General features: G+C 65.7%; 113 protein-coding genes and 3 riboswitches (2 of these 116 only partly in view). Of the genes, 62 read left to right on the top strand and 51 right to left on the bottom strand.

Annotation, left to right across the window (positions count from 1 at the left end):
- From hexR to IB229_RS09540, 3 genes are all read left to right on the top strand, one after another.
- On the top strand, positions 1-333 hold the 3' portion of the coding sequence (hexR, locus tag IB229_RS09550) for a transcriptional regulator HexR (RefSeq protein WP_192327483.1). 534 nt of this gene lie to the left of the window's left edge; 333 of the gene's 867 nt are visible here — the last part of the coding sequence; its start codon lies off the left edge, out of view; the stop codon is at positions 331-333.
- 82 nt (positions 334-415) lie between these two features.
- Positions 416-1,663 carry a ubiquitin-like protein gene (locus IB229_RS09545; protein WP_192327480.1) on the top strand — a complete coding sequence of 416 codons (1,248 nt, stop codon included), beginning with the start codon at positions 416-418 and terminating at the stop codon, positions 1,661-1,663.
- 70 nt (positions 1,664-1,733) lie between these two features.
- Positions 1,734-1,949: a PA3496 family putative envelope integrity protein gene (locus IB229_RS09540; protein ID WP_192327477.1), complete on the top strand. Its 216-nt coding sequence runs from the start codon at positions 1,734-1,736 to the stop codon at positions 1,947-1,949.
- Here the strand turns inward: IB229_RS09540 and IB229_RS09535 are convergent.
- The gene (locus IB229_RS09535) at positions 1,903-2,853 is read right to left on the bottom strand and encodes a LysR family transcriptional regulator (protein ID WP_192327474.1); all 951 of its coding nucleotides are present in this window, start codon (positions 2,851-2,853) and stop codon (positions 1,903-1,905) included. The genes IB229_RS09540 and IB229_RS09535 overlap by 47 nt on opposite strands.
- Positions 2,854-3,042: 189 nt before the next feature.
- Between IB229_RS09535 and IB229_RS09530 the strand changes: the two genes are divergently transcribed.
- A complete protein-coding gene (locus IB229_RS09530) occupies positions 3,043-4,458 on the top strand; it encodes an acetyl-CoA carboxylase biotin carboxylase subunit (RefSeq protein ID WP_192327471.1) in 1,416 nt (471 codons plus the stop codon).
- 11 nt (positions 4,459-4,469) lie between these two features.
- Entirely contained in the window at positions 4,470-6,293 is a 1,824-nt protein-coding gene (oadA, locus tag IB229_RS09525; protein WP_192327469.1) for a sodium-extruding oxaloacetate decarboxylase subunit alpha, read from the top strand.
- 336 nt (positions 6,294-6,629) lie between these two features.
- Here oadA and IB229_RS09520 read toward each other — a convergent pair whose 3' ends face one another.
- Together IB229_RS09520 and IB229_RS09515 are read right to left on the bottom strand one after the other, a co-directional pair.
- Entirely contained in the window at positions 6,630-7,025 is a 396-nt protein-coding gene (locus tag IB229_RS09520; protein WP_192327466.1) for a hypothetical protein, read from the bottom strand.
- 189 nt (positions 7,026-7,214) lie between these two features.
- Positions 7,215-7,430, bottom strand: coding sequence for a DUF1127 domain-containing protein (locus tag IB229_RS09515; protein ID WP_192327464.1), 216 nt, complete (start codon positions 7,428-7,430; stop codon positions 7,215-7,217).
- A 377-nt stretch (positions 7,431-7,807) separates the two neighbouring features.
- On the opposite strand from IB229_RS09515, the gene IB229_RS09510 reads away from it, so the two are divergent.
- Positions 7,808-8,845, top strand: coding sequence for a threonine aldolase family protein (locus IB229_RS09510; RefSeq protein ID WP_192327461.1), 1,038 nt, complete (start codon positions 7,808-7,810; stop codon positions 8,843-8,845).
- 10 nt (positions 8,846-8,855) lie between these two features.
- On the opposite strand, the gene IB229_RS09505 is transcribed toward IB229_RS09510, so the two are convergent.
- Complete coding sequence (locus IB229_RS09505; protein WP_225578940.1) at positions 8,856-9,494, bottom strand: trimeric intracellular cation channel family protein; 639 nt, start codon at positions 9,492-9,494, stop codon at positions 8,856-8,858.
- Positions 9,495-9,496: 2 nt separating this feature from the next.
- Positions 9,497-9,596: riboswitch (glycine riboswitch) on the bottom strand.
- A riboswitch (glycine riboswitch) is annotated at positions 9,597-9,687 on the bottom strand. It lies immediately after the preceding riboswitch.
- Between the two features lie 158 nt (positions 9,688-9,845).
- On the opposite strand from IB229_RS09505, the gene IB229_RS09500 reads away from it, so the two are divergent.
- Positions 9,846-10,280, top strand: coding sequence for a CBS domain-containing protein (locus tag IB229_RS09500; protein ID WP_192327458.1), 435 nt, complete (start codon positions 9,846-9,848; stop codon positions 10,278-10,280).
- A gap of 3 nt (positions 10,281-10,283) precedes the next feature.
- On the opposite strand, the gene IB229_RS09495 is transcribed toward IB229_RS09500, so the two are convergent.
- The 8 genes from IB229_RS09495 to IB229_RS09460 all read right to left on the bottom strand — a co-directional run bounded on the left by IB229_RS09495 (position 10,284) and on the right by IB229_RS09460 (position 20,692).
- Entirely contained in the window at positions 10,284-10,601 is a 318-nt protein-coding gene (locus tag IB229_RS09495; RefSeq protein WP_192327455.1) for a hypothetical protein, read from the bottom strand.
- Positions 10,602-10,760: 159 nt separating this feature from the next.
- Positions 10,761-11,861 carry a polyamine ABC transporter substrate-binding protein gene (locus tag IB229_RS09490; RefSeq protein ID WP_192327453.1) on the bottom strand — a complete coding sequence of 367 codons (1,101 nt, stop codon included), beginning with the start codon at positions 11,859-11,861 and terminating at the stop codon, positions 10,761-10,763.
- A gap of 143 nt (positions 11,862-12,004) precedes the next feature.
- A complete protein-coding gene (locus IB229_RS09485; RefSeq protein WP_192329357.1) occupies positions 12,005-13,060 on the bottom strand; it encodes a histone deacetylase family protein in 1,056 nt (351 codons plus the stop codon).
- A gap of 129 nt (positions 13,061-13,189) precedes the next feature.
- Entirely contained in the window at positions 13,190-14,182 is a 993-nt protein-coding gene (locus tag IB229_RS09480) for an AraC family transcriptional regulator (RefSeq protein ID WP_192327450.1), read from the bottom strand.
- Between the two features lie 102 nt (positions 14,183-14,284).
- Positions 14,285-17,566, bottom strand: a complete 3,282-nt coding sequence (locus IB229_RS09475) for an autotransporter outer membrane beta-barrel domain-containing protein (protein WP_192327447.1) — start codon at positions 17,564-17,566, stop codon at positions 14,285-14,287.
- Positions 17,567-17,676: 110 nt separating this feature from the next.
- Positions 17,677-18,669, bottom strand: coding sequence for an asparaginase (locus IB229_RS09470; protein ID WP_192327445.1), 993 nt, complete (start codon positions 18,667-18,669; stop codon positions 17,677-17,679).
- A 16-nt stretch (positions 18,670-18,685) separates the two neighbouring features.
- The gene (locus tag IB229_RS09465) at positions 18,686-19,132 is read right to left on the bottom strand and encodes a GNAT family N-acetyltransferase (protein ID WP_192327442.1); all 447 of its coding nucleotides are present in this window, start codon (positions 19,130-19,132) and stop codon (positions 18,686-18,688) included.
- 120 nt (positions 19,133-19,252) lie between these two features.
- Positions 19,253-20,692, bottom strand: coding sequence for an alanine/glycine:cation symporter family protein (locus tag IB229_RS09460; protein WP_192327438.1), 1,440 nt, complete (start codon positions 20,690-20,692; stop codon positions 19,253-19,255).
- 189 nt (positions 20,693-20,881) lie between these two features.
- Between IB229_RS09460 and IB229_RS09455 the strand changes: the two genes are divergently transcribed.
- Together IB229_RS09455 and IB229_RS09450 are read left to right on the top strand one after the other, a co-directional pair.
- Positions 20,882-21,694: a helix-turn-helix domain-containing protein gene (locus IB229_RS09455; protein ID WP_192327435.1), complete on the top strand. Its 813-nt coding sequence runs from the start codon at positions 20,882-20,884 to the stop codon at positions 21,692-21,694.
- A 75-nt stretch (positions 21,695-21,769) separates the two neighbouring features.
- Positions 21,770-22,258 (top strand): GFA family protein, encoded by a 489-nt coding sequence (locus IB229_RS09450; protein ID WP_192327432.1) that lies wholly within the window; start codon positions 21,770-21,772, stop codon positions 22,256-22,258.
- 79 nt (positions 22,259-22,337) lie between these two features.
- Here the strand turns inward: IB229_RS09450 and IB229_RS09445 are convergent, their stop codons facing one another.
- Positions 22,338-23,768, bottom strand: a complete 1,431-nt coding sequence (locus tag IB229_RS09445; protein WP_192327429.1) for an aspartate ammonia-lyase — start codon at positions 23,766-23,768, stop codon at positions 22,338-22,340.
- Between the two features lie 315 nt (positions 23,769-24,083).
- Between IB229_RS09445 and IB229_RS09440 the strand changes: the two genes are divergently transcribed.
- Positions 24,084-24,992 carry a LysR substrate-binding domain-containing protein gene (locus IB229_RS09440; RefSeq protein WP_192327426.1) on the top strand — a complete coding sequence of 303 codons (909 nt, stop codon included), beginning with the start codon at positions 24,084-24,086 and terminating at the stop codon, positions 24,990-24,992.
- A 33-nt stretch (positions 24,993-25,025) separates the two neighbouring features.
- Here the strand turns inward: IB229_RS09440 and IB229_RS09435 are convergent, their stop codons facing one another.
- Entirely contained in the window at positions 25,026-25,820 is a 795-nt protein-coding gene (locus IB229_RS09435; RefSeq protein WP_192327423.1) for a hypothetical protein, read from the bottom strand.
- A gap of 94 nt (positions 25,821-25,914) precedes the next feature.
- On the bottom strand, positions 25,915-26,943 hold the full coding sequence (gene adhP, locus IB229_RS09430; protein WP_192329355.1) for an alcohol dehydrogenase AdhP: 1,029 nt from the start codon (positions 26,941-26,943) through the stop codon (positions 25,915-25,917).
- 310 nt (positions 26,944-27,253) lie between these two features.
- Between adhP and purE the strand changes: the two genes are divergently transcribed.
- The 4 genes from purE to IB229_RS09410 all read left to right on the top strand — a co-directional run bounded on the left by purE (position 27,254) and on the right by IB229_RS09410 (position 29,765).
- Positions 27,254-27,745, top strand: coding sequence for a 5-(carboxyamino)imidazole ribonucleotide mutase (gene purE, locus IB229_RS09425; protein ID WP_192327420.1), 492 nt, complete (start codon positions 27,254-27,256; stop codon positions 27,743-27,745).
- A 3-nt stretch (positions 27,746-27,748) separates the two neighbouring features.
- Positions 27,749-28,831 carry a 5-(carboxyamino)imidazole ribonucleotide synthase gene (locus IB229_RS09420; RefSeq protein WP_192327417.1) on the top strand — a complete coding sequence of 361 codons (1,083 nt, stop codon included), beginning with the start codon at positions 27,749-27,751 and terminating at the stop codon, positions 28,829-28,831.
- A gap of 70 nt (positions 28,832-28,901) precedes the next feature.
- Positions 28,902-29,147 (top strand): GlsB/YeaQ/YmgE family stress response membrane protein, encoded by a 246-nt coding sequence (locus IB229_RS09415; protein ID WP_192327414.1) that lies wholly within the window; start codon positions 28,902-28,904, stop codon positions 29,145-29,147.
- A gap of 81 nt (positions 29,148-29,228) precedes the next feature.
- Positions 29,229-29,765 (top strand): DUF3299 domain-containing protein, encoded by a 537-nt coding sequence (locus tag IB229_RS09410; protein WP_192327411.1) that lies wholly within the window; start codon positions 29,229-29,231, stop codon positions 29,763-29,765.
- Between the two features lie 109 nt (positions 29,766-29,874).
- Here IB229_RS09410 and IB229_RS09405 read toward each other — a convergent pair whose 3' ends face one another.
- Together IB229_RS09405 and IB229_RS09400 are read right to left on the bottom strand one after the other, a co-directional pair.
- Entirely contained in the window at positions 29,875-30,774 is a 900-nt protein-coding gene (locus IB229_RS09405) for a D-hexose-6-phosphate mutarotase (RefSeq protein ID WP_192327409.1), read from the bottom strand.
- Between the two features lie 144 nt (positions 30,775-30,918).
- Complete coding sequence (locus IB229_RS09400) at positions 30,919-31,320, bottom strand: acyl-CoA thioesterase (protein ID WP_183087708.1); 402 nt, start codon at positions 31,318-31,320, stop codon at positions 30,919-30,921.
- A gap of 256 nt (positions 31,321-31,576) precedes the next feature.
- Between IB229_RS09400 and IB229_RS09395 the strand changes: the two genes are divergently transcribed.
- Positions 31,577-32,866 carry an MFS transporter gene (locus tag IB229_RS09395; RefSeq protein ID WP_192327406.1) on the top strand — a complete coding sequence of 430 codons (1,290 nt, stop codon included), beginning with the start codon at positions 31,577-31,579 and terminating at the stop codon, positions 32,864-32,866.
- Positions 32,867-32,961: 95 nt separating this feature from the next.
- Here IB229_RS09395 and IB229_RS09390 read toward each other — a convergent pair whose 3' ends face one another.
- Entirely contained in the window at positions 32,962-34,266 is a 1,305-nt protein-coding gene (locus tag IB229_RS09390) for a PQQ-dependent sugar dehydrogenase (RefSeq protein WP_192327403.1), read from the bottom strand.
- A gap of 154 nt (positions 34,267-34,420) precedes the next feature.
- Here IB229_RS09390 and IB229_RS09385 point away from each other — a divergent pair, with 154 nt between their 5' ends.
- From IB229_RS09385 to IB229_RS09360, 6 genes are all read left to right on the top strand, one after another.
- A complete protein-coding gene (locus IB229_RS09385) occupies positions 34,421-35,389 on the top strand; it encodes a PstS family phosphate ABC transporter substrate-binding protein (RefSeq protein ID WP_192327400.1) in 969 nt (322 codons plus the stop codon).
- 181 nt (positions 35,390-35,570) lie between these two features.
- Positions 35,571-37,856, top strand: a complete 2,286-nt coding sequence (locus tag IB229_RS09380; protein WP_192327397.1) for an ABC transporter permease subunit — start codon at positions 35,571-35,573, stop codon at positions 37,854-37,856.
- Positions 37,857-37,929: 73 nt separating this feature from the next.
- Complete coding sequence (gene pstA / locus IB229_RS09375; protein ID WP_192329353.1) at positions 37,930-39,546, top strand: phosphate ABC transporter permease PstA; 1,617 nt, start codon at positions 37,930-37,932, stop codon at positions 39,544-39,546.
- A gap of 65 nt (positions 39,547-39,611) precedes the next feature.
- A complete protein-coding gene (gene pstB / locus IB229_RS09370; RefSeq protein WP_192327394.1) occupies positions 39,612-40,445 on the top strand; it encodes a phosphate ABC transporter ATP-binding protein PstB in 834 nt (277 codons plus the stop codon).
- A gap of 152 nt (positions 40,446-40,597) precedes the next feature.
- Positions 40,598-41,326, top strand: coding sequence for a phosphate signaling complex protein PhoU (phoU, locus tag IB229_RS09365; RefSeq protein ID WP_192327391.1), 729 nt, complete (start codon positions 40,598-40,600; stop codon positions 41,324-41,326).
- Positions 41,327-41,458: 132 nt separating this feature from the next.
- Positions 41,459-42,361, top strand: coding sequence for a response regulator (locus IB229_RS09360; RefSeq protein ID WP_192327388.1), 903 nt, complete (start codon positions 41,459-41,461; stop codon positions 42,359-42,361).
- A gap of 12 nt (positions 42,362-42,373) precedes the next feature.
- On the opposite strand, the gene IB229_RS09355 is transcribed toward IB229_RS09360, so the two are convergent.
- The gene (locus tag IB229_RS09355) at positions 42,374-43,288 is read right to left on the bottom strand and encodes a hypothetical protein (RefSeq protein WP_192327385.1); all 915 of its coding nucleotides are present in this window, start codon (positions 43,286-43,288) and stop codon (positions 42,374-42,376) included.
- Between the two features lie 89 nt (positions 43,289-43,377).
- Complete coding sequence (locus IB229_RS09350; protein ID WP_192327382.1) at positions 43,378-44,871, bottom strand: acetyl-CoA hydrolase/transferase family protein; 1,494 nt, start codon at positions 44,869-44,871, stop codon at positions 43,378-43,380.
- 252 nt (positions 44,872-45,123) lie between these two features.
- On the opposite strand from IB229_RS09350, the gene IB229_RS09345 reads away from it, so the two are divergent.
- The 14 genes from IB229_RS09345 (at position 45,124) to IB229_RS09280 (ending at position 56,738) form a co-directional block, all read left to right on the top strand.
- Positions 45,124-46,020, top strand: coding sequence for a peptidoglycan DD-metalloendopeptidase family protein (locus IB229_RS09345; RefSeq protein WP_192327379.1), 897 nt, complete (start codon positions 45,124-45,126; stop codon positions 46,018-46,020).
- 230 nt (positions 46,021-46,250) lie between these two features.
- Positions 46,251-46,353: riboswitch (guanidine-I (ykkC/yxkD leader) on the top strand.
- A 51-nt stretch (positions 46,354-46,404) separates the two neighbouring features.
- The gene (locus IB229_RS09340; RefSeq protein WP_192329351.1) at positions 46,405-47,403 is read left to right on the top strand and encodes an ABC transporter substrate-binding protein; all 999 of its coding nucleotides are present in this window, start codon (positions 46,405-46,407) and stop codon (positions 47,401-47,403) included.
- Between the two features lie 152 nt (positions 47,404-47,555).
- Positions 47,556-48,578, top strand: coding sequence for a fatty acid desaturase family protein (locus tag IB229_RS09335; protein WP_192327376.1), 1,023 nt, complete (start codon positions 47,556-47,558; stop codon positions 48,576-48,578).
- Between the two features lie 2 nt (positions 48,579-48,580).
- Complete coding sequence (locus IB229_RS09330) at positions 48,581-49,354, top strand: SDR family NAD(P)-dependent oxidoreductase (protein ID WP_192327373.1); 774 nt, start codon at positions 48,581-48,583, stop codon at positions 49,352-49,354.
- Positions 49,351-50,118 (top strand): SDR family NAD(P)-dependent oxidoreductase, encoded by a 768-nt coding sequence (locus tag IB229_RS09325; RefSeq protein ID WP_192327370.1) that lies wholly within the window; start codon positions 49,351-49,353, stop codon positions 50,116-50,118. The genes IB229_RS09330 and IB229_RS09325 overlap by 4 nt, the downstream gene beginning before the upstream one ends.
- A 1-nt stretch (position 50,119) precedes the next feature.
- A complete protein-coding gene (locus IB229_RS09320; protein WP_192327367.1) occupies positions 50,120-51,004 on the top strand; it encodes a DMT family transporter in 885 nt (294 codons plus the stop codon).
- The gene (locus tag IB229_RS09315) at positions 51,001-51,768 is read left to right on the top strand and encodes a creatininase (RefSeq protein WP_192327364.1); all 768 of its coding nucleotides are present in this window, start codon (positions 51,001-51,003) and stop codon (positions 51,766-51,768) included. Before IB229_RS09320 ends, IB229_RS09315 begins: the two co-directional genes overlap by 4 nt.
- Positions 51,765-52,412, top strand: a complete 648-nt coding sequence (locus IB229_RS09310; RefSeq protein WP_318652093.1) for a cysteine hydrolase — start codon at positions 51,765-51,767, stop codon at positions 52,410-52,412. Before IB229_RS09315 ends, IB229_RS09310 begins: the two co-directional genes overlap by 4 nt.
- Positions 52,409-53,185, top strand: coding sequence for an N-acyl homoserine lactonase family protein (locus IB229_RS09305; RefSeq protein WP_192327361.1), 777 nt, complete (start codon positions 52,409-52,411; stop codon positions 53,183-53,185). Before IB229_RS09310 ends, IB229_RS09305 begins: the two co-directional genes overlap by 4 nt.
- A complete protein-coding gene (locus IB229_RS09300) occupies positions 53,182-53,940 on the top strand; it encodes a hypothetical protein (protein WP_192327357.1) in 759 nt (252 codons plus the stop codon). The genes IB229_RS09305 and IB229_RS09300 overlap by 4 nt, the downstream gene beginning before the upstream one ends.
- On the top strand, positions 53,937-54,773 hold the full coding sequence (locus tag IB229_RS09295) for an ABC transporter permease (RefSeq protein ID WP_192327354.1): 837 nt from the start codon (positions 53,937-53,939) through the stop codon (positions 54,771-54,773). Before IB229_RS09300 ends, IB229_RS09295 begins: the two co-directional genes overlap by 4 nt.
- 5 nt (positions 54,774-54,778) lie before the next feature.
- Positions 54,779-55,621 (top strand): ABC transporter ATP-binding protein, encoded by an 843-nt coding sequence (locus IB229_RS09290; RefSeq protein WP_192327351.1) that lies wholly within the window; start codon positions 54,779-54,781, stop codon positions 55,619-55,621.
- A gap of 130 nt (positions 55,622-55,751) precedes the next feature.
- A complete protein-coding gene (locus IB229_RS09285; protein ID WP_192327348.1) occupies positions 55,752-56,228 on the top strand; it encodes a DUF2569 domain-containing protein in 477 nt (158 codons plus the stop codon).
- A 129-nt stretch (positions 56,229-56,357) separates the two neighbouring features.
- Complete coding sequence (locus IB229_RS09280; protein WP_192327345.1) at positions 56,358-56,738, top strand: DUF805 domain-containing protein; 381 nt, start codon at positions 56,358-56,360, stop codon at positions 56,736-56,738.
- Between the two features lie 51 nt (positions 56,739-56,789).
- On the opposite strand, the gene IB229_RS09275 is transcribed toward IB229_RS09280, so the two are convergent.
- Both IB229_RS09275 and IB229_RS09270 read right to left on the bottom strand, forming a co-directional pair.
- Positions 56,790-57,191 (bottom strand): hypothetical protein, encoded by a 402-nt coding sequence (locus IB229_RS09275; RefSeq protein WP_192327342.1) that lies wholly within the window; start codon positions 57,189-57,191, stop codon positions 56,790-56,792.
- A complete protein-coding gene (locus IB229_RS09270) occupies positions 57,188-58,660 on the bottom strand; it encodes a hypothetical protein (RefSeq protein WP_192327339.1) in 1,473 nt (490 codons plus the stop codon). The genes IB229_RS09275 and IB229_RS09270 overlap by 4 nt, the downstream gene beginning before the upstream one ends.
- Positions 58,661-58,901: 241 nt before the next feature.
- Between IB229_RS09270 and IB229_RS09265 the strand changes: the two genes are divergently transcribed.
- Positions 58,902-59,150, top strand: coding sequence for a hypothetical protein (locus IB229_RS09265; protein ID WP_192327336.1), 249 nt, complete (start codon positions 58,902-58,904; stop codon positions 59,148-59,150).
- 48 nt (positions 59,151-59,198) lie between these two features.
- Here the strand turns inward: IB229_RS09265 and IB229_RS09260 are convergent, their stop codons facing one another.
- The 5 genes from IB229_RS09260 to IB229_RS09240 all read right to left on the bottom strand — a co-directional run bounded on the left by IB229_RS09260 (position 59,199) and on the right by IB229_RS09240 (position 64,231).
- Entirely contained in the window at positions 59,199-60,536 is a 1,338-nt protein-coding gene (locus tag IB229_RS09260) for a hemolysin family protein (protein ID WP_192327333.1), read from the bottom strand.
- 72 nt (positions 60,537-60,608) lie between these two features.
- Positions 60,609-61,913, bottom strand: coding sequence for a phosphate regulon sensor histidine kinase PhoR (phoR, locus tag IB229_RS09255; protein WP_192327330.1), 1,305 nt, complete (start codon positions 61,911-61,913; stop codon positions 60,609-60,611).
- 25 nt (positions 61,914-61,938) lie between these two features.
- Entirely contained in the window at positions 61,939-62,628 is a 690-nt protein-coding gene (gene phoB, locus IB229_RS09250; protein WP_192327328.1) for a phosphate regulon transcriptional regulator PhoB, read from the bottom strand.
- Positions 62,629-62,706: 78 nt separating this feature from the next.
- Positions 62,707-63,600 (bottom strand): 4-hydroxybenzoate octaprenyltransferase, encoded by an 894-nt coding sequence (ubiA, locus tag IB229_RS09245; RefSeq protein WP_192327326.1) that lies wholly within the window; start codon positions 63,598-63,600, stop codon positions 62,707-62,709.
- An 85-nt stretch (positions 63,601-63,685) separates the two neighbouring features.
- The gene (locus IB229_RS09240) at positions 63,686-64,231 is read right to left on the bottom strand and encodes a chorismate--pyruvate lyase family protein (RefSeq protein ID WP_192327324.1); all 546 of its coding nucleotides are present in this window, start codon (positions 64,229-64,231) and stop codon (positions 63,686-63,688) included.
- A gap of 175 nt (positions 64,232-64,406) precedes the next feature.
- Between IB229_RS09240 and IB229_RS09235 the strand changes: the two genes are divergently transcribed.
- From IB229_RS09235 to IB229_RS09220, 4 genes are all read left to right on the top strand, one after another.
- On the top strand, positions 64,407-64,574 hold the full coding sequence (locus tag IB229_RS09235) for a rubredoxin (protein WP_192327322.1): 168 nt from the start codon (positions 64,407-64,409) through the stop codon (positions 64,572-64,574).
- A gap of 312 nt (positions 64,575-64,886) precedes the next feature.
- The gene (locus IB229_RS09230; protein ID WP_021218870.1) at positions 64,887-65,159 is read left to right on the top strand and encodes an HU family DNA-binding protein; all 273 of its coding nucleotides are present in this window, start codon (positions 64,887-64,889) and stop codon (positions 65,157-65,159) included.
- 137 nt (positions 65,160-65,296) lie between these two features.
- A complete protein-coding gene (locus tag IB229_RS09225; RefSeq protein ID WP_192327320.1) occupies positions 65,297-65,695 on the top strand; it encodes a helicase in 399 nt (132 codons plus the stop codon).
- A 72-nt stretch (positions 65,696-65,767) separates the two neighbouring features.
- Positions 65,768-66,499 carry a hypothetical protein gene (locus tag IB229_RS09220; protein WP_192327318.1) on the top strand — a complete coding sequence of 244 codons (732 nt, stop codon included), beginning with the start codon at positions 65,768-65,770 and terminating at the stop codon, positions 66,497-66,499.
- Between the two features lie 55 nt (positions 66,500-66,554).
- On the opposite strand, the gene IB229_RS09215 is transcribed toward IB229_RS09220, so the two are convergent.
- The 6 genes from IB229_RS09215 to exbB form a co-directional block, all read right to left on the bottom strand.
- Entirely contained in the window at positions 66,555-67,964 is a 1,410-nt protein-coding gene (locus IB229_RS09215; protein WP_192327316.1) for an aminoacyl-tRNA deacylase and HDOD domain-containing protein, read from the bottom strand.
- Between the two features lie 99 nt (positions 67,965-68,063).
- On the bottom strand, positions 68,064-70,139 hold the full coding sequence (gene recG, locus IB229_RS09210) for an ATP-dependent DNA helicase RecG (protein ID WP_192327314.1): 2,076 nt from the start codon (positions 70,137-70,139) through the stop codon (positions 68,064-68,066).
- The gene (locus tag IB229_RS09205; RefSeq protein ID WP_192327313.1) at positions 70,136-71,065 is read right to left on the bottom strand and encodes a hydrogen peroxide-inducible genes activator; all 930 of its coding nucleotides are present in this window, start codon (positions 71,063-71,065) and stop codon (positions 70,136-70,138) included. Before IB229_RS09205 ends, recG begins: the two co-directional genes overlap by 4 nt.
- Positions 71,066-71,214: 149 nt before the next feature.
- Positions 71,215-71,943 (bottom strand): energy transducer TonB, encoded by a 729-nt coding sequence (locus IB229_RS09200; protein ID WP_192327310.1) that lies wholly within the window; start codon positions 71,941-71,943, stop codon positions 71,215-71,217.
- Complete coding sequence (gene exbD / locus IB229_RS09195) at positions 71,940-72,365, bottom strand: TonB system transport protein ExbD (RefSeq protein WP_192327307.1); 426 nt, start codon at positions 72,363-72,365, stop codon at positions 71,940-71,942. The genes IB229_RS09200 and exbD overlap by 4 nt, the downstream gene beginning before the upstream one ends.
- Before the next feature lie 4 nt (positions 72,366-72,369).
- A complete protein-coding gene (exbB, locus tag IB229_RS09190; protein ID WP_192327304.1) occupies positions 72,370-73,395 on the bottom strand; it encodes a tonB-system energizer ExbB in 1,026 nt (341 codons plus the stop codon).
- A gap of 186 nt (positions 73,396-73,581) precedes the next feature.
- Between exbB and IB229_RS09185 the strand changes: the two genes are divergently transcribed.
- Positions 73,582-74,460 (top strand): NAD-dependent epimerase/dehydratase family protein, encoded by an 879-nt coding sequence (locus IB229_RS09185; protein ID WP_192327301.1) that lies wholly within the window; start codon positions 73,582-73,584, stop codon positions 74,458-74,460.
- Here IB229_RS09185 and IB229_RS09180 read toward each other — a convergent pair.
- From IB229_RS09180 to IB229_RS09150, 7 genes are all read right to left on the bottom strand, one after another.
- Positions 74,436-74,798 carry a type IV secretion protein Rhs gene (locus IB229_RS09180; RefSeq protein ID WP_192327299.1) on the bottom strand — a complete coding sequence of 121 codons (363 nt, stop codon included), beginning with the start codon at positions 74,796-74,798 and terminating at the stop codon, positions 74,436-74,438. The genes IB229_RS09185 and IB229_RS09180 overlap by 25 nt on opposite strands.
- Positions 74,799-74,806: 8 nt before the next feature.
- Positions 74,807-75,538, bottom strand: a complete 732-nt coding sequence (locus IB229_RS09175) for a hypothetical protein (protein ID WP_192327296.1) — start codon at positions 75,536-75,538, stop codon at positions 74,807-74,809.
- Positions 75,539-75,560: 22 nt separating this feature from the next.
- Complete coding sequence (locus IB229_RS09170) at positions 75,561-75,941, bottom strand: RidA family protein (protein WP_192327293.1); 381 nt, start codon at positions 75,939-75,941, stop codon at positions 75,561-75,563.
- An 88-nt stretch (positions 75,942-76,029) separates the two neighbouring features.
- Positions 76,030-78,138 carry a bifunctional GTP diphosphokinase/guanosine-3',5'-bis pyrophosphate 3'-pyrophosphohydrolase gene (gene spoT / locus IB229_RS09165; RefSeq protein ID WP_192327290.1) on the bottom strand — a complete coding sequence of 703 codons (2,109 nt, stop codon included), beginning with the start codon at positions 78,136-78,138 and terminating at the stop codon, positions 76,030-76,032.
- Positions 78,139-78,195: 57 nt separating this feature from the next.
- Positions 78,196-78,459 (bottom strand): DNA-directed RNA polymerase subunit omega, encoded by a 264-nt coding sequence (gene rpoZ / locus IB229_RS09160; protein ID WP_173211071.1) that lies wholly within the window; start codon positions 78,457-78,459, stop codon positions 78,196-78,198.
- 106 nt (positions 78,460-78,565) lie between these two features.
- Positions 78,566-79,183: a guanylate kinase gene (gene gmk, locus IB229_RS09155; RefSeq protein ID WP_192327287.1), complete on the bottom strand. Its 618-nt coding sequence runs from the start codon at positions 79,181-79,183 to the stop codon at positions 78,566-78,568.
- 41 nt (positions 79,184-79,224) lie between these two features.
- Positions 79,225-80,088 (bottom strand): YicC/YloC family endoribonuclease, encoded by an 864-nt coding sequence (locus tag IB229_RS09150; protein WP_192327284.1) that lies wholly within the window; start codon positions 80,086-80,088, stop codon positions 79,225-79,227.
- 142 nt (positions 80,089-80,230) lie between these two features.
- Between IB229_RS09150 and rph the strand changes: the two genes are divergently transcribed.
- The 3 genes from rph to IB229_RS09135 all read left to right on the top strand — a co-directional run bounded on the left by rph (position 80,231) and on the right by IB229_RS09135 (position 82,351).
- Entirely contained in the window at positions 80,231-80,950 is a 720-nt protein-coding gene (gene rph / locus IB229_RS09145) for a ribonuclease PH (RefSeq protein ID WP_192327281.1), read from the top strand.
- A gap of 21 nt (positions 80,951-80,971) precedes the next feature.
- The gene (locus IB229_RS09140; protein ID WP_192327278.1) at positions 80,972-81,337 is read left to right on the top strand and encodes a DUF4870 domain-containing protein; all 366 of its coding nucleotides are present in this window, start codon (positions 80,972-80,974) and stop codon (positions 81,335-81,337) included.
- A 66-nt stretch (positions 81,338-81,403) separates the two neighbouring features.
- On the top strand, positions 81,404-82,351 hold the full coding sequence (locus IB229_RS09135) for a DUF808 domain-containing protein (protein ID WP_192327275.1): 948 nt from the start codon (positions 81,404-81,406) through the stop codon (positions 82,349-82,351).
- Positions 82,352-82,363: 12 nt separating this feature from the next.
- On the opposite strand, the gene IB229_RS09130 is transcribed toward IB229_RS09135, so the two are convergent.
- Positions 82,364-83,143 carry an exodeoxyribonuclease III gene (locus IB229_RS09130; protein WP_192327272.1) on the bottom strand — a complete coding sequence of 260 codons (780 nt, stop codon included), beginning with the start codon at positions 83,141-83,143 and terminating at the stop codon, positions 82,364-82,366.
- A 92-nt stretch (positions 83,144-83,235) separates the two neighbouring features.
- Here IB229_RS09130 and pyrE point away from each other — a divergent pair, with 92 nt between their 5' ends.
- Both pyrE and IB229_RS09120 read left to right on the top strand, forming a co-directional pair.
- A complete protein-coding gene (gene pyrE, locus IB229_RS09125) occupies positions 83,236-83,877 on the top strand; it encodes an orotate phosphoribosyltransferase (RefSeq protein WP_192327269.1) in 642 nt (213 codons plus the stop codon).
- Between the two features lie 30 nt (positions 83,878-83,907).
- A complete protein-coding gene (locus IB229_RS09120) occupies positions 83,908-84,495 on the top strand; it encodes a DUF4124 domain-containing protein (protein WP_192327266.1) in 588 nt (195 codons plus the stop codon).
- Positions 84,496-84,547: 52 nt separating this feature from the next.
- On the opposite strand, the gene argB is transcribed toward IB229_RS09120, so the two are convergent.
- From argB to coaBC, 4 genes are all read right to left on the bottom strand, one after another.
- Entirely contained in the window at positions 84,548-85,456 is a 909-nt protein-coding gene (argB, locus tag IB229_RS09115; RefSeq protein ID WP_192327263.1) for an acetylglutamate kinase, read from the bottom strand.
- A gap of 23 nt (positions 85,457-85,479) precedes the next feature.
- Positions 85,480-86,877 (bottom strand): phosphomannomutase/phosphoglucomutase, encoded by a 1,398-nt coding sequence (algC, locus tag IB229_RS21860; RefSeq protein ID WP_225579093.1) that lies wholly within the window; start codon positions 86,875-86,877, stop codon positions 85,480-85,482.
- Positions 86,878-88,114: 1,237 nt separating this feature from the next.
- Entirely contained in the window at positions 88,115-88,570 is a 456-nt protein-coding gene (gene dut / locus IB229_RS09105; RefSeq protein WP_192327257.1) for a dUTP diphosphatase, read from the bottom strand.
- A 31-nt stretch (positions 88,571-88,601) separates the two neighbouring features.
- Positions 88,602-89,810, bottom strand: coding sequence for a bifunctional phosphopantothenoylcysteine decarboxylase/phosphopantothenate--cysteine ligase CoaBC (coaBC, locus tag IB229_RS09100; RefSeq protein ID WP_192327253.1), 1,209 nt, complete (start codon positions 89,808-89,810; stop codon positions 88,602-88,604).
- A 204-nt stretch (positions 89,811-90,014) separates the two neighbouring features.
- Here coaBC and radC point away from each other — a divergent pair, with 204 nt between their 5' ends.
- Positions 90,015-90,689 carry a RadC family protein gene (gene radC / locus IB229_RS09095; protein ID WP_192327250.1) on the top strand — a complete coding sequence of 225 codons (675 nt, stop codon included), beginning with the start codon at positions 90,015-90,017 and terminating at the stop codon, positions 90,687-90,689.
- A gap of 6 nt (positions 90,690-90,695) precedes the next feature.
- Here the strand turns inward: radC and IB229_RS09090 are convergent, their stop codons facing one another.
- Positions 90,696-92,273: an ABC transporter substrate-binding protein gene (locus IB229_RS09090; protein WP_192327247.1), complete on the bottom strand. Its 1,578-nt coding sequence runs from the start codon at positions 92,271-92,273 to the stop codon at positions 90,696-90,698.
- 334 nt (positions 92,274-92,607) lie between these two features.
- On the opposite strand from IB229_RS09090, the gene rpmB reads away from it, so the two are divergent.
- Both rpmB and rpmG read left to right on the top strand, forming a co-directional pair.
- Positions 92,608-92,844 (top strand): 50S ribosomal protein L28, encoded by a 237-nt coding sequence (gene rpmB, locus IB229_RS09085; protein WP_192327244.1) that lies wholly within the window; start codon positions 92,608-92,610, stop codon positions 92,842-92,844.
- Positions 92,845-92,854: 10 nt separating this feature from the next.
- Positions 92,855-93,010 (top strand): 50S ribosomal protein L33, encoded by a 156-nt coding sequence (gene rpmG / locus IB229_RS09080; protein ID WP_003464575.1) that lies wholly within the window; start codon positions 92,855-92,857, stop codon positions 93,008-93,010.
- Positions 93,011-93,144: 134 nt separating this feature from the next.
- Here the strand turns inward: rpmG and IB229_RS09075 are convergent, their stop codons facing one another.
- Positions 93,145-93,510: a cupin domain-containing protein gene (locus IB229_RS09075; RefSeq protein WP_192327241.1), complete on the bottom strand. Its 366-nt coding sequence runs from the start codon at positions 93,508-93,510 to the stop codon at positions 93,145-93,147.
- Between the two features lie 216 nt (positions 93,511-93,726).
- Here IB229_RS09075 and IB229_RS09070 point away from each other — a divergent pair, with 216 nt between their 5' ends.
- Entirely contained in the window at positions 93,727-95,220 is a 1,494-nt protein-coding gene (locus tag IB229_RS09070; protein ID WP_192327238.1) for an aldehyde dehydrogenase, read from the top strand.
- Between the two features lie 347 nt (positions 95,221-95,567).
- Positions 95,568-96,710 (top strand): MFS transporter, encoded by a 1,143-nt coding sequence (locus IB229_RS09065; protein WP_192329347.1) that lies wholly within the window; start codon positions 95,568-95,570, stop codon positions 96,708-96,710.
- 56 nt (positions 96,711-96,766) lie between these two features.
- Here the strand turns inward: IB229_RS09065 and IB229_RS09060 are convergent, their stop codons facing one another.
- Complete coding sequence (locus IB229_RS09060; RefSeq protein WP_192327235.1) at positions 96,767-98,332, bottom strand: phospholipase D family protein; 1,566 nt, start codon at positions 98,330-98,332, stop codon at positions 96,767-96,769.
- A 92-nt stretch (positions 98,333-98,424) separates the two neighbouring features.
- Positions 98,425-99,846 carry a PLP-dependent aminotransferase family protein gene (locus tag IB229_RS09055; protein WP_192327232.1) on the bottom strand — a complete coding sequence of 474 codons (1,422 nt, stop codon included), beginning with the start codon at positions 99,844-99,846 and terminating at the stop codon, positions 98,425-98,427.
- Positions 99,847-100,020: 174 nt separating this feature from the next.
- Here IB229_RS09055 and IB229_RS09050 point away from each other — a divergent pair, with 174 nt between their 5' ends.
- A complete protein-coding gene (locus tag IB229_RS09050; RefSeq protein ID WP_192327230.1) occupies positions 100,021-100,245 on the top strand; it encodes a DUF1127 domain-containing protein in 225 nt (74 codons plus the stop codon).
- Between the two features lie 5 nt (positions 100,246-100,250).
- Here the strand turns inward: IB229_RS09050 and IB229_RS09045 are convergent, their stop codons facing one another.
- On the bottom strand, positions 100,251-101,585 hold the full coding sequence (locus IB229_RS09045) for an NAD(P)/FAD-dependent oxidoreductase (protein ID WP_192327226.1): 1,335 nt from the start codon (positions 101,583-101,585) through the stop codon (positions 100,251-100,253).
- A 163-nt stretch (positions 101,586-101,748) separates the two neighbouring features.
- Between IB229_RS09045 and IB229_RS09040 the strand changes: the two genes are divergently transcribed.
- The gene (locus IB229_RS09040) at positions 101,749-102,102 is read left to right on the top strand and encodes a YkgJ family cysteine cluster protein (RefSeq protein WP_192327223.1); all 354 of its coding nucleotides are present in this window, start codon (positions 101,749-101,751) and stop codon (positions 102,100-102,102) included.
- Between the two features lie 18 nt (positions 102,103-102,120).
- On the opposite strand, the gene dadR is transcribed toward IB229_RS09040, so the two are convergent.
- On the bottom strand, positions 102,121-102,609 hold the full coding sequence (gene dadR, locus IB229_RS09035; RefSeq protein ID WP_192327220.1) for a transcriptional regulator DadR: 489 nt from the start codon (positions 102,607-102,609) through the stop codon (positions 102,121-102,123).
- Between the two features lie 153 nt (positions 102,610-102,762).
- On the opposite strand from dadR, the gene IB229_RS09030 reads away from it, so the two are divergent.
- The 9 genes from IB229_RS09030 to IB229_RS08990 form a co-directional block, all read left to right on the top strand.
- Complete coding sequence (locus tag IB229_RS09030) at positions 102,763-104,979, top strand: YdbH domain-containing protein (RefSeq protein ID WP_192327217.1); 2,217 nt, start codon at positions 102,763-102,765, stop codon at positions 104,977-104,979.
- Between the two features lie 14 nt (positions 104,980-104,993).
- Complete coding sequence (locus IB229_RS09025) at positions 104,994-105,185, top strand: YnbE family lipoprotein (RefSeq protein WP_192327214.1); 192 nt, start codon at positions 104,994-104,996, stop codon at positions 105,183-105,185.
- Between the two features lie 20 nt (positions 105,186-105,205).
- Positions 105,206-105,550 (top strand): YdbL family protein, encoded by a 345-nt coding sequence (locus IB229_RS09020; RefSeq protein WP_192327211.1) that lies wholly within the window; start codon positions 105,206-105,208, stop codon positions 105,548-105,550.
- A gap of 242 nt (positions 105,551-105,792) precedes the next feature.
- A complete protein-coding gene (gene dadA, locus IB229_RS09015; RefSeq protein WP_192327208.1) occupies positions 105,793-107,091 on the top strand; it encodes a D-amino acid dehydrogenase in 1,299 nt (432 codons plus the stop codon).
- On the top strand, positions 107,066-107,416 hold the full coding sequence (locus tag IB229_RS09010) for a RidA family protein (protein ID WP_192327205.1): 351 nt from the start codon (positions 107,066-107,068) through the stop codon (positions 107,414-107,416). The genes dadA and IB229_RS09010 overlap by 26 nt, the downstream gene beginning before the upstream one ends.
- Positions 107,417-107,476: 60 nt before the next feature.
- The gene (gene alr / locus IB229_RS09005) at positions 107,477-108,565 is read left to right on the top strand and encodes an alanine racemase (RefSeq protein WP_192327202.1); all 1,089 of its coding nucleotides are present in this window, start codon (positions 107,477-107,479) and stop codon (positions 108,563-108,565) included.
- A gap of 105 nt (positions 108,566-108,670) precedes the next feature.
- The gene (locus IB229_RS09000; protein WP_192327199.1) at positions 108,671-109,219 is read left to right on the top strand and encodes a cupin domain-containing protein; all 549 of its coding nucleotides are present in this window, start codon (positions 108,671-108,673) and stop codon (positions 109,217-109,219) included.
- A gap of 186 nt (positions 109,220-109,405) precedes the next feature.
- The gene (locus tag IB229_RS08995; protein WP_192327196.1) at positions 109,406-109,828 is read left to right on the top strand and encodes a c-type cytochrome; all 423 of its coding nucleotides are present in this window, start codon (positions 109,406-109,408) and stop codon (positions 109,826-109,828) included.
- Positions 109,829-109,956: 128 nt separating this feature from the next.
- On the top strand, positions 109,957-110,344 hold the beginning of the coding sequence (locus IB229_RS08990; protein ID WP_192327193.1) for an acetyl-CoA hydrolase/transferase family protein. It continues 1,751 nt past the right edge of the window; 388 of the gene's 2,139 nt are visible here — the first part of the coding sequence; the start codon lies at positions 109,957-109,959; its stop codon lies off the right edge, out of view.

Genomic DNA, 110,344 nt, shown 5'->3' with positions numbered 1-110,344 from the left:
GCGATCTGCATTTCCCAGTCCGGACGTTCCAAGGACCTGCTGATCACTGCCAACCTGGTGCGTGAATCGGGTGCCACGCTGATCACCCTGTGTCCGAGCCAGACACCGCTGGCGGACCTGGCCACGGTCAACCTGGCCATCGACGTGCAGGAAGACACCGAGATCTACACCCCGCTGACCTCGCGTATCGCCCATCTGGTGGTGATCGACGTGCTGGCGATGGGCGTTGCCATGGCCCGCGGCCCGGACCTGGTCAACCACTTGAAGAGCGTCAAGCGCAGCTTGCGTAGCCTGCGTCTGTCGCCGAAGAGCGCAAAACAACAAGGCGAGTAGTCGCACGTTGCCTTGGTTCTGGTAGTGTCGTTTTGCTAGCATCCGCGACCTTCATAACCTTGCTCCAGTCCGGATGTTTTCCATGCCTCATGTCCTTAGGGCTTCTCTTCTTGTGCGCACCCTGCTGATCGCGCTGGTGTGCGGTTTGGCCACGCCTGCGTTTGCCATGCAGATTTTCGTCAAGACCGTGACTGGCAAGACCATTGCCCTGGAAGTTGAAGCCAATGACACGATCGAGAACGTCAAGGCCAAAATCCAGGACAAGGAAGGCATTCCGCCGGATCAGCAGAGCCTGATTTTCGCCGGCAAGCAGCTTGAGGAGGGGCGGACTCTTGCGGATTACAACATTCAAAAAGAATCGACCCTGCATCTCAGGCAGGTGCAGATCGAAGTGCAGCCGAGCGGGCTCGATGGCTTGCGTCGACAGGCCGGCGGACTCTCACGGCTGGCGGTGGATTCAGCGGTTCTGGTGCTGACTGGCAACCACGGTCATCCGTTGGACCTGCGTGTAGCGCCGGGCAAGCAAAATTGTGCCTGGCTCGCGGGAGACTGGGGTGGCGATGACCTGAGTGGTACGGGCGATTCGAGTGGTGCTGCGGAAGTTGGCGGGTGCCAGCGCCTGACCGAGAGTGGCGCTCAATTGGGTGTTGCAGTTGGCAAGACCCGTGCGCAAGAGGGGCACGCTGGGCCTGATGCACTCAAGCAGCGGGGTAATTATCTGCTGCTGGAATTTATGTCGCCGTTGACGGCAGTGTCTCCGGATCTGTGGTCAACGCTGACGGCGTACTACAACCATGGCGAAGCCGATGTCAGGCGCGGGTATTCGACGTTGCTTGGTGCCGAGGTTTCCAGCGCGGATACCCAGGTCGATACATGGGCGTTGCGCGCGCGTCTGGATTGGGAGGGGTTGTGGCAGCCGGCAGGGGTGAAGCTATCACCCTATGCGGACCTGAATTATGTGCAGGCACGGGTTTCGTCGTATGAGGAGAGTGGCGGCAGTCAGGCGATGTCACTTGCTGCGCGCGAGCAAACCGTATCGGACCTGCGTCTGGGACTGAACGCCAAGTACCCGTTAAATGACCATGTCGAATTGCTGGCCGGCGTAGAAGGTGTTCGACGTGTCCATGATGATGCCGAGGCTATCGACGCTTACTGGGGGTCGCAGCATTTCAGGTTGCAGCAGACAGCGGACGATCGCGCCTGGGTGCGGGCTCAGCTCGGGGCGGCGTGGCTGATGCAGGACAGTCGCCTGGCGCTCTTGTATAGCGCCACCAGCGAAGGCCAGCAGCCCGCGCGCTGGGTGGCGATAAGCTGGACAGGCTCCTTCTGAAGCGCTGTCAGTAAACCGTCATCTACGCGCGCCATGCTGAGGCTCCCTCGCCTCTCACTGGAGCCGCGCCATGTCCCGTCATCAAGCCGACCAGCAGAATTCCCCGAGCCGCAATCGTCGCCAGCAGGAAGACCTGCGCCGCATGCAGTTTCGCAAGGCCATCGAGGAATATTCCGAGCAGCGTCGCCTGCACCTGGAAATCGCCGATTTCCCCGAGCTGGTCGCCGCCGATCAGCTACTCAGCTACCGAACTGCAGCCCCGCGAAGCGCTCGCTCAGTGCACTGATCTGCGCCCGTTCGCTGCGGATGAACTGCAGGAACGCCTGCGCCACTGGTGACAGGTACTTGCCCCGCGCATGCACCACGCACCAGCTGCGGTAGAGCGGTAACTCCTGCACCGGCAGCTCGCGCAGCAGGCCCGCGGCCAGCTCCATGCGCGCCGCGTGGCGCGGCAGCAGGGCCAGGCCGAGGCCGGCGATCACCGCCTCGACCTGCGATTCGGTGGAGCCGACCTCCAGCGTCTGGGCGAAGTGCGCACGCTTCTGGTGGCAGTACTCGGCGCAGGCCTTGCGCGTGCCCGAGCCGGGCTCGCGGACCAGCAGCGGGTAGCGGGTCAGGTCCTGCAGTTGCAGCGTGGCCTGGCTGCTCAGCGGATGATCCGCCGGCGCCACGGCAACGATCGGGTTGTTCAGGAAGGGAAAGAAATCCAGCGCCAGCTCGCTCGGCACCTGCGACATGATCAGCAGGTCGTCGCGGCTCTGCGACAGGCGCCGCACGGCCTGGGCGTGGTTGACCACCACCAGCTGCAGGTTGACCTCCGGGTGCTGCGCGCGAAACGCGGCGAACAGATGCGGCACCAGGTACTTGGCGCTGGACTCGACCGCCAGGTTGAGCTGGCCCTGCAGCGTGCCCTGCAGGTCGGAGAGCTGCATGTCGAGGCTCTCCAGGCGGCCGAAGATGTCTTCGCTGGTCTTCAGCAGGGTTTCGGCAGCCGGCGTCAGGTAGAGCTTCTTCGCCACATAGTCGAACAGCTGCTGGCCGATCAGCTCTTCCAGCTGGCGAATCTGCAGGCTCACGGCTGGTTGGGTCAGCGCCATTTCTTCTGCGGCGCGGCTGTAGGAGCGGCTTTCGCACACCGCACGAAAAATCTGCAGCTGGCGAAAGGTTATTCGCATCAATGACTTGCGCATGTTTCAGGGTGTTTCTCAGCGTGCTGATTGCGCAACTATAAGTCTTTGCTAATAGCTATCCCAACAAATATTGATTTTGGTTAATCAACGCAGCGGCGTAGGGTTTATCCACGACCGCTACATGATGCGCGGTCACTCGTCGACCGGCCGCTGCCGGCCACCTGTTCACGTGATCGAGGAAGCTGGCTCGTGATCAAGAAAATCCTGATTGCCAACCGCGGTGAGATTGCCGTCCGCATCGTGCGCGCCTGCGCCGAAATGGGCATCCGCTCGGTGGCCGTCTATTCCGATGCCGACCGCATGGCGCTGCACGTCAAGCGCGCCGATGAAGCCCACAGCATTGGTGAGGAGCCGCTGGCCGGTTACCTCAACCCGCGCAAGCTGGTGAACCTGGCGGTGGAAACCGGCTGTGATGCGCTGCACCCCGGCTACGGTTTCCTCTCGGAAAACGCCGAGCTCGCCGATATCTGCGCCGAGCGCGGGATCAAGTTCATCGGCCCCAGCGCCGAAGTGATCCGCCGCATGGGCGACAAGACCGAGGCGCGGCGCAGCATGATTGCTGCCGGCGTGCCCTGCACCCCCGGCACCGAAGGCAACGTGGCGAATATCGACGAGGCGCTGCGTGAAGGCGACCGCATCGGCTACCCGGTGATGCTCAAGGCCACCAACGGCGGTGGCGGTCGCGGTATTCGCCGCTGCAACAGCCGCGAAGAACTGGAGCAGGCCTATCCGCGGGTGATCTCCGAGGCGAGCAAGGCCTTCGGCCGTGCCGAGGTGTTCCTCGAGAAATGCATCGTCAACCCGAAGCACATCGAAGCGCAGATTCTCGCCGACAGCTTCGGCAACACCGTGCACCTCTATGAGCGCGACTGCTCGATCCAACGGCGTAACCAGAAGCTGATCGAGATCGCCCCGAGCCCGCAGCTGACTCCCGAGCAACGCGCCTACATCGGCGACCTCGCCGTGCGCGCGGCCCAGGCGGTGGGTTACGAGAACGCCGGCACCGTGGAGTTCCTGCTCGCCGAGGGCGAGGTGTACTTCATGGAGATGAACACCCGGGTGCAGGTGGAACACACCATCACCGAGGAAATCACCGGCATCGACATCGTTCGCGAGCAGATCCGCATCGCCTCCGGCCTGCCGCTCTCGGTCAAGCAGGAAGACATCCAGTACCGCGGCTTCGCCCTGCAATTTCGCATCAACGCCGAAGACCCGAAGAACAACTTCCTGCCGTCGTTCGGCAAGATCACCCGCTACTACGCCCCCGGCGGCCCCGGCGTGCGTACCGACACGGCGATCTACACCGGCTACACCATCCCGCCGTACTACGACTCCATGTGCCTCAAGCTGATCGTCTGGGCACTGACCTGGGAAGAGGCGATGGACCGCGGCCTGCGCGCGCTGGACGACATGCGCTTGCAGGGCGTGAAGACCACCGCCGCCTACTACCAGGAAATCCTGCGCAACCCCGAGTTCCGCAGCGGCCAGTTCAACACCAGCTTCGTCGAAGCCCATCCGGAACTGACCAACTATTCGATCAAGCGCAAACCGGACGAGCTGGCCCTGGCCATCGCTGCCGCCATCGCCGCCCACGCCGGCCTGTGAGGAATTGAGCCATGACTAAGACCCCTGTTTCTAAAAAGATCACCGTTACCGACACCATCCTGCGCGACGCCCACCAGTCGATCATCGCCACCCGGATGCGCACCGAAGACATGCTCCCCATCTGCGACAAGCTCGACAAGGTCGGCTACTGGTCGCTGGAAGTCTGGGGCGGCGCCACTTTCGACGCTTGCGTGCGCTTCCTCAAGGAAGACCCGTGGGAGCGCCTGCGCCAGCTCAAGGCCGCGCTGCCCAACACCCGCCTGCAGATGCTCCTGCGCGGGCAGAACCTGCTCGGCTACCGTCACTACAGCGACGACGTGGTGCGCGCCTTCGTGGCCAAGGCCGCGGTCAACGGCATCGACGTGTTCCGCATCTTCGACGCGATGAACGATGTGCGTAACCTGCGCGTCTCCATCGAGGCGGTGAAGGCCGCCGGCAAGCACGCCCAGGGCACCATCAGCTACACCACCAGCCCGGTGCACACGGTCGAGGCCTTCGTGAAACAGGCTAAGGCCATGCAGGCGATGGGCATCGACTCCATCGCGATCAAGGACATGGCCGGCCTACTCACGCCGTTCGCCACTGCCGAGCTGGTCAAGGCGCTGAAGGCCGAGATCGACCTGCCGGTGTTCGTGCACAGCCACGACACCGCCGGCATGGGCTCGATGTGCCAGCTCAAGGCCATCGAGGCCGGTGCCGACCACATCGACACCGCCATCTCCAGCTTCGCCTGGGGCACCAGCCACCCCGGTACCGAGTCGATGGTCGCCGCCCTGCGTGGCAGCGAGTACGACACCGGCCTGGACCTGGCGCTGATCCAGGAAATCGGCATGTACTTCCACGCCGTGCGCAAGAAGTACCACCAGTTCGAGAGCGAGTTCACCGCCGTGGATACCCGCGTGCAGGTCAACCAGGTGCCGGGCGGCATGATGTCCAACCTGGCCAACCAGCTGAAGGAACAGGGCGCGCTGAACCGCATCAACGAAGTGTTCGCCGAAATCCCGCGGGTGCGTGAGGACCTCGGTTTCCCGCCGCTGGTGACGCCGACCTCGCAGATCGTCGGCACCCAGGCCGTGTTCAACGTACTCGCCGGCGAGCGCTACAAGACCATCACCAACGAGGTGAAGCTGTACCTGCAGGGGCGCTACGGCCAGGCGCCGGGCAAGGTCAACGAGAAGCTGCGCAAGCAGGCGATCGGCAGCGAAGAGGTCATCGACGTGCGCCCGGCCGACCTGATTCCGCCGGAGCTGGCCAAGCTGCGCGCCGAAGTCGGTGCCCTGGCCAAGTCCGAGGAAGACGTGCTGACCTACGCCATGTTCCCGGATATCGGCCGCAAGTTCCTCGAGGAGCGCGCTGCCGGCACCCTGACCCCGGAAGCGCTGCTGCCGATTCCGGAAGCGGGCGGTGTGGCGGCGGTAGGCGGTGAAGGCGTGCCGACCGAGTTCGTCATCGATGTGCACGGCGAAAGCTACCGCGTCGACATCACCGGCGTGGGCGTGAAGGGCGATGGCAAGCGCCACTTCTACCTGTCCATCGACGGCATGCCGGAAGAGGTGGTGTTCGAGCCGCTCAACGACTTCGTCGGTGGTGGCGGCAGCAAGCGCAAGCACGCCAGCGCCCCGGGCGACGTCAGCACCACCATGCCGGGCAACATCGTCGACGTGCTGGTGAAAGAGGGCGACGTGGTCAAGACCGGCCAGGCCGTGCTGATCACCGAGGCGATGAAGATGGAAACCGAAGTTCAGGCACCGATTGCCGGTACCGTCAAAGCCATCCACGTGGCCAAGGGCGACCGCGTCAATCCGGGCGAAGTGCTGGTGGAAATCGAAGCCTGACCGGCTGACGAGCAAGACAAAAAGGGGAGCCGCGAGGCTTCCCTTTTTTATGCCGTTTTTATCGGATATCAAGGGTGTGCTGCTCGGCTGCTGTAGGGGGCGCCGTGCGCACCGCGAGCCACCGTGTTGCCTCTGGTGGATCGATGAAGCGTGACCCACCCTAAAGCAGCGCGCGAGGTCTCCAGCGGAGTCAGGATGATGGTCCCCACGCTCCGCGTGGGAACGCCTCTACAGACGCTCTGCGTCTGAGGACGCGGAGCGTCCTTGGATCAGGTTCCCACGCTGCAGCCTGGGAACCATCGCTGATTCATGGCCTCGCCGACGTATGCCGGGTGATCAGCGGCTGAGGCGGTGATTGGTGCGCAGCTCGATCAGGTCCTGGTAGGTGCAGGTTTGCGGCGCATCACCGGTCAGATCGTAGCAGCGCTGGCCGAAACCCATCGGCCAGTAGGCGATGGCGACGGGGGGCCAGAAGATCGAGGGCACGCGGAAGCGGCTCTTCAGGCGGCCGCTCTGGATCGTGTTGGCCTCTGCGTCCTGCAGTCGATAGGGAATGCCGCCGGCGGCGCCCCAGGAGAATGGGCGGCTCTTGACCAGGCCCTGGTTATATTTGACCGGCCGCTCGTTGACGATAAGGGTGCTGTTTTCCGGCAGTTTGAACCAGGCGCCCGTTGAGCAACCGGTGATGGCCAGGGTCAGCGTGAGCAGGGCAGCGGATTTGAGCGCGGACATCGGGTACTTCCTTGTTCTTGCGGATGTGGGTGACGGACGCCCTTGTGAGGCGGCGCGCACTATACCGGCTTGCCTGACGCCTTGCGATTCGTCGACCGGCAGAAAAACAAAAGGGAAGCTCGGCGGCTTCCCTTTGACTTCTTGCTGCGTTGACGATGAACCGATAGGCCAGTCGTCAGCGTTTGTCGCTCAGCGCCAGAACGGCTTGCTGATTTCCAGCTGGCGCTGGTACAGGCTGATACCGGCATCGGCCAGCAGGCGCTCGTCGAGGCGGGCGAGCTGGTGGCGGCTGACGATGCGACGCTTCCACAACATCAGAGTGGCGAGCAGGTGCAGCGGCAGATTGCCGTGGGTATCGGTGGCACGTTGTTGAAACATCAGGTCGGAACTGAGGGTACGTTCCATGGTGGGGCTTCCTTCCGCTTGTGGCGGCATTTGAGGGTGTTCTACTGGAAGCCTATTTTCCTGACCGAGCAGTTGAATTTGTAGGCACAGCTGGGTGAAATAAGCAGCCGTTTCGTTAGGTTGCTGGCTAACTGTTCTGCTTTTTGTGCGGCAACTGTACCGGTGATAAGTGACTAGTGCGGTTAACTGTATTTGCGCAGGGTTTTTCGCTGCATTGATCAACCCGCACGGCAGATTTATGCCGGTACAGTTGTGCAGATGACGGTTTTGCTGTGCATCTGTGTTGCCCGATTTTTTCCTATCCGTGCCCCGGCAAAACACCTGCCGGCAGCCTGGCTTAGACTCTCCCTTCGTCCCGCCGTACCCAAGGAATTGCCATGACCGACCAGACCCAGCAATTTGCCAGCGACAACTATTCCGGCGTCTGCCCGGAGGCCTGGGCGGCGATGACCGAGGCCAACCAGGGCCACCAGCGCGCCTATGGCGAAGACCAGTGGACGGCGCGCGCCGCCGACCATTTCCGTCAGCTGTTCGAGACCGATTGCGAGGTGTTTTTCGCCTTCAACGGCACCGCGGCCAACTCCCTGGCGCTGGCCTCGCTGTGCCAGAGCTACCACAGCGTGATCTGCTCGGAGACCGCCCACGTCGAGACCGACGAATGCGGTGCGCCGGAGTTCTTCTCCAACGGTTCCAAACTGCTCACCGCGCATACCGAGCAGGGCAAGCTGACCCCGGCGACCATCCGCGAGGTCGCGCTCAAACGCCAGGACATCCACTTCCCGAAACCGCGCGTGGTCACCCTGACCCAGGCCAGCGAGGTCGGCACCGTGTACCGCCCGGAGGAAATCCGCGCGATCAGCCAGACCTGCAAGGAACTCAACCTCAACCTGCACATGGACGGCGCGCGTTTCTCCAATGCCTGCGCGTTCCTCGGCTGCAGCCCGGCCGAGCTGACCTGGAAGGCCGGCGTCGACGTGCTGTGTTTCGGTGGCACCAAGAACGGCATGGCGGTCGGTGAGGCCATCCTGTTCTTCAACAAGGCCCTGGCCGAGGACTTCGACTATCGCTGCAAGCAGGCCGGTCAGCTGGCCTCGAAGATGCGCTACCTCTCCGCGCCCTGGGTCGGCCTGCTGCAGGACGGCGCCTGGCTGCGCTACGCCAACCACGCCAACCGCTGCGCGCGCCTGCTCGCCAAGCTGGTCGACGACGTGCCGGGCGTCAGCCTGATGTTCCCGGTGGAAGCCAACGGCGTGTTCCTGCAGCTCTCGGAAACCGCCATCGAACGCCTGCGTGACTGGGGCTGGCGCTTCTACACCTTCATCGGTGCCGGCGGTGCGCGCTTCATGTGCTCATGGGATACCGAAGAAGCACGCATCCGCGAACTGGCCGCGGATATTCGCCGGGCGATGGCTTGATAAAAAGGCCTCAGCTGTCCCAGCGTCCCGGCTCGTAGGAAAACACCGGCAGCGACCACGACCAGTGGATCGCTGCCAGGCGCAGGCTGAGGCCGGCGGCGAAGGAGGCGAGCAGGTTGATGTCCTCGTCCACGCCCAGATGGCGCAGGCCCAGGTAGAGCAGCGCCACCAGCAGCGAGACGCTGGCGTACAGCTCCTGGCACAGCACCAGCGGCGTGCGGTTACACAGAATGTCACGCAGGATGCCGCCGAAAATCCCCGTGGTGATCCCCGCCATCACCACCACCGGCAACGAGTAATCCAGCTGTAGGGCGACGTTGCAGCCGATCACCGTGAAGGCGATCAGGCCCATGGCATCGAGCAGCAGGAACAGGCGGTGCAGGTGGTGCATGAAGCGCGCGATGAGCATGGTGAACAGGCCGGCGCAGATGGTCAGATAGATGTAGGCCGGATGCTGGGTCCAGGTCACCGGGAAATTGCCGAGCAGGATGTCGCGCACGGTGCCGCCACCCAGGGCGGTGAGAAAGGCGATCAGGCCGACGCCGAACATGTCCATGTTGCGGCGTCCGGCGGCGAGTGCGCCGGACATGGCTTCAGCGGCGATGGCGATCAGATAGACATAGGTAAGCACACAGAACCTCTGCGTCATGTGCCTCTCCCCCTGTCCGGTGTACCTGAGAGTTTGTGCGGCGCGCTGCCGCTTGCCCCTTCGGTGGGTTGCCCGAGGCAACCGCTCTCCAGTCGGCTGATAGTGGATTCCGCAGTGCTGAGCCTGAGCGATTATGGGAGTTTGCGCCTTCGGCGGAGGAGCCTGGTGGCCCTCACTCTCCTGCGGGGGCGGAGTATAGGGGCAATGGCGGCCGCAGCCCATCCCATACTGCGAGCCACGGCTCATGAAGTTTTCAATCGACCCGATGCAAATCCCCGCTTGGCCGGAGCCCTCGTGCCTGTTCGATCCTTGCTGCCACTCGCCGAATGACACCGAACAAAGGGGAATCGCATGAAAACCGTGGCGCAGATGCTCAGAAGCAAACCGCACCAGACCATCCACCGCATTGCACCGGACGCGACCATGCTCGACGCCCTGCAGGTGATGGCCGAGCACAACGTCGGCGCGTTGCTGGTGATGGAAGGCAACCACCTGCTGGGCATCGTCAGTGAGCGTGACTACGCGCGCAAAGGCGTACTCCTCGGGCGCTCGTCGATCGGCACGCGGGTGCGCGAGATCATGAGTGTGCCGGTGATCAGCGTGACGCCCCGGCAGAGTATTCGCGAGTGCATGGAGCTGATGACCGAGCGCCACCTGCGTCACCTGCCCGTGCTGGAAGAGGGCGAGTTGGTGGGGCTGCTGTCCATCGGCGACCTGGTCAAGGAAACCGTCGCCGAGCAGGACGGCCTGATCCAGCAGCTGGAGCAGTACATTCGCGGGGCGTGAGGGCTACTGCGGCTGCGCTTCGGTGGTTTCCGGGGTCGCCGAGCACACACCATTGACGCCGTGTTTTCCGGTGTAGGAAGCCGTGGGTGAGCCGCTGTCGTCGAGGCTGACGGAGATGGTCACGACCGCATTCTTGGCCTCGAAGTACTGTTCGCTGAATTTGTGCAGGGTGGCCTGCTTGCCATTGATGGTCACCGGGCCGCCGGCCTCGGCCTGCACGCGGATATCGTTGGGGCAGGTGAAGTCGATGGCGGGGAGGTTCTGTGCGCTGGCGCCGGTGGCGACAACGAGCAGGAACAGGGCGGTCAGCAATCTATCCATGGTGGTGGCTCCTGGCGACGGGTGCGGTAGACCCTGACTGCTCACCTAAGCAGCCACCCACGAGCTTGTCCAATCGGCAGGAAACCGGCCGATGAGCGATAACCCGATAACGCAAAACCGGCCCTCAGGCCGGTTCCGTTGCTGCGCTCGGGCGACGGCTCAGTTGCCCGTCTTGATCTTGGTCCAGGCGCGGGTGCGCACGCGTTCGATCTTCTGTGGCAGGGGCTGCACCACGTAAAGCAGCTTCTGCGCTTCGGCGGTCGGGGTCAGGTCGGGGTCGGCGCTGATCTCTTTGCTCACCATCTGCATCGACGGCGTGTTCGGGTTCGGGTAGCCGAGGAAGTCGCTGACCGGGGCGATGACTGCCGGGTCCATCAGGTTGTTGAGGAACTCATGCGCCTCGGCGACGTTCTTCGAGCTCTTCGGAATGGCGAAGGTGTCGAACCAGATCGGCGCGCCTTCCTTCGGCAGTTTCCACTTCACCACCACGCCGTTGCCGGCTTCCTTGGCCCGGTTGGCGAACTGGTAGAAGCTGCCCGAATAGCCGATAGCCACGCAGATGTCGCCATTGGCGATGTCGGTCATGTACTTGGCCGAGTGGAAGTACTTCACGTAGGGGCGGACCTTGAGCAGCAACTCGGCGGCCTTGTCGTAGTCCTTGGGGTCGGCGCTGTTCGGGTCGAGGCCCAGGTAGTGCAGGGCAATCGGCAGGATCTCGGTCGGCGAGTCGAGCATCGCCACGCCGCAGGACTTGAGCTTTTCCATGTTTTCCGGCTTGAACACCAGGTCCCAGCTGTTCACCGGTGCGTCTTCACCGAGTGCGGCCTTGACCTTGTCCGGGTTGAAGCCGATCAGCACGGTGCCGTACATGTAAGGCACGCCGTACTGGTTGCCCGGGTCGTTGGTCTCCAGCAGCTTGAGCAGTTCCGGGTCGAGGTTCTTCCAGTTCGGCAGCTGCGACTTGTCCAGTTTCTGGAACACACCCGCCTTGATCTGGGTGTCGAGGAACTGGTTGGACGGCACCACCAGGTCATAGCCGGAGTTGCCGGTGAGCAGCTTGGCTTCCAGTGCCTCGTTGGTCTCGAAGGTGTCCCAGGTCAGCTTGATCCCGGTCTTCTTGGCGAAGTCCTTGGGCACTTCCGGGGCGATGTAGTCGGCCCAGTTGTATACCCGCAGCTCGCGTTCGGCGGCCGTGGCCAGGCCCGTGAGCAGGGCGGTGCCGCAGAGCGCGGCGGCGATCAGGCGGTGCGTCTTCTTCATACTGTGCTCCCGTTGCGTTGTGGGGCTCAGAGCCTGCCTCGTATCTGCTGCGCGTCGGAAAAACTGCGTCGAAAACGGCAGTCGGAATGCTCATTTACAGTGCGTAAATTGCGCTTCCTCAGCCGCTCTCTCCTGGTTTTTCTTTAGCTCGCAAGATCCGAGACAGGCTCTATGGCGCCCTCGAAACCTTCCAGAACATTGACGGCGTTGATGCCGATTTCTTCCACCGCGTAGCCACCCTCCATGACGAACAGGGTCGGCTTGCCCAGGCGCGCGATGCGCTCGCCCATGCGCAGGTAGTCGGGGCTGTCGAGCTTGAATTGCGAAATCGGGTCGGCCATGAAGGTGTCCACGCCGAGCGAGACCAGCACCACGTCCGCGTCATAGGCGGCGATGCGCTCGCAGGCGGTGTCCAGGGCCGCGCCCCAGACATCCCAGGCGCTGCCGGCCGGTAGCGGCAGGTTGAGGTTGTAGCCAGCACCTGCGCCTTCACCGGTTTCGTCGGCGTAGCCGAGGAAGAACGGGAATTCGAAGATCGGGTCGCCGTGGATCGAGGTGAACAGCACGTCGCTGCGGCTGTAGAAGATCGACTGCGTGCCGTTGCCGTGGTGGTAGTCGACGTCGAGGATGGCCACGCGCTTGGCGCCCTGGTCGAGGAAGGCCTGGGCGGCGATGGCGACGTTGTTCAGGTAGCAGTAGCCGCCCATCAGGTCGGCGGCGGCGTGGTGGCCTGGTGGGCGGCACAGGGCGAAGGCGCTGTGGGCGCCGTCGCTGATCAGCTGCTGGCCGGTCAGGGCGACCTGGGCGGCGCTGTACACGGCCTGCCAGGTGCCGGCGGTGATCGGCGCGCCGGCGTCGAAGCTGTAGTAGCCGAGTTGGCCGTGCAGGGTTTCCGGGACCACGCTGCGCAGAGTGCGCGCCGGCCAGGTGTAGGGCAGCAGGTCGGCCGTGTGGCCGTCGGCGGCCCAGCGACTCCAGGCGCTTTCGAGGAATTCCAGGTAGGCCGGGCTGTGGATGCGCGCGAGCGGTGCACGGCCAAAATCATTCGGCCCGCGGACGTCGCCGATATTGCGGTCCTTGACTCGCTGCAGCACGTGGTCGGCGCGCGAAGGCATTTCGAAGCAGGGTTTCAGCTCGCCGTCGATCAGCTCGCAGCGGCCGTGGTGGAGGCGGTGGTCATCGCTGTAGATGGTCAGCATGTTGTTGTTCTCCATCAGTGTTCCTGCCCGCATTGTTGGCAGGGGCGAGTGGGAGCGAGAACGATCAGGGTGGCCAGCAGGGGATAGATGTGGCCATTTTTCGCCTGGGTTTCTATCCGCTCCAGTGCATCAGGCGCGGAAGCGACTGGGCGACAGACCGCTCCAGCGCTGGAAGGCGTGGCGGAAGCTGGCGGTCTCGCTGTAGCCCATGACTTCGGCGATATGGTTGATCGGCAGGGCCTGCCCGAGCAGATCGCGGGCCCGTTCGTAGCGTAGTTCGTCGAGCAGGGTCTGGTAGCTGCTGCCGGCATCGTGCAGGTGGCGGCGCAGGGTGCGCGGAGAGCAGGCCAGCTGCCGCGCCAGTTCATCGAGCGCCGGTGGCTCCTGCAGCTGGCTGGCGAGCAGCTGACGGCAGCGGGTGACCCAGGCCTGGCGATGGACGAATTCGCTGTTGAGCTGGCGGCAGCGCTCGCGCATGTCGCGGTGGGTCACCGGGTCGGCCAGCGGCAGGCGCTGCTCCAGCCAGCTGGCGTCGAAACCGAAGGCGTTGCGTTCGGCATCGAAGCGGCGCGGGCAGGCGAAGCTGGCGACGTAGGCCTTCTCGTAGTCCGGGCGGGCATGGCGGAAGCGGGCTTCGCGCAGCGGCAGGCGGCGGCCGAGCAGGTCGTCGCAGATCAGCCGCAGCGAGGCCAGGCAGAACTCGGCGCTGAAGGTTTCCAGCTCGCTGAGGTCGCGGTAGCCGTCGGCCTGCAGCCAGACCAGGTCGCCGTCGCGTTGCAGGCTGAGTTCGAAGTAGGTGCCGAGCAGGGCCGGGTAGTCGAGCGCCAGGTTGAGGGCGTCACCCAAGGTGGCACTGGAGAGCAGGGTGTAACCGAGCAGCCCATAGGACGACACGTGCATGCGCTGGCCAAGCAGCAGGCCAAGCGCCTGGCAGCGCGCGCGGGCGTTGGCGCACACGCGCATCTCCTGCGCGGTGGTGATGCGGATGTCCGGGTGCTGCAGATCGGCCAGGCGAATGCCACTGCCGGCCAGCAGGGCTTCGGCGCTGTCGCCATCCTCGTCGCCGAGCAGCTGGAGGATCAGGGCGATGGAGTGCAGGGTGGTCAGGTGCGAATGCAGCATGAGCGTTTTCGGCGATGAACAGGCCGATAAACGACGCAAGAAGCATGCCTCGGTACGCACGAGGGAGACGGGCGGGCAGGCGCGTGGCCTGCCCGCCGTGGCTCAGAAGCGCAATTGCCACTCGGCAAGCAGCGCATGGTTCTGCGCGTCGCTGCCCATTTCACCGCTGTAGCTCAGGCCCACACTTTGTGTACGGCTGATGCCGAGATCGAGGCCGGCCTGCAGCAGCAGGCTGTCGCGGTCCAGCGCGGTGCCTTCGACGCTGAAGGCGTTGCCGCCGCTGAGGAAGGATTGCCGCGCGCTGTTGTCGATGTCGCCGTAGACGTGGCGCCAGCCGACGCTCAGGCGCGGGGTCAGGCTCCTGCCGTTATCCAGGCTGGCGAGGTGCGCCAGGCGCACGCCGAGGGTGCTGCTGAGGTTGTCCTGGTCCTGCTCCTCGACGCGCAGCGCTGCGGCGCCGCCTTTCTCCGAGTAGGCCTCGTGGCTGTAGCGCTGGTAGCCGAGTGCAGCGAAGGGTTCGGCGAGCAGGCGACCGGCAGTCAGCTGGTAGCCGAGTTCGGCGAAGGCCTGCTGGCTGTCGGCATCGAAGTCGCTGCGCAGGTTGTCGCTGAAGCCGCTGAACTCGACCCGGCGCTTGCCGCTGTTGTCATGCTGGCTGTACGCGGCGCCCAGGCGTAGGGCGAGTGGGCCGCTCTGGTGCACGGCATAGAGGCCCAGGTGCAGGCTGTCGATGTCGCTCGATGCGCCACGACCGGCGTCCACGTCGCTGCGCGAGTAGCCGCCGAGCACGCCCAGGCGCCAGGCCGAGCCCAGTGACCAGTCGGCGCCGAGCAGCGCGCCCTGGGTGTCCTGGCTGACATCGGCAACACCGGCGTTGCCGTCGATGCGGCCGTGGCTGCCCAGGCCCTGCAGCCACAGGCGGCCGGCGGCGCGGCTGTCGGTGAGGTTGCGCGCTTCCTGCGGTACGCCGGTGGCGGCCAGTTGCGGCGCATCCTCACGCAACAGAGCGGCCTGCAGGTTGCTGCTGCCTCCAAGCTGCTGCATGGCGCCGAGCATGGCGCCGCCGATCTGCGCGGTGCTGGCCTGGTTGACGCTTGCGGCGCTGGCGTTGCTGCTGGCGGCGAGCTGTTCCAAGGCCTTGCTCGCCTCCGCTTCGCTGCTGGTCAGCAGGGCCTGGTACAGCTCGCCACTGCCCTGGCTCTGCAGGCTGTCGGCGACGTTGCGGCCGTTGCCGGACTGGGCGACGTCGGCAAAAGCCTGGTCGTTGCGCAGCATGTCGAGGGTCACGCTGTTGGTGCCGTAGCTCAGCGTTGGCGTGAGGAAGGCGAAGTTGCTGCTGACGCTGGCGAAGCGGCCGTCGATGCCGCCGCCGGCCTGCAGCACGCTGTACTGGCTCTGCCGCGGGTAGTCGCCAGCACCGGCGACCACGTGCAGGGTGGCGTCGGTGATGAACGCGCGCCCGTTGAGCTGGGTCGAGTTGTGGCTGCCGTCGGCAGCGATGTCCAGCAGCAGGGTCGAGCCGCCAGCGAGGTAGAGGTCGCCGCCGATCTGGCCACCGCCGAATGCGCCGCCACTGGCGACCAGCACGTCACCGCGAATTGTGCCGGCATTGCGCAGGCTGGCGCCGCTGAGCACGTCGGCGCCGAGGCTGAAGTCGTCGCTGTTCACGGTCCAGGCGCCCTGGCTGACCCGCAGCAGTTCGAAGTTGCTGCTGTTGCCGAACTGCCCGCCGAGGCTGTCGTCCAGCTCTACCAGGTCGTTGCCGGCACCGCCGTCGACCAGGCCGATGAAGCTGGCACCGGCGAGGACATAGAGTCGGTCATCGCCCTCGCCGAGGTCGACGGCCAGGCCGTTCTCGCCCTCGATCAGGCCGGCGTTGAGCAGTATGTCGTCGCCCGCCCCCATCTGCACCGCGGCTGCGGCGGTGCTGCTGTTGTTCTGGTCCACGCGGGTGGTGTCAGCGCCGCCGCGGATCACCCCGCCGGCCAGGTTGAACAGGCGATCGTCGTAATCGCCGACCAGACCGATGGCCACTTCGTCGGCACCGATGATCTCGCCGGCATTGCTGATGCGTGCCGCCCCGCCATTGGCATCGACGGTGCCGCGCCCGGTCGGGCTGCCACTGCCGCTGGCGCCGTCGTCGATGAGGATGCCCTTGGCCTGGCCGAAGATGCGCGCGCCGGCGTGGTTGATGATGGTGCCGCCACCGGCGGCGATGCCATCGGCACCGTTGGCGTTGCCACCGGAATCGAAACCGCCGGCGCCGATGCCCTGGATCACGCCGTGGTTCTCGATGTAGGCCATGCCGTCGATGTCGACGCCGTCGCCGTCACCGTTGCTGCTGGTGGTGCCGAGGTTCTGGTGGTCGAAGACGTTGCCGGCACCGGCGTAATCGCCGGTGATGGTGCCGTGATTGATCACCACGCCGTGGCCGTCGAAGCCGACGCCCGAGCCGTTGTGGCCGGTGATCTCGCCGCCGGCGTAGTTGATCACCACCGGGTTGAGGATGTTGATGCCGTGGCTGGTAACGCCGTCGACGACCTTGTCGAAGGTCACGCCATTAGGGCCGATCGAGGTGATGACCAGCTGGTCCAGGCCGAACAGGTTGCTATCGGCAACCGCGTCCAGCGGGTTGCCGCCGTCGATGCCGTGGCGCGGGCCGCTGATGCTGCCGCGGTTGAGGATGACCACATTGCGGCTCGAATCCTGGATGGCCACGCCGTCGGCGGCGGAGAAGTCGTCTTCGGTGCAGGTCGGCATGTAGTCCGGGCAGCTGGTGTTGACCAGGCCGGTGGAGACGATGCTGCCGTAGTTGCTCAGGGTGACGTTGCTGCCCACGCGCAGGGCGTCGTTGCCGGTGGAGCTGATTATCGCGGCGTTGTTGTTGCTGGAGCCGTTGATGATCTGGTTGCCCGTGCTGCTGTAGTCGGCGTCGGCCTTGATCGCCCGTTCGCCACCGATGCGGGTGCCGCTCTGCGAAATGGTGCCTTGATTGTCGATCAGGAACTGGCCGTCAGCCTTGCCGATGCGGATGGCGACGTTGCCAACGGCGTCGACCACCGCGCCGGCGTGGTTGGTGATGGTCAGTTGCGTGCCGTTGGCATTGGCGTCGATGGCGCGCCCGCTGCCGATCTGGCGAATGCTGCCGTAGTTGTCCAGGGTCGAGGCGCCGGTCAGCACCTTTATCGCCTCGTTGTTGCCCGCAACGCTGAAAGCGCCGCCCTGCTCGACCACGCCGACGCCTGCCAGGTCCTGGCGGCTGGTGATGGTCGTGCCGGAAGTGACGGGAAAGGTGGCAGGGGCTGCGTGAGCGTGAGCGAGCAGGGCCGCCTGCAGGGCGATGACCAGGGGAAGTGGGCGCAGCAGCGGGTTGTGCAGAGGCATTGGGCACCAGTCGTTGGAGGTTAAAGCCAGCGACTATGCCCCGTGCATGTGACGGGGATTTGAAGCTTTTCTGACGACTTGAGCGAGCCGCGGTGGCGGCTCGTCAGGTCTTAGCTGTCGGCCTGTTCGCCACACAGATCGAGGCAGAACCAGCGCTCCGTCTCGGCCTGGTCTAGACCGGCGCCGAGCAGGCTGAACAGCTTGCCCAGGGCGGCCTCGCGGGTCATGCCATCGCCACTGATGACGCCCGCGGCGGCGAGCTGGCTGCCGGCGGCGTAGATGCCGAATTCGACATGCCCCTGTGGGCATTGGCTGATCGCCGCGATGACCACGCCGGCGGCATGCGCGTCACGCAGTACGCTGACGAATTCGCCATCGGCGGTCGGCCCGGTACCGCTGCCGTAGCACTCCAGCAGCAGGCCGCGCACGCCGCTGGCCAGCACGGCGCGCAGCTGCTCGGCGGCCAGGCCGGGGAACAGCGGCTGCACGGCCAGTGTCACCGGCTGGCGCGGCTGGCGGTAGTCGAGTGCCGGCGGCAGGTGCTCGGCCTTGACCCCGCGGCGCAGGCGCTGCGCCTCGACGAAGGCGTCGAAGGCCTCGCTTTTCAGCTTGCTGGTGCAGGCGCCGTGCAGCAGGTTGCCGTTGAAGTACACATGCACGCCGGGCGCCACGCCCTGGGCGAGCACGTCCAGGGCGCCGAACAGGTTGGGCCAGGCGTCGCTGCCGGCGCCGCCCGCTGGCTGCATCGAGCCGGTCAGCAGCACCGGCACCGGCAGGCCGAGCAGCAGGAAGGACAGCGCCGCAGCGCTGTAGGCCAGGGTGTCGGTGCCGTGCAGCACCAGCACCGCGTCATGCCCGGCATCCACCCCGGCGACGATGGCGTCGCGCATGGCCAGCCAGTTGGCCTGGGTCATGTTGGCGCTGTCGAGCGGTGGCAGCAGCTCGCCGAAGGTCCATGGGGGCACGGCGCGCTGCGGGTGCTTGAACTGCTCGGCGCGCAGGCGCGCCTCGAAGCCGGACGCCGGGGCGAGGCCGGCGTCGGTCATCTGCATGCCGATGGTGCCGCCGGTGTAGAGCACCAGCAGGTTCTGCGACGGGGTCATGGCGGTCTTCCGTGATTCAGGCGAACAAATGGCGGTACTGGATGAAGCCGGAGTTGCTGGCGATGCGGTCGTACAGCAGGCGCGCCTGGGCGTTGTCGGCCTGGGTCAGCCAGTGCACGCGGCTGGCGCCGGCGGCCTGGGCCTGAGCGTAGACATGCTCGATCAGCCCGCGGCCGACGCCACCGCCGCGCACGGTGTCGGCGACGTAGAGGTCCTGCAGGTAGCAGTAGTCGCCCACGGTCCAGCAGGAGCGGTGGAAGATGAAGTGCACCAGGCCGATGGCCACGCCATCCTGCCAGGCGAGGGCGGCGTGCATCGGTTCGGCTGGATCGAGGAAGCGCTGCCAGGTCACGGCCGTGGTCTCGGCGGCGATCGTGGTGTTGTAGAAACGCTGGTAGCCCTGCCACAGCGGCAGCCAGGCGGCGTGGTCGGCGGCGCTGACGGGGCGGATTTCGACGGACATGCGAGGGACTCCTGTGGGCGGCAGAGCAGACTGCGGGCGAACCTCAGTGTAACGAGCAATCGCCGCCGTAGATCAAGCAAAAAGGGGGCCGCAGCCCCCTTTGCTGGAACGCATACGGGCTCAGCGCTGATGCACGCTGTGGCCTATCTCGGCACGCTCGACGCCGGCGTTCTGGCGAATCGGCCAGGCGGCCGGGTCGAGGTCCAGGTCGGCATAGTCACGTGGGTCGAGAACAGGGGACTGAACGCCCGCCTTGCGTTGGCCATCGTAGTCGCGCATCAGCCGCAGGCCGGTCTTGAATAGCAGGAATACCGCTGTCAGGTTGACCAGTGCCAGCAGGCCCATGGTCACGTCGGCGAAGCCGAACACGGTGGACAGGTCCTGCATCGAGCCCCACAGCACCAGGGCGATCACCAGCACACGGTAGACCTGCACCAGCCAGCGCTTGCTGCTGAAGAAACCCAGGGCGTTCTCGCCGAGATAGTAGTTGTACACCAGGGTGGTGAAGACGAAGAGCAGCAGCGCCATGCTGACGAACACGCGGCCCCATTCGCCGACCGAGGCGGCCATGGCCGTCTGCGTCAGGACCACGCCGGCCATTTCGCTGCCCGGCTGGTAGACGCCGGACAGCAGGATGATCAGCGCGGTGCTGGTGCATACCAGAATGGTGTCGATGAACACGCTGAGCGACTGCACGATGCCTTGGGCGGCCGGGTGCTTGACCTCCGCCACGGCGGCGACGTTCGGTGCACTGCCCAGGCCCGCTTCGTTGGAGAACAGGCCGCGCTTGACCCCCATCAGAATGGCCGCGCCGATACCACCGGCGAATGCGGGCTCCAGGCCGAAGGCGCTCTTGACGATCAGTGCCAGGGTTGCCGGCACTTCGGCGATGTTCATGCCCAGCACCACCAGCGCCATGCCGATGTAGGAGAACGCCATGATCGGCACCAGCACGTCGGCCATGCTGGCGATGCGCTTGATGCCGCCGAAGATGATCAGGGCGATCACGCCGACGAGCGCCAGGCCGCTGGCGTACGTCGGCAGGCCGAAGGTGTCATGCAGCGAGGTGGCTACGGTGTACGCCTGCACGGCGTTGAAGCCGAAGCCGAAGGTGACCAGCAGCAGGATCGAGAAGATCACCGCCAGCCAGCGCTGACCCAGACCGTGCAGGATGTAGAAGGCCGGGCCGCCACGGTAGGTACCGTCCGCCTCGCGGCGCTTGTACAGCTGGGCCAGGGAACATTCGAAATAGCTGGTGGCCATGCCGAGCAGCGCGACCAGCCACATCCAGAACACCGCGCCTGGCCCGCCGAGCATGATGGCCACGGCGACGCCGGCGATGTTGCCGGCGCCGACGCGCCCGGCCACGGAGAGCATCAGCGCCTGGAACGAGCTGAGCTGGCCCGGCTGGCGCTGGAAGGCTTCGGCAAAGATGCGGAACATGTCGGCGAAGTAGCGAAATTGCACGAAGCGCGAGCGGAGCGAGAAATACAGACCGAGACCAACGAGGGCGACGATGAGGACCTTGCTCCAAAGCAGGTCGTTGAGAAGGTCGAGCATGGCAGTGCACCTGAGCGGATGGATCTTGTTATTGGAACGATGGAAGCCTTGGCACCCGGACAGGGCCGGTCCACCGGTAAGCCTGGGCATGGTTGGACAAGGCGTGAACTGGAACAATTCCGCAAGTTGCGGTGATATGGCGCGAGTTGATGCTAGAGTTGCATCACTCGCATCAACCTGGCTGGCCCCATGTCGGAATACCTCGGCGACAACCTCAAGCTGCTCTGCAGCCACTACCGCTCGATTGCCGAGGTGTGCCGCAAGCTGGCGATCAACCGCGCGCAGTTCAACAAGTACCTCAGCGGGCAGAGCCGGCCGACCGCCTACAACCTCAAGCGCATCTGCGACTTCTTCGGCGTCGAGGACTATGAGCTGGGCCAGCCGCCGGAGCAGTTCACCCGCCTGATCGGCGCGCGCAGCAGCGGCCATGCGCCGGCGCAGGGCCGCGATGCGCTGCTGGAGTTGTTCCAGCCGCTGCGCGAGAGCTCCAGCGGCCTGGAGCGCTACTGCGGTTACTACTTCGAATACGCCAACTGCATGTCGGTGCCGGGCCACATCCTGCTGTCGCTGGTGCAGGTGCGCGAGGAGCGCGGCGACTACCTGTTCGAGCGCCAGGAGCGCCAGGAACGGGCGCGCGGCGGCGAGGCCGAGGACTGGGTGCGCTGTCGCTACCTGGGTGCGGCGTTCTACCTGCAGGACCGCCTGTTCCTCATGGACTACGAGTCGCTGACCGGCAACGAGATGAGCCAGACCATCCTCATCCCCAGCTTCAAGAGCCGCATCACCCGCCTCAACGGCCTGAAGACCGGGGTGTCCAGCGGCGACCGCCGTACTCCGGCCTGCACCCGCGTGGTCTGGGAATACCTCGGCGCGGAAATCAACCGGGTCAGCGCCTATCGCCAGGTGATGCTCTATCGCCCGGACGACCCGCGCATCGACGACGACATCCGTCAGCGCCTGGCCGGCGCGCAGATCCGCCACGGCCTGTTCGAGATCGAATAGCCGCCGGTCAGCAACTCGCGGCAAAACGGCGACGACGAGGGTCTAGAAGACCTCACCCAGTCGCCGGAGGTCGCCATGCTGCTCGAAGGTTCCTGCCACTGCGGCGCGGTCACGTTCAGCCTGACCAGCGCCCATCCCTATCCGTACCAGCGCTGCTACTGCTCGATCTGCCGCAAGACCCAGGGCGGCGGCGGGTATGCGATCAACCTTTCCGGTGACGCCAAGAGCCTCAAGGTGCGCGGGCGCACGCACATCACCGTCTATCACGCCCGGCTCAAGCCCAAGGGCGCCAAGCGCGCCCACGCCAGCAGCGCCGAACGGCACTTCTGCCGGCACTGCGGCAGCGGCCTGTGGCTGTTCAGCCCGGAGTGGCCGGCGCTGATCCATCCGTTCGCCTCGGCCATCGACACGCCCCTGCCGGTGCCGCCGGAGCACACCCACCTGTTGCTGGATTCCAGGGCGCCCTGGGTCGAGGTCGACGAGCGTGCGGGCGACCAGTTGTTCGACGGCTATCCCGCGGAATCCATCGCCGACTGGCACCAGCGCCTTGGCCTGGAGCGCTGAAGCGCCGGGCAAAAAAAAGGATGGCCGAGGCCATCCCTGAGGAGTAAGGGGCGAGGGTGCCCCTTGGTCGATGTGCGGATCAGGCCGTGGCGCTGAGTGGTACCAGGCGCGGGGCGATCATGTTTTCCGGGCGCAGGATGTCGGCGAGCATGGCCTCGTCGAGCAGCTGCTCCTCGCGCACCAGCTCCAGCACGCTGCGTCCGGTTTCCAGCGCGGTCTTGGCGATGCGCGTGGAGTTCTCGTAGCCGATGTAGGGATTCAGCGCGGTGATCAGGCCGATGGAGTTTTCCATCAGCTCGCGGCAGCGCGCCTCGTTGGCGCTGATGCCGTCGATGCACAGCTCGCGGAGCATATCCATGGCGCGGGTCAGCAGGCGGATCGAGTCGAAGATCTTGTAGGCGATCAGCGGCTCCATGACGTTGAGCTGCAGCTGGCCGCCCTCGGCCGCCATGGTCAGCGCCAGGTCGTTGCCGATGATCTCGAACGCCACCTGGTTGACCGCCTCGGGGATCACCGGGTTGACCTTGCCCGGCATGATCGAGCTGCCCGGCTGGCGCGGCGGCAGGTTGATCTCGTTGATCCCGGTGCGCGGGCCGCTGGAGAGCAGGCGCAGGTCGTTGCACAGCTTGGACAGCTTGACCGCGGTGCGCTTGAGCATGCCGGAGAACAGCACGAAGGCGCCCATGTCCGAGGTGGCTTCGATCAGGTCGGCAGCCGGCGTTACCGGGTGACCGCTGATGATCGCCAGGCGCTCGACGGCCAGTTGCTGGTATTTCGGGTCGGCGTTGATGCCGGTGCCGATCGCCGTGCCGCCGAGGTTGACCTCGGTGAGCAGGGTCGGGGCGAGCAGCTTGAGGTGTTGCAGGTCTTCGCCGAGGGTGGTGGCGAAGGCGCGGAATTCCTGGCCAAGGGTCATCGGCACGGCGTCCTGCAGCTGGGTGCGGCCCATCTTCAGCACGTGGCCGAACTCCAGGCCCTTGCTGGCCAGCGACTGGATCAGCTTGTGCAGGCTCAGCAGCAGGGCGTCATGGCCGAGCAGCAGGCCGACGCGGATGGCAGTCGGGTAGGCGTCGTTGGTCGACTGCGCCATGTTCACGTCGTTGTTCGGGTGCAGGTGCTTGTACTCGCCCTTCTCGAAACCCATGGCTTCCAGGGCAATGTTGGCGATCACCTCGTTGGCGTTCATGTTGGTCGAGGTGCCGGCACCGCCCTGAATCATGTCGACCACGAACTGCTCGTGGAACTCGCCCTGGATGATGCGCGCGCAGGCGGTGCTGATCGCCGTGTGCTTGGCCGCGGAGAGATGGCCCAGCTCGCGGTTGGCGTCGGCGGCGGCCTGCTTGACCATGGCCAGGGCGATCACCAGCTTCGGGTAATGCGACAGCGGCACGCCGGACAGTCGAAAATTCTGCACGGCGCGCAGCGTCTGGATGCCGTAGTAGGCGTCGGAAGGGACTTCCAGGGTGCCGAGCAGGTCTTTTTCGATACGCGATGATGCAACAGGGGACATGATCGAGAGGTTCTCGCTGAGAGTGCGGCAAGTGCCGCGATGGCCATATGCTCTGCCTTTCACTCATCTTTCGGCCAATGCTGTTAAACGCTATGGTATGCACGAACGGCATAATGTCGCCGTGACTCGGGATGAATGTCGCGCGTGCATAATTTCAAACGTGCAGCCGGCCCGAGTGGCACTCGAAAGCCAGGAGTACAGGGTGCCGCATACCGGCAACCGATCGTTCTCACGCTCCGCGTGGGAATGCAGCCTCAGGCGCTCCGCGCCGGCGGCGTGAGCGCATAGGGTGTGCGGGTCAATAAGGGGAGAGAGATGAACCTGGAAACCAAATGGCTGGAAGATTTCGTCAGCCTCGCCGCCACGCGCAGCTTCTCGCAGTCGGCGCAGCGTCGCTTCGTTACCCAGCCGGCCTTCAGCCGGCGCATCCGCAGCCTGGAAGCGGCGCTGGGCCTGACCCTGATCAACCGCTCGCGCACGCCGGTGGAGCTGACCGAGTCCGGCCAGCTGTTCCTGATTACCGCGCGCAGCCTGGTCGAGCAGCTTGGTGAGGTGGTGCGCCACCTGCATCACCTCGAAGGCCAGCAGGGCGAGGTGCTGCAGATCGCCGCCGCGCACTCGCTGACCCTGGGCTTCTTCCCGCAGTGGATGGCGCGCCTGCGCAACGAAGGCCTGCCGCTGAACACGCGGCTGGTGGCGAGCAACGTCGGTGAGGCGGTGCACGCCCTGCGTGAGGGCAGCTGCGACCTGATCCTCGCCTACTACGACCCGGACGCCGCGCTTCAGCTGGCGCCGGAAATCTTCCCCTCGCTGGACCTGGGGCGCACCGAGATGCTGCCGGTGTGCGCGGTGGATGACGCCGGCCAGCCGTTGTTCGATCTCGACGGTGGGCAGAGCGTGCCGCTGCTGGCCTACAGTGCCGGCGCGTTTCTCGGCCGTTCGGTCAACCAGCTGCTGCGCCAGCGCGCGCTGCGCTCGACCACGGTGTACGAAACGGCGATGGCCGACAGCTTGAAGAGCATGGCCTTGCAGGGCATGGGCGTGGCCTGGGTGCCGCGCCTGTCGGTGACCGGCGAGCTGGCGCGCAGCGAGCTGGTGGTGTGTGGCGGCGAGCAGTGGCAGGTGCCGCTGGAGATCCGCCTGTACCGCTGCGCCCTGCAGCGCAAGGCGGCGGTGCGCCTGCTGTGGCGCAAGCTCGGCGAAGGTGTCGGCAGCGGCGAGTGAATGGGGCGATGAGCACCGCCCCACGGGGTCGACTCAGCGGTTGAGCAGGAAGGCCTTGATGAAGTCACCTTGGTTGGGTGCTTCTTCTGCGGTGGCGAAGCGGATCACGCCGTCCTGCTCGCGCAGTTTCATCGCCTGGTCGAAGCGGCATTCCACGCCCTTGATGCTGCCGGCCTGCTGTTTGAAGGCCGTGTCGTTCTGGCACAGGCTGCCGATCTGGCTGGCGACTTCGCCACAGTAGCTGGCGACGCTCAGCGCCTTCAGCTGCTGATCGCTGACCTTCGGCCAGTCGACGCGGGTGGTGATCGCGGTGCCGCAGGCGCTGCTGGCGTCCTTGTCCAGTTCCTGCAGCTGGCTCTGGGTCACCTGCAGGCGCTTGTCACGGTCGAAGGTCGCCAGCTTGGCTTGCACGCCCTTGGCTTTCTGCTGCTCATACAGGGCGAGCAGGGCGCTCGGTTTGCTGGTCTTGCTGCGTTGTTCGTCGAAGCTCAGCTGGAAGCCTTCGGTACCCGGCAGGTACAGCTGGTAGGTCTCGCCACCCCAGCCCTGGCGCTTGAGCAGCAGGTTGTACGACTGGCCGTCGAGGGTGGTGCTGTAGTCACGCTCGTCGCTGCCACGCTCGGCGGCGTCGGTGAGAAACACCACCTCATCCAGCGGGTGGTTGATGCCGCTGACCTGAATCAGCGCCTGCTTGCCGTCGGCGCTGGGCGCCAGTTGCACGCTGACGCCCTGGCCGGCGTCGAATACCTGAGGGTACTTGGCCAGTTCCAGGGCGCTGGCGTTGAGGGAGAGCAGGGCACTGGCGAACAGCAGGGACAACCGTGTCATGGCGACATCCTTGTGTGGGTTGGAAAGGCCCGCAGTCTAGCGAGCGCTCGCGGCGGCGTCCGTGAACGGGGTCGCTCACGCACGCCGCCGGCCGCTAGAACTGCATGACGATTCGCCCCTCGATCTGCCCCGCACGCATCTGCGCGAAGATCGCGTTGATGTTGTCCAGCGAGTCGCTGTGGATGGTCGCCTTGACCAGGCCTTCACCGGCGAAATCCAGGGCCTCCTGCAGGTCGGCGCGGGTGCCGACGATGGAGCCGGTGATGCTGATGGCCTTGAGCACCACATCGAAGATCGGTGTGGGGAAGTCGCCCGGCGGCAGGCCGACCAGGGCTACGGTGCCGCGCCGGCGGGCCATGCCGATGGCCTGGGCGAAGGCGCTGTTGGACACCGCGGTGACCAGCACGCCGTGGGCGCCGCCGATGTCGCGCTGCAGCACTTCGGCCGGGTCCTCGTGGCGGGCGTTGACGGTCAGGCTGGCGCCGAGCTTGCGCGCCAGTTCCAGCTTGGCGTCGTCGACGTCGATGGCCGCCACGTGCAGACCCATGGCGCGGGCGTACTGCACGGCAACGTGGCCGAGGCCGCCGATCCCAGAGATTGCCACCCACTGTCCGGGGCGCGCACCGGTGACTTTCAGGCCCTTGTACACGGTGACGCCGGCGCAGAGGATCGGCGCGATCTCGTTGAAACCGACATGCTCGGGTAGTAGGCCGACGTAGTTGGGGTCGGCCAGTACGTACTCGGCGAAGCCGCCGTTGATCGAGTAGCCGGTGTTCTGCTGCGCGGGGCACAGGGTTTCCCAGCCGGTCAGGCAGTGCTCGCAGCAGCCGCAGGCGGTGTACAGCCATGGCACGCCGACCCGGTCGCCTTCCTTGACCCGGGTGACGCCGCTGCCGACCGCGGCGACGTAGCCGACCCCCTCGTGGCCGGGGATGAACGGCAGGCTGGGTTTCACCGGCCAATCGCCTTCGGCGGCGTGCAGGTCGGTATGGCAGACGCCGCAGGCTTCGATCTTCACCAGAATCTGCCCGGGCCCGGGCAGCGGTACCTTGACTTCCTCGATGCGCAACGGCGCGCCGAAGGTGTGGACGACGGCGGCTTTCATGGTCTGCTGCATGGCGATGTCCCCTGTGAAAGAGTGTTGCAGTCTGCTTCACGGTGGCTGACAGATATTGCGCCAGAGCAATGTTTGCCGGGTTTCCCGTGTAGAAAGAGGGGTCTGGATAAACGGTCGCTGCCGATGCTCGCCAGCGCCGGCTTTACGGTATACTGCGCGGCTATTTTTTAGCCGGCAGCGCACGCCGGCCCGGGGTCGGCCGGTTTCGCCCGTTGGCGGGACTTCAGCAAGGCCCTGACATCGCAGACAAGCCACGCCATTGCGTGGCTTGTTGGTTTTTGTCGCGCCACCCGGCGCACCGAGATGAGGCAAGACGATGAGCGCACTGGTAGGCGTGATCATGGGCTCCAAATCCGACTGGAGCACCCTCAGTCACACCGTCGAGATGCTCGACAAACTGGGCATCCCCAACGAGGTGCAGGTGGTTTCCGCGCACCGCACGCCGGACCTGCTGTTCCAGTACGCCGAACAGGCGGCGGACCGCGGCATCCAGGTGATCATCGCCGGTGCCGGTGGCGCGGCTCACCTGCCGGGCATGTGTGCGGCCAAGACCCACCTGCCGGTGCTCGGCGTGCCAGTGCAATCGGCGGTGCTGTCGGGCGTCGACTCGCTGCTGTCCATCGTGCAGATGCCGGCTGGCATCCCGGTCGCCACCCTGGCCATCGGCAAGGCCGGTGCGGTCAACGCGGCCCTGCTGGCGGCGAGCATCCTCGGCCACCAGCACCCGCAGTTCCACGAGAAGCTGAAGCAGTTCCGCTCCGAGCAGACCCAGACCGTGCTCGACAACCCGGACCCCCGCGAGGCCTGATCCATGAAAATCGGCGTAATTGGTGGTGGCCAGCTCGGCCGCATGCTGGCCCTGGCGGGCACTCCGCTGGGAATGGGCTTCGCCTTCCTTGATCCGGCCCCGGATGCCTGCGCCCAGGCGCTCGGCGAACACATCCGCGCCGACTACGGCGACCAGGAGCACCTGCGCCAGCTGGCCGACGAAGTCGACCTGGTGACCTTCGAGTTCGAAAGCGTGCCGGCCGAGACCGTGGCTTTCCTCTCCCAGTTCGTGCCGGTCTACCCGAGCGCCGACGCGTTGCGTATCGCCCGCGACCGCTGGTTCGAGAAGAGCATGTTCAAGGACCTCGGCATTCCCACCCCGGAATTCGCTGACATCCAGTCCCAGGCCGACCTCGACGCCGCCGTGGCCAGCATCGGCCTGCCGGCGGTGATGAAGACCCGCACCCTGGGTTACGACGGCAAGGGCCAGAAGGTCCTGCGTAAGCCGGAAGATGTGGTCGGTGCCTTCGCCGAGCTGGGCAGCGTGCCGTGCATCCTTGAGGGCTTCGTGCCGTTCAGTGGTGAAGTTTCGCTGGTCGCCGTGCGTGCCCGTGATGGCGAAACGCGCTTCTACCCGCTGGTGCACAACACCCACGACAGCGGCATCCTCAGCCTGTCCATCGCCAGCACCGCGCACCCGCTGCAGGGACTGGCCGAAGACTACGTCGGCCGTGTGCTCAAGCAGCTCGACTACGTCGGCGTGCTGGCCTTCGAGTTCTTCGAGGTCGACGGCGGCCTCAAGGCCAACGAGATCGCCCCGCGCGTGCACAACTCCGGGCACTGGACCATCGAAGGCGCCGAGTGCAGCCAGTTCGAGAACCACCTGCGCGCCGTTGCCGGCCTGCCGCTGGGTTCGACCGCCAAGGTTGGCGAGAGCGCCATGCTCAACTTTATCGGCGAAGTGCCGCCGGTGGAGCAGGTCATCGCCATCGCCGACTGCCACCTGCACCACTACGGCAAGGCCTTCAAGGCCGGGCGCAAGGTCGGCCATGCCACCCTGCGCAGCGCCGACCTGGCCACGCTGCAGGCGCGCATCGCCGACGTGCAGGCGCTGATCAAGAGCTGAACCGCTCGTCGCCAGCCCGGTCAGAACAAGGCGTGCATGAGCACGCCTTGTTCATTTCTGGGAGTACGCAATGGGCATCATCGGCACCATCTTCATCGGTCTGCTCGTCGGGCTGGTGGCTCGCTTCCTCAAGCCCGGCAACGACAGCATGGGCTGGATCATGACCATTCTGCTCGGTATCGGCGGCTCGCTGGCAGCGACCTACGGCGGCCAGGCGCTGGGCATCTACGAGGCTGGCGAGGCAGCCGGCTTCATCGGCGCGGTGGTCGGCGCAATCATCCTGCTGGCGATCTACGCGATGGTTCGCAAGGACTGACACGTTCCCGCAGACAGCGCTGGGAACCGGACGCGGGCGCGGCTAGTCTGAGCGCCCATGATTCGTCGTCCGAGTGCTGTCATGCGTCCTCTGTTGCTGTTCTTTCTGCTGCTGTGCAGCACCCTGGCTCGCGCCGAACTGGCGGAAACCGACTGGCTCGACCTGATGCCGCTGGAGGACCAGCGCGCGCTGGAGGCCATGCCGGAAATCAGCCACGACAGCCCGGAGGGCGATGGCACCTTCAGCAACAAGGGCGGCCTGAAGCAGCAGGAGCGCGACATGCCGGCGGTGATGTACTCGGCCAAGACCGTGGCCGCGCTGAATGGCAAGACGCTGCGCCTGGGCGGCTACCCGGTGCCGTTGGAGAGTGACGCCAAGGGCAACAGCACGCTGTTCTTCCTCGTCCCCTATCCGGGCGCGTGCATCCATGTGCCACCACCGCCGCCGAACCAGATCGTGCTGGTGCGCTACCCCAAGGGCATTGCCCTCGACGACATCTACGCCCCGCTGTGGGTGGAAGGCCCGCTGCAGATCGAGACGGTCAGCAACGACCTCGCCGATGCCGCCTACGCGCTGGATGCCAGCGCGGTGCGGCTGGTGGAAGAGGGCGATCTGTAGTCGCCGCTGACTGACGCAGGGTGCGCCTGCGCACCGGGCCCATCCATGCTCACGACGGGGCCCTGCAGATCTGCCGCGAGGCCGGGTGTGTTGCGTGGTGTAGCTGCGCTCAGAGCGATTCGCTGGACAGGCTCAGCGCCAGGCTGTGGCGCTCGCCGGGCGCCAGGGTCACGCAGTCATCCCAGATGTTCGCCGTCTCGATGCACAGCATGCGCTGCCAGGCGTCGTCGGCGAACTGCGACAGACGCGCGGCCTTGTCGATCCACGGGTTCCACACCACCGCCGAGCGGGAGCTGCGTGCGTCCAGGTGGATGCAGCGCTGCCAGCCGGCATCGTGCAGGGTCAGGCGCTGCGGCGTGTCCAGGTAGATACGGTCGGTTTCCCCGGCGAAGCGCACGGCGTCCTGCTGCTCGCGCTCGGCCCAGCCTTCCAGGGTCTCGATGTAGCGGCAGCCATCGAGGCTCGGCACGCTGACGTTGCGGATGTCGCTGACCGCGAAGTAGCTGTGCAGGGCCTGGCTCAGGCTGACAGGAGCGTCGCCGAGGTTATGGCTGCGTAGTTCCAGGTGCAGCGCCTGATCAAGACGAATGCTCAGCGTTAGCTCGACCGCATGCGGCCAGCCCGGCAGCGGCTGGTTGCGGCTGTCGAAGACGAACTGCAGCTGCACAGCAGCGCCCAGGTCCTCGGCGCCGAGCAATTGCCAGTCGAGGCCGCGCACGCCGCCGTGGGCTGGCGCCTGCGCCGGGTTTTCGTGCATCGCCTGCACCGCGGCGGGGTTGCGCTGCAGGTCACCGAACCACGGCCAGCACACCGGCACGCCGCCACGCACCGATTGCCCGGCCTGGTAGGCCGCCTGCTCGCTGAGCCAGATGATCGGTGGTTGTGAGCCGCGCTGGTAATGCAGCACTTGCGCGCCCTGCTGGGCCACCAGCAACTCCGCGTCGCCAACGTGCACGCGCCAGCAGGCCAGCTCGCCCACCTCCACTCGTTCGATCTGCGTCTGGCTCATCCTGGTGCTCCTGCTGGCGGGTAAAGGACATCGGCTCGGCGTTGCCGCACGGCCGCTCTGGGTCTAGATCGCCAGATTGGCCACAGGTTCTGGCGCGACACCATGAAAAACCCCGACTCGCGGTCGGGGTTGAGGGGGTGGTGCCTAGCGGCGCGGCGGTACCGGACGGGTGCGGCCGCTGCCGTCGATGGCGACGAAGACGAACACCGCTTCGGTGACCTTGCGCCATTCGCTGGACAGCGGGTCGTCGCTCCACACCTCGACCAGCATCTGGATCGAGCTGCGGCCGATTTCCAGGGCCTGGGTGTAGAACGACAGCTGCGCGCCCACCGCCACCGGCACCAGGAAGGCCATGCGGTCGATCGCCACCGTGGCCACGCGCCCGCCCGCGACCTTGCTGGCCATGGCCGTGCCCGCCAGGTCCATCTGCGACACCAGCCAACCGCCGTAGATATCGCCGAAACCGTTGGTTTCGCGTGGCAATGCCGTGATCTGCAGCGCCAGATCGCCCTGCGGTATCGGATCTTCCTGTTCGAGTTCGATCATGCGGATGGGCCCCAGTCGTTAGATTCTTGTCGTTGGCATGGTGTGGGAGTTCTGCAAAAGCCTCGAACTGCGGGCCAAGGCCTTGGCGCAACCCCCGGTGGCCCAGGCGGGCCGAGCCGGCAGTATATCGGGCGGCGCGTCAGACGACGACCGCTCGGTCCGCATTTATGCCAGGGCCGTCGCTTGGGTGGCAACGGCACAATTTGCTATCGTGCGTCGGCACCCGCCGCTCCCTCCTATAAAGAAGCCTCCCGCCATGCCTGCCGTGCCTTCCAGCGCTGTGCCCAGCGCGCGCCCGCTGACCCGCAGCGACTACAAGACCCTGTCGCTGTCCGCCTTGGGCGGCGCCCTGGAGTTCTACGACTTCATCATTTTCGTGTTCTTCACCACCGTGCTCGGCGCGCTGTTCTTCCCGGCGGATATGCCCGCCTGGCTGCGCCTGTTGCAGACCTTCGGCATCTTCGCCGCGGGCTACCTGGCGCGACCGCTGGGCGGCGTGGTCATGGCGCACTTCGGTGACCTGCTCGGGCGCAAGCGCATGTTCACCCTGAGCATCTTCCTCATGGCCGTGCCGACGCTGTTGATCGGCCTGTTGCCGACCTACGCGCAGATCGGCATCTGGGCGCCGCTGGCACTGCTGGTGCTGCGGGTAATTCAGGGCGCGGCAATTGGTGGCGAGGTGCCGGGTGCCTGGGTATTCGTTGCCGAGCATGTGCCGGCCAGGCGTATCGGCTATGCCTGCGGCACGCTGACCGCCGGCCTGACCTTCGGCATCCTGCTCGGCTCGCTGATGGCGACGCTGATCAATACTCTCTATACCCCGGCTGAAGTGCTCGACTGGGCCTGGCGGATTCCCTTCGTGATCGGCGGCGTGTTCGGCCTGTTCTCCGTCTACCTGCGCCGCTGGCTGCACGAGACGCCGGTGTTTGCCGAGCTGCAACAACGCAAGGCACTGGCCGATGAGGTGCCGATGAAAGCCGTGCTGCGCGCGCATCGCCCGGCCATCGTGCTGTCGATGTTGCTGACCTGGGTGCTGTCGGCCGGCATCGTCGTGGTGATCCTGATGACCCCGAGCGTGTTGCAGAGCGTGTACGGTTTCGACGCCGTCACCGCGCTCAAGGCCAACAGCCTGGCCATCGTCTGCCTGACTATCGGCTGCATCATCGCCGGTGCCGTCACCGACCGCTTCGGTGCCGGGCGTACCCTGTTGATCGGCGGGTTGCTGCTGGCACTCAGCTCATGGACCTTCTACAGCAGCCTCAAGGCGCATCCGGACTGGCTGTTCCCGCTGTACGCGCTGACCGGCCTGCTGGTTGGCAGTATCGGCGCGGTGCCCTACGTGATGGTCAACGCCTTCCCACCGGTGGTGCGCTTTTCCGGGCTGTCGTTTTCCTACAACCTGGCGTACGCGATCTTCGGCGGACTGACGCCGATGGTCGTGGCGTTGTTGATGGCCTGGGATCCGCTCGGCCCGGCCTATTACGTGGTGGCGCTGTGCGGTCTGGCGATGACGATTGGGGCGTATCTGATCGCGACGAAGCGCTGACGGCTCGGCTACTCATTCGAACGCGGTCCGCCTCCGATTCCCCTGGGAGAGGGCTGGGGTGAAGGTGCATTCAGGTGCCTTCACCCCATTCACCCTCACGGCTTCGGCGTTACCCGCCAGACCTTGTTGCCGACATCGTCGGTCACCAGCAGCGCGCCGTGCTTGTCGAGTTTGACGTCGACCGGGCGGCCCTGGGCTTCGCCGTCGGCATTGAGGAAGTCGCTGAGCACGTCGACCGGCGGGCCGCTCGGTTTGCCATCGGCGAACGGCACGAAGATCACCTTGTAGCCGCTGTGCGGCTTGCGGTTCCACGAACCGTGCTGGCCGACGAACAGGCCGTTCTGGAAGGCCGGCAGCGCGCCGCCCTGGCCGAAGGCGATGCCCAGCGAGGCGGTGTGCGGGCCCAGGGCGTAGTCCGGCACCAGTGCCTTGGCCACCAGCTCGGGGCGTTGCGGCTCGACGCGCACGTCGACGTGCTGACCGTAGTAGCTGTAGGGCCAGCCGTAGAAGCCGCCGTCCTGCACCGAGGTGATGTAGTCGGGCACCAGGTCGCTGCCGATCTCGTCGCGTTCGTTGACCGCGGTCCACAACGTGCCGGTCTGTGGCTCCCAGGCCAGGCCGTTGGGGTTGCGCAGGCCGGTGGCAAACAGGCGTTTGCTGCCGTTGTTGCGTTGCACTTCCCAGATCGCCGCACGGCCTTCCTCGGCTTCCAGGCCGTTCTCGCCGACGTTGCTGTTGGAGCCGACGGTGACGTAGAGCTTGCTGCCGTCCTGGCTGGCGATGACGTTCTTGGTCCAGTGGTGGTTGATGCCGGCAGGCAGGTCGGTGACCTTTTCCGGGGCGGCGGTGATCTTCGTCTCGCCCTCGGTGTAGGGCACGCGCACCAGGGCGTCGGCGTTGGCGATATAGAAGTCGTTGCCGACCAGGGCCATGCCGAATGGCGAATGCAGGTTTTCCAGGAAGGCGGTGCGCAGGTCGGCGACCCCATCGTTGTCGGTGTCGCGCAGCAGGGTGATGCGGTCGGCGCTGGGCACCCCAGCGCCCGCGCGCGACATCACCAGGCCGGCAATCCAGCCCTTGAAGCTGAAGGAGCCGTCGCCCTTGGGCGCGTTGCTCTCGGCCACCAGCACGTCGCCATTGGGCAGCACGTAGAGCCAGCGCGGGTGATCCAGGCCTTCGGCGAAGGCATTCACCTGGGTGCCGTCCGCCGCGGTCGGCTTGCCGCCTTCGGCCCAGCCCTTGGCCGGGGCGATGTTCACGGTCGGCAGCAGGGTCTTGTTCGGCTCCGGCAGTTGCGGGGTGGCGCCGGTGCCGTCACTGACGTTCAGCGCGGCTTGTTCACCGCAGGCGCTGCAGGCAAGCGCCAGGGCGGTGACGGACAGCAGGTGCAGGTGCTTCATGGGCAGTCTCCGAAGGGGGAAGAGCGGTGCAGAAATTTTCGACAGCTATGCTGGCCTTTCATCCAATTGTCATATTCCGTTCATAGAGTGTTCATCAGGCCTGCAGATACTTGGCCCCGATCCAACCAACACCACTTCCTGCTAGGAGCAAGGCATGAAACTCAAGCGTTTGATGACGGCCCTGACTTTTGTCGCCGCTGGCGTGAGCGCCGCATCCGCGGTTGCCGCTATCGACCCGGCTCTGCCGACCTATGAAAAGACTTCCGGTGTATCGGGCAACCTGTCCAGTGTCGGTTCCGACTCCCTGGCCAACCTGATGACCCTGTGGGCTGAGGACTACAAGAAACTCTACCCGAACGTGAACATCCAGATCCAAGCTGCCGGTTCCTCGACCGCGCCGCCCGCGCTGACCGAAGGTACCGCTAACCTGGGCCCGATGTCCCGCGCCATGAAAGACAACGAGCTGCAAGCCTTCGAAGAGAAGTACGGCTACAAGCCGACTGCTGTTCCGGTTGCGATCGACGCCCTGGCCGTATTCGTGCACAAGGACAACCCGATCAAGTCGCTGGACATCGCTCAAGTCGACGCCATCTTCTCCAACACCCGTCTGTGTGGTGGCGAGAAGGACCTGAAGACCTGGGGCGACCTGGGCCTGACCGGCGAGTGGGCTAGCAAGCCGATCCAGCTGTTCGGTCGTAACTCGGTATCCGGCACCTATGGCTACTTCAAAGAAGAAGCCCTGTGCAAAGGCGACTTCAAGGCCAACGTAAACGAGCAGCCGGGTTCGGCTTCCGTGGTCCAGTCGATTTCCAGCACCGTGAACGCCATCGGTTACTCGGGCATCGGTTACAAGACCGCCAGCGTCCGTGCCGTACCGCTGTCGAAGAAGAACGGCGAGATCGAAGAAGCCAACGAGAACAACGCCCTGTCCGGCAAGTACCCGCTGGCCCGCTTCTTCTACGTCTACGTGAACAAGGCGCCGAACAAGCCGCTGAGCCCGCTGGACGCCGAGTTCCTGAAGCTGGTCCTGTCCAAGCAAGGTCAGGAAGTGGTGGTCAAGGATGGTTACATCCCGCTGCCGTCCAAAGTGGCTGAGAAAGCACTGAAAGAGCTGGGTCTGTAACACAGCCCGGTCGCACCGCCGAGCCACGAGCTGGGCGGTGCACCAGACGCGCCCGCTACTGCCTGCAGTGGTGGGCGTTGTCGCGTCACCCCTCTGTAATCTTTCTGTCACACAAGGCAGCTAGATTTAGGCTCCTGCTCAAATCAGGGGCGCGAGTGCGCAACCGCCCAGAGATCCTCGCATGAACGACTTGGCCAACAATTCCATGACCGCTTCTTCGAACAGCAACCAACGGCTGGACTTCAACACTCCGGCCCTGCAGCGCAAGCGGCGTATCCGCGCGCTGAAAGACCGCATGGCGCGCTGGTACGTGTCCATCGGCGGCCTGGCTGTGCTGGGTGCCATCACCCTGATCTTCTTCTACCTGGCCCACGTGGTCCTGCCGATGTTCTCCGGCGCCGAACTGGAGGCCCGCAAGGCCCAGCAGCCGGTGTGGCTGGCGCAGCAGGGCGATGCACTGTTGCTGGCCGTGGAAGAGCAGAACAAGGTGGCCATGCGCCTCAACAACGCCGGCAAGGTGCAGTTCTTCACCCTCAAGGACAGCACCGCCCTGCAGGCCTATGACCTGCCGCTGCCCGCGGGTGTCGCCATCAGCTCGGTGAGCCAGGACCAGCCCGGCAGCCGCCGCGTGATCCTCGGCCTGTCCAACGGCCAGGCACTGGTGTTCGAGCACGACTACAAGGTCACCTACCCGGACAACGTCAAGACCATCACCCCGGTGCTGGTCTACCCTTTCGGCGAAACGCCGATGACCCTGGACGAGCAGGGCCGTGCGCTGGAGCACGTGGCTCTCAGTCAGAACGGCGACACCCTGATGCTCAGCGCCTCCACCGGTGCCGAGCTGCAGCTGCTGTCGATTACCCGTGAAGAAAACATGCTCACCGGCGAGACCAGCCTTGAGCAGAAGCGTATTGCCCTGCCGCAGATCGCCGAGCCGATCAAGGCGATGGTTATCGACCCGCGCCAGCTGTGGCTGTACGTGATCAACGGCAAGGCCACCGCTGACGTCTTCGACCTGCGCAGCAACACCCTCAACGGCCGCTACAAGCTGCTCGAGGGCGAAGCCGAAGTCAGCGCGGTGAGCCCGCTGCTCGGCGGCATCTCGCTGATGGTCGGTGACAGCAAGGGCGGCATCGCCCAGTGGTTCATGGTTCGCGACGGTGACGGCAAGGCCGTGCTGACGCGCATCCGCGACTTCAAGCTGGACGGCAGCGCGATCACCCAGATCCTCCCCGAAGAACGCCGCAAGGGCTTCCTCGCCCTCGACGCCGACGGCACCCTGGGCATCTTCCACAGCACCGCGCACCGCACCCTGCTTACCGAGCAGGTCGCCAAGGGGGCCAGTGTTGCCGCCCTGTCGCCGCGTGCCACCCGCGTCCTGGTCGAGTCAGAAGGCCAGCTGCAACGCTATGTGGTCGACAATGCGCACCCGGAGATCTCCTGGAGCGCACTGTGGGGCAAGGTCTGGTACGAGAGCTACGACGAGCCGAAATACGTCTGGCAGTCGACCTCGGCCAACACCGATTTCGAACCCAAGCTGAGCCTTTCGCCGCTGACCTTCGGTACCCTGAAAGCCGCCTTCTACGCCATGCTTCTGGCTGCGCCGCTGGCCATCTGCGCGGCGATCTATACCGCCTACTTCATGGCCCCGGCCATGCGCCGCAAGGTCAAGCCGGTGATCGAGCTGATGGAGGCGCTGCCGACGGTAATCCTCGGCTTCTTCGCCGGTCTGTTTCTCGCGCCCTATGTCGAAGGTCACCTGCCGGGCATCTTCAGCCTGCTGCTGCTGACGCCGGTGGGCATCCTGCTCGCGGCGTTCGGCTGGAGCCGCCTGCCGGAGAAAGTCCGCCTGCTGGTGCCGGATGGCTGGGAAGCGGCGCTGCTGATCCCGGTGATCCTGCTGGTAGGCACCGTTTCGCTGGGCATGAGCGGGCACCTGGAGAACTGGCTGTTCGCCGGCGACATGCGCGGCTGGCTGTCCAATGACCTGGGCATCGCCTTCGACCAGCGCAACGCTCTGGTGGTTGGTCTGGCCATGGGCTTCGCGGTGATCCCGAACATCTTCTCGATCGCCGAAGACGCCGTGTTCAGCGTGCCGAAGAGCCTTACCTTCGGTTCCCTGGCCCTCGGTGCCACGCCGTGGCAGACGCTGACCCGCGTGGTCATCCTCACCGCCAGCCCGGGCATCTTCTCGGCGCTGATGATCGGCATGGGCCGCGCCGTCGGCGAGACCATGATCGTGCTGATGGCCACCGGCAACACGCCGATCATGGACATGAACATCTTCGAAGGCCTGCGCACCCTGGCCGCCAACACGGCGGTGGAAATGCCCGAGTCTGAAGTCGGCAGTACCCACTACCGCGTGCTGTTCCTCGGTGCGCTGGTGTTGCTGAGTTTCACCTTCGTGATGAACACGCTGGCGGAGATGATCCGTACTCGCCTGCGCAAAAAATACGCCTCGCTCTAAGCCTGGAAGGTAGCAATCAGTGAAACAGCAAAGCGTGAAATCCTGGTTCAAGAGTGGTTCGCCGTGGATCTGGATGACCGGTGGTGGTGTGTCCATCGCCGTGATCATGACCGTCGGCCTGCTCGCCGTGATCGCCACCCGTGGCCTTGGCCACTTCTGGCCGGCCGATGTCATCGAGTCCACGTACCAGGTACCCGGTGAAGCGCCGCGTGCCCTGGCCGGTGAGCTGGTACAGGTCGAGGAAGTGCCGCGTGGTCGCCTGGCTGCTGCCGGCCTGCCGGTGGACGTCAACGGCGGCGAGTTCATGACCCGCGAACTGCTCAAGGTCGGCAACCGCGAACTGTTCGGCGCCGACTTCAGCTGGATCGTCGCCGAATGGACCAGCGAGCCGCGTACCCCGGCCAACCTGATGGTCATGGAGCGCCGCGAGTGGGGCAACTTCTACGGCTACCTGGTTAACGTCAAACAGGAGGGCCAGCTGGTCGCCGAGGGCGATGCCGCCTGGGGTGAATTGCAGGCGCGGATTGCCCGCATCGACGAGCTGCACACGCAGATCGAAGCCCTGCAGAAGCGCGACATCGGCCGCATCAACCACGGCCTAGAGCGCCTGCGTCTGCAGACCCGCGGCCACGAACTGGACAATACCCTGACGCCGGCCGTGCAGGCCGATATCGACGCCCAGCGCGCCGAGTGGGACGCCCAGTACAAGGTTCTGGAAAGCGAGCTGATCGAGCTCAACACCGCCTTCAACCGCGACAGCGTCACCGTGCGCACCGTCGACGGCCGCGAGACGGAAATCAGCATGGGCAAGGTGGTCCGCGCGTTCCAGCCGAACGCCATGGGCACGTTCGACAAGCTCGGTTTCTACTTCGCCAAGCTGTGGGAGTTCCTCAGCGACGAACCGCGTGAAGCGAACACCGAGGGCGGTATCTTCCCGGCCATTTTCGGCACCGTGATGATGACCCTGATCATGGCCGTGATCGTCACCCCGTTCGGCGTGCTGGCGGCCATCTACCTGCGCGAGTACGCCAAGCAGGGCCCGCTGACCCGGATCATCCGCATCGCGGTGAACAACCTGGCCGGCGTCCCGGCGATCGTCTACGGCGTGTTCGGCCTGGGCTTCTTCGTCTACGTGCTGGGTGGCTCGCTCGACCGCCTGTTCTTCCCCGAATCCGCGCCGGCACCGACCTTCGGGACGCCGGGCCTGATGTGGGCCTCGCTGACCCTGGCGATCCTCGCCGTGCCGGTGGTGATCGTCGCCACCGAGGAAGGCCTGGCGCGTATCCCGCGGGCCCTGCGCGAAGGCTCCCTGGCGCTCGGTGCGACCAAGGCCGAGACCCTGTGGAAAGTGGTGCTGCCGATGGCCAGCCCGGCGATGATGACCGGCCTGATTCTCGCCGTGGCCCGCGCCGCTGGCGAAGTGGCGCCGCTGATGCTGGTCGGCGTGGTCAAGCTGGCCCCGGCACTGCCGGTGGACGGCAACTACCCGTACCTGCACCTGGACCAGAAGATCATGCACCTGGGCTTCCACATCTACGACGTCGGCTTCCAGAGCCCCAACGTCGAGGCCGCCCGCCCGCTGGTGTACGCCACCGCGCTGCTGCTGGTGCTGGTGATCGCGCTGCTCAACCTGAGCGCCGTGTTCATCCGCAACCACCTGCGCGAGAAGTACAAGGCGCTGGATCATTGATTACCTGCGTCGCCGCGGCATGGGCCGCGGCGGCTTGAACGAATTGTCAGCGTAGGGAGAATCCCATGCAGCACGAAACACCGTCTCACGGCATCGACATCGCCGCCCTCGGCCGTACCAAGCAGAGCCTGCGTCTGGCCGACGAAACCGTGGCCCTGGAAGTGCCTGGCCTGAACCTGTTCTACGGCGAGAAGCAGGCCCTGTTCGACGTCAAGATGAACATCCCCAAGCAGCGCGTGACGGCCTTCATCGGCCCGTCCGGTTGCGGCAAGTCGACCCTGCTGCGCACCTTCAACCGGATGAACGATCTGGTCGACGGCTGCCGCGTACAGGGTGAGATCAACCTCGACGGCCACAACATCTACAGCAAGGGCGAAGACGTCGCCGAGCTGCGTCGCCGCGTCGGCATGGTGTTCCAGAAGCCCAACCCGTTCCCCAAGAGCATCTACGAGAACGTGGTCTACGGCCTGCGCATCCAGGGCATCAACCAGAAGCGCGTGCTCGACGAAGCGGTGGAGTGGGGCCTGAAGAGCGCTGCCCTGTGGGACGAGGTCAAGGACCGTCTGCACGACTCGGCCCTGGGCCTGTCCGGCGGCCAGCAACAGCGTCTGGTGATCGCCCGTACCGTGGCGGTACAACCGGAAGTGCTGCTGCTCGACGAACCCTGCTCGGCACTGGACCCGATTTCGACCCTCAAGGTCGAAGAGCTGATCTACGAGCTGAAGAGCAAGTACACCATCGTCATCGTGACCCACAACATGCAGCAGGCGGCGCGCGTCTCCGACTACACCGCGTTCATGTACATGGGCAAGCTGATCGAGTTCGGCGACACCGACACGCTGTTCACCAACCCGGCCAAGAAGCAGACCGAAGACTACATCACCGGTCGCTACGGCTAGCCCCTGGCCATGTTAAATCGCGCTGGGCGTTGTCGGCGCCGCTTGCCGTACCAGTTGTACTGTCTACGCGGCGCCTCCTAGCCCAACACGATTTTCCAAAGGCCAGGACGATTCATTCTCAAGAACCTAATTCGCTTCGCAAGGGCTCGACCATGATCAACAAAGACAGCCTCACCCATCACATCTCCCAGCAGTTCAACGCCGAGCTGGAGGAGGTGCGCAGCCATCTTCTGGCGATGGGCGGCCTGGTCGAGAAGCAGGTCAACGACGCCGTCACCTCGCTGATCGACGCCGACTCCGGTCTGGCCCAGCAGGTGCGCGAGATCGACGACCAGATCAACCAGATGGAGCGCAACATCGACGAGGAGTGCATCCGCATCCTCGCCCGTCGCCAGCCGGCGGCCTCCGACCTGCGCCTGATCATCAGCATCTCCAAGTCGGTGATCGACCTCGAGCGCATCGGTGACGAAGCGACCAAGATCGCCAAGCGCGCCATCCAGCTGTGCGAGGAAGGCGAAGCGCCGCGTGGTTACGTCGAGGTGCGCCACATCGGCGACCAGGTGCGCAAGATGGTCCAGGAGTCGCTCGACGCCTTCGCCCGCTTCGACGCCGAACTGGCGCTGTCGGTGGCCAAATACGACAAGACCATCGACCGCGAGTACAAGACCGCCCTGCGCGAGCTGGTCACCTACATGATGGAAGACCCGCGCTCGATCACTCGCGTGCTGAGCATCATCTGGGTGCTGCGTTCGCTGGAACGCATTGGCGACCACGCGCGCAACATCGCCGAGCTGGTGATCTACCTGGTGCGCGGCACCGACGTGAAGCACCTCGGCCTGGCCCGCATGGAAGAAGAAGTGCAGGGCGGCAAAACCGAGTAAACCGCCTGCCGACAGCCCGCGGCAGCTCTGCCGTGCGGCTGGGCGCCGAACGGTGGATGGCCGGTGGTTTTGCGGTTGGCCTTTGGCCAGCAGGCAAGGCTATGCTTGTCGACATTCGTGCAGGAGCGGTCGATGAGCAAAGTCAGTGTGCTGGTGGTGGATGACGCAACCTTTATCCGTGACCTGGTGAAGAAGGGGTTGCGCGACAACTTTCCCGGCATCCACATCGAAGAAGCGGTCAACGGGCGCAAGGCCCAGCAGCTGCTTGCCCGCCACGCCGTCGATCTGATTCTCTGCGACTGGGAAATGCCCGAGCTGTCCGGCCTCGAACTTCTCAGCTGGTGCCGCGAGCAGGACGCCCTGAAAACCACCCCGTTCATCATGGTTACCAGCCGTGGCGATAAGGAAAACGTGGTGCAGGCGATCCAGGCCGGCGTTTCCGATTTCATCGGCAAACCCTTTTCCACCGAACAGCTGGTCACCAAGGTGAAGAAGGCCCTACATCGTGCCGGCAAGCTGCAGGCCCTGGCCGCCAGCGCGCCGCCGAAGATGCTCAGCACTGGCGCCTACGCCAACGATTCCCTGGCGGCCCTGACCGGCGGCAAGGCCGACGTGGTGCAGGCCAAGGCGCCTACCGCCGCCGCTGCCAAACCCGCTGCGGCTGCACCCGCCGCCAAGCCGGCCGCCAACCCCACCAGTGGTCGTGGCCAGGGCCAGCTACGCCTGCCGGGTGGCAGCATGGCCTGCGTGATCAAGGCCCTGAGTCTCAAGGAAGCGCTGCTGGTGGTGAAGCGCACCGAGCAGCTGCCGCAGGTGCTGGAAAGCGCGGTGCTCGACCTGGAGCAGGGCGAGGGAGCGGAAACCGCGCGCCTCAACGGCTACCTGCACGCGGTCGCGGCCTTCGAGCCGAAACCCGACAGCGAGTGGCTGCAGCTGACCTTCAAGTTCGTCGACCGCGACCCGCAGAAACTCGACTACCTGTCCCGCCTGATCGCCCGCGGCAGCGCGCAGAAGCACTTCAGCCCCGGCGCCTGACCCCGCGCGCCATCACTCCAGGGTGATGGTCCAGCGGAACAGCGCATCCATGCCGTCGGCAATCGCCACCACGCGTCGCTCGCCACTGAGCACTCTGGTGTCTTCCGGCAGCGGCAGGTCGAGGAAGATCGCCTTGTCGTCCGCGTAACCCGCCAGCTTGCGTTCGATCTTCTGTTCCAGGTCCGTGCGTTCGGTGACCGCGCGGATGTGGCTGACGGGAATCGACAGGTGGTAGCGCCGTGTTTCGCTATCGATGGCGCCGCTGAACCCGCACATCCCGGCCGCCTGCAGCTCGGCGTCGGCGGGCGGATAACGGCGCTCGAAACGCTCGTGGTAGTCATATGGCACCACGCCCTTCACCGAGTCGATGAACGTGCCGCTGAAGTGATCGGCGAAGCGCAGGTGCGCCGGGCCGCAGCGCGCCGGGCTGATGCCGTCGCTGGCGCTGAGCATGAGGAAGCGCTCGAGATTGGGCACCGCCACCTGCGGCACCTGGCTCGGGTCGACCTTGACCCGGCCGTCCATGGCCTGCGCCAGGGTCATCATCTTTTCCATCAGGCAGTCCTCGTCCTCGCCACAGGCGTCGGAGATGGCCTGGATGCTGTTCACGTCGGCCCGGGTGATGCCGGTCATCGCCTGCATGTCCACGGCCGGCTGGGCCTTGGCCGCGAGGTCGCGGCTGTCGACCTGGCGAATGCCACTCGCGGCGGCCGGAATCACCCGGATCGGCAGGCTGTAGCTGAAGCTGCGGTCGTACTCGCCATCGTGCTTTTCGCCGCTGACGCTGACGTTGCCGCGGAAGCTGCCGGTGACGTGGATACTGATCTGCACCAGGCCGCGGCGCTCGGCGGCCTGCGCGTCGGCCTGGGCGGTCAGCAGGGTGACGGCGATGCACAGCAACGCCAGGGGCATGAGCAATCGGTTCACGGGGTTCACCGTACGAGTGGGTCGAGCCACCAGTACAGCAAGCCAGCGTTCGGGGATCGTTCGGGGCGCGTGACCTGCCTGTGTTCCGTTCAGCCGGCCAGCATGCGCCCGCACTCTTCCAGGTTGATGTGCCACTGCATGGCTTCGCGCAGGAGGTGCGGGGTGTGGCCGCCCTTGGCGCAGGCACGCTCGAAGTAGTCGTTCAGCGCCTCGCGGAAATCCGCGTGCACGCAGTTGTCGATGATCGCCCGCGCCCGCTCGCGTGGTGCCAGACCGCGCAGGTCAGCCAGGCCGACTTCGGTGACCAGGATGTCGACGTCGTGCTCGGTGTGGTCGACGTGGCTGACCATCGGCACGACGCTGGAAATCGCCCCGCCCTTGGCGATCGACTTGGTGACGAAGATCGCCAGGTGCGCATTGCGGGCGAAGTCGCCGCTGCCGCCGATGCCGTTCATCATCTTGGTGCCGCCGACATGGGTCGAGTTGACGTTGCCGTAGAGGTCGAACTCCAGCGCCGTGTTGATGCCGATGATGCCCAGGCGGCGCACCACTTCCGGGTGGTTGGAGATTTCCTGCGGGCGCAGCACCAGCTTGTCCTTGTATTGCTCGAGGTTGCCGAACACGTCGGCATTGCGCCGTGCCGACAGGGTGATCGAGCTGCCCGAGGCGAAGCGCAGCTTGCCGGCGTCGATCAGGTCGAAGGTGGAGTCCTGCAGCACTTCTGAGTACATGCTCAGGCCCTCGAAAGGTGAGTCGATCAGGCCGCACATCACCGCGTTGGCGATGCTGCCGATGCCGGCCTGCAGCGGGCCGAGGCTGTTGTCCATGCGCCCGGCGGCGACTTCGCGCTTGAAGAAGTCGATCAGGTGATCGGCGATGCCCTGGGTCTCGGCATCCGGCGGCAGCACGGTGGACGGCGAGTCGGCCTGGTCGTTGATGACGATGGCGACGATCTTTTCCGGCGGGATCGCAATCGCGCTGCTGCCGATGCGGTCGTCCACGCGGGTCAGCGGGATCGGCGTGCGGGTCGGCCGGTAGGTCGGGATGTAGATGTCGTGCAGGCCTTCCAGGTTGGGGTTGTGCGCCAGATTGATCTCGACGATCACGCGTTTGGCGAAGATCGCGAAGCTGGCCGAGTTGCCCACCGAGGTGGTCGGCACGATATGGCCCTGCTCGGTAATGGCCACGGCTTCGATCACCGCGATGTCCGGCAGCTTGAGCTGGTGGTTGCGCAGCTGCTCGACGGTTTCCGAGAGGTGCTGGTCGATGAACATCACCGTGCCGTCGTTGATCGCCTTGCGCAGGGTGCTGTCGACCTGGAACGGCATGCGCCGCGCCAGCACGCCGGCTTCGGTGAGCTGCTTGTCGAGGTCGTTGCCCAGGCTGGCGCCGGTCATCAGGCTGATCTGCAGCGGTTGAGTTTTGGCCCGTTCGGCGAGGGCGCGCGGCACCGCCTTGGCTTCGCCTGCGCGGGTGAAACCGCTCATGCCGACGGTCATGCCGTCTTCGATCAGGGCGGCGGCATCGGCCGCGCTCATGACCTTGTCGAACAGTTCGGGCAGGCGCACGCGATCACGGTACATGGAGAACCTCGGAGACGGAGCAGGGCGAGGGCCGCGAGTCTAGGCCGAGGGTGTCGGCCTGCCTGTTCGACCAAGGTCGGATTGAGCGCTCTGCGCCGCGCCTTTCATCGGATTCTCCCGGCGCGGCCGGGACAGTCGTCGGAACACCTGCCAAATGCTGCACAGCGCGGGCGGCGGGGGCTCGCGGATGGCCGGCGGCGCTGCTAGTCTTGCCAGCCCGGATACCAAATCAACTACTAAATCCGAGACGTTATGCTAGGGCGCTCATTCATCTGCGGTGTGCTGTTGCTGGTTGCAGGCCAGGCCAGCGCGCTGACCATCTACAAGTATGTCGACAAGAACGGCGTCGTCACCTACAGCGACAAGGCCGTGGCCGGCGCGCAGGTGTTCGTGTTCCGCGACCGCATGATCGAGCGTCTGGACAACCTGGTGAAGCTGGAAACCAAGAAGCACGACGCCGGCGAAACCCTGATGATCCGCAACGACCTCTACGCCCCGGTGGAGATCGAGTTGACCCTGCAGCGCGTGGTCAATGCCGTCGGCGCGCCCGAACAGCCGATTCGCTGGGTCTTGCCGCCGCGCAGCAAGATCCGCCTGGCCACCCTGGCGCCGCTCGAAGCCGGCAAACCGATGAGCTACAAGCCCAAGCTGCGCTACGCCCTCGGCGACCCGCGCCAGCAGCCGATGCTCTATCGCTACCCGCTGCCCTGGCGTGGCGGGCCGTTCAAGCTGACCCAGGGCGCCAACGGCAAGTACAGCCACTTCACGCCCAAGGGCCGCTACGCCATCGATATCGCCATGCCGCAGGGCACGCCCATCGTCGCCGCGCGCGGCGGCATGGTGGTGAAGACCGAGAACCAGCAGAGCGGGCGCGGCACCAACCCGTCCGGCAACTACGTGCGCATCCTGCATGACGACGGCACCATGGGCGTCTACCTGCACCTGATGCGTGGCTCGGTGAGCGTGCGCGAGGGCCAGCGCATCGAGGCTGGCGAGCACCTGGCCAACTCCGGCAACACCGGCAACAGCACCGGCCCGCACCTGCACTTCGTGGTGCAGCGCAACGTCGGCCTGGCGCTGGAATCGATCCCCTTCAACTTCGCCCAGCCAGTCGACAGCCTGCCCAACTTCGCCGTCGGCGGCGAATAGTCCGGTCCTGCACTGAAAGCAGGCGGCGCGCCTGTAGCTGGTGCGCCATGCCCTGCCGCCCGGTCCGGGCGATCACCGGCATGCGGGCTCAAGCCGTTGAAACGCGGCGTGTTTTCCCTTCTTGCCAGGTCTTGGCACCGCACTTGCAAAGTTCCCAGTAGAAACGGGATGAGACACGCCGGCCCAGCGCCGCGTTGTACGCTCATGACGCTTGGCACAGTGGAGCGGTAACAGAGGCGAACTAGGGTTCCGGTCGACAGACGTCGATGCTGGTCCGAGAGTTTTCCGGCCCTAAGGATCAGGGCTACACGGCGGGATAAAAGCCCGGGAGGACGTGATGTCATCCCGTGCCGATTTCCAACGTGTAGGAGCTATGCCATGACCCTGCTGTCCCTGCGTTCACTGCGCAAGACCCTGCTTTGCGCCAGCCTGGCCACCGTCGCCGGTGTGCTGCCCTTCAGCGCGCAAGCCCTGGAAAAACTCAAGATCGGCACGGTCGTCTGGGCCGGTTACGCGCCGTTCTACGTCGCCGACGAGCTGGACCTGTACAAGGCCCATGACCTCAAGGTGGAGCTGCAATTCTTCAACGACCCCGCGCTGATTCCGTCGGCCATGCTCGGCAGCGCCCTCGACGGCGGCATGTTGACGTACGACCAGGTGGTCGGTGGCGTGGCCAAGGGCCTGACCCAGAAGGTGGTGATGCCTATCGACTTCTCCAACGGTGGCGATGCCATCGTCGCCGACAAGTCGATCGCCTCGGTCGCCGACTTCAAGGGCAAGAAGGTCGGCTTCAACCCGCTGTCGCCGTCCGACTTCCTCCTCGCCTACGCCCTCAAGGTCAACGGCCTGAGCGCCAAGGACATCGACCCGATCAACATGACTCCCGAGGGCATTCCCGGCGCGATGGCTTCCGGCAGCCTGCCGGTCGGCGTGACCTACGAGCCCAACGTGTCGCAGATCCTCGGCATGCCGGGCGACAAGTTCCACATCGTCTACTCGTCCAAGGATGCGCCGGGGCTGATCACCGACGTGCTGGCCTTCGACGAGAAGGTCATCGCCAAACGCCCGGCGGCGATCAAGGCGCTGATGCTCGGCTACCTCGACGGCCTGGCCTACATGCAGAGCCACCCGGACGAGGCGGCCAAAATCATCGGCAAGGTGCTCGGCGTTTCCGCCGAGGAAGCCAAGGAGCAGATGGGCGGCGTGTACAACATCCCGCTGGCGGAAATGGCGAAGAACTTCGAGCAATCCGAGGCGACCAGCTCGTTCTACGGCAGCGGCGCGGTGATCGCCCAGCTGCTCAAGGACAACGGCCAGATCCCGCTCATCCCCGACTTCGCCGACACCTTCGACGCGCAGTTCGTCGAGGCCCTGGCCAAGTAAGCCGCTCTTGCCTGCGGGGTGAATGGCGCGCCGTTCACCCCGCCAGGCTACGCAGCGGTGGATGGATAACGCGCCATCCACCCTGCGCAACTGGATCGATGAAGACGGCGAAGCCCGTCGCCCATGACTCCAACCGGAATCCGGAGGAACCCATGTCCGCCCAGATCTACCGCTACGCCGATGGCCGTATCGCCAACAGCCTGGCCATCGCCTACGCCCTCGGCGGATTTGCCGGCGGCCTGGCCATGCTGTTTGCCAGCAATTGGCTGATCAACATTGCCGGTACGCTGCTGCTCGGCCACGCGATGATCATCGCCGCCTACCTGATCCACGAATTCGCCCACGGCACCATTTTCGCCAAGCCCAAGCACAACGAATGGGCCGGTGAGGTGGCGAGCTGGCTGTGCGGCAGCTGCTACGCCGGCTTCCAGGACCTGCGCAAGAAACATATGCGCCACCACGTCGACCGCGCCGACGTGATCACCTTCGATACCAAGCAATTCCTCAACAGCTGCCCTGGCTGGTTCCGCAAGCTGGTGCTGGCGGCTGAGTGGGCCTACGTGCCGGCAGTCGAGCTGATCATGCATTACTACGTGATCCTCTTGCCGTTCATCACCAGCAACGAGAAGCACCGCGCCAACCGCGGCAAGGTCGCCGTGACCCTGCTGATTCGCGCTGTGCTGTTCGGCCTGATGGCGGCGGTGTCGCTGAAGGCGGTGGTCCTGTACTTCGTCGCCTGGTCGATCATGCTCACCGTGCTGCGCTTCACCGACGCCTACCAGCACACCTACGACGCCTTCGCGGTGCTCGAAGACGGCGGCAAGATCCCCGACGACAAGCAGCGCGACCGCGCCTACGAGCAGATGAACACCTTCAGCAACGTGGTCTCGGTGCGCTGGCCGGTGCTCGACCTGCTGCTGCTCAACTTCGCCTACCACAACGCCCACCACGAGAAGCCGGTGGCGCCCTGGTACCGCCTGCCCGCGCTGCACCAGCAGCTGTATGGCGATGCCTACAACCAGGTGCTGCCGATGCACCTGTTGTTCAAGAGCTTCCACCAGCACCGCCTGCGCCGGGTGATCGACGACAACTACGGGGTGGTCGAGCCGGCCGGGGCGCATCGTGCCGATGGCTTCTACGGTGCGGTTGGCGTGTCGTTCCTGACGGCGGTGTGACGATGATCGACTACCGCGGCAAACAGATCCTCATCACCGGCGCGGCCAGCGGCATCGGCCGTGGCCTGGCGCGTGCCTTCGCCGAGCAGGGCGCCACGCTGGAACTGCTCGACCGCAACGCCGAGGCGCTGATCAAGGTCGCCGACGAGCTGGCAGCGCTGACCGCCAGCCGCATCGCCACGCTGGACCTCGGCGACAGCGCGGCCATCGCCGCCTATGTTGCCGAGCGCGGCACCCGGCCGCTGGACGTGCTGATCAACAACGCCGGCGTCGAGTACGCCACGCCGCTGATCGACACTGGCGCCGAGGCCGACGCGCACTGGCAGGCGCTGCTGGACAACAACGTCGCCTCGATGCTGCGCCTGACCCGCGCCCTGCAGGGCCAGTTGCGCGCCGGCAGCTGTGTGATCAACCAGGCGTCGATCTGGGGGCTGAAAGGCGTGCCCGGTTTTTCCGCCTATGTCGCCAGCAAGCACGCGGTGATCGGCCTGACCCGTTCGCTGGCCTGGGAGCTGGGGCCGCGGCGCATTCGCGTCAACGCCGTGTGCCCGGGCTGGGTCGGCACCGAGGCGGCGATGCGTTCGCTGCGGGTGATGGCCGAAGCCAGCGGGCGCAGCGAGGACGAGGAGCTGGCGCTGATTCTCGCCGCCCAGGCGGTGCCGGAACTGCTGACCCCGGCGGACCTGGCCGGCACCTTCCTGTTCCTCGGCAGCGCCCTGGCCGGGCCGGTCACCGGCCAGGCGATCTCGGTCAGCCACGGCGAGGTGATGCAATGAGCGCCTCGGTGCAACAACGGCCGCTGGCCGGGCAGACCGCGCTGGTTACCGGCGCCGCCCAGGGCATCGGCCGGGCCACCGCCATCGCCCTGGCCGAGGCCGGCGCGCTGGTGTGGATCAACCACCTGCGCCAGTCGGATGCCGCTGCCGCGCTGGTTGCTGACATCGAGGCCGCCGGTGGCCGCGCGCGCACCGTGCAGGCCGATGTCGCCTCGCCGATGCAGGTCGCCAGCCTGTTCGAGGAAGTGCTCGCCGCCGGGCCGCTGGACATCCTGGTCAACAATGCCGGGGTGATCCTGGAAAAACCCTTCGTCGACACCGACGAGGACGACTGGGCCCACGTGCTCGGCGTCGACCTCGGCGGCGTCTACCGCTGCTGCCGGCATGCCCTGCGCCACATGCAAACGCGGCAAAGCGGCTGCATCGTCAACATCGCCTCCGAGCTGGGCTTCGTCGGCCGTGCCGACTACGTTGCCTACTGCACGGCCAAGGCCGGGGTGATCGGCCTGACCCGTTCGCTGGCCCGCGAGTTCGCCCCGCATATCCGCATCAATGGCGTGGCGCCGGGCCCGGTGGACACGCCGATGGTCTCGCTGGCGCACATGAGCGCGGAGATGGTCGCCAAGGAAAGCGACATTCCCGCCGGCCGCCTTGGCCGCCCGGAAGAAATCGCCGCGGCGGTGCTGTTCCTGGTCTCGCCGGGTGCCAGCTTCTTCCACGGGCAGATGCTCGGCGCCAATGGCGGCGCCTGGATGGGCAGCTGAGATGGCCGCCATGAAGCCGGAAATCGTCCTCCTGGTCGGCGCCAGTTTCTGGGGCCTGGGCTGGATGCCGCTGCAGCATTTCGCCGGCCTCGGCCTGGTCGGTATGCCGCTGGTGCTGGCCACCTACGGCCTGCTCAGCCTGCTGGCCATCCCGCTGCTGTGGCGCCAGCGCCGCGCCTGGTGGCCGCAGCGCACGGCGTTGCTGGCGATCGGCCTGTTCGGCGGCTGGGCCACGGCCGGGCTGGTCGGCGCGCTGTCCGAGGGTGACGTGGTGCGCGCCATGCTGCTGTTTTACCTCGCGCCGGTGTGGGGTCTGCTCGGCGGCTGGCTGGTGCTCGGCGAACGCCTCAATGCCCTGCGCGTCGGCGCGCTGGCGCTGGCCATGCTCGGTATCGCCCTGACCCTGGGCATCAGCCACGACACCTTCCGCCCGCTGACCAGTACCGACTGGCTGGCGCTGTCCGCCGGCCTGGCGTTCGCCATCAACAACCTGGCCACCCGCGCCGCCGAACAGGTGCCGCTGGCGAGCAAGGCGGTGGTGGCCTTCGTCGGCAGCGCGCTGCTCGGCGGCCTGTTCTGCCTGCTGCAGGGTACGCCGTTGCCGGCGATGGACGGCGTGCTGTGGGGCCAGGTGGCGCTGTTCGGCGTGTTCTGGCTGATCGCCATGAGCGCCGCGCAGTACGGTTTCACCCATGTCGAAGCCGGCCGCGCCGCAGTGCTGGTGGTGGTCGAACTGGTGGTCGCGGTGCTCACCGCGGCCTGGTTCGGCGACCGCGAACTGGGCCTGCGCGAATGGTGCGGCGGCGCCCTGGTACTGGCTGCCGCACTGATCGCCGCGCGGCCGCCGGCCGAATCCCCTTCCGTTGCCTGTGAGGTACGCCCATGAAAACCGTGCGCATGGATCAGCTCAGCTGGGTCGAATACGCGCGCCGCGTGCGTGAAGACTCCCCCGTGGTCTTCCTGCCCTGCGGTGCCACCGAACAACACGGCCCGCACCTGCCGCTGGGCACCGATGCGCTGCTCGCCAGCGCCCTGTGCGAAGACGTTGCCGCGCAGGTCGGCGGCCTGGTCGCCCCGGCCCTGTCCTACGGCTACAAATCGCAGCCCAAGTGCGGCGGCGGTAACCATTTCTGCGGCACCACCAGCCTCGACGGACAGACCCTGATCGCCCTGGTGCGTGACGCCGTGCGCGAGTTCGCTCGCCACGGTGTGACCCGCCTGGTGCTGGTCGATGGTCACTACGAGAACCAGTGGTTCGTCACCGAGGGCATCGAGCTGGCCATGCGCGAGCTGGGCCCGACGGCGAAGCTGGAAGTGATGCGCCTGGAGCACTGGGACTTCTGCACCGAGCAGACCCTGGCCGATGTGTTCCCCGATGGCTTCCCCGGTTTCGCCCTGGAGCACGCGGCGGTGATCGAGACCTCGCTGATGCTGCACTACCTGCCGCACCTGGTGCGCATCGACTTGATCCCCGATGAGCCGCCGGCGGACTTCCCGCCCTACGACATGTACCCGAGCCGTACCGAGTGGGTGCCGCCGTCCGGCGTGCTGTCCTCGGCCAAGGGCTCGACCGCGCAGAAGGGCGCGCGCATGGCCGCCGATATCGGTGAAGGCATCGCGGCTGCCGTGCGCAAGGAATTCCGCCTGTGAGCCGGGCGACCAATGCCGCCGCTCGGGCGCTGATCATCATCGACATGCAGCGCGACTTCTGCGCGCCGGGCGGTTACGCCGATCAGGCCGGGCTGGACATCAGCCTGCTGCGTGCGCCGATCCCGGCGATCCAGGCGCTGCTGGATGCGGCGCGCGCCAGCGGCATGTTCGTCGTGCACACCCGTGAAGGCCACCGCGCGGATCTTTCCGATCTGCCCGAGCCCAAGCGCCTGCGCGCCGCCAATGCCGGCGCGCCCATCGGCAGCCAGGGCCCGCTGGGCAAGTTGCTGGTGCGCGGCGAATACGGCCACGACCTGATCGACGAGCTGCAGCCGCAGGCGGGCGAACCGGTAATCGACAAGCCCGGCTACAGCGCCTTCGCCAGCACCGATCTGGAGCTGCTGCTGCGCAACCGCGGCATCAGCGAATTGATCATCACCGGCGTGACCACCGAGGTCTGCGTGCACTCGACCCTGCGCAGCGCGGTGGACCGGGGCTACGCCTGCACCCTGGTCAGCGACGGCTGCGCTTCGCCTTACCCGCAACTGCACGGCGCCGCGCTGGTGATGGTCGAGGTCGAGGGCGGGTTGTTCGGCCGCGTGCTCGACAGTCATGCGCTACTCGCGGAGTGGGAGGGCGCATGACCCAGGTCACCCGGCTCTGGCCGCTGCTCACGGCGACCCATCGCTACGACAAGTCGATTTCCACCTGGCAGCGTGGTCACGGCCAGATGATCGAGGCGCCGATCCTCGCCTATCTGATCGAAACCAAGCACGGGCGCATTCTCTACGACGTCGGCTGCGACTACGCCAAGATCGCCGACCCGCTGCTGCGCGAGCGCTGGTACGGCGACTTCGAGATGGGCGCCCCCCGCATGACCGAAGAGCAGCGCCTGCCGGCGCACTTCGCCCGCCTCGGTCTGACGCCGGCGGACATCGACGTGGTGTTCCTCGGCCACCTGCACTTCGACCACGCCGGTGGCCTGTGCGAGGTCTGCGGCGCCGAGGTGCATGTGCACGCGGCCGAGCTGGACGCGGCGCGGGCCAAGGCTGACGACGCCTATTTCGTCGACGATTTCGCCGGTGACTACCGCTGGAAGGTGCAGACCGACGAGTACGAACTGGTGCCCGGTGTGCGCGCCATCAACACCCCCGGCCACACCGCCGGGCACATGTCGCTGCTGATCGAGCTGCCCCAGGGCCAGCCGGTGATCCTCGCCGGTGACGCCGCCGACCTGACGGAAAACCTCGACCAGGAAATCGCCCCCGGCACCCTCTGGCAGGGCCGCGAGGACCTGGCCATCGACAGCATCCGCAAGCTCAAGGCGCTGGCCCGCGAGACCGACGCCGAGCTGTGGCCGAACCACGACATGGCCTTTTTCAACGGCCTGCGCCAGTTTCCGGAGTTCCACTCATGAAGCGGGTTCCCGACGCCTACCTCGGGGTCTGGCAGCGCACGCTGCTGACCACCACCGCGGGTGTGCACGACACCAGCACCCAGGTCTACTGGCTGCAGACCGCCAGCCTGTTCGCCGACCTGCGCATTCCCCAGCCGGCGCCGCAGAGCCTCGCCGAGCGCGCGAGCCAGGCCGGTTTCGCCGGCTACACGGCCATCGATGGCGACCTCTGTCAGTGGCACCGGGCCATCGACTTCCAGCCGCCGAGCGGGCGCGAGGACATCGGCCGCATGCGCTTCGAGCGGCCTGAATACCTGCTTGAAGACGGCCTCGACGGCAGTTACCACGAAGTCTGGGAGCGCCTGCCGGAGTCGCTCGGGCGCAACTGGGGCGTGTGGCTGGTGGCGTTCGACGGGCGCCAGGGCTGCCTGCTTCTGGCCGGTGACTGCTTCCTCTTCGCCGCTGGCCGACAGAATCCGCTGCCGTGCGCCGAGTCGCTCGGCGCGTTGCTCGCCAGCACCCACGAGGCCGAGACGCTGCTGGAGTTCGAGCTGTCGTTCGGCCGTCACGTCGGCGGTGCCAAACCCTGGCATATCGAACTGTCGACCCTGCCCGAGCGGGTTGGCCAGGCGCTGTTGCCGGCGGCGGTCGACCCCGACCAGGCCGACCTGCTGCTGACCCCGGCGGTGCTCGCCTGCCTCGGCGCGATGCCGCCGTTGGGTGGCTGGCAAGTCCGCGACGAACCCGTTTTCCCCTGTGCAGGAGCCTGCTCATGACTGCTCATCAACCCCTGCCCACCACCGAGGCCGCGGTACCGCCCGCACGGCCGAGCTGGTGGGTGATCCGTGGCGAGCTGCCGCGTGGCGCCATCTGGGCGCTGGCGGTGGCCGGCCTGCTGTTCCCCCTGCTGGTCTGGTGGGCCTGCACGGCGCTGGGCCTGACCAACCCGATGTTCATGCCCGGCCCGGATGCGGTGCTGGCGCGGGTCGGGCGCTGGTGGAGCGAGGAGGGCCTGCTCGCCGATATCGGCATCAGCGTCTACCGGGTAATGACCGGTTTCCTTGCCTCGGCGCTGATCGCCCTGCCGATCGGCCTGTACATCGGCACCTACCGCCCGGTGCAGGCGTTTCTCGAGCCGCTCACCGACTTCATCCGCTACATGCCGGCGGTGGCCTTCATCCCGCTGATCATGCTCTGGGTCGGCATCGACGAAGGCTCCAAGGTGCTGATCATCTTCATCGGCACCTTCTTCCAGATGGTGCTAATGGTCGCCGAGGATGTGCGCCGCGTACCCATGGCGCAGATCGAGGCGGCGCAGACCATGGGCGCCTCGCGCAGCGAGATCGTCAAACTGGTGATCCTGCCGTCGGCGCGCCCGGCGCTGCTCGATACCCTGCGCATCACCTGCGGCTGGGCCTGGACCTACCTGGTGGTGGCCGAACTGGTCGCGGCCAACTCCGGCCTCGGCTACGCGATTCTCAAGGCGCAGCGCTACATGCACACCGACAAGATCTTCGCCGGCATCCTGCTGATCGGCATCATCGGCCTGCTCACCGACCAGGCGTTCCGCTGGCTCGGTCGCGTGGCCTTCCCCTGGATGAAGAGGTAAGCGCCATGAGCGAGAGCAAGATCCAGATCCGCCGCGTCGGCAAGGTGTTCAAGAGCCAGGGTCGCGAAGTACAGGCGCTGCAGGATGTAAGCCTGGATATCCGGGCCAACGAATTCATCACTTTCGTCGGCGCTTCCGGTTGCGGCAAGTCGACCCTGCTGCGCAGCATCGGCGGCCTGGAGCAGCACAGCCTCGGCGAAATCCTCGTCGACGGCCATGCGGTCAACGGGCCGGGCATCGACCGGGCGATGGTGTTCCAGCACTACAGCCTGTACCCCTGGCTGCGGGTGATGGAGAACATCAAGTTCTGCCGCCAGCTCAAGGTGATCAGCGACACGGTGCGCGGCGAGGCCGACATCGAGGTGGCCAGCGGCCGCGCCGAAGCGCTGCTGACCCTGATGGGCCTGTCGGCCTTCGCCCAGGCCTATCCCAACCAGCTCTCCGGCGGCATGCAGCAGCGCGTGGCGATTGCCCGGGCGTTGATGCCCAAGCCGCAGATCCTGCTGATGGACGAGCCGTTCGGTGCGCTGGATGCGCAGACCCGCGAGGTAATGCACGACCTGATCCGCCACGTGCACCGGCTGGAGAAGAGCACCATCCTGTTCGTCACCCACGACGTCGAGGAAGCCATCTACCTCGGTGGGCGCGTGGTGCTGATGGCGCCGCGGCCGGGTCGCATCGACACCATCTACGACGTGCCGCTGCCCGCCGAGCGCAATCAGGACATGAAGCTGTCGGCGGAATTCCTCGCCCTCAAGCGCGAGATCCTCGCGCGCATCCGCGAGACCTCGGGGATGAACACCGACCTGGAATTGCTCGAACAATTGACCCGCACCGTGCCGGCCTGAGGCGCCAGTACTGTTGCATCATGGGTGTGTGGGCCTGCTTTGCAGTTGTCGTCAGATGCGCTAGCGTGGCGCCCGCTGCAAAGAACGGCGCGATGGGCGCGCCGGTCCTGCAGCCTGGCAGGGATGCAGCATGAGCACAGAAAAGAACCTCGAGGGCCTCGGCGGCTGGCTGATACTGGTTGGCCTGGGCCTGATCATCGGCCCGTTGCGCATGCTCTACGAGTACGTGCCGCTGTACGTGGGCCTGTTCGACGACGGCACCTTCGCGTTGCTCAGCACGCCGGGCACGGCCGACTACACCGCCTACTTCGCGCCGCTGATCTACGCCGAGATCGTGCTCAACACCGCGCTGGTCTGCGCCTGGCTGACCGCGGGCGTGCTGTTCTTCACCCGCCGCCAGCTGTTCCCGCGCCTGTACATCGGCATCCTGCTGTTCACCCCGCTGTTCATCGTCGCCGATGCCTTCGCCTTTCTGCTGGTCGCCCCGGACGAGCCGGTGTTCGACCCCGCTACCAGTCTGGAACTCATGCGTGCGGTAATTCCGGCGCTGATCTGGGTGCCGTACATGCTGGTTTCCAAGCGCGTACGCGCGACTTTTGTCAGGTAGCCCGCATTCGTGCGATGCGGTGCTGTAAGTTGCGCGGGTGAATAGGCTTCAATCGGTGCCCAGCACGCAGGCACCGGCATCACCCCGGCTGGCGTCTGCCTATCCCAGGGGCACAAGGAAAGGATGACTATGAACTGGTATCTCGACGTTCTGAAGCAGTACGCGGTGTTCACCGGCCGGGCGCGCCGCAAGGAATACTGGATGTTCTTCCTGTTCAACCTGATCGCCGCCGTCGTCCTCGGCATCATCGACGGCGTGCTCGGTCTGAGCCTGTCCCAGGGCATGGGTCTGCTCGGCAGCCTGTACGCGCTGGCGGTGCTGCTGCCGTCGATCGGCGTGACCATCCGCCGCCTGCACGACACCAACCGCAGCGGCTGGTGGTGCCTGATCGCCTTCGTCCCGCTGATCGGCGGCATCGTTCTGCTGGTGTTCATGCTGCTCGACAGCACCCCGGGCGATAACCAGTACGGGCCGAACCCGAAAGAATCGCCGCTCGGCGCCATCGCCTGACCCGCCCCTCGGCGGCGCCCCTGGCGGGCGCTGCCGCTCCTTCCCCCGCCGTCAGGCCTGCAGTGACAGGCGCGGCTCGCGGCGCACCTCGATGCCGTCTTCCAGTTCGATGATCTCTACCGCGCTCAGCGCCCCCTGCGGATCTACCAGACACCATTGCAGACCGAGCGGCAGCTCCAGGTTGCGCGGTTGCAGCAGCACGTCGCTATCCAGCCGTGCGGCCAGCTGGCGGGCCAGGGCCAGGTCGTCCACCTGCAGCTGCGGGTCGCCCCAGCACAGGCTGCAGGTGGTGGCGAAGCCGCGTTCGTGGTTGAAGTGCATGAGGAACAGGCGGGCGCCATCACGCGGCACGTCGGCGGATTCGACGCCGGCGTCGAGCAGCTGATTGAGCTGCGCCAGCAGCTCGGCCTCGCTCAATTCGGCCTTGAGGATCAGGTCCACGGATTCGGTCATTGCACACCCCGGGCTTGCATGAGGTCGAGAAGCTGGGCGGTTCGGGTCCGCTGTTCGGCGCTGAAAATACCCTTGCCGGTCATCATTTCCAACGATTTGCGCGCATTGTCCAGGCCCTTCTTCTTCGCGGTGACGAGTATGTTGTATTCGGCCGAGGTGATGTTCATCGTACCCGGCCCGCTGATGGGGTGGATGGAGCCGTCGTGGATGCCGAAGGTACGCCCCGACGACGGCGTGAAGGTTTCGCCCGTGCGGATCTGGTCACCGAGGCGGTGGATCTCCGCCAGGTCCCTGGCCACCACCTCCGGCGCCACGGTGTACATGGTGTTGCCGGTCTGCTTGGGAATGGTCACCTTGTGTGGAAAATGGCGCTGACTCAGGGTCAGGTGCGACCAGTTGCGTGCCGCCGGGACCGCCAGGGTTTCCCGCGGGATTGCGGGCGGCCGTTCGACCTCGATCACCTGCGCCGCCGAGCCTCTGCCACTGGCGCGTCCCAGGCGCTTGAGGCGCAGCCGTTTGAGCGCCGCGGCGAGCCTCTTCGCGGCATCGCCCAGACGCTTCAGCGCGCCGAGGTAGCGCACCGACACGGCGCCACGGGCTGCCAGCCCGGCGCCGCCGGTGAGGACGATGAGCAGCGCCGCGAGGACGATCTCGAACACCGCACCGCCACCGAATTCGGCCACTTCCTCGACGTTCTGCGCGCGCGCGTAGTCGACCGCAAAGCGCCCGAGTATCTGCTTGCTCGGGCCATCCGCGTAGATGAAGCAGGCCAGCTCGTAGGCGTCGGCCAATTGTTCGCGGGTGATGCTCGCCGGGTCGAAGCCGAGGGCCTCGACCAGTTCGCGGTGCTGGCTGGCGCCGTAGTTACGCAGGAAGGCCTGGCCCCAGTGTTCCTGCTCACCGACCGTGGCGCTCCAGGAGCTGACCAGCATGTTCCACAGCTGGGTGTGCGGGTTGACCAGGTCGGTGTACTCCTTGGCTGAACGGAGCAGGCCCCAGGCGCCGAGAAAGAAACCCTGGCCGAACTTCAGGCGCAGGTGCAGCTGGTTCAGCAGCGGATGGCGGCGGTCCTGCTCGGCCTTGAGTGCCGCCGCTTCGGCACGTTCACCGGCGAGAATCTGGTCCAGTGCGGCCTGCAGCTCCTCGCGCGCCTGTGTGACCTCAGCATCGACATCCGTATCGGCCAGCAGCTGCGCGTCGTAGCGGCTCGCCGCCAGGGTCTGGGTGAAGCTGCCGCGGGCATCCAGGCCGCCCTGCAGGCGCGCGCCTTCGGCGGCGGTCAGCGCGTAGGGCAGGCCGGTCTCCACGCATTCGCCATTGCTCCAGACGAAACGCATGCCGACCAGGCAGGACGTCGCTACCGTGCCTTTACCTTCAAGTTGGCGCGCCGCCTGTCTGTCGAAGACCTCGTCGCGGGCTGGGGTGATCTCGCGCCGCTGCGCGCGGTTGTTGGCTACATAGCCGGTCATGGCCGGGTTCCTCGCTCCCTGATCGAACCCTGCCGATGGTAGGCAATGCCCCCTGTGCAATGTCTTGCGCAGCGGGCGGCCACCGATCCGATCGCTGGCGGGAAACGGAGAGTCCGGTCACAGCGCGAGCATTTCATCCGCTTCTCGAGGCGCGCGGGGCGACCCTTCGTCAGCTGTCGGGCGTGGCCGTGACCGGCTGCTTTATGGTGAAGAAGACCACCACGCCAGCGAGGTACCTGCCATGACTACCCTGCATTGCGTTCACCGCGAACATGCCATTCGCGCCGATGTCGTCGAGCATCCGGGCATTCCCACGCCGTGGGCCGGCGGTTGCCAGATCACCACGCCGGACGGCGAGACCACGCGACGCCTGGTCCTGCCGATGGACTGTCGCTTCCTCAGCGAGCTGGACAAGGCCCAGCATGCCTCCATCGCCCACGGCAAATGGCTGGTCGACCAGCATCTGGACCAGGGACGGGAATGGGGCTGACGGGAGGCGAAACGGAAGGCGCCGGGCAGGGAGCCCGGCGCCGCTCGATCAATCGAGCTTGAGCACCTTGGCCAGGACGATCTTCGGCCCTTTCATCTTCTTCACGATGATGCGCAGGCCTTCGGTCTCCAGCACTTCTTCCTCTTCCGGCACGCGGTTGAGGCTTTCATAGACCAGCCCGGCCAGGGTCTCGGCCTCGATGTGATCGAGGTCGATGCCGAGCAGGCGCTCGATCTTGAACAGCGGCGTGTCGCCCCGCACCAGCAGCTTGCCCGGCTGGTAGGCGAGGATGCCGCGCTCGGCCTTGTGGTGTTCGTCCTGGATATCGCCGACCAGTGCTTCGAGCACGTCTTCCATGGTCAGGAAGCCGACTACCTTGCCGTCCGCTTCCTCGACCAAGGCGAAGTGCGCGCCGCCCTGGCGGAACTGCTCGAGCAGGCTCGACAGCGGCATGTGCTTGGTCACGCGCTCGACCGGGTGCAGCAGTTCACTGAGCTTGAGCGCCGAGGGCAGCATCTCCAACAAGGACAGGTGCAGCAGCAGGTCCTTGATGTGCAGGATGCCGACGAAAGTGGCGTTCTCCTCGTCATATACCGGGTAGCGGCTGTACTTGTGGCGGCGGAACAGGCTGAACACCTCGTCGAGCTTGGCGTCGCTGTTCAGGTAGACCAGGTCTTCACGGGAGTTGGCCCAGTCGACCACTTCCAGCTCGCCCATTTCCACGGCCGAGGCCAGCACGCGCATGTCCTGGTCGCTGGGGTCGCGGGCACGGCTGGAGTGCAGGATCAGCTTCAGCTCGTCGCGGCTGTAGTGGTGCTCGTGGTGCGGCCCGGGCTCGCCCTGGCCGGCGAAGCGCAGGATGGCGTTGGCGCTGGCATTGAGCAGGTAGATGGCCGGGTACATCAGCCAGTAGAAGGCGTACAGCGGCGCGGCCGTCCACAGCGAGAGCAGCTCGGGCTTGCGGATCGCCCAGGATTTGGGGGCCAGCTCGCCGACGACGATGTGCAGGTAGGAAATGATGAAGAAGGCGAAGAAGAACGCGATGGCGTGGACCAGCTTCGGCGACTCGATGCCGGCGTAGCTGAACAGCGGTTCGAGCAGGTGGGCGAAGGCCGGTTCGCCGACCCAGCCGAGGCCGAGGGAGGCCAGGGTAATGCCCAGCTGACAGGCCGAGAGGTAGGCGTCGAGCTGGTTGTGTACGGTGCGCAGGATGTGTCCGCGCCAGCCGTTCTCTTCGGCGATGGTCTCGACCTTGGTCGAACGCAGCTTGACCATGGCGAACTCGGCGGCCACGAAGAAACCGTTGAGCAGCACGAGGAACAGGGCGAACAGAATAAGGCCGAAGTCGGCGAAATAGGTGGCGACGGAACTAGGAGAAGGGTCCATTGAGGGGGTCGGGTGGCGAAAGATCGCTAAAGGTTGGAGGCTGGCGGCAGCGATTGCAAGTCACACGAGCGCCTAGCCCCGCCGAATCACCTGCTGCGGCGGAAAATGGCAGGTGAAGGTGCTGCCCTTGCCTGGCACGCTGGCGATCTCCAGGCGCGCGCGGTGGCGCAACAGCACGTGCTTGACGATGGCCAGGCCGAGGCCGGTGCCACCGGTATGGCTGGCGCGGCTGGAGTCGACGCGGTAGAAGCGCTCGGTCAGGCGCGACAGGTGCCTGGTCTCGATGCCGATACCGCTGTCGGTGACGCTGAACTGCGCGCCGTTTTCGTCACCGCTCCAGCGGATGCGGATCTCGCCCTCGTCCGGGGTGTACTTCACCGCGTTGAACACCAGGTTGGAGAAGGCGCTGCGCAGCTCCGTCTCGCTGCCCTTGAGGCGCAGGTGGGGGTCGGCTTCCAGGCTGATGCGGTGGCAGCGGCCAGCGGACAATGCCTGGGCATCGTTCTTGATGCTCAGCAGGAGCAGGTCGACGGACACCGGCACGTTGTCCGAGGGGTAGTCGGTGGCTTCCAGCTTGGCCAGCAGGAGCAGGTCGTTGAGCAGGTTCTGCATGCGCGCGCCCTGCTGCTGCATCTGCTGCAGCGCCCGTAGCCAGCGCGGGTTCACGTCCTCGACGTTGTCCAGCAGGGTTTCCAGGTAGCCGGCGATCACCGTCAGCGGCGTGCGCAGTTCGTGGGAGACGTTGGCGACGAAATCCTTGCGCATCTGCTCCAGCTGGTGGAGACGGGTGATGTCACGGACCAGCATCAGGTGCTCGCTGTTGCCATAACGGGTGATCTGCAACTGCAGGTGCAGATGATCGTTGACCGGCGAGGGCAGCTCCAGGGCATCGCGGAACTCGCCCTGCTCGAAGTATTCCTTGAAGCGCGGATGACGTACCAGGTTGGTGATCGACTGACCGCTGTCCTGCGGCGTCTTCAGGCCGAGCAGGGTTTCCGCGGCGCGGTTCCACCACTCCAGGTTGCCGTCGCGGTCGAGCATGATCACCGCGTCGCGCAGGGCGGCGGTGGACTCCTGCACGCGGTCGATCACCGCCTGCAGGCGGCCACGTACGCGCTGATCGCGGCGCTGCAGGTGATAGATGTTGTCGAAGATCTCGCCCCACAGGCCGTAGCCTTCAGGCGGTGCCTCATCGGGGCGGCGTTCGCGCAGCCAGGTATGCAGGCGCAGCAGCTGCTTGATGTGCCAGGCCAGGTAGGCACCAATGCCGATCAGCAAGGGCAAGGCGTACTCGCCACTGACCAGGCCGACCAGCAGGCATGGCACCAGGAGCAGCAAGAGATGACGCCCCACCGCACTCCGCCAGTTCTGATTCAACTCGATGCGTCCTTAGAGGGGCGTTTCAGCTTTTGGTGGAGAAACGATAGCCGGTGCCGCGCACCGTTTGCACCAGGTTCTCATAGACTTCGCCGAGCGCCTTGCGCAGGCGACGGATATGCACGTCGACCGTACGCTCCTCGACATAGACGTTGCCGCCCCAGACCTGATCGAGCAACTGGCCGCGGGTGTAGGCGCGTTCCTGGTGGGTCATGAAGAACTGCAGCAGGCGGTATTCGGTAGGGCCCATCTCGGCGGGTTTGCCGTCGATGGTCACGCGGTGGCTGATCGGGTCGAGCAGCAGGCCGCCGACTTCGATCGGCGACTCGCCATCGTTCGGCGCGGCGCGGCGCAGCACGGCCTTGAGGCGGGCGACCAGTTCGCGCGGCGAGAACGGCTTGGTGATGTAGTCGTCGGCTCCAACTTCCAGGCCCTGGATCTTGTTGTCCTCTTCGCCCTTGGCGGTGAGCATGATGATCGGGATGTCGTCGGTCAGCTCGTCGCGCTTGAGGCGGCGGGCCAGCTCGATGCCGCTGGTGCCCGGGAGCATCCAGTCGAGCAGGATCAGGTCCGGCTTGCGGTCGACGATCAGGGCGTGGGCCTGCTGGGTGTTTTCCGCCTCGATGCAGTCGTAGCCGGCCATTTCCAGGGCCACCGCGATCATCTCGCGGATCGGTGCTTCGTCATCGACGATCAGGATGTTCTTGCCAACCATGGGTCCTGCCTCGGTTCATCTGTCTTGCGCCGCATTAGATAACGGAATTATTGCAGCGATGTGACAGTGGCGCTGCAGCTAGCGTAGGGCGTAGTCCGCGACGATGCCGAGGAAGATCGCCAGACCCGCCCAGTGATTGTGCAGAAAGGCGGCGAAACAGGCCTGCGGCTCACGCTGGCGGGTGCTCCAGAATTCCCAGGCGAAGCAGGCCGCGGCGCCGAGCAAGCCGAGCAGGAACCAGCTACCCAGGGCGAAGCGCGCGCCGGCCAGGCCCAGGCACAGCAGGGCCAGCACCTGCAGGGTGAGGATGATCACCCGATCAGCCTCGCCGAAGAGGATGGCGGTGGATTTCACCCCGATCTTCAGGTCGTCCTCACGGTCGGTCATCGCGTAGTAGGTGTCGTACGCCACGGTCCACAGCAGGTTGGCCAGGTACAGCAGCCAGGCTTCGGGCGGCGGCAGTTCGCCGGTCGCCGCGGTGAAGGCCATCGGCATGCCCCAGGAGAAGGCCGCGCCCAGCACCACCTGCGGGTAGAAGGTGTAGCGCTTCATGAACGGGTAGCAGGCCGCCAGTGCCAGGCCGCCGAAGGACAGCGCGATGGTGGTCAGGTTGGTGAACAACACCAGAACGAAACTCAGGCCGACCAGCGCGGCGAACAGGGTCAGCGCCTCGCGCGCAGTGATCTTGCCGCTGGCCAGCGGGCGTGCGCGGGTGCGGCTGACGTGGCCGTCGAACTCGCGGTCGGCGTAGTCGTTGATCACGCAGCCGGCGGCGCGCATCAGCAGCACGCCGAGGGTGAAGATCAGCAGCAGCTTGAAATCCGGCACGCCCTTGCTCGCCACCCACAATGCCCACAGCGTCGGCCACAGCAGCAGGTAGATGCCGATCGGCTTGTCCAGGCGCATCAGCTGGATGAAGTCCCAGGTGCGCGGGTGCAGGCGGTTGAGTGATTGCAGCAGGGCGGTGTACATCGGCGGCTCTCCGGGCGAAGTGCGGCGATTATACGGGGTGCCTGCCGGGCGAAGCATGCGCGGCGCTCGGTTCGTGCCTGCGTGACTACTGGCCGGCGTGGTCCCAGAAGGTTGGCAGGAACACCTCGGCGACCAGCACACCGAGGCCGTCGCGGCGAAAGCACGAGCGGCGTCCCCACAGGCGTTCGTCGCGCACTTCGGCCGGCAGCCAGGCACTGGGGTAGCGGCAGACTTCCAGCTCGCCACGGGCGAAGGCGCGGTCGCTGAACAGCAGCTCGCCGAGCGAGCGGCTGCCGAGCTTGCCGAGGTCCAGGCCGGAGCCTTCCAGGGCTTGGCGTGCGGCCACGCTGCGGGCGAAGACCCAGGCCTCGCCAGCGCCACGCAGGAACACCTCGCGCACCCAGCCCTGGCTGCCCTGCGGCACCTGCAGGCTGCTGCATTCGTCGTTGCGCAGCACCTGCCAGCCCTGCTGCAGCGGCAGCACGCTGAACCGCCCGTTGCTGAGCTCGGTCAGGCGGCGGGTCAGCGAGCGCTGGTCGAACAGCCAGTCGCGCTGCAGCGCCGGCGGCGCCGGATGCAGTTGGGCACAGGTGAGCCAGCGGGGAGGGTGAACGAGGGCGGCGGATGGCACGTTGGCGGGCTTAAGCGGCTGCGGACGGCGGCGAGCTTAGCATGCCGTATGGCGCCGCAGACTGCCTGGGGGTTGCGTCATGGGGCCGCCTGCCAGTACAAAGCCTGCTGATTTTGCGACCAGGGAAATGCCCGTAGAGGCAGGTCGAGTCCGCCCGATGACGAGGTTATGTGTGATGAAGAAGTGGCAGTGCGTGGTCTGTGGCCTGATCTATGACGAGAAGCTTGGCTGGCCGGACGATGACATCGCCCCCGGCACGCGCTGGGAAGATGTACCGGCCGACTGGCTGTGCCCGGACTGCGGCGTGGGCAAGGCCGACTTCGAGATGATCGAAATCGCCTGATTGTGGCGGCAGCTTCAGCGAAACGGCGACCTCAGGGTCGCCGTTTGCGTTTCCGGCTACCGCCCGTCAGGCGGCGTCATGTACGGCCCCCTCGATCACCGTCATGGATGGGGGTTTTGGCAAAAATAACGGCTGTTCTGTCACAAACGCCTTGCCTTTGCTCGTGTAAACGGCGGGGCAGCACTGGCGCGGTCTCCCATGGCGTGCCATTCTCCCCCGGTCTGCCGCAGCGCAGAGCTGTTGCGGCGCCTTGGGCGCTGTTCCGGACGGACAGCACGGACACAAAAACAACAAACCGTCAAAGAGGCATCTATGCGCAAACCCGAACTCGCCGCGGCCATTGCCGAAAAGGCTGACCTGACCAAAGACCAGGCCAATCGCGTACTCAACGCCGTTCTCGAAGAAATCACCAGCGCGCTCAACCGCAAGGACAGCGTGACCCTGGTTGGCTTCGGCACCTTCCTGCAGCGTCATCGCGGTGCTCGCACCGGGAAGAACCCGCAGACCGGTCAGCCGGTCAAGATCAAAGCCAGCAACACCGTTGCCTTCAAGCCGGGCAAATCCCTCAAGGACGCCGTCAACTAAGGCGCTCCGCGTCCGGGGCCGTCAGGCCCCGGACCACCCCGAAATCCCTCTCTGCATGCCTCGCCTGACGGGATGTAGTCCCTTCGGCAAACCGCTACAATGCGCCGCCGATTTCACTGACTTCGAGGCTGTGCGCCATGAAATTCCGCTTTCTCCTCTGGATGCTGGGCCGCCTGATGGCCAAAGCCAGCCGTAGCAACCCGGAATTCCGGCAGCAGCTGGAAGGCAAGGACCTGGTGTTCCAGCTGCACACGCTGGACGGCAAGGTTTCCCGCCAGTTCGTCATCAAGAATCAACGCGTCACCAGCCGCGCCGGCAAGGCCAGCGATCCGGCCTTCGCCATCGGCTTCAAGGATGCGCTGTACGGCTTCGCCACCATGCAGGCGAAGAACAAGCAGCTGGCCTTCATGCAGGGCATCCAGAACAAGGACATCCAGATCCAGGGCAACCCTGCTCAGGTGATCTGGTTCCAGGGCCTGCTGAAATACGTCGTGCCGAAGAAGAAAAAGAAGACCCCCGTCAAGAACGCGGCCTGACGCGCGTTCTGCGTCTGGTCGGGACCACGCGTCTTGGCTAGGCTGGCACTCTTTTCCCCGGAAGCTTCGAGCATGCGTCTGCTGACATTCCTATCCCTGCTGCTGGTGCTGGTCGGCCCTGTGCACGCCGCGCCGGTCGACCCGACCCTGAAGCGCGTGCTGGAGTTGGCAGGCGTGCAGCTGCTCTGCGAGCAGACCGCGCCGCTGCTGGTGCGCGGCATGCCGGCCGAGCAGCACCAGCGCCTGGCCAAACAGTTTTCCGCCGACGCCCTGTGCACCGACCTGGCCAAGCGCCTGACGCCCGAGCTGCCCAAGGCGCAGCTGGAGGCGGCCCTCAAGCTGCTCGACAGCCCGCTGGCCAAGCACTTCACCGAGGCCGAGCATGCCGTGGGCGAAGACGGTGGTCTGGCGGCCTATCGCACCCAGTTGGCGGAGCGCGCACCGCGCAAGGAGCGCCTGGAGCTGGTGCAGCGTCTGGACAAGGCCGCGCACACCACCGAACTGGCCACTCTGCTGCGCTACGAGGTCGGCAAGACCCAGGCGCTGCAGACCCTGCGTGCGCGCGGCAAGAACCTCGACGAGAAGGCCCTGAGCGAGCAGACCGCCGCGCAGGTGGCGCCACTGCGCGCGTCCAGCGCCAGTGGCGTGGAAGCCTTCATGCTCTATGCCTATCGGCAGATGCCCAGCGACCAGCTGGCCGAGTACGCCGCACTGTACGAGCAGGCGCCGGTGCGCGCGGTGCTCGAAGCCAGCAGCAAGCACCTGCCCAAGGTCTTCGCGGCGCGGCGCGCGGCGCTCAAATAGTCGTTTTACAGGCATGAAAAAAGGGCCCCGCGGGGCCCTTTTTCATGCTCGCCGATCAGTGCGGCGTGTTGAACTGCGACGCCAGGTCACGCAGTGCCGCTTCGGCCTGCAGGACCTTGTTCAGCGCGTCCTCGGCCTTTTCGCGGGTGATGTCCAGGCGCGCGAACAGCGCATCCGGGATCTCCCGCTGCGGGCCGCTGCCGATGCCGCGGTTGCGCAGCATGCTCACCGCCAGACACACCAGATTCGGGTAGGCGGCGTGCGGGCCGTCGTAGTCCGGGTCGTGCTGGAAGCGCAGGGCGGTGGCCAGCTCTTCCGGCATGTCCCAGAAGCGCATCAGCCAAGCGCCGATCTGCTCGCGGGTGATGCCCAGCAGGTGCTGTTCGATGTAGTTGGCCGAGAGATGCGGGTTGACTTCCAGGTGCCGGCAGATCAGCGAGAAGTGCGGCGGGAATACGTGCGCCAGGACCAGGTAGCCGAAGTTGTGCAGCAGGCCGGCGAGGTAGGTCAGGCCCGCTTCCGGGCGCTGTGCGCGCGGCATGGCACGGGTCAGGCCTTCAATCACTGCAGCGCTGTAGATCGCCTGCTGCCAGTACGGCGTAGCCTGCTGTGGCTGGTCCTTGGGCAGACTCAGGGTCTTGCCCAGCGCCAGGCCGAGGGCCAGGTTGATCACCAGGTCGAAGCCCAGCACGCGGACGATGGCGTCTTCCACCGAGCGGATCTTGCCGGGCGCGGCGTAGTAGGGCGACGCGGCCCAGCTGACCACCTGAGCCGCCAGCGCCGGGTCGGTTTCGACCACCCCGGTGATGTCGTCGACGGTGGCATCCGGGTCGACGCGCAGCTTGATGATCTTCTGCGCGGTTTCCGGCAGCGGCGGGATCTCGATGGTTTCTTCGAGACGCTGCTGGATGCGGCGTGCGGTGAACGCCTGCACGGCCTGGGTGATTTCGGCGCGGTCGTCGTCCGGGCGGTCGAGGTTGGGCTTGATCTTCGCCAGCGGTTCGCCGAAGCGGGCGGCGCTGGCCTTGCTCAGCAGAGTGGTCTTGTACACGTCGCTGCTGATTTCCAGCAGCACGCCGGGTTGCCCGGATTCCACCAGCAGGCTGTCGACCTGCAGCAGGCGCTCGTCATACAGGCACGGTGAGCTGGTCAGCGGCGGCAGGCCGGGCAGCTTGCCCAGGGTGTGCTTGGCCAGCATGCGCTCAAGGCGCTCGGGTTTGACCGCGGCCAGCTTGCGCCCGGTGAGTTCGGCCAGGCGGTTGAGGTCGAGCAGCTGCGACTGCGGAAACAGCACCAGCAGTGCGCCGACGGCGTCATCGAGAAGTGCTGCCTGTACCCGCCGCTCGGCCGGCAGGCCAAGGTGATCGATACGGATCTGGCAGGGCACGCCAAGTTTCTCCAGCAGCTGGAGGATCACGGCAGGTGCGCGCGGTGCGCTATCGGGGGCGAGGGCAACTTCAGTCATGAGCGAAATCCGGCTGAGAAACTACTGCAGGGAGTATAACCAGCCGCCCGGTCGGCGAGCGGAACCGACGGACCGGTGACCGGTGGGCTGTGCGCTGGCTCACACTTGGCCATATTGCTGACCATGGCGTAACCAGCGCTCCAGCAGCGGGCTGACGTGTTGCGGCCAGTGCGCGAGCAGGGCCTGGGCGGCGTCACGCACGGCGGGCAGCAGGTCGGCGTCACGCATCAGGTCGGCGACCTTGAACTGCAGCAGGCCGGTCTGGCGGGTGCCGAGCATTTCGCCGGGGCCGCGCAGCTCCAGGTCCTTCTCGGCGATGACGAAGCCGTCGCAGGTCTCGCGCATGATCGCCAGGCGCTCGCGGCCCATCTGCGACAGCGGAGCGTGATAGAGCAGCACGCAGTGGCTGGCCGCGCTGCCACGGCCGACCCGGCCGCGCAGCTGGTGCAACTGGGCGAGGCCGAGGCGCTCGGGGTTCTCGATGATCATCAGGCTGGCATTGGGCACGTCGACGCCGACTTCGATCACCGTGGTGGCGACCAGCAGCTGCAGCTCGCCGCGCTTGAACTGGTCCATTACCGCGGCCTTCTCGGCCGGTTTCATGCGCCCGTGGATGAGGCCGACGCGCAGCTCGCCGAGGGCGCTGGAAAGCTCCTCGAAGCTGGTTTCCGCCGCCTGGCAGGTGAGCTCCTCGGACTCCTCGATCAACGTGCATACCCAGTAGGCCTGACGGCCTTCGCGGCAGGCGATGCGTACCCGCTCGACCACTTCGATGCGGCGGCTGTCGGCGATCACCAGGGTGTTCACCGGCGTACGCCCAGGCGGCAGCTCGTCGAGGATCGAGGTGTCGAGGTCGGCGTAGGCGCTCATCGCCAGGGTTCGCGGAATCGGCGTGGCAGTCATGATCAGCTGGTGCGGGCAGAGGCGGCCGTCGACACCTTTCTGCCGCAGCGCCAGGCGTTGCTGCACGCCGAAACGGTGCTGCTCGTCGATGATCGCCAGGGCCAGACGCTTGAACTGCACCTCTTCCTGGAACAGCGCGTGGGTGCCGACGACCATCGGCGCGCCGCCGGCGATCTGTTCCAGGGCCGCGGCGCGGGCCTTGCCCTTGAGCTTGCCCGCCAGCCAGGCGACCTCGATGCCCAGCGGCTGCAGCCAGCGGGTGAAGTTGATGAAGTGCTGCTCGGCAAGGATCTCGGTGGGCGCCATCAGCGCCACCTGGTAACCGGCTTCCAGCGCCTGCAACGCGGCGAGCGCGGCGACCACGGTCTTGCCGGCGCCGACGTCGCCCTGTACCAGGCGCAGCATCGGCTCGTCCTGGCTGAGGTCGTAGGCGATCTCGGCACCGACCCGCTGCTGCGCGCCGGTGGGCTGGAAGCCGAGGTTCTGCAGGAACAGCTGCGGCAGGTGCTTGGCGATCGGCAGGCGGGGCGCGGCTTGCGCGCGGACCTGCTCACGCAGGCGCTGCAGCGACAGCTGATGAGTCAGCAGTTCTTCGAAGGCCAGGCGATGCTGGGCCCAGTGCTGACCTTCGGCGAGTTCGTCCTGATCGGCATCCGGTGGCGGGCGGTGCAGGTAGCGGATGGCTTCGTCGAGCGGGGCCAGGCGGTAGTCGCGGATCAGCTCGGCGGGCAGCCAGTCCGGCAGGCTATGCGGGCCGAGACGCGCCAGGGCGAGCTGGCTGAGGCTGCGCAGGCGCTGCTGGGTGAGGCCTTCGGTGGTCGGGTAGATCGGCGTCAGCGTCTGCTCCACCGGCGCCACCTCGTCGCCACTCAGCGCGCGGTATTCGGGGTGGTAGATCTCCAGGCCGGAGGCGCCGGGGCGCGCTTCGCCATAGCAGCGGACGTGGGTGCCGCGCTTGAGGCCGTCACGCTGGGCCTGGCTGAAGTGGTAGAAGCGCAAGCTGAGCGTGCCGCTGCCGTCCTGCAGGCGTATCAGCAGGCTGCGACGCTTGCCCATGACCACGTCGGCGCCGGCGACGATGCCTTCGACCACGGCGTCCTGGCCCGGCCGCAGCGCGCCGATCGGCACCACGCGGGTGCGGTCCTGATAGCGCAGCGGCAGGTGGAACAGCACGTCCTGCAGGGTTTCCAGGCCGACCTTGGCAAGCTTTTCCGCCAGTGCGTCACCGACGCCCTTGAGCGTGGTGACCGGCACCCGTGCCAGTTCGGTCATGCCGGCAGGGCTTCGTCCTGCGGACGCGCCGCGACCGAGCACAGGCGGATCGAGTCGGCGAGGATTTCGATGGCCTTCGGGCGCGGGAAGCTGGCGCGCCAGGCGATGGCCACGGTGCGGTACGGCACCGGCGGAGTCAGCGGACGCACTTCGATCACGCCGGCGGCGTAGTGGTGGCTGTCCACGGCGGAGAACGGCAGGATCGAGATGCCCAGGCCGGAGGCGACCATGTGGCGGATGGTTTCCAGCGAGCTGGACTCGATGGTGGTGTGCTTGTTCTCTTCGGTCTTGCGTGTGGCCGGGCAGGCTTCGAGCACCTGGTCGCGGAAGCAGTGACCTTCGCCGAGCAGCAGCAGGCTCTTGTCGTTGAGCAGTGCGGCGTCGATATGGTCCTGGGCGGTCCACGGGTGGCCGGCGGGCATCAGCACGTAGAACGGTTCGTCGTACAGCGGCTTGGTCAGCACGTCCGCTTCCTGGAAGGGCAGGGCGATGATCACGGCATCGAGCTCACCGGTGCGCAGCTTGTCGCGCAGCACGTGGGTGAAGTTCTCCTCGATGTACAGCGGCATCTCCGGAGCGACCCGGTGCAACTGTGGAATCAGGTGGGGGAACAGGTAGGGGCCGACGGTGTAGATGGCGCCGATCTTCAGCGGCGCGGCCAGCTGGTTCTTGCCGGCCTGGGCCAGCTCACGGATGCCCTGGGCCTGCTCCAGGACCTTTTGTGCCTGGGTGACGATGCCTTCGCCGACCGGGGTCAGGCGGACCGCACTCTTGCTGCGTTCGAAGATCAGCACACCGAGCTCGTCCTCGAGCTTCTTCACCCCGACCGACAGGGTCGGCTGGCTGACGTGGCAACGCTCGGCTGCGCGCCCGAAGTGCTGTTCCTGAGCGAGGGTGACGATGTAACGCAGTTCGGTGAGGGTCATAGTCTTAATCCATTGAGATGCGCCCAAGCATAGCGGCTGTATTCAATGGAACCAACTGCTCACTCTGCGCCTGCGGAGCAAGCGTTGCGTCAGTCGGCAGGGCGTATGGCGCTTTGCTCATCCACCCTGCCAGGGTCGTGACTGGACCCTTAGCGACGGTCCAGCGAGTAGACGAAGGGCGCGACGATCTCCAGGCTGCCGTCCTTGAGCATTTCTGCCGGTGGCGGTGGCAGCGGCTGGGCGCGGCGAATCATCTCCAGGGTGGCACGGTCCAGCGACGCGCTGCCGGATTTACCGGCCAGCGAGTAGGACAGCACCTTGCCGTTGGCATCGACCACGAAGCGCAGGCGGTTGACGCCCTCGAAGCCGCGGCGGCGGGCATCTTCGGGGTAACGCTTGTACTTGCTCAGGTGGCTGAGCAGCTTGCTCTGCCAGCTGATCTCGGCCTTGCTCGGCGCACTGACGGCGGCCTGCTGCGGTGCAGCGGGTTTGTCGTCGGCAGCGGCGACCGGCGCGGGTGGTGTTTCCTGCGGCGGGTTGTCCTGGGGCTTGACCTGCGGCTTGGGTTCGACCGGCTTCGGCGGTTTCGGCTTGGGCTTGGGTTTCGGCGGTGCGATGGCCAGCTTCGGCTTCGGCGCTTCGACCAGCTTAGGCTGCGGCTCGGGTTCTTCCGGCTGCACTTCTGGTGGTGGTGGCGGAGCCGGCTTCGGCGCAGCGGCCAGTGGTTCCAGCTCGATCACCATGGCCGCTGGCGGCAGTTCCAGGGGAACCGCCACCGGGTGCCAGAACAGCGCCCAGATGAACAGGCCGACATGCAGGCCGAGCACGACGATAAGGCTGACGCCCCATTGCGACAGCTTGCGTGGCGTAGAGGTCATTGTTTGCCGACCGTTTCCAGGCCCACCAGGCCGACTTTCAGGTAGCCGGCACCGCGCAGGTTGTCCATCACACCCATCAGGTCGCCGTAGTCCACGCCTTTGTCGCCACGGACGAAGATGGTCTTGTCCTTGTCGGCGTTGGTCAGCTTGTCGAGCACGGCGCCGAGCTGGGCCGGATCGACCTGCTCGTTGTCGAGGAACAGGCTGTTGTCGTCCTTGATGCTCAGGTAGATCGGTTTGTCCGGACGCGGCGCCGGTTTGGCGCTGGAGGCCGGCAGGTCGACCTTGACGTCGACGGTAGCCAGGGGTGCCGCGACCATGAAGATGATCAGCAGCACGAGCATGACGTCGATGAAGGGCGTTACGTTGATCTCGTGGTTTTCCTGGAGATCGTCACCACCTTCGTTCAGATGCAGACCCATGGCCTCAGACCGCCTTGACCATGTGCGGCTGTTGGCTGCGATCACCGCTCGACTGATGGTCGAGGTCGCGGCTGACCAGCAGCAGAACCTGTGCCGACGCGTCGGCTACCTGCGCCTTGTAGCTGGCGATGGAGCGGGCGAAGACGTTGTAGATGATCACCGCAGGAATCGCCGCGACCAGACCCAGGGCGGTAGCCAGCAGGGCCTCGGCGATGCCGGGGGCGACCACGGCGAGGTTGGTGGTCTGCGATTTGGCGATGCCGATGAAGCTGTTCATGATGCCCCATACGGTACCGAACAGGCCGACGAAGGGCGCGGTGGAACCGATGGTGGCGAGCACGCCGGTGCCTTTGCTCATCTCGCGACCGCAGGCGGCGACCAGGCGCTCCAGGCGGAAGCTGACACGTTCCTTGATGCCTTCCTTCTCGCGGCAGCCGGAGGAGAGCTTCAGCTCGTCGCGGGCGTCATCGATCAGCAGGCTGCTGAAGCTGTGCTTGGTGCGGGCCTGTTCGGCAGCCTGGTTGAGGTTGCGCGCGCCTTTCAGGTCCAGCAGTTCGCGCTGCAGGCGGCGGCGGGCGCCGATCAGCTCGATGCTCTTGGCGACCCACACGGTCCAGGTCAGGATCGAGGCCAGGACCAGGCCGATCATCACGCTCTTCACCACGATGTCGGCGTTCTGGTACATGCCCCACGGCGACAGATCGTGGACCAGGCCCTGCTCTTCGGCGAGCAGTTCTTCGTCGGTCGGTGCGTTGGGATCGACCGGCGCGTTCGGGTCGACGGCAGCAGCATTCGGGTCGACCGCAGCGCCTGCTTCAGCCGGGGTCGCGGCCGGGGCAGTGGCACTCGGCGCGGCAGCGGAGTCTGCTTCGGCGCTGACGGCTGGCGGCGTCGCCGGCGCGGCGACCGGCTCTTCGGCGAAGCTGCAGACCGGGGCCAGCAGCAGGCTGAAGAGCAGGGCGCCCATGACACGCAGAGCGCGCGATGGGGAAACAGGGTTGGGCTGAGCGCTGGTAGCGATAGAGTTCATGCTGGCCGGACCTAGGGTGGACGAACGTGACCAGGCTCGACGGGAGCTCTGGCGCAAAAGGGCGATTATTATTGCAAGTAATTCTTGTTTGTGAAAGTAACAATGTAACTTTATTGCACTAAATCCTGCTGTTACCCTGTCCGTCGGTCGCCATGGCGGTACCGGATTTCCCACGAGGTGCTTTTGATGTCTGCTGCTCCGACCCTGATGATTGCTGGCTGTGGTGATGTAGGCGGGCGACTGGCCCAGCGCATGGACCAGGCCGGCTGGCGCGTGTTCGGTCTGCGCCGAAACGTCGCAGCCCTGCCCGCGGGCATCCAGCCGGTGGCGGGTGACCTCTACCAGGCGCAGTGCCCCGAGCAGTGGCCGAGCGAGCCGCTGGACTATCTGGTGTACGCGGCTGCGGCCACCGCGCATGACGAGGCCGGCTACCGCGAGGCCTATGTTGATGGCCTGCGCCATGTGCTGGCCTGGCTTGCGGCCCATGGCCAGCGCCCTAGGCGCGTGCTGTTCGTTTCCAGTAGCGGCGTTTATGCCCAGGATGGCGGCGTGTGGATCGACGAAACCTCGCCCGCCGAGGCCGAGGGCTATTCCGGGCGCATCATGCGTGAGGCCGAAAACCTGCTGCTGGGCAGCGACCTGCCCGGCACGCTGGTACGCCTGACCGGCATCTACGGACCGGGCCGCGAGTGGCTGATCAATCAGGTGCGCATGGGTTATCGCGTTGTCAGCGAGCCGCCGTTGTATGGCAATCGTATCCATACCGACGATGCGGCCGGGCTACTCGCCTTCCTGCTGCAGGCCGACCGCCGCGGCGTGGCGCTGGACGATTGCTACATCGGCGTCGACGACGAGCCGGCGGCGCTGCATGAAGTGGTTGGCTGGCTGCGCGAGCGCCTGGGCGTCAGCCACTGGGCAGAGGAGTCCACCGTGCGCCGTTCCGGTAGCAAACGCTGCAGCAACGCCCGTGCCCGCGCCTTGGGTTGGGCGCCGCAGTACCCGAGCTACCGGGAAGGCTACGCCGCTATCCTGAGTGCTGATCAGTCGTCAGAGCGACCGGTATAACGCCCGCTGGAGTCGTATTGCCGGCCGTCCCGGTCCTGCCTGCCTTCATAGTGTCCACTGGCGTCGTACTTGCGGCCATCCTGGTCCTGGCGTCCGGTGTAACGTCCGCTGGCGTCATAGTTGCCGCCGCTTTCGCTTTGCCGGCCGAGGTAGTGCCCGCTGTCATCGTAGCGCTGGCCATTGGCATCGGTTCTGCCGGTATAGTGGCCACTGCTGTCGTAATGGCGGCCGCTGTCGTCCGTGCGGCCCAGATAACGTCCGCTGCTGTCGTAGTGGCGCTGGTCAGCCTGGGCAGTCAGGGCGAGTAATAGCAGCCCTAGCAATGAGGTGTGGCGCATGTCCGCGGTCAGTCTCGTTCGAGCAGCCAGGCCTGGCGACCGGGTTGATATTCGGGCATCTCGGTCGACTGGGCCTGATTTACCGCCTCGAAGATGCGTAATTCGTCACCCTCGCGTTCGAACATCCAGGGTGCGCCCTGCTGGCCGAGCTGCAGCCACAGGCTGTCGTGGTCGCCGGCCATCGACGCGCAGTCACCGGCCAGGCACAGGGCATAGCGCTCGCTACCCGGCAGACCCTCGACGCGGCCGTCCGGGTGGAAGATCACCATGCCGCCCTGGCCCAGGCCTTCCACGATGGTCCATTGGCCGCCGAGGTAGGCCTGGTACAACGCCCACTCGAAGCTGCTGCCCGGCGGCGCATCGGCCGCCGCTGGCTTGGTCGGTTTGCTGAAGCGCTGTTCCGGCCAGTTGCTGCTGGCGGCTTGCACCAGCTGCGCGTCATCGAGGCTGAGCTGTTCTTGGTAATCGCCGTGGTAGTCGACGTGCCAGCCGCCGTCCTGGGCCACCAGCTGGCCTTCGCCCAGCTCGAAGCCGTTGCTGTAGGTCGCCAGGCCGCGCGCGCTGTCGACCTTCCACTCCAGGTTCGGGCCGTAGGCCAGCAGCGCCTCGCGCAGCGAGCCACCTTCGCCGGCGGCATCGATCAGCGGCTGGTTGATCCAGGTGCCGTCCGGGTTGCCGGGCTGGCTGGCGCAGCCGCCGAGCAGGCTGCAGGCGAGCGCGAGGCTCAGGGCGAGACGCATGGCGATGTCCTTGGCCGGGGGCTTATTCGAGAACCAGGATGCCGTCCATTTCCACCAGCGCACCGCGCGGCAAAGCGGCCACGCCGATGGCGGCGCGGGCCGGGTAAGGCTGCTCGAAGTAGCGGCCCATGACTTCGTTGACCTTGGCGAAGTGGCTGAGGTCGGTGAGGAAGATGTTCAGCTTGACCAGGTCCTTGAACGAGCCGCCGGCCGCTTCGATCACGGCCTTGAGGTTTTCGAACACCTGTACGGTCTGCTCTTCGAAGCCTTGCACCAGTTCCATGGTTTGCGGGTCCAGTGGGATCTGCCCGGACAGGTACACGGTGTTGCCTGCCTTGATCGCCTGGGAGTAGGTGCCGATGGCGGCTGGGGCCTTGTCGCTGCTGATCACGCTCTTGCTCATGGAATAGCTCCTTGTGGGATGAAGGCTGCGCTCGTATGGGTGATCGAGCGCAGACCGAGGTGGTGGGGTTGGCGGCGGCGCCTCAGCTTCAGGCGCGCATGCGGGTGATGCGGATCACCCCGGTGAGGGCGCGCAGTTTCTTGATCACCCGGGCCAGGTGTACGCGGTCATGCACGCTGATGACCAGCTGGACCACGCTGATGCGACCGTCGCGCTCGTCCATGCTGATCTTCTCGATGTTGCCGTCGGCGGCGTTGACGCTGCTGGCGAGCAGGGCGATCAGGCCGCGCTGGTGCTCCAGCTCGACGCGCAGTTCGACGTTGAATTCGCCGGTGACATCCTTGGCCCAGTTGAGCTGGATGCATTTTTCCGGGTTGTGGCGGATTTCGCTGATGTTCTTGCAGCTGTCCAGGTGCACGACCATGCCCTTGCCGGCGGACAGGTGGCCGATGATCGGGTCGCCGGGGATCGGCGTGCAGCACTTGGCGTAGCTGAGCACCAGGCCTTCGGTACCGCGGATTGCCAGCGGGCCTTCGGCATTCGGCGATTCGTCGCCTTCGCTGGCCAGCAGGCGTCGGGCGACCACGTAAGCCATGCGATTGCCCAGGCCGATGTCTTCGAGCAGGTCTTCGATGACCTCCAGGCGGTATTCGCCGAGGGCCTGCTGCAAGCGCTCGGGGGAAATCTTCTCGAGGTGACTGTCGAAGCCGGTCAGCACCTTGTTCAGCAGGCGCTCGCCGAGGCTGATCGATTCCGAGCGGCGCTGCAGCTTGAGCGCATGGCGGATGTGCGTGCGCGCCTTGCCGGTGACCACGAAGTTGAGCCAGGCCGGGTTTGGCCGCGCGCCGGGGGCAGTGACGATTTCCACCGTGGAGCCGCTTTCCAGGGCCTGCGATAGCGGTGCCAGACGGCGGTTGATACGGCAGGCGATGCAGCTGTTGCCGACGTCGGTGTGCACCGCGTAGGCGAAGTCGACCGCCGTGGAGCCTTTCGGCAGCTCCATGATGCGGCCCTTGGGCGTGAACACGTAGACCTCGTCCGGGAACAGGTCGATCTTCACGCTCTCGATGAATTCCAGCGAGTTGCCGGCGCGTTGCTGCATTTCCAGCACGCCTTTGACCCACTGCCGCGCACGGGCATGGGTGCCCTTGGGCTGGTCGTCATCGTTGGATTTGTACAGCCAGTGCGCGGCGATGCCGTTGTTGGCCATCTCTTCCATTTCACGGGTGCGGATCTGGATTTCGATGGGCACGCCGTGCATGCCGAACAGAGTGGTGTGCAGCGACTGGTAGCCGTTGGCCTTGGGGATCGCGATGTAGTCCTTGAAGCGCCCCGGCAGGGGTTTGTACAGATTGTGCACGGCGCCGAGCACGCGGTAGCAGGTGTCGACCTTGTCGACCACGATGCGGAAGGCGTAGACATCCATGATCTCGTTGAACGCCCGGCGCTTGCCACGCATCTTCTGGTAGATGCTGTACAGGTGCTTCTCGCGGCCGATCACATCGCCCTGCATGCCTTCACGTTCGAGGCAGTGAGTGATCGATTCCTCGATCTTGGCGACGATTTCCTTGCGGTTGCCGCGCGCCCGCTTGACCGCGGTACGGATGCGCTCGGAGCGCATCGGGTGCATGGCCTTGAAACCGAGGTCCTCGAACTCCACGCGCATGCTGTGCATGCCCAGCCGGTTGGCGATGGGCGCGTAGATTTCCAGGGTTTCCTTGGCGATGCGCCGGCGCTTCTCGCCGGACAGCACTTCCAGGGTGCGCATGTTGTGCAGGCGGTCGGCCAGCTTGACCAGGATCACGCGGATATCGCGGGCCATGGCCATGGCCATCTTCTGGAAGTTCTCGGCCTGGGCTTCGGCCTTGGTCTCGAAGTTCATCTGGGTCAGTTTGCTGACCCCGTCGACCAGTTCCGAGACGGTTTCGCCGAACTGCGCGGTGAGCGCTTCCTTGGCGATGCCGGTGTCCTCGATCACGTCATGCAGCATCGCGGCCATCAGGCTCTGATGGTCCATGTGCATGTCGGCGAGGATGTTGGCGACGGCAAGCGGGTGGGTGACGTAGGCCTCGCCACTGCGGCGGCGTTGGCCATCGTGCGCCTGCTCGGCGTAGAAGTACGCGCGGCGGACCAGATTGACCTGGTCCGGGCCGAGGTAGGTCGACAGTCGTTCGGCGAGTGAGTCTATGCTCGGCAAGGATGTGCTCCCTGCCGTTTTGGCTGCATGCGAGTCGCGCGACTTCGACCCATGGCGTTACAGAGGCTCGTTGGCCTCGTCCTCGAGGGCAGCGAAGAACGGTTCTTCCTCGACCAGGTCGTCCTGGGCGATGACGTCGTAGTCGACCAGGCCGGCAGCGATTTCGCGCAGGGCGACGACGGTGGGCTTGTCGTTTTCCCAGGCTACCTTGGGCTCTTTGCCGCCGGTGGCCAGTTGACGGGAGCGCTTGGTGGCGAGCATGACCAGCTCGAAGCGGTTATCGACGTTGTCCAGGCAGTCTTCAACAGTAACGCGGGCCATGGATGTTCCTCGTGGCAAATAGCAAATAAGGCTGGGCCCGGATGGGCGAGCGGACTGGATAGTCTAAAAAATCACCAGCATTAAGGGAAGCGCTGATTTCCCGGGCTCAGGCCAGCAGTTCGCTGAGCAGGCCGGCGTGACGCTGCTGCTGTGGCTGCTGGCACAGCTGATTGGCGCGGAAAATCGCCTGCAGGTCGGTCAGGGCGTGGGCGAAATCGTCGTTGATCACGATGTAGTCGTACTCGACGTAGTGGCTCATTTCGCTGACGGCTTCGCGCATGCGTCGTTCGATGATCTCGCCGCTGTCCTGGCCGCGATTGGTCAGGCGATGGCGCAGGGCTTCCTGGGTCGGTGGCAGGATGAAGATCGATTTCGCCTGCGGCATCAGCTTGCGCACCTGCTGCGCGCCTTGCCAGTCGATCTCCAGAATCAGGTCGTAGCCTTCGGCAAGGGTCTTCTCGACCCAGCGCTGCGAGGTGCCGTAGAGGTTGTCGAAGACCTGGGCATGCTCGAGGAATTCGTTGCGATCGAGCATGGCGAGGAATTCCTCGCGAGGAACGAAGTGGTAGTTCACCCCGTCCGCCTCGCCCGGGCGCATGGCGCGGGTGGTGTGCGACACGGAAACGCGGATCTGCGGGGCGGCCTCGATCAGCGCCTTGACCAGGCTGGTCTTGCCGGCGCCGGACGGGGCGGAAACGATGTAGAGAGTGCCGGTGGTGGTCATGTATGCATCCTGGAAAAGATCGGGGTGTCGCCGCAGCGGCGTTATTCGATGTTCTGAACCTGTTCGCGCATCTGCTCGATCAGGACCTTGAGATTGACCGCCGCCTGCGTGCTGCGCGGGTCGAAGGCCTTGGAGCCGAGGGTGTTGGCTTCGCGGTTGAGTTCCTGCATGAGGAAGTCCAGGCGTCGCCCGGCTGCGCCGCCGGCCTTGAGCACGCGGCGCACTTCGGTGACGTGGGTGCTGAGGCGGTCGAGCTCTTCGGCCACGTCGCTCTTTTGCGCGAGCATCACCAGCTCCTGCTCCAGGCGCTGCGGGTCGAGCTCGGCTTTCATCTCGTTGAAGCGGTCGAGGATCTTCTGCCGTTGGCCGGCGAGCATCTGTGGCACCAGTTCGCGCATCGACGCGACCTCTGCGAGGATGCCATCCAGACGCTCGTCGAGCAGCTTGGCCAGCTCGGTGCCTTCGCGACCGCGGCCATTCTTCAGCTCGCTCAGCGCCTGGTTGAACAGGGCGAGGGCGGCGGCGTTCAGCGCCTGCGGATCGGCGGCGTCGGCCACCAGTACGCCGGGCCAGGCCAGCACTTCCAGCGGATTGAGCGGGGCTGGCTGCTTGATCAGGCTGGCCACGCTTTCGGCGGCGGCGATCAGCTGACGGGCGCGTTCGCTGTCGATCTGCAGTGCCTTGCCGGCGTTGTCTTCGGCGAAGCGCAGGGTGCATTCCACCTTGCCGCGCGACAGGCCCTGACGCAGGGCTTCGCGCACCGCGCCTTCGAGGTCGCGGAAGGCTTCCGGCAGGCGCAGGTGCGGCTCCAGATAACGGTGATTGACCGAGCGCAGTTCCCAGCTCAGGGTGCCGTTGGCGCCTGCCCCTTCGACGCGGGCGAAGGCCGTCATGCTGTGCACCATGGGAATTACCTCTTGCGGATGCGAAACCAGGGCGCGGATTGTAGCGCAGTGCGTCGGCCGGCCCAATCCGCCGTGTCGCGCTGGCGATGGCAGCCCTATAATGCCGGGCAGATTCCCCGCTCTCTTATTCAGGTATTAGCAGATGAAACGTCCCAGTGGCCGTGCCTCCACCCAGTTGCGCGCTGTTCGCATCACCCGCAACTACACCAAGCATGCCGAGGGTTCGGTACTGGTCGAGTTCGGTGACACCAAGGTCATCTGCACCGCGAGCGTCGAATCCGGCGTGCCGCGTTTCCTCAAGGGCCAGGGCCAGGGCTGGCTGACCGCCGAGTACGGCATGCTGCCGCGCGCCACCGGCGATCGTAACCAGCGCGAAGCCAGCCGTGGCAAGCAGGGCGGCCGCACCCTGGAAATCCAGCGCCTGATCGGCCGTTCGCTGCGCGCCGCGCTGGACATGAGCAAGCTGGGCGAGAACACCATCTATATCGACTGCGATGTGATCCAGGCCGACGGCGGCACCCGCACTGCGTCGATTACTGGTGCCATGGTTGCACTGGCCGATGCGCTGAAGGTGCTGAAGAAGCGCGGCGCGCTCAAGGGCGAGCCGCTCAAGCAGATGGTCGCCGCGGTTTCCGTGGGCATCTACCAGGGCGAGCCGGTACTGGATCTGGACTACCTGGAAGACTCGGCTGCCGAGACCGACCTCAACGTGGTCATGACCGACGCTGGCGGTTTCATCGAAGTGCAGGGCACGGCTGAAGGCGCCCCCTTCCAGCCAGAAGAGCTGAATGCCATGCTGGCCTTGGCCCAGCAGGGCATGCGCGAGTTGTTCGAGCTACAGCGCGCGGCCCTGGTCGACTAATTCCTTCTCCGGAGTACACCGATGGACGAGCAGAACCTCACCCCTCTTCCCAGTCAGGATGCCCGGCAGTGGGCGATGTTCTGCCACCTCGCCGCGCTGATCGGCCTGGTGTTTCCGTTCGGCAATCTGCTCGGGCCGCTGATCGTCTGGCAGCTCAAGCGCGAGGTCGATCCGTTCATTGATGACCAGGGCAAGGAAGCGATGAACTTCCAGATCACCGTGGCCATCGCCGCGGTGGTGTGCATGCTGCTGATGGTTGTGGTGGTGGGTTTCCTGCTGCTACCGCTGATCGGCCTGCTAGCGCTGGTGCTGAGCATCATTGCCGGGGTCAAGGCCAATGAAGGCAAGGCCTACCGCTATCCACTGTGCTGGCGGTTGATCAAGTAAGTTGCCCTGTGGCGGCTCGCCCTGGGTCGCCTCTCTTTACCACTCATCGTACAAGGATGCCCTGAAGTGGCTGGAGCCAATCTGTTAGCCCTGCTCGACGATATCGCCAGCGTGCTGGACGATGTGTCGGTGATGACCAAGGTGGCGGCGAAGAAAACCGCTGGTGTACTCGGCGATGACCTCGCGCTGAATGCGCAGCAGGTCTCCGGGGTCAAGGCCGAGCGCGAATTGCCGGTGGTCTGGGCGGTGGCCAAGGGCTCGCTGCTGAACAAGGCCATTCTGGTGCCGGCGGCGCTGCTGATCAGCGCCTTCGCGCCCTGGGCCGTCACGCCGCTGCTGATGCTGGGTGGTGCCTTTCTCTGCTACGAAGGCTTCGAGAAGCTGGCGCACAAGTTCCTGCACAGCAAGGAAGAAGACAGTAGCCAACATGCGCAGCGGGTCGAGGCGCTGGCCGATCCGAGCGTGGACATCCAGGCGTTCGAGAAGGACAAGATCAAGGGCGCAATCCGTACCGACTTCATCCTTTCCGCGGAAATCATCGCGATCACCCTGGGCGTGGTGGCGGCGCAGCCGTTCATCCAGCAGGTCACCGTGTTGTCCGGCATCGCCTTGGTGATGACCGTTGGCGTGTACGGCCTGGTCGCCGGTATCGTCAAGCTGGATGACGCCGGGCTCTATCTCAGCCAACGCGGCAATGCGGCGGCGCAGCAGATTGGACGTGGGATTCTCTGGCTGGCGCCATGGCTGATGAAGGCGCTGTCGGTGATCGGTACGGCGGCGATGTTCATGGTCGGCGGCGGAATCCTTACCCACGGCATTCCGGTGGTGCACGAGGCGATTCATCACGCGGCGCTGGCGGCTGCCACGTTGCCTGCCATCGGCGGTGTGCTGGCGGTGATCACGCCGACCCTGCTCGACGCGCTGTTCGGCGTGGCGGCAGGTGCCGTGGTGCTTGCGGTGGTTGGCGCGACGTCGAAGCTGTGGCGTTCGCTACGCGGCGGAGCGGCCGGCTGACGCCGGCGCAGGTCAGACGCTGAGCAGCCAGTCGTAGTCGACGATCAGCGGCGCATGCTGGGAGAAGCGCGGCTGGCGTGGCAGCTTGGCGTTGCGCACGGAGCGGCGCATGCCCGGGGTGAGCAACTGGTAGTCGAAGCGCCAGCCGAGATTGAGCATGTCGGCCTGCTCGCTGTCCGGCCACCAGCTGTACTGGTCGCCCTCGCGGCTGACTTCGCGTAGCGCGTCGACATAGCCCATGGTGCCGATCACTTCGTCCAGCCAGGCGCGCTCCGGCGCTAGGAAACCCGGCACCTGCTGGCAGTCGCGCCAGTTCTTCACGTCGAGCTTCTGGTGGGCCACGTACAGCGAGCTGCAGTAGATGTACTCGCGGCGCTTGCGACGCTGCTTGTCCAGGTACGCGGAGAAGTCGTCGATGAACTTGAATTTCTGGTTGAGGTTTTCGTCGCTGCCCTGGCCGGATGGCAGCAGGACGGTGGCGATGCTGACCTTGTCGAAGTCGGCCTGCAGGTAGCGGCCGTAGCGATCAGCCATTTCAAAGCCGAGGCCGTGGATCACCGCCTTTGGTTGCAAGCGCGAGTACAGTGCGACGCCGCCCTGGGCAGGCATTTCTGCATCGCAGGCGTAAAGAAAGTAACCGTCAAGCTGAAAAGCCGGGTCTTCCAGCTCGAGAGAGGAGGCGCGGGTATCTTGCAAGCAGATCACATCGGCATTCTGGGCTTGCAGCCAGCTGAGCAAACCGCGCTCGACTGCACCCTGAATGCCATTCACGTTGACACTGATGATCCGCATAATGGCCCCCAAAAACACCTGCGTGTATGATACCTGAGCTCATCCGTAATTAGCCAAATTCATAGCTATAACCCTTCCGTTCGGGGCTTTTCATGCAGGCGTACCAGCGCGAGTTCATCCGTTTTGCCATCGAACGCGGCGTTCTGCGTTTTGGTGAGTTCACCCTCAAGTCCGGACGCACCAGTCCCTACTTCTTCAATGCCGGTCTGTTCAGCAGCGGTTTGGCCTTGGCCAAGCTGGGGCGTTTCTATGCCTCGGCACTGGTCGACGCCGGTATCGACTTCGATGTGCTGTTCGGCCCGGCCTACAAGGGCATTCCGCTGGCGGCGGCCACTGCGGTGGCGCTGGCCGAGCAGCATGAACGCGATCTGCCCTGGTGCTTCAACCGCAAGGAAGCCAAGGATCATGGCGAAGGCGGTACGCTGGTCGGGGCGCCGCTGACCGGGCGCGTGATGATCGTCGACGACGTGATCACTGCTGGCACGGCGATTCGCGAGGTCATGCAGATCATCCAGGCGCAGGGCGCGCAAGCCGCAGGCGTGCTGATCGCCCTGAACCGGCAGGAGCGCGGTACGGGCGAGCTGTCAGCGATCCAGGAGGTCGAACATGACTACGGCATGCCGGTGGTGAGTATTGTTTCGCTGGAGCAGGTGCTGGATTATCTGGCAGGCGATGCTGAACTGAAGAAGCACCTGCCAGCTGTCGAGGCGTATCGCGCGCAGTACGGCATCTAGCTTCACCCTCACAAGAAGAAGGATTTGTTCATGCTCAAGCGGGACGCGATGCACTGGACATTGACCTTGGCCCTTTGCCTGCCGTTGGGCGTCAGTGCGGCCGAGCTGTATCGCTATATCAACGACAAGGGTGTCGTTGTGCTCGATCGTACCGGTGTGCCGCCGGAGTTCATCGGCAATGGCTATGAAGTGCTCAACGACCAGGGCCGGGTCGTGCAGGTGATACCTCCCGCACCGAGCCTGGAAGAGCGTCAGCGCCTGCAGGCCGAGAAAGCCCGCGCCAGTTCGGACAAGCAGCTGCTGCGTCTGTACAGCAGTGTCGAGGATGTGGATCGTGCCCGCGAGCGCAAGATGGTCGAACTCAAGGGGGTGATCAGCGTGGCGCAGGGCAACCTGCAATCGCTGCGCACTCAGCAGGGCAATCTGCAGAGCCAGGCTGCCGGCTTGGAGCGCGGCGGGCGCGAAGTGCCTGAGCATCTGCTGGCGCAGATCGAGAATCTCAAGGCCGAGCAGGTGGGGTTGCAGAAGGACATCCAGCGTTATCAGGACGCGCGCAAGCAGGCCGAGGCGGGTTTTGTTGCCGATAGAGCTCGCCTGCAGCAATTGCTCAATCGCTAAACGCCACCCGAAAGAAAACCGGCCGCTGATGCGGCCGGTTTGGTTTTCTCGATCACAAATGTCGCTTGCGATTGCTGATCAGCGTACCCACGCCGCTGTCGGTGAAGATTTCCAGCAACACCGCATTCGGCACACGCCCGTCGATGATGTGCGCACTGGTCACGCCGCCCTGCACCGCTTCGAGGGCGCAGCGGATCTTCGGCAGCATACCGCCGTAGATGGTGCCGTCGGCGATCAATTCGTCGACCTGCTCGGTGGTCAGCCCGGTCAGCACTTCGCCCTGCTTGTTCATCAGGCCGGCGATGTTGGTCAGCAACATCAGCTTTTCCGCTTTCAGCGCTTCGGCCACCTTGCCGGCCACCAGGTCGGCGTTGATGTTGTAGGACTCGCCGTCCGCGCCGACGCCAATCGGCGCGATCACCGGAATGAAGTCGCCACGCACCAGCATGTTCAGCAGGTCGGTATTCACCCCGACCACTTCGCCGACGTGGCCGATGTCGATGATTTCCGGCTGGGTCATCTCCGGGGTCTGCCGGCTGACGGTGAGCTTCTTCGCCCGGATCAGCTCGGCGTCCTTGCCGGTCAGGCCAATGGCACTGCCGCCGTGGCGGTTGATCAGGTTGACGATGCTCTTGTTGACCTGGCCGCCTAGGACCATTTCCACCACGTCCATGGTGGCCGTGTCGGTGACGCGCATGCCGTCGATGAAGTGGCTCTCGATGGACAGGCGCTTGAGCAGGTCACCGATCTGCGGGCCGCCGCCGTGTACGACCACCGGATTGATGCCAACCGCCTTCATCAGCACGATATCGCGGGCGAAGCCCTCTTTCAGCTCTTCGCTCTCCATGGCGTTGCCGCCATATTTGATGACCAGCGTCTTGCCGACGAAGCGACGGATATAAGGCAGCGCCTCGGACAGTACGCGGGCGACTTGGGTGGCGGCATCACGGTTCAGGGTCATAACGAGCAACGGCTCCAGGCAGATCAGAACGGCAGGTTGAGTTCAGGGGCGACGGTGTACAGCTGGGCGCGGAACACTTCCTTGATGCGCGACAGCTCGTCCTCGGTCTCCGCTTCGAAGCGCAGCACCAGCACCGGTGTGGTGTTGGAGGCGCGAACCAGGCCCCAGCCCTTTGGATAGTCGACGCGCACGCCGTCCAGGGTGGTCAGGTTGGCCTCACCCCAGACACCATCGCGCTGCAGGCTGTCGATCAGGCGGAACTTGTTCTCATCGGTCACGGTGATGTTGATTTCCGGTGTGGAAATGTCACTCGGGAAGGCGGAGAACACGTGCTCGGCGTCGCGCTTGTCCTGGCTGAGGATCTCCAGCAGGCGGGCGGCGCTGTAGATGCCGTCGTCGAAACCGAACCAGCGCTCCTTGAAGAAGATGTGGCCGCTCATCTCGCCAGCGAGCAGCGCGCCGGTTTCCTTCATTTTTTTCTTGATCAGTGAGTGGCCGGTTTTCCACATCACCGGGCGGCCGCCGTAGCCACTGATCAGCGCGCCGAGGCGGCGGGTGCATTTGACGTCGTAGATAATGTCCGCGCCCGGGTTGCGCGAGACCACGTCCTTGGCGAACAGCATCATCAGGCGGTCCGGGAAGACCATCTCGCCCTTGTTGGTCACCACGCCGACACGGTCGCCGTCGCCGTCGAAGGCCAGGCCCAGGTCGGCGCCTTCGGCTTTCACGCGGGCGATCAGGTCGACCAGGTTCTCCGGTTTACCCGGGTCCGGGTGGTGGTTGGGGAAGTTGCCGTCGACGTCGCAGAACAGCGGGATCACGCTGCAGCCCAGCGCCTCGATCAGGCGCGGGGCGATGACGCCGGCGACGCCGTTGCCGCAGTCGACCACCACCTTCATCGGTTTAGCCAGGGCGATGTCGTCGCGGATCTGCTTGAAGTAGCGGTCGAGGATGTCGAGCTGTTCGACGCTGCCGGTGCCGCTGGCCAGGTCGTTGTTGTCGATGCGGGTCTTCAGCGCCTGGATCTGCTCGTTGGCCTGGGTGTCACCGGCGATGACGATCTTGAAGCCGTTGTAGTCCGGTGGATTGTGGCTGCCGGTGAGCATTACGCCGGATTTGCCTTCCAGCACGTGGGTCGCGAAGTACAGCACCGGGGTCGGCACCATGCCGATGTCGGTAACCTGGCAACCGCAGTCGAGCAGGCCCTGGATTAGTTGCTGCACCAGTTGCGGGCCGGACAGGCGGCCGTCGCGGCCGACCGCGACATTCGGCTCGCCCTTGGCGAGGCTTTCCGAGCCGATCGCCCGGCCGATCCAGTAGGCGGCCTCTTCGGTCAACGTGTCGCCGACCACGCCACGGATGTCGTAGGCGCGGAAGATGCTGCCGGGAAGTTTAGGGGGGGTCTGTGGGGCGTTAGCCATGAACGTTTGCTCCAATCCCAGGAGGTCCTGGTCTTCGTCAAGAATGTCGATATCGAGAATATCGGTGTCCTGGAACAGTGGGTCGGCCAGCGGTGCGGGCCGGTTCACTGATTCCGCTCGGGCAGTGCTAGGGGTACTGCCGGCCTCGTTGTTCGGGGCTTCTTGTTTGCTGCGACGCGGCATGCGCGCCAGGGCCTGCGCGAGGCCGTCGAGGGCTGCAAAACTCAGGCTGAAGCTTTTGACCGACTTTCCACTGGAAAGCTCCTGAATCATTTGTCCGAGTTGCTGCACGTCGCCGCGCAACTGGGCGAGCAGCTGGCTACGGGTCAGGTACAGGCCGAGCAGTGCGCCGGCCAGGGCGAGCAGTGCGGCGAGGCCGAGCAGCATGGGCGAGAGTGCTTGTGGCGCCAGCTCGCTGCCCGCGCTGAAGTTCAGCGTCCAGTTCGGGTTGCCGGTGTTGAAGGTCTGCAGCGGCGCACTGCCGGCCTCACCGCGTTGCATCAGCACCTGGGCGACGCCATCGCCGAACTTCTGGGTGAGCTGCGCCTGGCCGACGCCGGCCGGCAGGGCGGGCAGGGCGCTGAGCAGGCGTTCCAGGTCGACAACCAGCAGCAGCGTGCCCTGCAGGCGCGGATTGTCCGCGCGGCGCAGCGGCGCCACGCTGTAGGCCAGCCAGCGTTCGCCGATCTTGTAGGCCTCGACTGCGGGGGTCTGGCCGTTCTCCATGCGGCGTACCAGGTCCAGCGCGGCGAAGTTCATCGGTCCGCTGCGGCCGATGTCCAGCGCGGCGCGGCCAGGGGCGTTGAGGTGGGCGTCGACGATCCCCTGCCAGTGCTGCAGGCTGCGCTCGGCCACGCCGATTTGCGCGCGGTCCTCGCTTTGCAGCGCATCGATCAGCGAAGGGTCGCTGGCGGCGGCCTGGGTGTCTGCCTGCAGTTGCTGCAAGGCCTGCTTCAGCGCGCCGGCCTGGCTGCCGCCCCAGGCTTCGCCAAGCTTGACCTGTTCCTGCTGGTTGCTGCCGCTGAGGCTGAACCACAGTAGCAGAGCGGCGGCCAGCAGCCCGGCGAGGGTCGCCAGCAGGCCTGGCAGCAGGGCTTTCTGGTCGTTGCCGCTGCGAGCGGCTTTGGCCGGCGATTCGGCGGGGCTGACCAGGACGTCGGTGGGGGTGTCCTTGGCGGTGCGCTTGAAGAGTTTCACGAAACGTCTCCCGGGCAATTCATCCTGAAAAAATAGCGGTTCAGTGGCTGCCGGAGTGGCCGAAGCCACCGGCGCCGCGCTGGCTTTCGTCGAATTCCTCGACCAGCTCGAAGTGCGCCTGCACCACCGGCACCAGCACCAGCTGGGCGATGCGCTCGCCGATGGCGATGGTGAATGGCGTTTGCCCGCGGTTCCAGCACGACACCATCAGCTCGCCCTGGTAGTCGGAGTCGATCAGACCGACCAGGTTGCCAAGCACGATGCCGTGCTTATGGCCCAGGCCCGAGCGCGGCAGGATCAGCGCGGCGAGGCCCGGGTCGCCGATGTAGATGGACAGGCCGGTCGGCAGCAGCACGGTCTGGCCGGGCTCGAGAACCAGCTCCGCGTCGAGCATGGCTCGCAGGTCCAGCCCGGCCGAGCCTGGCGTGGCGTACTGCGGCAGGGGGAATTCGTTGCCCAGGCGCGGGTCGAGGATTTTGGCTTGCAAAGCGTGCATGTCGGGCCCTGTCGATCGGTAATAGGTGAGGTCAGGCGTGGGTCAGGCGCTCGGCGATGAACGCCACCAACTGGCGGGCGATCTTGCCTTTGCTGGTCTGCGCGAAACTGCTGGCGTGCAGCTCGCGGTCGATGATGGTGATGGCGTTCTCTTCGCTATTGAAGCCGATGGTGGGGTTGGCCACGTCATTGGCGACGATCAGGTCGAGGTTCTTGTCCTTCAGCTTACGCGCCGCATAGCCCAGCAGGTTCTCGGTTTCGGCGGCGAAGCCGACGCTGAACGGGCGGTCTGTGCGGCCGGCCAGGGTGGCGAGCACATCCGGGTTGCGCACCAGTTGCAGGAGCAGGCCGTCGCCGGTGGTCGGGTCCTTCTTCAGCTTGTGCTGGGCGACCACTTCCGGGCGGTAGTCGGCCACGGCGGCAGAGGCGATGAGGATGTCGCAGGGCATCGCGGCCTCGCAGGCGGCGAGCATGTCGCGGGCGCTGACCACGTCGATGCGGTTGACCCGGTCTGGCGTGGCCAGGTGCACGGGGCCGGTGATCAGGGTCACGCGGGCGCCGGCTTCCACCGCCGCCTCGGCCAGGGCGAAGCCCATTTTCCCCGAGCTGTGGTTGGTGATGTAGCGCACCGGGTCGATGTTTTCCTGGGTCGGCCCGGCGGTGATCAGCACGTGCTTGCCGGTCAGCGCCTGGCCGACGAAGCAGTCGGCGGCGCGTTGCGCCAGCTCTTCGGCTTCGAGCATGCGCCCCAGGCCGACATCGCCGCAGGCCTGGCTGCCCGAGGCCGGGCCGAACAGGCGCATGCCGCGCTGTTGCAGGCGCTCGGCATTGGCCTGGGTCGCCGGGTCGCGCCACATCGCCTGGTTCATCGCCGGCGCCAGGGCCACGGGGGCATCGGTGGCGAGTACCAGGGTGCTCAGCAGGTCATCGGCGACGCCTTGGGCCAATCGCGCCATGAGGTCGGCAGTGGCGGGCGCGATCAGGACCAGATCGGCCCACTTGGCCAGTTCGATATGACCCATGGCGGCTTCGGCGTCGGGGTCGAGCAGATCAAGGTGGACCGGGTTGCCGGACAGCGCCTGCAGCGTCAGCGGGGTGATGAATTCACGGCCGCCCCGGGTCATCACCACATGCACTTCGGCACCCTGGTCACGCAGGCGTCGCACCAGCTCCGCGCTCTTGTACGCAGCAATGCCGCCGCCGACGCCCAGGACAATGCGTTTCCGATACAGCCGCTGCATAGGCCTGCCTTAAATAGAATGGTGGTGGATAGCGTAGCGGCGATGGCTTTCCTCCCCAGGAGCGGTTGGTGTAGTGCTGCCGGCGGTTCGCTACCGAACGCCGATCTGGTCACCAATCCGCCGGCCGATCGCCGCGCAAAAAGTCGGGCTAAGATAGCACAGGGCCCGCGCCGGAACAGCGGGCCGACTCGACAGGGAGATGTCATGAGTATTCGCGATTGGCCCGCGGCGGAGCGCCCGCGGGAAAAGCTTCTCGACCTGGGCGCAGCGGCTCTGAGCGATGCCGAATTGCTGGCGATTTTCCTGCGTACCGGGGTCGCCGGGCAGAGTGCGGTCGATCTTGCCCGACACCTGCTGCGTGACTTCGGCAGCCTGCGCGCGCTGCTTGAGGCAGACCTGCCATCCTTCAGCCTGCGCCTGGGTCTTGGCCCCGCCAAATTCGCCCAGTTGCAGGCGGTGCTGGAGATGGGCCGGCGCCATCTCGCCGAGCGTCTGAAGCGCGATTCCGCACTGGAAAGCCCGCAGGCGGTACGCGACTACCTCAAGGCGCGCTTGCGCCACGAGCCGCACGAGGTATTCGGCTGCCTGTTTCTCGATGCCAAGCACCGGGTGATCGAGTTCGAGGCGCTGTTCCACGGCAGCATCGACGGCGCCAGCGTCTACCCGCGGCAGGTGGTCAAGCGGGCGCTGGCGCAGAATGCCGCGGCAGCGATCCTGGTGCACAACCACCCTTCCGGCGTTGCCGAGCCGAGCCAGGCCGATCGCGTGCTGACTGCGCGATTGAAGGAAGCGCTGGCGCTGATCGAGGTGCGCGTGCTCGACCACTTCATCGTCGGTGACGGCGAGCCGCTGTCGATGGCCGAGTACGGCTGGCTGTAATCCGCTTCAGGGGCGCAGGCTGACCCGCGAGAAGTCCTGGCGGCCGAAGGGATTGGCCTGGTAGCCCTGCACTCTTTCGCTGAGCAGCACGCTTGCCGTCGGATGGGCCAGCGGCAGCCACAAGGCCTGCTCATGGATGATGTACTGCGCCTGGCGATAGGCGTCGCTGCGTGTGGCCTGTTCGGCGCTGGCCTTGCCCTGGCCGATCAGGCTGTCGAGCGGCTCGCTGCAGTAGCGGGCGAAGTTGGTCCCGGTCTTCACCGCAGCGCAGGAAAACTGCGGGCTGAGGAAGTTGTCCGGGTCGCCGTTGTCGCCAGCCCAGCCCATGAACAGCAGGTCGTGCTCGCCGGCCTTGGCACGGCGGATCAGCTCGCCCCACTCGATCACGCGAATCTGCGCGCGGATGCCGACCGCAACGAGGTCCGCCTGCAGAAGCTGCGCTCCCAGGCTCGGGTTGGGGTTGAGCAGGCTGCCTGATGGCCGCGTCCAGATCGTCGTGTCGAAACCGCCCGCGAGTCCCGCTTCGGCCAGCAGGGCGCGGGCCTTGGCTGGATCGTGCGGGTAGGGTGTCAGCTCGCGGGCGTGGCTCCAGGTGGTGGGTGGGTAGACGCCTGTGGCGGCCTGGGCGCTGCCTTCGAATACGGCCTTGAGGTAGCTGGTGCGGTCGAAGGCCAGGTTGATCGCCTGGCGCACCTGCGGTTTGTCCAGTGGTGGCCGCTGGCTGTTGAGGGCGACGAAGGCCGTCATGAAGGCTGGCGTTTCGCTGACCTGCAGGTGCGTGTCCTGGCGCGCGCTGCGTACATCCAGTGGCTTCGGAGAAAGGGCGATGTGGCACTCGCCGCGGCGCAGCTTCTGCAGGCGCACCACCGGTTCGGGCGTGATGGCGAACACCACGCTGTCCAGCGCCGGTTTGCCGGCGAAGTAGTCCGGGTTGGCGCTGTAGCGCACCGCGGCATCGCGCTGGAAGCGCTTGAGGGCGAACGGGCCGGTGCCGATCGGCTGGCGGTTGAGGGCGTCCGGCGTGCCGGCGCGCATCAGCTGGGCGGCATACTCGGCGGAATAGATAGAAGCGAAGCCCATGCTCAGGCTGGCGAGAAAGGTCGCGTCCGGGCGTTTCAGGGTGAAGCGGATGGTGTGCGGGTCGGGTGCCTCGATGCGTTCGATCAGCGTTGGCCACTGCATCGACTGGGCGTGGGGGTAGCCGCTGGGCGCGGTCTTGTACCACGGGTGCGCCGGATCGAGCATGCGCTGAAAGCTGAACAGCACGTCCTCGGCATTGAATGTGCGCGTGGGCTGGAACCAGGCGGTGTGGTGAAACTTCACCCCGCTGCGCAGGTGGAAATCCCAGACCCTGCCGTCGGCGGACACCGCCCAGCGCTCGGCCAGGCCCGGTTGCAGCTGCCCCTGGCCGGCATCGAATTCGACCAGCCGGCTCATCAGCATGTCGGCGGCGGCATTGGTGGTGGTCAGCGAGTTGTAGCGCACCACGTCGAAGCCCTCCGGGCTGGCCTCGGTGCAGACGCTGAGCACGGCGGCCTGGCCGAGCAGCGGGGCGAACAACAGGGGCAGGGCGGCAAGGCGCATGGCGATCTCCGGCGAACGAGGCACTACCCTAGACCAAGGGCTGCGGGCGGACAATCGCCAGCGGGCGACGAGTGGTCAATCCCTCAGCATCCCGGTGGATGCGGCAAAGCGGCGTGATTCGCGGCGTGCGAGGCGTTCGGCAAAGTACTGCGATCCTTGCGAGGGCGGGGGTGTTCTGGTATAAAGCAGCGCTCTTTTCTAGGGGCCCGGTTACTGCGCAAGCGATGAGGCCGGTAAGACCCCCGAGAAACGCGGCGCTGAGCGCCAAATGACTATTTAAGTTCAAGCGGCCAACCCATGCCGGGTTGGGCATGTGGTTTTAGAGGGCTGAGGCATGTCGAGAGTCTGTCAAGTTACCGGTAAGGGTCCGGTAACCGGGAATAACATTTCCCACGCGAACAACAAAACCCGTCGTCGTTTCCTGCCGAACCTGCAGCATCACCGCTTCTGGGTCGAGTCCGAAAAGCGTTTCGTGCGTCTGCGCGTTTCTGCCAAAGGCATGCGTATCATCGACAAGCGTGGCATTGACGTCATTCTGTCCGAGCTGCGCGCTCGCGGCGAAAAGGTTTAAGGAGCAAATCATGCGTGAACTGATCCGTTTGGTGTCCAGCGCCGGTACCGGCCACTTCTACACCACCGACAAGAACAAGCGCACCACTCCGGACAAGATCGAGATCAAGAAATTTGATCCGGTCGTCCGTAAGCACGTGATGTATAAGGAAGCCAAGATCAAGTAATTGATCCCGGCCCTTGTTCGAAGAGACCCGCCTCCTGGCGGGTTTTTTCTTGCCTGGAGAAACGTGCCGGGCAAAAAGAAGCCCGCGTCCGGCGCGGGCTTCTCTGTTTCAACGTATCTGTTTCAGCGCGAGGCTCAGGCCTTGGCCTGCTCGAAGATCACATAGACCTTGCGGCAGGCTTCGAGCACTTCCCAGGTGCCGGAGAAGCCGGCCGGGATGACAAAGCGATCGCCGGCGCGCACGGTCTTGGCGTTGCCGTCGGCGTCGCGCAGCACGGAAACGCCCTGGAGGATCTCGCAGTACTCGTGCTCGGTGTAGTTCACCGTCCACTGGCCGATCGCGCCCTCCCAGATGCCCACGTTGAATTGGCCGCACGGGCTGCCGTAGTGGTTGCGCACGCTTTGCGCCGGATCGCCCTTGAGCACCTTTTCGGCGGCGGGGCGGTAATGCTCGGGCGTGGTGGTGGCGCTGGCGAAGTCGACGATCTGCTCGATGTTCATGGATGACCCGGTTGGCGATGGGAGGGAACCGGCAAAAGTCTATGTTTGATAAAACGAACATTGCAAGGCGTTTGGCTGGTCCGTGTCAAAAATATTGAAAACCTGCGCTGCACTGGTTTAGTGTTGCCGGCACGGTGGCCGCTGCGTTCGGCCTGACAGAATATTTGACACTGCGTGTTGTGGATTCGCGACACGCTGCGAACCGAGGATGCCAGCATGACAACCCTGACCCGTGCCGATTGGGAACAGCGTGCCCAGAGCCTGAAGATCGAAGGCCGCGCCTTCGTCCACGGCGAGTATGTGGATGCCGCGTCTGGCGCCACTTTCGAATGCCTGAGCCCGGTCGACGGGCGCCTGTTGGGTCTGGTCGCCAGTTGCGATCTGGCCGACGCCGAGCGTGCAGTGAGCGATGCCCGCGCCACCTTCGAGTCTGGTGTCTGGTCGCGCCTGGCGCCGGTCGAGCGCAAGAAGGTCATGCTGCGTTTCGCCGACCTGATCGACGCCCATGCCGAGGAGCTGGCCCTGCTGGAAACCCTGGACATGGGCAAGCCGATCAGCGACTCGCTGAGTGTCGACGTGCCGGCCGCCTCGCGCGCCATCCGCTGGAGCGGTGAGGCGATCGACAAGATCTACGACGAAGTGGCTGCCACCCCTCACAACGAACTGGGCCTGGTGACCCGCGAGCCGATCGGTGTGGTCGCGGCCATCGTGCCGTGGAACTTCCCGCTGCTGATGACCTGCTGGAAGCTCGGTCCGGCGCTGTCCACCGGTAACTCGGTGGTGCTCAAACCGTCCGAGAAGTCGCCGCTGACCGGTGTCCGCATCGCCCAGCTGGCCATCGAGGCCGGTATCCCGGCGGGCGTGTTCAACGTTCTGCCGGGCTTCGGCCACACCGTGGGCAAGGCCCTGGCCCTGCACATGGACGTCGACACCCTGGTGTTCACCGGGTCGACCAAAATCGCCAAGCAACTGATGATCTACGCCGGCGAATCGAACATGAAGCGCGTCTGGCTGGAAGCCGGCGGCAAGAGCCCGAACATCGTCTTCGCCGATGCGCCTGACCTGCAGGCCGCTGCCGAGGCGGCGGCCAGCGCCATCGCCTTCAACCAGGGCGAGGTCTGCACTGCCGGCTCACGCCTGCTGGTGGAGAACTCGATAAAGGCGCAGTTCGTGCCGCTGGTGGTCGAGGCGATCAAGGCCTGGAAACCGGGCAATCCGCTGGACCCGGCGACCAATGTCGGCGCCCTGGTCGACACCACCCAGATGAACAACGTGCTGTCCTACATCCAGGCCGGTCACGACGACGGCGCCAAGCTGGTCGCCGGCGGCCAGCGCGTGCTCGAAGAGACCGGCGGCACCTACGTGCAACCAACCATCTTCGACGGCGTGAACAACGCCATGCGCATTGCCAAGGAAGAGATCTTCGGCCCGGTGCTGTCGGTAATCGGTTTCGACAGCACCGAGGAAGCCGTGGCTATCGCCAACGACACCATCTACGGCCTGGCCGCCGGTGTGTGGACCAGCAACCTGTCCAAGGCGCACCTGGTGGCCAAGGCGCTGCGTGCCGGTAGCGTGTGGGTCAACCAGTACGATGGCGGCGACATGACTGCGCCATTCGGCGGCTTCAAGCAGTCCGGCAACGGCCGTGACAAGTCGCTGCATGCCTTCGACAAGTACACCGAACTGAAAGCCACCTGGATCAAACTATAAGTACGCGGGACGATCTTCTGGTCGTCGGCCATACGGCGTTGCGTCCTCGCTTTAATGCTCACGTACTGCAGTACGTGAGCATTAAAGCTGCGGGGCGCCTGACTCGCTGGCCCTCGCCCTTCGGGCCAGCCTGACGGCTGTTACACCCGTTGGTCGTTGCGTGTGGCCCTAGCCCAGAAGATCTTTTCCTGGGGTGGATCCGGTCGAGATAAGACGGGATAGCGTTGTGATCAAGGTCCGCTCCTGAGGGGAGCCGGCTCTAGCGAGCCAAACCCGCGGCCGGGTTTCTGAAAGGAAGCCCGGCCGTTTGCTTTTTGCGGCGGCCATCGTTGGAGAACTTCATGGCAATGCGTTGGGGTACCTATTTCGCGGTCTGCATGGCCGTGATCAGCATCGGCCTGGCACTCGGGGTGACCATGCCGCTGGTCTCGTTGCGCCTGGAAAGCTGGGGCCACGGTTCCTTCGCCATCGGCGTGATGGCCGCCACGCCGGCGATCGGCGTGTTGCTCGGCGCTTCGCTGGCGGGTCGCCTGGCGGCACGTTTCGGCACCACGGCGCTGATGCAGCTGTGCCTGCTGCTCGGCGCGGTGTCGGTGGCGCTGCTGGCATTGATCCAGAACTACGCGGTGTGGATCGCCCTGCGCCTGTTCATCGGCGTGGCGCTGACCGTGGTGTTCATCCTTGGCGAGAGCTGGATCAACCAGCTGGCGGTGGAGCGCTGGCGCGGGCGGCTGGTGGCCCTGTATGGCACCGGCTACGCGTTGAGTCAGCTGTCCGGGCCGCTGCTGCTGAGCGTGATCGGCACGAGCAATGACCTCGGTTTCTGGACCGGCACCGGCCTGCTCATCGGCGGCTCATTGCTGTTGCTCGGGCGCACCGGCGCGCCTAGCGTGGATGCGCACAGCGCCTCGGGCCGCGGCCTGTGGCAGTTCTGCCAGCGCATGCCGACCATCGCCTGGGCGGTGATGCTGTTTGCCGCGTTCGAGGCGATGATGCTGACCCTGCTGCCGATCTACGGGCTGCGCCAGGGCTTCAGCACCGATGTCGCATTGCTGATGGCCAGCGTGGTGGTGGTCGGCGATGCGGCGCTGCAGCTACCGATCGGCTGGCTGGCCGACCGCATGTCGCGCACCACGCTGTTCCGCGGCTGTGGCGTGGCGCTGCTGCTGTCGAGCCTGAGCGTCCCCATGCTGCTGCACACGCCGTTGATCTGGCCAGTGTGGGTGGTGTTCGGCGCCTCGGCGGGCGGCTTGTTCACCTTGTCGCTGATCCTGATCGGCGAGCGCTTCCGTGACGATGAGCTGGTGCGTGCCAACGCCCATGTCGCGCAGCTGTGGGGGCTCGGTTGCCTGGTCGGGCCGCTGGCCACCGGTGCGGTCAGCCAGTGGGTCAGCGGGCATGCGCTGCCGCTGTTGATGGCGGCGGGCGCGGCCGGGTTCGTCTGGCTGGCCTGGCGGCCGGGCAGCGAGGGGCTGATTGCCGAGCGCTAGTTCGGGTCAGCAGAGCGGGCTTCGGCCTACCTGCGCAGGGGTATGGTGGGTTGTGGCTAAAGCATGCGCTCCAGGCCGATCAGTTCGGAGAACCAGGCGTTGAAATGACGCCAGCGACTACCGGGCTCTTCCACCGCGGTGCGCGTCTTGCCATTGTCCTCGGTGACCCAGACCAGGCGCTTGCCACCGCCGTGGGGCTGCAGGCGCACTTCATAGCTGAGGGCCGGCTGCATGCCTTCCAGCGCCAGCTCGCGCACCCGTTCGGTGAGCTGCGGGCTGTCGACCAGTACACCCACTTCGGTATTCCAGAGAATCGAGCGCGGGTCGAAATTCAGCGAGCCGACGAACACCTTCTGCCGGTCGAGGATGATCGCCTTGCTGTGCAGGCTGGAGTTCGACGCGCCGCTGAAACTGTATGGCCCGCTGCCGGAACCACCGCCGCTGCCATCGGGCTGGCGGCGCAGCTCGAACAGGCGCACCCCGTGTTCGAGCAGTTGCTGGCGATAGGGCGCGTAGCCGCCGTGCACCGCCGGCACGTCGGTGGCTTCCAGCGAGTTGGTCAGCAGGCGCACGCTGACCCCGGCGTCGGCGTGGCCAGTGAGGTAGTTCATGCCTTCCTCGGCCGGCACGAAGTAGGCCGAGACCAGGATCAGTTCCTGCTTCACCTGCTCCAGCTCCGGTAGCAGCTGGGTGGTGAGCAGCAGGTGCGGGTCCGGCTCACCGTCGGCCAGCACCTTGCTCGGTGCATCCCACAGGGCGATGCCCGGCGCCCAGATCAGTTCGTCGAGCCAGGTGTGCAGGTGCGGGTCGTGGCGGTAGGCGAGCAGACGATCATAGAGCTTCTTCTGTTCGACCCGCGCCTGGGCCAGGTAGCCGCGCAGGCGCTGGCGCGCTTCGGCCAGGTCCAGCTGGCTGGGCTGGCGGTAGACGAACTGCTGGATCGGCTTGCTCAGTGCGCTGTTCCAGTACTGGTCGAAGCTGTGTGCCAGCTGCTCGGCGACCGGGCCGACGGCGAGCATGTCGATGTCGGTGAAGTTGAGGCTCGGCTCGGCATCGAAGTACTCGTCGCCCAAGTTGCGCCCGCCGACGATGGCCGCGGCGCCGTCGGCCAGCCACAGCTTGTTGTGCATGCGCCGGTGTTGCTGGCCGAGGTCGAGGATGCGCCCGAGGGTGCGTGTGACACCGGTGGCGCGGCCCAGGTGCAGCGGGTTGAACACGCGTACCTGGATGTTCGGGTGGGCGGCGAGCAGGGCGATCTCGTAGTCGCGGCCGTCGCTGCTGGTGTCGTCGAGCAACAGGCGCACGCGCACGCCGCGATCGGCGGCACTGAGCAGTTCGTCGAACAGCGCACGGGTGCTGAGGCCGTCGTTAACGATGTAGTACTGCAGGTCGAGGCTGTGCTGGGCGGCGCGGATCAGTTCGGCGCGGGCGGCGAAGGCCTCGTTGCTCGCCGGCAGCAGGCGAAAGCCGGATTGCCCGTCATGCGCGGCGGCGCGGGCCAGCAGGGCCTTGCCGAAGCTTGAATTGGCGGCGGGCAGCGCCTGGCTCGGCTGCGCCGGGTAATGACCGGCGCAACCGGCAAGAACCAGTAGCAGGCAGAGCAGCAGGGAACAGCGGCGCACGTCGATCTCCCTAATGGCGCGGGCTGATAGGGCTTGGACGCCGCCGGTCCGGCAAAGATTCAGGCTAAACGCGTCTAGCGTCCGCGCGGCGCCTAGGCGTCCTCGGCGAGCAGGCGCGCCGCAGTTTCGCCGACCAGGCGCACCGCCGCCTCGATTTGCGCGCTAGCCGGCCCGGCGTAGTTCATGCGCAGGCAGTTGCGGTACTTGCCGGCGGCGGAAAAGATGCTGCCGGGGGCGATCTGCACGCCATGCGGCAGCAACTCGCGGTTGAGGCGCTGGCTATCGAAACGCTCGGGCAGCTCGACCCAGATCATGAAGCTGCCCTGCGGTTGGCTGACCTTGCTGCCGGCCGGGAAGTAGCGGTGAATCCATTCCTGCATCTGGTCGCGACTGCGCTGGTACTGGCTGCGCATGCGCCGCACGTGCGGCTCGTAGTGGCCGGCCTGGATGTATTCGGCAAGGGCCAGCTGTGGCAGCTGCGCGGTTGAACCGGTGCTCATATATTTCATGTGCAGCACGCGGTCCAGGTATCGCCCGGGCGCGATCCAGCCGATGCGCAGGCCCGGCGCCAGGGTCTTGGAGAACGAGCTGCAGAGCAGCACGCGACCGTCCTCGTCGAACGACTTGATGGTCCGCGGGCGCGGGTAGCGGTAGGTCAGGTCGCCGTAGACGTCGTCCTCGATGATCGCCACGTCGTAGCGCTGGGCCAGGGTCAGCAGGGCACGCTTGCTGGCTTCCGGCATGATGTAGCCAAGCGGGTTGTTGCAGGTCGGGGTGAGTTGGATGGCCTTGATCGGCCACTGCTCCAGCGCCAGTTCCAGGGCTTTCAGGTTGATCCCGGTGAGCGGGTCGCTGGGCAGTTCCAGGGCCTTCATGCCGAAGCCCTTGAGCGCCTGCATCACGCCGTGGAAGCTCGGCGAATCCACCGCGACGATATCGCCCGGCTCGCAGATCGCGCGCAGGGCGGCGGACAGTGCCTCGTGGCAGCCGGTGGTGATCACCAGGTCCTCGGCGGGAATGCGGCAGCCGGAGTCGAGCAGCAGGCGCGAGATCTGTTCGCGCAAGCCGAGGTCGCCATAGATGTTGCCGTAGGTCAGGCCGTTGAGGTCCTGGCGCCGGCTCAGGCGCGACAGCGAGCGCAGCAGCGGCTTGAGGGTCGGCCCGCTGATGTCCGGGCGACCGCGGCCGAGCTGGATGATGTTCTCGCTCGGCGAGTTGGCCACCTGTTCGAGCACCTGGTCCCACTGCGAGACCTCGACCGGGCGCTGCGCCGTGCGGCTGACTTCCGGCAGCGCCGCCACCGCTCGCGCGCTGGGCACGTAGTAGCCGGACTTCGGCTGCGGGCGGGCCAGGCCACGGTCTTCCAGTTCGCGGTAGGCCTGCTGCACGGTGCTCAGGCTGACGCCGTGTTCCTGGCTCAAGGCGCGGACCGAGGGCAGGCGATCACCGGGGCGATACAGGCCCTGTTCGATGCGCTGGCCAATCAGTTCGGCCAAGTTCATGTACAGCGTCATTACAGATTCACCTCGAACACACCAGTAAGCAGTACAGATCAGGCGAGAATTGGCCATTCAGTTGTGGCTTGCGCTGATCTGTATGATCGTAATATTCAGGATTTGAATCTGTATTGTCCATCCCTCGCGCGCCATCCTGTTTACCCAAGGAAAACCGATGGTGGAGGACGCGTCATGCGAGGGTTCAGTGAGAGTTACAGCAGTGGGCGGGTGCGCAGTCAGCAGAAGCCGGTGCTGCGAGCGGCCGATATCGCTGGTCGCTGGCGCGTGCTCCTGCGCCGCCTGCACACCCGGCGCGCGCTGCTGCAGCTGGATGCCGACCAGCTGCGCGACATCGGTCTGACTGCCGAGCAGGCCCGCGAGGAAGCGCAGCGGCCGTTCTGGCAGCTGCTGCGCTGAGTCGGTCAGGCGATGCCGACGGCATCCTTCAGGCGATACCAGAGCATGCCCAGCGCCAGCAGCGGCGAGCGCAGGTGCTTGCCGCCGGGGAAGGTCATGTGCGGCACCTTGTCGAACAGCTCGAAGCCGTTGCTGTGCTGGCCGCTGATCGCTTCACCGAGCAGCTTGCCGGCCAGGTGCGTGGCGTTCACCCCGTGGCCTGAGTAGGCCTGGGCGTAGTAGACATTGGGCTGGTCGCGGAGCTTGCCGATCTGCGGCAGGCGGTTGGCGCCGATGCCGATCATGCCGCCCCAGTGGTAATCGATGGCGACGTTTTCCAGTTCGGGGAACACCTGCAGCATCTTCGGTCGCATGTACGCGGTGAGGTCCGCCGGGTCGCGCCCGGAGTAGTGGCAGGCACCGCCGAACAGCAGGCGACGGTCGGCCGACAGGCGATAGTAGTCGAGCGCCACGCGCTGGTCGCAGAGCGCCATGTTCTGCGGGATCAGCGCCTTGGCCTGGGCCTCGGACAGCGGCTCGGTGGCGATCACGTAGCTGCCGGCGGGCAGCACCTTGCCGCCGATGTTCGCATTGAGGTCGTTGAGGTAGGCGTTGCAGGCCAGTACCAGGGTCTTGGCGCGCACGTGGCCATGGCCGGTATGCACCTTCACTTCGGCGCCGTAATCGATGCGAGTCACCGCCGAGTGTTCGTGCAGGCGTACGCCCAGCGAGGCGGCTGCAGCGGCTTCACCGAGCGCCAGGTTGAGCGGATGCAGGTGCCCGGAGCCCATGTCGATCAGGCCGCCGACATAGCGGTCGGAGCCGACCACTTCGTGCATCTGCCCGGGTTGCAGCAGGCGCAATTCGTGGCGGTAGCCGAGGCTTTCCAGCTCGGCCTTGTCCTCGGCGAAGCCGTCCAGGTCACGCGGCTTGTTGGCCAGGTCGCAGTAGCCCCAGGTCAGGTCGCAGTCGATCTGGAACTCGGCGACGCGCTGGCGCACGATCTCCACCGCTTCCAGCCCCATCAGCTTGAGGCTGCGCACGCCGTCGCTGCCGATCGCCGACTCGAACTGCTCGACCCCGTGGCCGACGCCGCGGATCAGCTGCCCGCCGTTGCGCCCGCTGGCGCCCCAACCGATCTGATGCGCTTCCAGCAGCACCACCGACAGCCCGCGCTGAGCCAGTTCGATGGCGGTGTTCAGCCCGGAGAATCCGCCGCCGACGATGCACACGTCCGCCACGGCTTCGCCGGCCAGCGGCGGGTAGGCCAGTTGCCGGTTGGCGGTGGCGGCGTAGTAGGAGGCGGCGTGTTGGTCGCTGTGCACGGGCTGAAGCTGGGGTTGGCGAACGCGGGCGTTCATGTGCGAAATCCTGATAATTTTGTGTGGAAAATTTTACGCAGGATAAGCGCGGTCATCGTCCGCCGCCAAGGGGGGGCCGGGAAAAAGCTGCCAGTCGTCGTTCTGCTGCCCAGTTCAGAGCGCTGGCGTTAAGATGCGCGGCCTCGTTGTCCGGGCGTTAACGATGAGCTGCACCGACCGCAAGATTGATCACCTGCGCCGCCAGATCCCCGGCTTCGCCTGCGTGCCCGGCTGCCACGATTGCTGCGGCCCGGTCACGGCTTCGTCCGAGGAGCTGGCGCGCCTGCCGGTCAAGAGCATTGCCGAGCACGACGCCGCGCTGGCCGAGTACAACTGCGTGCACCTGGGCCCGCAGGGCTGCACGGTGTACGACCAGCGCCCGCTGATCTGCCGCCTGTTCGGCACCACGCCGCGCCTGCCGTGCCCGCGCGGCCAGGGTCCGGAAACGCCGATCGAGCCTGCGGTCGAGCGCCAGGTGCATCGCCTCATCGCCACGACCCGGCAGCGGCTTTTGTAGGGCGCGCGCGGTGCGGCCTTATTCGGGAACGGGCAGGGTCAGACTCTCCTTCACCTCTTCCATGACGATGTACGACTTCGATTCGCGCACGTGCGGCAGCTTGAGCAGGATGTCGCCGAGCAGCTTGCGGTAGCTGGCCATCTCGTTGATGCGCGCCTTCACCAGGTAGTCGAAGTCGCCGCTGACCAGGTGGCATTCCAGCACGTGGGGCAGCTTGAGCACGGCGCGGCGGAACTCCTCGAAGGTATCGCCGGACTTGTAGTCCAGGCTGATCTCGACGAACACCAGCAGGCTGGCCTTGAGCTGCTGCGGGTTGAGCCGCGCGTGGTAGCCCATGATGATGCCTTCGCGCTCCAGGCGGCGTACGCGCTCGGTGCACGGCGTGGTCGACAGGCCGACGCGCTCGCCCAGCTCAGTGAAGGAGATACGCCCGTCTTCCTGCAGGATGCGCAGGATATTGCGGTCGATCTTGTCCAGTTCGCGGCGGACCTGATGCTGGGTTCTCATGGGGGATGCCTCGGAGGGGAGCCGGCTTTTGCCAGAAATCTTCGGCAAATATAGCCAGATGGCCAGTGGAAATCACTGCGCGCGGAAAACGCCTTGATCTTGCCGAAGCCTGCCGCCACCCTGAAACCCGAGTCGCCGGACGAGAACCGAGGCATGTCGTTTCCCCGCCTGATGCGGATTCTGCTGTTGCTGCTGATCCTGGCTGCCGCACTTGGCTGGCTGGCCTGGGGCCGTCTGCTGGCGGCGCAGGGCATCAGCGAGTTGAGCTGGCAGGGCCTTTCACTGTCCCGTCAAGGGCTGACGCTGGAAGCCGTGCAGGCGCAGCGCGACGGCGCCGATGGCAGCCGCCTGATGGTGCAGGTGACGCAGCTGTTTCTGCGCTGGCCACGTGCCCACGATGGTCAGTGGCAGCTCGATGAATTGCGTGCCGGCGCGCTGCAGGCGAACTGGCAGCCCGGCACCCGGCTCGACCCGCAGCCGAGTGATCCCCAGGCCCTGCTCGACGGCCTGCGCTGGGTACCGCGGCAGGTGGCCATCGACGACCTGGCCATCGAGCTGCCCTGCGCCGTCGGGCGCTGCGCCATGCATGGCAGTCTGCAGCTGGACGCCACCGCGCAGCCGGCAGCGCTGCACCTCGACCTCAGCCAGGGTGAGCGGCGCTTGGTGCTCACAGGCAACATCAGGCAGAACCAGGGCGAGTGGCAGCTGAGCGGCGAGGCGACCTTCGACCAGCAGCCGTGGCTGACGCTGAACAGCCAGTTGCAGGCGAACACGCCCACGCCGCGCTGGAGCGGCAGCCTGCAGGTTGCGCAGATGGCCGATACGCGTCTGCTTTTGCTCTGGCTCAACCAGTGGCTACCGGCCGATGAGCGCCTGCTGCATGCTGAGGCGGCGCTGAGTTTTGCTGGCGACTGGCAACTCACCCTCGCCGCAGCCGACGACCCGCTCGACCTGCGCCGGCTGCAACAGGGCAGCGGCACGTTCAACCTGCAGGCTCAGTTGCACAGTCCGCAACTACGCCAGCAATCGCTGCAGGCGCAGGGCGTCGTGCTCGACCTGCGCCTGCAGGGGCAACTCGCCGAGCAGCGCCTGCAACTCACCGTGCAGGCACCGTCCAGCCTGGCCCTGAAAAGCCTGCGCGTCGGCGATGCATTCAGCGCCAAAACCCTGCGTGCCGAACTCGCCGGGCTGGTGCTGCAGGTCGGTGAGCCGCAGCGGCCGCTGGCGTTGGCCGGGCCGTTGCAGCTGCGGGTCGGCAGCCTGCAGCAGGCGCAGGTGCATCCGCTGGGTTGGCAGTTCAAGGGCGACGTGCAGGCCGCGCTCGACCGGCAGACGCTGCGCGGCACCCTGAGCAACGATGCCGGCCTGAGTGCCACGCTGCAGGGCAGTTACGACCAGTCGGGTGAGCAGGATGGCGCGTTGGCGCTGTCCGCCGGTTTCGCGGAAATCTTCTTCCGCGCCGGCAATCCGCTGAGCAAGACCCTGGTCGCCTGGCCGCCGCTGCTGGAATTCGCCAACGGCCGCCTGCTGGGCACGGCCAAACTACGCAGTGTGCCGAGCCAGGCGCTGGAACTGGACCTCGGCCTGCAGTTCAAGGGCCTCGATGGCATCTACGACCGCAGCGAGTTGCGTGGCCTGGCCGGCCAGCTCGACCTCACGCTGCGCGGCCAGCGACTGGTGCTGGAATCCTCCGACCTGAGCCTGCAGCAGGCCAACCCCGGTTTGCCGATCGGCCCGCTGCAGTTTCGCGGCCGCTATGCCGCCACGCTGGCCAAGCCGGCTGCCGGGCAACTGAGCTGGAGCAACGCCCGCAGCGGCCTGTTCGGTGGCGAAGCGTGGCTGGAGCCGGGGCAGCTCGACCTCAGTCAGCCGAGCCATCGCCTGCCGGTGCACCTCAAGGATCTGCAACTGGCCGAGATTTTCCGGGTCTACCCGGCAGACGGCTTGGCCGGTCGTGGCGCGCTCGGTGGCCAGTTGCCGCTGCTGATCGATGCCCAGGGTGTGCGCGTCGAGCGCGGCAGCCTGGCGGCCAGTGCGCCGGGTTACCTGCAGTTCCGCTCGGAGAAGATCCGCGCGCTGGGGCGCAGCAACCCGGGCATGCAGCTGGTGGTGGATGCGCTCGACGACTTCCACTACGACCTGCTCGACAGCGCCGTTGGCTATGATGAGCGCGGCAAGCTGACCCTGGCCCTGCGTCTGCAGGGGCGTAACCCGGACCTGGAAAAGGGCCGGCCGATCAACCTCAACGTCAACCTGGAAGAGGATGTGCCCGCCTTGCTAACCAGCCTGCAACTCACCGACAAGGTCAGTGAAACCATCCGCCAGCGCGTGCAGGAACGCCTGCGCCAACGCAAAGTGCCCGCCCCATGATCCGGGAGATCGCCATGCGCCCCTGCGCTCTGTTCTGCGTCGTTCTGTTCGGCCTGCTCGGCGCCGCCTGCACCCCGACGGTGCAGCTGGCGGTGCCCAACGAGCCGATCAACATCAACCTCAACGTGAAGATCGAACACGAGATCTACATCAAGGTCGACAAGGCCCTGGACTCGATCATCAACGAATCCAGCGGGCTGTTCTGAACCGCTGCAAGGAGCCAAGCATGAAACTGCGTAGCAAACTGGGGTATGGCCTGCTGGTGCTCTGCCTGAGCCTGCCGGCCTGGGCGATGAACCTCAACGAGGCGATGTCGGCGCTCGGCTCGGCGAAGGCCGGCGGCCAGCTCGGCGAGCAGCCTGACGGTTACCTGGGTGTGGTCAGCGCCAGCGGCCAGGCGGCGGAAATTGCCCGGCTGATCAACCAGGCGCGTCAGGCCGAGTATCAGCGCCTGGCCAAGGACAACGGCCTGCAGCTGGGTGACGTCGAAGCGCTGGCCGGGCAAAAGGCACTGGAGAAGACGCCGTCCGGGCAGTACATCCAGGTCAATGGCAAATGGGTGCGCAAGTAGCCCGAGCCAGGGTGCGCCGCCCTGGCGCATCCGCATGGTTAGAACACGAAATTATCCTGCCTGATCCCACGCAAAGCCCTCAAGCGTGCTGTTTGCGCCGCTGAAAAACCCAATAAAGCCGGGTTTTCCCCTCGAATATTGCCTTCTAAACAGTGAAAAAGCCTGCGCTTGGCTTTTTATACTGCGCCCATTGCGGGTCAACATTTTTCCGTGGCGGAGCGTTCCGCGGCGAGGAGGCAACAATGCGTGTTCTGGTACTTGGCAGCGGTGTGATCGGGACCGCCAGCGCCTACTACCTGGCCCGTGCCGGTTTCGAAGTCACCGTGATCGACCGCCAGAACGGTCCGGCCCTGGAAACCAGCTTCGCCAACGCCGGCCAGGTGTCGCCGGGCTACGCCTCGCCCTGGGCCGCACCAGGCGTGCCGCTGAAAGCCATCAAGTGGCTGCTGCAGAAGCACGCACCGCTGGCGATCAAGGCCACCGCCGATATCGACCAGTACCTGTGGATGGCGCAGATGCTGCGCAATTGCACCGCCAGCCGCTACGCGGTGAACAAGGAGCGCATGGTGCGCCTGTCCGAGTACAGCCGCGACTGCCTCGACGAGCTGCGCGCGGAAACCGGCATCACCTACGAAGGCCGCCAGCTCGGCACCACCCAGCTGTTCCGCACCCAGGCCCAGCTCGACAACGCCGCCAAGGACATCGCCGTGCTGCAGCAGTCCGGCGTGCCCTATGAGCTGCTCGACCGTGCTGGCATCGCCCGCGTCGAACCGGCCCTGGCGGGGGTCACCGACAAGCTCGCCGGCGCCCTGCGCCTGCCCAACGACCAGACCGGCGACTGCCAGATGTTCACCGGCAAGCTGGCCGAAATGGCTCGCGGCCTCGGCGTGGAGTTCCGCTTCGGGCAGACCATCCAGTCCATCGATTTCGCCGGTGACCGCATCAATGGCGTGTGGGTCGATGGCAAGCTGGAAACCGCCGATCGCTACGTGCTCGCCCTCGGCAGCTACAGCCCGCAGCTGCTCAAGCCGCTGGGCATCCGCGCCCCGGTGTACCCGCTCAAGGGCTACTCGCTGACCGTGCCGATCACCGACGCGAGCATGGCACCGACCTCGACCATCCTCGACGAGACCTACAAGGTCGCCATCACCCGTTTCGACAACCGCATCCGCGTCGGTGGCATGGCCGAGATCGCCGGTTTCGACCTCAGCCTCAACCCGCGTCGCCGCGAGACCCTGGAGATGATCACTGCCGATCTCTACCCGCAGGGCGGCGACCTGGCCCAGGCCGAGTTCTGGACCGGCCTGCGCCCGGCCACCCCGGACGGCACGCCGATCGTCGGTGCCACGCCATTCCGCAATCTGTTCCTCAACACCGGACACGGTACCCTTGGCTGGACCATGGCCTGCGGCTCCGGTCGCTTCCTCGCCGACCTGATGGCCAAGAAGCGCCCGCAGATCAGCGCCGAAGGCCTGGATATTTCCCGTTACGGCAGCACCAAGGAGAGCCATAAGCATGTCCATCCAGCGCCTGCGCATTGAAAAGCGCTACAGCGAAATTGTCATCCACAACGGCACCGTCTACCTGGCGGGCCAGCTGGCTGACGACTACGCCGGCGACATCCGCGCGCAGACCCGCGAGACCCTGGCCAACATCGACCGTTTCCTGGCCGAAGCCGGCAGCGACAAATCGCGCATTCTCTCCGTGACCATCTACCTCAAGGATATGGCCGACTACGCCGGCCTCAACGCCGAGTGGGACGTATGGGTCGCCGAAGGCAACGCCCCGGCGCGTGCCTGTGTCGAAGCGGCGCTGTATGACCCGCGCGTGCTGGTCGAGATGACCGTGGTCGCCGCACAAATCTGATTTCCCGTTCTGCCCGGCGCCCCCGCCGGGCTTTTTTATTCGTTGCCAGAAGCCTGAACCATGCGTCCTGCCCGTGCCCTGATCGACCTCGAAGCCCTGCGTCAAAACTACCGCCTGGCCCGCGAACTCAGCGGTGCTCAGGCGCTGGCGGTGATCAAGGCCGATGCCTACGGTCACGGTGCGGTGCGCTGCGCCCAGGCTTTGGCAGGTGAGGCCGATGGCTTCGCCGTGGCCTGCATCGAAGAGGCGCTGGAGCTGCGCGAGGCCGGCATCGGCGGGCCGATCCTGCTGCTCGAAGGCTTCTTCGAGGCCGAGGAGCTCGCGCTGATCGAGCGGCATGAGCTGTGGACCGTGGTCCACGCCGAGTGGCAGATCGAGGCCATCGAGCGCGCCACCCTGAACCGCCCGCTGCAGCTCTGGCTCAAGGTCGATTCCGGCATGCACCGCGTTGGCCTGCACCCCGCCGAATTGCGCGACGGCTACCGGCGCCTGCAGGCCAGCGGCAAGGTCGCCAGTATCGTGCTGATGAGTCACTTCGCCCGCGCCGACGAGCTGGACTGCCCACGCAGCCGCGAGCAGCTGGCACAGTTCGAACAGGCCTGCGCCGGCCTGCAGGCGCCGGTCAGCCTGCGCAACTCGCCGGCGATCCTTGGCTGGCCGCAGTTGTTCGAGACTCCGCAAGCCGGAAACTGGGTGCGCCCGGGGATCATGCTCTACGGTGCCACGCCGTTCGAGCAGGCCCAGCAAGCAGCGGCGCGGCTGCGCCCGGTGATGACCCTGGAATCGAAGATCATCAGCGTGCGCGAATTGCCGGCCGGCGAGCCGCTGGGCTATGGCGCCCGTTTCATCGCCGAGCGCGCGACCCGCGTCGGCGTGGTAGCCATGGGCTACGCCGATGGCTACCCGCGGCATGCGCCGACCGGCACGCCGGTGTTCATCGATGGTCAGCCCGGCCGCCTGATCGGCCGCGTGTCGATGGACATGCTCACCGTCGACCTCAGTGATCTGCCCGAGGCCGGCCTCGGCAGTCGGGTCGAACTGTGGGGGCCGAATGTGCTGGCCAGCGAGGTCGCGGCCCACGCCGGGACCATTCCCTATCAGCTGTTCTGCAACCTGCGCCGGGTGCCAAGGCTCTATTCCGGCGCATAGCCGCCGGGGCGAGAAGGATTTGCTGGCAGTGTGTTGTAAATACTGAACACTGTTGCCATGATACGGCCACATTTCCGTATCAGCTCCTCAAGGAGGACTCCAGCATTGGACGTCGGTGTTCGACTGCAATCCATTCGCAAGCTTAAAGGCCTATCCCAGCGTGAACTCGCCAAGCGTGCGGGCGTCACCAACAGCACCATTTCGATGATCGAGAAGAACAGCGTGAGCCCCTCGATCAGCTCGTTGAAGAAGGTGCTCGGCGGTATACCCATGTCCCTGGTCGAGTTCTTCTCCCTCGACATGGAGCAGGACAACCAGACGCAGGTTGTCTACCGGGCCAACGAACTCACCGACCTCTCCAGCGGCGCCGTGACCATGAAGCTGATCGGCAAGGCGCACCCCAGCCGGGCCATCACCTTCCTCGACGAGACCTATCCACCGGCGTCCGATACCGGTGACGAGATGCTCACCCACGAGGGCGAGGAGGCCGGCATGCTGGTCGAAGGCCTGCTCGAACTGACCGTCGGCAGCGAAGTGTTCGTCCTCGAACCAGGCGACAGCTACTATTTCGAAAGCAGCAAACCGCACCGCTTCCGTAATCCCTACGACAAGCCTGCGCGCCTGATCAGCGCCACCACGCCGGCGAATTTCTGATCCCGCCGTAACCGAGCCCAACGTACAAGCCTGATCCGACCTCTGGCGGATACAGGAATACCGCGGCCTCGGGGCAATATCCCTGCGACAACTTGGGTTGTTCCGGGGAGCTGTCCTAACCGTTATACTGGCGCCCGCTCGCGAAACCGTGGCCGCGGGCGTGACTAGCCACAATGAGGGTGTACCGTGAACCTGATTAAAAAAATGCTGGCAGCCAATGTTGCCGTATTGGCCCTGTGGGCTGTGAGCGCTCAGGCTGCGACCAACGATGAGATCGCCGAGCGCATCAAGCCGGTTGGCGAAGTCTGCATCCAGGGCGAAGAGTGCAAAGGCGTAGCAGCTGTGGCGGCTTCGGCCGGCGGCGGCGCGAAAACGCCGGACGACATCATCGCTGCCCACTGTGGCGCCTGCCACACCGCGGGCGTGCTGGGCGCACCGAAGATCGGCGATACCGCTGCCTGGAAAGAGCGTGCTGACCACCAGGGCGGCCTCGACGGCATCCTGGCCAAGGCCATCTCCGGCATCAACGCAATGCCGCCGAGAGGCACCTGCGCCGACTGCAGCGACGAAGACCTGCTGGGCGCCATCAAGAAGATGTCCGGTCTCTGACCCGCATCCTCTGATCGCTGACAAAGCCGCCTCCGGGCGGCTTTGTCGTTTCTGCACTACAGGAAGGTGAGTAAAGCCGCGCCAGGGCCGGTCCAACCCAGCACACCCTTGTGCAGAGGAGACGCCAGGTGCCGAGTTGTTCGCTGGAACAAGCTGTCGAGGCCGTCCTGAATCGCATCGACGGCCCTATTCGTCTGGGCCTGCCGCTCGGCCTGGGCAAGCCCAATCGCTTCGTCAACGCGCTGTACCAGCGGATCAAGGCGCTGCCCGAGCGCTCGCTGACCATCTACACCGCGCTGTCGCTGGCCAAGCCCCAGGCCGGCAGCGAACTGGAGCAGCGTTTCAGCGGCCCGTTCCTGCGCCGCGTCTACGGCGACTACGTTGAACTCGACTACCTTGGCGACCTGCGTTGCGGCGAGCTGCCGAGCAATGTGCAGGTCGAGGAGTTCTACCTGCAGCCGGGCAGCCAGCTGGGCAATCCGCAGGCGCAGCAGAGCTACGTCAGCCTCAACTACA

It is taken from the genome of Pseudomonas sp. PDM14 (assembly GCF_014851905.1).
Classification (GTDB): Bacteria; Pseudomonadota; Gammaproteobacteria; order Pseudomonadales; family Pseudomonadaceae; genus Aquipseudomonas.
The sequence above is the reverse complement of the archived record's forward strand: the minus strand, read 5'-3'. Positions and strand labels throughout refer to the sequence as shown.

Bases quoted from the DNA above. Each gene is read 5' to 3' on its own strand.
- IB229_RS09475 (WP_192327447.1), bottom strand. From the start codon at position 17,566: ATGCCTCTGCACAACCCGCTGCTGCGCCCACTTCCCCTGGTCATCGCC.
- IB229_RS09270 (WP_192327339.1), bottom strand. From the start codon at position 58,660: ATGACCGGCTATGTAGCCAACAACCGCGCGCAGCGGCGCGAGATCACC.
- IB229_RS09055 (WP_192327232.1), bottom strand. From the start codon at position 99,846: ATGACGCTGTACATGAACTTGGCCGAACTGATTGGCCAGCGCATCGAA.
- IB229_RS09330 (WP_192327373.1), top strand. From the start codon at position 48,581: ATGATCGACTACCGCGGCAAACAGATCCTCATCACCGGCGCGGCCAGC.
- IB229_RS09305 (WP_192327361.1), top strand. From the start codon at position 52,409: ATGACCCAGGTCACCCGGCTCTGGCCGCTGCTCACGGCGACCCATCGC.
- IB229_RS09020 (WP_192327211.1), top strand. From the start codon at position 105,206: ATGAAACTGCGTAGCAAACTGGGGTATGGCCTGCTGGTGCTCTGCCTG.
- exbB (WP_192327304.1), bottom strand. From the start codon at position 73,395: ATGAACTCTATCGCTACCAGCGCTCAGCCCAACCCTGTTTCCCCATCG.
- pstA (WP_192329353.1), top strand. From the start codon at position 37,930: ATGACCGGTGGTGGTGTGTCCATCGCCGTGATCATGACCGTCGGCCTG.
- phoU (WP_192327391.1), top strand. From the start codon at position 40,598: ATGATCAACAAAGACAGCCTCACCCATCACATCTCCCAGCAGTTCAAC.
- IB229_RS09300 (WP_192327357.1), top strand. From the start codon at position 53,182: ATGAAGCGGGTTCCCGACGCCTACCTCGGGGTCTGGCAGCGCACGCTG.
- IB229_RS09380 (WP_192327397.1), top strand. From the start codon at position 35,571: ATGAACGACTTGGCCAACAATTCCATGACCGCTTCTTCGAACAGCAAC.
- IB229_RS09495 (WP_192327455.1), bottom strand. From the start codon at position 10,601: ATGGATAGATTGCTGACCGCCCTGTTCCTGCTCGTTGTCGCCACCGGC.
- IB229_RS09545 (WP_192327480.1), top strand. From the start codon at position 416: ATGCCTCATGTCCTTAGGGCTTCTCTTCTTGTGCGCACCCTGCTGATC.
- IB229_RS09350 (WP_192327382.1), bottom strand. From the start codon at position 44,871: ATGTACCGTGATCGCGTGCGCCTGCCCGAACTGTTCGACAAGGTCATG.
- IB229_RS09500 (WP_192327458.1), top strand. From the start codon at position 9,846: ATGAAAACCGTGGCGCAGATGCTCAGAAGCAAACCGCACCAGACCATC.
- pstB (WP_192327394.1), top strand. From the start codon at position 39,612: ATGCAGCACGAAACACCGTCTCACGGCATCGACATCGCCGCCCTCGGC.
- IB229_RS09510 (WP_192327461.1), top strand. From the start codon at position 7,808: ATGACCGACCAGACCCAGCAATTTGCCAGCGACAACTATTCCGGCGTC.
- rpoZ (WP_173211071.1), bottom strand. From the start codon at position 78,459: ATGGCCCGCGTTACTGTTGAAGACTGCCTGGACAACGTCGATAACCGC.
- rpmG (WP_003464575.1), top strand. From the start codon at position 92,855: ATGCGTGAACTGATCCGTTTGGTGTCCAGCGCCGGTACCGGCCACTTC.
- IB229_RS09465 (WP_192327442.1), bottom strand. From the start codon at position 19,132: ATGTCCGTCGAAATCCGCCCCGTCAGCGCCGCCGACCACGCCGCCTGG.
- rpmB (WP_192327244.1), top strand. From the start codon at position 92,608: ATGTCGAGAGTCTGTCAAGTTACCGGTAAGGGTCCGGTAACCGGGAAT.
- IB229_RS09455 (WP_192327435.1), top strand. From the start codon at position 20,882: ATGTCGGAATACCTCGGCGACAACCTCAAGCTGCTCTGCAGCCACTAC.
- algC (WP_225579093.1), bottom strand. From the start codon at position 86,877: ATGGCTAACGCCCCACAGACCCCCCCTAAACTTCCCGGCAGCATCTTC.
- IB229_RS09295 (WP_192327354.1), top strand. From the start codon at position 53,937: ATGACTGCTCATCAACCCCTGCCCACCACCGAGGCCGCGGTACCGCCC.
- IB229_RS09435 (WP_192327423.1), bottom strand. From the start codon at position 25,820: ATGACACGGTTGTCCCTGCTGTTCGCCAGTGCCCTGCTCTCCCTCAAC.
- IB229_RS09395 (WP_192327406.1), top strand. From the start codon at position 31,577: ATGCCTGCCGTGCCTTCCAGCGCTGTGCCCAGCGCGCGCCCGCTGACC.
- IB229_RS09420 (WP_192327417.1), top strand. From the start codon at position 27,749: ATGAAAATCGGCGTAATTGGTGGTGGCCAGCTCGGCCGCATGCTGGCC.
- IB229_RS09490 (WP_192327453.1), bottom strand. From the start codon at position 11,861: ATGAAGAAGACGCACCGCCTGATCGCCGCCGCGCTCTGCGGCACCGCC.
- IB229_RS09400 (WP_183087708.1), bottom strand. From the start codon at position 31,320: ATGATCGAACTCGAACAGGAAGATCCGATACCGCAGGGCGATCTGGCG.
- radC (WP_192327250.1), top strand. From the start codon at position 90,015: ATGAGTATTCGCGATTGGCCCGCGGCGGAGCGCCCGCGGGAAAAGCTT.
- IB229_RS09140 (WP_192327278.1), top strand. From the start codon at position 80,972: ATGGACGAGCAGAACCTCACCCCTCTTCCCAGTCAGGATGCCCGGCAG.
- IB229_RS09360 (WP_192327388.1), top strand. From the start codon at position 41,459: ATGAGCAAAGTCAGTGTGCTGGTGGTGGATGACGCAACCTTTATCCGT.
- IB229_RS09150 (WP_192327284.1), bottom strand. From the start codon at position 80,088: ATGGTGCACAGCATGACGGCCTTCGCCCGCGTCGAAGGGGCAGGCGCC.
- exbD (WP_192327307.1), bottom strand. From the start codon at position 72,365: ATGGGTCTGCATCTGAACGAAGGTGGTGACGATCTCCAGGAAAACCAC.
- IB229_RS09290 (WP_192327351.1), top strand. From the start codon at position 54,779: ATGAGCGAGAGCAAGATCCAGATCCGCCGCGTCGGCAAGGTGTTCAAG.
- recG (WP_192327314.1), bottom strand. From the start codon at position 70,139: ATGACCGAACTGGCACGGGTGCCGGTCACCACGCTCAAGGGCGTCGGT.
- IB229_RS09260 (WP_192327333.1), bottom strand. From the start codon at position 60,536: ATGGACCCTTCTCCTAGTTCCGTCGCCACCTATTTCGCCGACTTCGGC.
- IB229_RS09050 (WP_192327230.1), top strand. From the start codon at position 100,021: ATGCGAGGGTTCAGTGAGAGTTACAGCAGTGGGCGGGTGCGCAGTCAG.
- oadA (WP_192327469.1), top strand. From the start codon at position 4,470: ATGACTAAGACCCCTGTTTCTAAAAAGATCACCGTTACCGACACCATC.
- IB229_RS09315 (WP_192327364.1), top strand. From the start codon at position 51,001: ATGAAAACCGTGCGCATGGATCAGCTCAGCTGGGTCGAATACGCGCGC.
- IB229_RS09535 (WP_192327474.1), bottom strand. From the start codon at position 2,853: ATGCGCAAGTCATTGATGCGAATAACCTTTCGCCAGCTGCAGATTTTT.
- IB229_RS09010 (WP_192327205.1), top strand. From the start codon at position 107,066: ATGTCCATCCAGCGCCTGCGCATTGAAAAGCGCTACAGCGAAATTGTC.
- IB229_RS09235 (WP_192327322.1), top strand. From the start codon at position 64,407: ATGAAGAAGTGGCAGTGCGTGGTCTGTGGCCTGATCTATGACGAGAAG.
- argB (WP_192327263.1), bottom strand. From the start codon at position 85,456: ATGACCCTGAACCGTGATGCCGCCACCCAAGTCGCCCGCGTACTGTCC.
- dut (WP_192327257.1), bottom strand. From the start codon at position 88,570: ATGCACGCTTTGCAAGCCAAAATCCTCGACCCGCGCCTGGGCAACGAA.
- IB229_RS09520 (WP_192327466.1), bottom strand. From the start codon at position 7,025: ATGTCCGCGCTCAAATCCGCTGCCCTGCTCACGCTGACCCTGGCCATC.
- IB229_RS09470 (WP_192327445.1), bottom strand. From the start codon at position 18,669: ATGACCCCGTCGCAGAACCTGCTGGTGCTCTACACCGGCGGCACCATC.
- IB229_RS09540 (WP_192327477.1), top strand. From the start codon at position 1,734: ATGTCCCGTCATCAAGCCGACCAGCAGAATTCCCCGAGCCGCAATCGT.
- IB229_RS09175 (WP_192327296.1), bottom strand. From the start codon at position 75,538: ATGCGTCTCGCCCTGAGCCTCGCGCTCGCCTGCAGCCTGCTCGGCGGC.
- IB229_RS09225 (WP_192327320.1), top strand. From the start codon at position 65,297: ATGAAATTCCGCTTTCTCCTCTGGATGCTGGGCCGCCTGATGGCCAAA.
- IB229_RS09130 (WP_192327272.1), bottom strand. From the start codon at position 83,143: ATGCGGATCATCAGTGTCAACGTGAATGGCATTCAGGGTGCAGTCGAG.
- IB229_RS09075 (WP_192327241.1), bottom strand. From the start codon at position 93,510: ATGAACATCGAGCAGATCGTCGACTTCGCCAGCGCCACCACCACGCCC.
- IB229_RS09320 (WP_192327367.1), top strand. From the start codon at position 50,120: ATGGCCGCCATGAAGCCGGAAATCGTCCTCCTGGTCGGCGCCAGTTTC.
- IB229_RS09180 (WP_192327299.1), bottom strand. From the start codon at position 74,798: ATGCGCCACACCTCATTGCTAGGGCTGCTATTACTCGCCCTGACTGCC.
- IB229_RS09405 (WP_192327409.1), bottom strand. From the start codon at position 30,774: ATGAGCCAGACGCAGATCGAACGAGTGGAGGTGGGCGAGCTGGCCTGC.
- IB229_RS09205 (WP_192327313.1), bottom strand. From the start codon at position 71,065: ATGACCCTCACCGAACTGCGTTACATCGTCACCCTCGCTCAGGAACAG.
- IB229_RS09030 (WP_192327217.1), top strand. From the start codon at position 102,763: ATGTCGTTTCCCCGCCTGATGCGGATTCTGCTGTTGCTGCTGATCCTG.
- alr (WP_192327202.1), top strand. From the start codon at position 107,477: ATGCGTCCTGCCCGTGCCCTGATCGACCTCGAAGCCCTGCGTCAAAAC.
- IB229_RS09345 (WP_192327379.1), top strand. From the start codon at position 45,124: ATGCTAGGGCGCTCATTCATCTGCGGTGTGCTGTTGCTGGTTGCAGGC.
- IB229_RS09070 (WP_192327238.1), top strand. From the start codon at position 93,727: ATGACAACCCTGACCCGTGCCGATTGGGAACAGCGTGCCCAGAGCCTG.
- IB229_RS09485 (WP_192329357.1), bottom strand. From the start codon at position 13,060: ATGCTGACCATCTACAGCGATGACCACCGCCTCCACCACGGCCGCTGC.
- phoB (WP_192327328.1), bottom strand. From the start codon at position 62,628: ATGGTTGGCAAGAACATCCTGATCGTCGATGACGAAGCACCGATCCGC.
- IB229_RS09065 (WP_192329347.1), top strand. From the start codon at position 95,568: ATGCGTTGGGGTACCTATTTCGCGGTCTGCATGGCCGTGATCAGCATC.
- IB229_RS09200 (WP_192327310.1), bottom strand. From the start codon at position 71,943: ATGACCTCTACGCCACGCAAGCTGTCGCAATGGGGCGTCAGCCTTATC.
- dadR (WP_192327220.1), bottom strand. From the start codon at position 102,609: ATGAGAACCCAGCATCAGGTCCGCCGCGAACTGGACAAGATCGACCGC.
- IB229_RS09335 (WP_192327376.1), top strand. From the start codon at position 47,556: ATGTCCGCCCAGATCTACCGCTACGCCGATGGCCGTATCGCCAACAGC.
- IB229_RS09215 (WP_192327316.1), bottom strand. From the start codon at position 67,964: ATGACTGAAGTTGCCCTCGCCCCCGATAGCGCACCGCGCGCACCTGCC.
- IB229_RS09450 (WP_192327432.1), top strand. From the start codon at position 21,770: ATGCTGCTCGAAGGTTCCTGCCACTGCGGCGCGGTCACGTTCAGCCTG.
- IB229_RS09390 (WP_192327403.1), bottom strand. From the start codon at position 34,266: ATGAAGCACCTGCACCTGCTGTCCGTCACCGCCCTGGCGCTTGCCTGC.
- coaBC (WP_192327253.1), bottom strand. From the start codon at position 89,810: ATGCAGCGGCTGTATCGGAAACGCATTGTCCTGGGCGTCGGCGGCGGC.
- IB229_RS09025 (WP_192327214.1), top strand. From the start codon at position 104,994: ATGCGCCCCTGCGCTCTGTTCTGCGTCGTTCTGTTCGGCCTGCTCGGC.
- IB229_RS09285 (WP_192327348.1), top strand. From the start codon at position 55,752: ATGAGCACAGAAAAGAACCTCGAGGGCCTCGGCGGCTGGCTGATACTG.
- ubiA (WP_192327326.1), bottom strand. From the start codon at position 63,600: ATGTACACCGCCCTGCTGCAATCACTCAACCGCCTGCACCCGCGCACC.
- purE (WP_192327420.1), top strand. From the start codon at position 27,254: ATGAGCGCACTGGTAGGCGTGATCATGGGCTCCAAATCCGACTGGAGC.
- IB229_RS09325 (WP_192327370.1), top strand. From the start codon at position 49,351: ATGAGCGCCTCGGTGCAACAACGGCCGCTGGCCGGGCAGACCGCGCTG.
- IB229_RS09515 (WP_192327464.1), bottom strand. From the start codon at position 7,430: ATGGAACGTACCCTCAGTTCCGACCTGATGTTTCAACAACGTGCCACC.
- IB229_RS09120 (WP_192327266.1), top strand. From the start codon at position 83,908: ATGCTCAAGCGGGACGCGATGCACTGGACATTGACCTTGGCCCTTTGC.
- IB229_RS09410 (WP_192327411.1), top strand. From the start codon at position 29,229: ATGCGTCCTCTGTTGCTGTTCTTTCTGCTGCTGTGCAGCACCCTGGCT.
- dadA (WP_192327208.1), top strand. From the start codon at position 105,793: ATGCGTGTTCTGGTACTTGGCAGCGGTGTGATCGGGACCGCCAGCGCC.
- IB229_RS09460 (WP_192327438.1), bottom strand. From the start codon at position 20,692: ATGCTCGACCTTCTCAACGACCTGCTTTGGAGCAAGGTCCTCATCGTC.
- pyrE (WP_192327269.1), top strand. From the start codon at position 83,236: ATGCAGGCGTACCAGCGCGAGTTCATCCGTTTTGCCATCGAACGCGGC.
- IB229_RS09045 (WP_192327226.1), bottom strand. From the start codon at position 101,585: ATGAACGCCCGCGTTCGCCAACCCCAGCTTCAGCCCGTGCACAGCGAC.
- IB229_RS09090 (WP_192327247.1), bottom strand. From the start codon at position 92,273: ATGCGCCTTGCCGCCCTGCCCCTGTTGTTCGCCCCGCTGCTCGGCCAG.
- IB229_RS09265 (WP_192327336.1), top strand. From the start codon at position 58,902: ATGACTACCCTGCATTGCGTTCACCGCGAACATGCCATTCGCGCCGAT.
- IB229_RS09220 (WP_192327318.1), top strand. From the start codon at position 65,768: ATGCGTCTGCTGACATTCCTATCCCTGCTGCTGGTGCTGGTCGGCCCT.
- IB229_RS09230 (WP_021218870.1), top strand. From the start codon at position 64,887: ATGCGCAAACCCGAACTCGCCGCGGCCATTGCCGAAAAGGCTGACCTG.
- IB229_RS09040 (WP_192327223.1), top strand. From the start codon at position 101,749: ATGAGCTGCACCGACCGCAAGATTGATCACCTGCGCCGCCAGATCCCC.
- IB229_RS09170 (WP_192327293.1), bottom strand. From the start codon at position 75,941: ATGAGCAAGAGCGTGATCAGCAGCGACAAGGCCCCAGCCGCCATCGGC.
- IB229_RS09275 (WP_192327342.1), bottom strand. From the start codon at position 57,191: ATGACCGAATCCGTGGACCTGATCCTCAAGGCCGAATTGAGCGAGGCC.
- IB229_RS09280 (WP_192327345.1), top strand. From the start codon at position 56,358: ATGAACTGGTATCTCGACGTTCTGAAGCAGTACGCGGTGTTCACCGGC.
- IB229_RS09480 (WP_192327450.1), bottom strand. From the start codon at position 14,182: ATGCTGCATTCGCACCTGACCACCCTGCACTCCATCGCCCTGATCCTC.
- rph (WP_192327281.1), top strand. From the start codon at position 80,231: ATGAAACGTCCCAGTGGCCGTGCCTCCACCCAGTTGCGCGCTGTTCGC.
- IB229_RS09440 (WP_192327426.1), top strand. From the start codon at position 24,084: ATGAACCTGGAAACCAAATGGCTGGAAGATTTCGTCAGCCTCGCCGCC.
- IB229_RS09415 (WP_192327414.1), top strand. From the start codon at position 28,902: ATGGGCATCATCGGCACCATCTTCATCGGTCTGCTCGTCGGGCTGGTG.
- IB229_RS09385 (WP_192327400.1), top strand. From the start codon at position 34,421: ATGAAACTCAAGCGTTTGATGACGGCCCTGACTTTTGTCGCCGCTGGC.
- IB229_RS09445 (WP_192327429.1), bottom strand. From the start codon at position 23,768: ATGTCCCCTGTTGCATCATCGCGTATCGAAAAAGACCTGCTCGGCACC.
- IB229_RS09505 (WP_225578940.1), bottom strand. From the start codon at position 9,494: ATGACGCAGAGGTTCTGTGTGCTTACCTATGTCTATCTGATCGCCATC.
- gmk (WP_192327287.1), bottom strand. From the start codon at position 79,183: ATGACCACCACCGGCACTCTCTACATCGTTTCCGCCCCGTCCGGCGCC.
- IB229_RS09185 (WP_192327301.1), top strand. From the start codon at position 73,582: ATGTCTGCTGCTCCGACCCTGATGATTGCTGGCTGTGGTGATGTAGGC.